This window comes from Acinetobacter sp. ANC 5414 (assembly GCF_013004295.1).
Classification (GTDB): domain Bacteria; phylum Pseudomonadota; class Gammaproteobacteria; order Pseudomonadales; family Moraxellaceae; genus Acinetobacter.
The window spans coordinates 1-115,343 of record NZ_JABERM010000025.1 but is presented as its reverse complement, the minus strand read 5'-3'; the positions used below and the strand labels follow the sequence as shown (position 1 = coordinate 115,343).

General features: G+C 39.2%; 109 protein-coding genes, 1 tRNA gene and 4 pseudogenes (1 of these 114 running past the window's edge). 56 read left to right on the top strand and 58 right to left on the bottom strand.

Going from position 1 to position 115,343, the window contains the following annotated elements; translation table 11 throughout:
* The 3 genes in view from HLH18_RS11620 to HLH18_RS11610 are tightly spaced (at most 42 nt apart) and all read right to left on the bottom strand, a layout consistent with a single transcriptional unit that may run on beyond the window.
* Positions 1 to 162, bottom strand: partial view of a hypothetical protein gene (locus HLH18_RS11620; protein ID WP_171546951.1) — the beginning only. 759 nt of this gene lie to the left of the window's left edge; only the first 162 of its 921 coding nucleotides appear in the window; it begins with the start codon at positions 160 to 162; the stop codon falls past the left edge of the window.
* A gap of 42 nt (positions 163 to 204) precedes the next feature.
* A complete protein-coding gene (locus tag HLH18_RS11615) occupies positions 205 to 1,338 on the bottom strand; it encodes a toxic anion resistance protein (RefSeq protein WP_171546950.1) in 1,134 nt (377 codons plus the stop codon).
* A gap of 19 nt (positions 1,339 to 1,357) precedes the next feature.
* Positions 1,358 to 2,146 carry a tellurium resistance protein gene (locus HLH18_RS11610; protein WP_171546949.1) on the bottom strand — a complete coding sequence of 263 codons (789 nt, stop codon included), beginning with the start codon at positions 2,144 to 2,146 and terminating at the stop codon, positions 1,358 to 1,360.
* Positions 2,147 to 2,827: 681 nt separating this feature from the next.
* Between HLH18_RS11610 and HLH18_RS11605 the strand changes: the two genes are divergently transcribed.
* Positions 2,828 to 4,003 carry a YncE family protein gene (locus HLH18_RS11605; protein ID WP_250852416.1) on the top strand — a complete coding sequence of 392 codons (1,176 nt, stop codon included), beginning with the start codon at positions 2,828 to 2,830 and terminating at the stop codon, positions 4,001 to 4,003.
* A 95-nt stretch (positions 4,004 to 4,098) separates the two neighbouring features.
* Complete coding sequence (locus tag HLH18_RS11600; protein ID WP_171546947.1) at positions 4,099 to 4,569, top strand: hypothetical protein; 471 nt, start codon at positions 4,099 to 4,101, stop codon at positions 4,567 to 4,569.
* Between the two features lie 182 nt (positions 4,570 to 4,751).
* On the opposite strand, the gene HLH18_RS11595 is transcribed toward HLH18_RS11600, so the two are convergent.
* Positions 4,752 to 4,913, bottom strand: coding sequence for a hypothetical protein (locus tag HLH18_RS11595; RefSeq protein WP_165541281.1), 162 nt, complete (start codon positions 4,911 to 4,913; stop codon positions 4,752 to 4,754).
* Positions 4,914 to 5,210: 297 nt separating this feature from the next.
* Between HLH18_RS11595 and HLH18_RS11590 the strand changes: the two genes are divergently transcribed.
* Positions 5,211 to 5,435 carry a hypothetical protein gene (locus HLH18_RS11590; RefSeq protein WP_171546946.1) on the top strand — a complete coding sequence of 75 codons (225 nt, stop codon included), beginning with the start codon at positions 5,211 to 5,213 and terminating at the stop codon, positions 5,433 to 5,435.
* Between the two features lie 104 nt (positions 5,436 to 5,539).
* Here HLH18_RS11590 and HLH18_RS11585 read toward each other — a convergent pair whose 3' ends face one another.
* Complete coding sequence (locus HLH18_RS11585) at positions 5,540 to 6,193, bottom strand: IS1595 family transposase (protein ID WP_171546945.1); 654 nt, start codon at positions 6,191 to 6,193, stop codon at positions 5,540 to 5,542.
* 198 nt (positions 6,194 to 6,391) lie between these two features.
* On the opposite strand from HLH18_RS11585, the gene HLH18_RS11580 reads away from it, so the two are divergent.
* A complete protein-coding gene (locus HLH18_RS11580; RefSeq protein WP_131286778.1) occupies positions 6,392 to 6,850 on the top strand; it encodes a DUF2147 domain-containing protein in 459 nt (152 codons plus the stop codon).
* Between the two features lie 463 nt (positions 6,851 to 7,313).
* Positions 7,314 to 8,254, top strand: a pseudogene (locus HLH18_RS11575) (IS5 family transposase).
* Between the two features lie 159 nt (positions 8,255 to 8,413).
* Here the strand turns inward: HLH18_RS11575 and HLH18_RS11570 are convergent.
* On the bottom strand, positions 8,414 to 8,791 hold the full coding sequence (locus HLH18_RS11570) for a hypothetical protein (protein ID WP_171546944.1): 378 nt from the start codon (positions 8,789 to 8,791) through the stop codon (positions 8,414 to 8,416).
* A 416-nt stretch (positions 8,792 to 9,207) separates the two neighbouring features.
* Here HLH18_RS11570 and HLH18_RS11565 point away from each other — a divergent pair.
* A pseudogene (locus HLH18_RS11565) lies at positions 9,208 to 9,462 on the top strand (transposase); the annotation flags it as partial.
* Between the two features lie 296 nt (positions 9,463 to 9,758).
* Here the strand turns inward: HLH18_RS11565 and HLH18_RS11560 are convergent.
* Positions 9,759 to 11,033 (bottom strand): DNA cytosine methyltransferase, encoded by a 1,275-nt coding sequence (locus HLH18_RS11560; RefSeq protein ID WP_100535539.1) that lies wholly within the window; start codon positions 11,031 to 11,033, stop codon positions 9,759 to 9,761.
* 76 nt (positions 11,034 to 11,109) lie between these two features.
* Here HLH18_RS11560 and HLH18_RS11555 point away from each other — a divergent pair, with 76 nt between their 5' ends.
* The 3 genes from HLH18_RS11555 (at position 11,110) to HLH18_RS11545 (ending at position 14,890) form a co-directional block, all read left to right on the top strand.
* Entirely contained in the window at positions 11,110 to 12,777 is a 1,668-nt protein-coding gene (locus tag HLH18_RS11555) for an AAA family ATPase (protein WP_171546943.1), read from the top strand.
* A 7-nt stretch (positions 12,778 to 12,784) separates the two neighbouring features.
* A complete protein-coding gene (locus HLH18_RS11550; RefSeq protein ID WP_171546942.1) occupies positions 12,785 to 14,143 on the top strand; it encodes an LlaJI family restriction endonuclease in 1,359 nt (452 codons plus the stop codon).
* Positions 14,144 to 14,272: 129 nt separating this feature from the next.
* On the top strand, positions 14,273 to 14,890 hold the full coding sequence (locus tag HLH18_RS11545; RefSeq protein ID WP_004647761.1) for a hypothetical protein: 618 nt from the start codon (positions 14,273 to 14,275) through the stop codon (positions 14,888 to 14,890).
* A 99-nt stretch (positions 14,891 to 14,989) separates the two neighbouring features.
* Here the strand turns inward: HLH18_RS11545 and HLH18_RS11540 are convergent, their stop codons facing one another.
* On the bottom strand, positions 14,990 to 15,979 hold the full coding sequence (locus HLH18_RS11540) for a hypothetical protein (RefSeq protein WP_171546941.1): 990 nt from the start codon (positions 15,977 to 15,979) through the stop codon (positions 14,990 to 14,992).
* Between the two features lie 1,835 nt (positions 15,980 to 17,814).
* Between HLH18_RS11540 and HLH18_RS11535 the strand changes: the two genes are divergently transcribed.
* Positions 17,815 to 18,285 carry a very short patch repair endonuclease gene (locus HLH18_RS11535; protein WP_171546940.1) on the top strand — a complete coding sequence of 157 codons (471 nt, stop codon included), beginning with the start codon at positions 17,815 to 17,817 and terminating at the stop codon, positions 18,283 to 18,285.
* A gap of 143 nt (positions 18,286 to 18,428) precedes the next feature.
* Here HLH18_RS11535 and HLH18_RS11530 read toward each other — a convergent pair whose 3' ends face one another.
* Complete coding sequence (locus HLH18_RS11530) at positions 18,429 to 19,736, bottom strand: DUF3631 domain-containing protein (RefSeq protein ID WP_171546939.1); 1,308 nt, start codon at positions 19,734 to 19,736, stop codon at positions 18,429 to 18,431.
* A 144-nt stretch (positions 19,737 to 19,880) separates the two neighbouring features.
* On the opposite strand from HLH18_RS11530, the gene HLH18_RS11525 reads away from it, so the two are divergent.
* Both HLH18_RS11525 and HLH18_RS11520 read left to right on the top strand, forming a co-directional pair.
* Positions 19,881 to 20,690 (top strand): S24 family peptidase, encoded by an 810-nt coding sequence (locus tag HLH18_RS11525; RefSeq protein WP_171546938.1) that lies wholly within the window; start codon positions 19,881 to 19,883, stop codon positions 20,688 to 20,690.
* 100 nt (positions 20,691 to 20,790) lie between these two features.
* Positions 20,791 to 21,096, top strand: coding sequence for a hypothetical protein (locus HLH18_RS11520; RefSeq protein WP_171546937.1), 306 nt, complete (start codon positions 20,791 to 20,793; stop codon positions 21,094 to 21,096).
* Between the two features lie 18 nt (positions 21,097 to 21,114).
* On the opposite strand, the gene HLH18_RS11515 is transcribed toward HLH18_RS11520, so the two are convergent.
* From HLH18_RS11515 to efp, 9 genes are all read right to left on the bottom strand, one after another.
* Entirely contained in the window at positions 21,115 to 21,924 is an 810-nt protein-coding gene (locus tag HLH18_RS11515) for a phospholipase D-like domain-containing protein (protein ID WP_171546936.1), read from the bottom strand.
* A gap of 37 nt (positions 21,925 to 21,961) precedes the next feature.
* Entirely contained in the window at positions 21,962 to 22,966 is a 1,005-nt protein-coding gene (locus HLH18_RS11510) for a tyrosine-type recombinase/integrase (protein ID WP_171547026.1), read from the bottom strand.
* A 211-nt stretch (positions 22,967 to 23,177) separates the two neighbouring features.
* Positions 23,178 to 23,254, bottom strand: a tRNA-Val gene (locus tag HLH18_RS11505).
* A gap of 31 nt (positions 23,255 to 23,285) precedes the next feature.
* Positions 23,286 to 25,298 (bottom strand): transglutaminase TgpA family protein, encoded by a 2,013-nt coding sequence (locus tag HLH18_RS11500; protein ID WP_171546935.1) that lies wholly within the window; start codon positions 25,296 to 25,298, stop codon positions 23,286 to 23,288.
* Positions 25,299 to 25,301: 3 nt separating this feature from the next.
* Positions 25,302 to 26,207, bottom strand: a complete 906-nt coding sequence (locus tag HLH18_RS11495; RefSeq protein WP_171546934.1) for a DUF58 domain-containing protein — start codon at positions 26,205 to 26,207, stop codon at positions 25,302 to 25,304.
* A 12-nt stretch (positions 26,208 to 26,219) separates the two neighbouring features.
* Positions 26,220 to 27,125: an AAA family ATPase gene (locus HLH18_RS11490; protein ID WP_214647338.1), complete on the bottom strand. Its 906-nt coding sequence runs from the start codon at positions 27,123 to 27,125 to the stop codon at positions 26,220 to 26,222.
* Between the two features lie 155 nt (positions 27,126 to 27,280).
* Entirely contained in the window at positions 27,281 to 27,583 is a 303-nt protein-coding gene (locus tag HLH18_RS11485) for a YbdD/YjiX family protein (RefSeq protein ID WP_171546933.1), read from the bottom strand.
* A complete protein-coding gene (locus tag HLH18_RS11480; RefSeq protein WP_214647332.1) occupies positions 27,580 to 29,673 on the bottom strand; it encodes a carbon starvation CstA family protein in 2,094 nt (697 codons plus the stop codon). The genes HLH18_RS11485 and HLH18_RS11480 overlap by 4 nt, the downstream gene beginning before the upstream one ends.
* A 173-nt stretch (positions 29,674 to 29,846) precedes the next feature.
* A complete protein-coding gene (efp, locus tag HLH18_RS11475; protein WP_131286788.1) occupies positions 29,847 to 30,416 on the bottom strand; it encodes an elongation factor P in 570 nt (189 codons plus the stop codon).
* 70 nt (positions 30,417 to 30,486) lie between these two features.
* Between efp and epmB the strand changes: the two genes are divergently transcribed.
* The 3 genes from epmB to HLH18_RS11460 are packed head-to-tail and all read left to right on the top strand — an operon-like array spanning position 30,487 to position 35,362.
* Positions 30,487 to 31,503, top strand: a complete 1,017-nt coding sequence (gene epmB / locus HLH18_RS11470) for an EF-P beta-lysylation protein EpmB (RefSeq protein ID WP_171546932.1) — start codon at positions 30,487 to 30,489, stop codon at positions 31,501 to 31,503.
* A 14-nt stretch (positions 31,504 to 31,517) separates the two neighbouring features.
* Positions 31,518 to 33,263, top strand: a complete 1,746-nt coding sequence (locus HLH18_RS11465) for a cyclic-di-GMP receptor FimW-related protein (RefSeq protein WP_171546931.1) — start codon at positions 31,518 to 31,520, stop codon at positions 33,261 to 33,263.
* Complete coding sequence (locus HLH18_RS11460; protein ID WP_171546930.1) at positions 33,245 to 35,362, top strand: EAL domain-containing protein; 2,118 nt, start codon at positions 33,245 to 33,247, stop codon at positions 35,360 to 35,362. The genes HLH18_RS11465 and HLH18_RS11460 overlap by 19 nt, the downstream gene beginning before the upstream one ends.
* A gap of 88 nt (positions 35,363 to 35,450) precedes the next feature.
* On the opposite strand, the gene rpmE is transcribed toward HLH18_RS11460, so the two are convergent.
* From rpmE to HLH18_RS11435, 7 genes are all read right to left on the bottom strand, one after another.
* Entirely contained in the window at positions 35,451 to 35,681 is a 231-nt protein-coding gene (gene rpmE, locus HLH18_RS11455; RefSeq protein WP_067725111.1) for a 50S ribosomal protein L31, read from the bottom strand.
* A 202-nt stretch (positions 35,682 to 35,883) separates the two neighbouring features.
* A complete protein-coding gene (locus tag HLH18_RS11450) occupies positions 35,884 to 36,882 on the bottom strand; it encodes a bile acid:sodium symporter family protein (RefSeq protein WP_171546929.1) in 999 nt (332 codons plus the stop codon).
* 149 nt (positions 36,883 to 37,031) lie between these two features.
* The gene (gloA, locus tag HLH18_RS11445; RefSeq protein ID WP_171546928.1) at positions 37,032 to 37,433 is read right to left on the bottom strand and encodes a lactoylglutathione lyase; all 402 of its coding nucleotides are present in this window, start codon (positions 37,431 to 37,433) and stop codon (positions 37,032 to 37,034) included.
* A gap of 113 nt (positions 37,434 to 37,546) precedes the next feature.
* Complete coding sequence (locus tag HLH18_RS16055) at positions 37,547 to 37,876, bottom strand: hypothetical protein (RefSeq protein ID WP_250852412.1); 330 nt, start codon at positions 37,874 to 37,876, stop codon at positions 37,547 to 37,549.
* Positions 37,809 to 38,330, bottom strand: a complete 522-nt coding sequence (locus tag HLH18_RS16050; RefSeq protein WP_250852411.1) for a hypothetical protein — start codon at positions 38,328 to 38,330, stop codon at positions 37,809 to 37,811. The genes HLH18_RS16055 and HLH18_RS16050 overlap by 68 nt, the downstream gene beginning before the upstream one ends.
* Positions 38,299 to 39,549: an LVIVD repeat-containing protein gene (locus tag HLH18_RS16045; RefSeq protein WP_250852410.1), complete on the bottom strand. Its 1,251-nt coding sequence runs from the start codon at positions 39,547 to 39,549 to the stop codon at positions 38,299 to 38,301. Before HLH18_RS16045 ends, HLH18_RS16050 begins: the two co-directional genes overlap by 32 nt.
* Positions 39,550 to 39,876: 327 nt before the next feature.
* Positions 39,877 to 42,024 (bottom strand): AmpG family muropeptide MFS transporter, encoded by a 2,148-nt coding sequence (locus HLH18_RS11435; protein ID WP_171546927.1) that lies wholly within the window; start codon positions 42,022 to 42,024, stop codon positions 39,877 to 39,879.
* A 205-nt stretch (positions 42,025 to 42,229) separates the two neighbouring features.
* Here HLH18_RS11435 and HLH18_RS11430 point away from each other — a divergent pair, with 205 nt between their 5' ends.
* Positions 42,230 to 44,842 (top strand): Lon protease family protein, encoded by a 2,613-nt coding sequence (locus HLH18_RS11430; protein WP_214647337.1) that lies wholly within the window; start codon positions 42,230 to 42,232, stop codon positions 44,840 to 44,842.
* Positions 44,843 to 44,924: 82 nt separating this feature from the next.
* Here the strand turns inward: HLH18_RS11430 and grxD are convergent, their stop codons facing one another.
* Entirely contained in the window at positions 44,925 to 45,266 is a 342-nt protein-coding gene (gene grxD / locus HLH18_RS11425) for a Grx4 family monothiol glutaredoxin (RefSeq protein ID WP_067725102.1), read from the bottom strand.
* Between the two features lie 162 nt (positions 45,267 to 45,428).
* Between grxD and HLH18_RS11420 the strand changes: the two genes are divergently transcribed.
* A complete protein-coding gene (locus HLH18_RS11420) occupies positions 45,429 to 46,640 on the top strand; it encodes an aspartate aminotransferase family protein (protein WP_171546925.1) in 1,212 nt (403 codons plus the stop codon).
* A gap of 62 nt (positions 46,641 to 46,702) precedes the next feature.
* On the opposite strand, the gene HLH18_RS11415 is transcribed toward HLH18_RS11420, so the two are convergent.
* From HLH18_RS11415 to surE, 3 genes are all read right to left on the bottom strand, one after another.
* Positions 46,703 to 47,632, bottom strand: coding sequence for a LysR family transcriptional regulator (locus tag HLH18_RS11415; protein WP_171546924.1), 930 nt, complete (start codon positions 47,630 to 47,632; stop codon positions 46,703 to 46,705).
* Positions 47,633 to 47,724: 92 nt separating this feature from the next.
* Positions 47,725 to 48,540 carry a peptidoglycan DD-metalloendopeptidase family protein gene (locus HLH18_RS11410; RefSeq protein ID WP_171546923.1) on the bottom strand — a complete coding sequence of 272 codons (816 nt, stop codon included), beginning with the start codon at positions 48,538 to 48,540 and terminating at the stop codon, positions 47,725 to 47,727.
* A 115-nt stretch (positions 48,541 to 48,655) separates the two neighbouring features.
* Positions 48,656 to 49,426 (bottom strand): 5'/3'-nucleotidase SurE, encoded by a 771-nt coding sequence (gene surE / locus HLH18_RS11405; RefSeq protein WP_171529892.1) that lies wholly within the window; start codon positions 49,424 to 49,426, stop codon positions 48,656 to 48,658.
* Positions 49,427 to 49,540: 114 nt separating this feature from the next.
* On the opposite strand from surE, the gene HLH18_RS11400 reads away from it, so the two are divergent.
* The 10 genes from HLH18_RS11400 to HLH18_RS11355 all read left to right on the top strand — a co-directional run bounded on the left by HLH18_RS11400 (position 49,541) and on the right by HLH18_RS11355 (position 58,328).
* Complete coding sequence (locus HLH18_RS11400) at positions 49,541 to 49,915, top strand: MCR_0457 family protein (RefSeq protein WP_171529893.1); 375 nt, start codon at positions 49,541 to 49,543, stop codon at positions 49,913 to 49,915.
* A gap of 231 nt (positions 49,916 to 50,146) precedes the next feature.
* Positions 50,147 to 50,536 carry an MCR_0457 family protein gene (locus HLH18_RS11395; protein ID WP_171546922.1) on the top strand — a complete coding sequence of 130 codons (390 nt, stop codon included), beginning with the start codon at positions 50,147 to 50,149 and terminating at the stop codon, positions 50,534 to 50,536.
* Positions 50,537 to 50,651: 115 nt separating this feature from the next.
* Complete coding sequence (gene dacC, locus HLH18_RS11390; RefSeq protein WP_131286817.1) at positions 50,652 to 51,800, top strand: D-alanyl-D-alanine carboxypeptidase PBP5/6; 1,149 nt, start codon at positions 50,652 to 50,654, stop codon at positions 51,798 to 51,800.
* Between the two features lie 113 nt (positions 51,801 to 51,913).
* Positions 51,914 to 52,456: a gamma carbonic anhydrase family protein gene (locus HLH18_RS11385; RefSeq protein ID WP_171547023.1), complete on the top strand. Its 543-nt coding sequence runs from the start codon at positions 51,914 to 51,916 to the stop codon at positions 52,454 to 52,456.
* 183 nt (positions 52,457 to 52,639) lie between these two features.
* Positions 52,640 to 52,915 carry a hypothetical protein gene (locus tag HLH18_RS11380; RefSeq protein ID WP_171532745.1) on the top strand — a complete coding sequence of 92 codons (276 nt, stop codon included), beginning with the start codon at positions 52,640 to 52,642 and terminating at the stop codon, positions 52,913 to 52,915.
* A gap of 577 nt (positions 52,916 to 53,492) precedes the next feature.
* The gene (locus HLH18_RS11375) at positions 53,493 to 53,978 is read left to right on the top strand and encodes an NUDIX hydrolase (protein WP_171546921.1); all 486 of its coding nucleotides are present in this window, start codon (positions 53,493 to 53,495) and stop codon (positions 53,976 to 53,978) included.
* A gap of 4 nt (positions 53,979 to 53,982) precedes the next feature.
* Positions 53,983 to 55,116 carry a tRNA 2-thiouridine(34) synthase MnmA gene (gene mnmA / locus HLH18_RS11370; protein WP_171546920.1) on the top strand — a complete coding sequence of 378 codons (1,134 nt, stop codon included), beginning with the start codon at positions 53,983 to 53,985 and terminating at the stop codon, positions 55,114 to 55,116.
* 15 nt (positions 55,117 to 55,131) lie between these two features.
* Complete coding sequence (gene hflD / locus HLH18_RS11365) at positions 55,132 to 55,863, top strand: high frequency lysogenization protein HflD (RefSeq protein WP_171546919.1); 732 nt, start codon at positions 55,132 to 55,134, stop codon at positions 55,861 to 55,863.
* A gap of 320 nt (positions 55,864 to 56,183) precedes the next feature.
* The gene (gene purB / locus HLH18_RS11360) at positions 56,184 to 57,572 is read left to right on the top strand and encodes an adenylosuccinate lyase (protein WP_171529505.1); all 1,389 of its coding nucleotides are present in this window, start codon (positions 56,184 to 56,186) and stop codon (positions 57,570 to 57,572) included.
* A gap of 81 nt (positions 57,573 to 57,653) precedes the next feature.
* Entirely contained in the window at positions 57,654 to 58,328 is a 675-nt protein-coding gene (locus tag HLH18_RS11355) for a DUF2238 domain-containing protein (protein WP_171546918.1), read from the top strand.
* Here the strand turns inward: HLH18_RS11355 and HLH18_RS11350 are convergent.
* The 6 genes from HLH18_RS11350 to HLH18_RS11325 all read right to left on the bottom strand — a co-directional run bounded on the left by HLH18_RS11350 (position 58,284) and on the right by HLH18_RS11325 (position 65,130).
* Complete coding sequence (locus HLH18_RS11350; protein ID WP_171546917.1) at positions 58,284 to 58,901, bottom strand: cytochrome b/b6 domain-containing protein; 618 nt, start codon at positions 58,899 to 58,901, stop codon at positions 58,284 to 58,286. The two genes, HLH18_RS11355 and HLH18_RS11350, sit on opposite strands and share 45 nt — an antisense overlap.
* Before the next feature lie 125 nt (positions 58,902 to 59,026).
* On the bottom strand, positions 59,027 to 59,989 hold the full coding sequence (gene sohB, locus HLH18_RS11345) for a protease SohB (RefSeq protein ID WP_171546916.1): 963 nt from the start codon (positions 59,987 to 59,989) through the stop codon (positions 59,027 to 59,029).
* A gap of 305 nt (positions 59,990 to 60,294) precedes the next feature.
* The gene (gene pstB, locus HLH18_RS11340; RefSeq protein ID WP_131286835.1) at positions 60,295 to 61,221 is read right to left on the bottom strand and encodes a phosphate ABC transporter ATP-binding protein PstB; all 927 of its coding nucleotides are present in this window, start codon (positions 61,219 to 61,221) and stop codon (positions 60,295 to 60,297) included.
* Between the two features lie 13 nt (positions 61,222 to 61,234).
* Positions 61,235 to 62,626 (bottom strand): phosphate ABC transporter permease PstA, encoded by a 1,392-nt coding sequence (gene pstA, locus HLH18_RS11335; protein WP_214647331.1) that lies wholly within the window; start codon positions 62,624 to 62,626, stop codon positions 61,235 to 61,237.
* On the bottom strand, positions 62,623 to 64,002 hold the full coding sequence (gene pstC, locus HLH18_RS11330) for a phosphate ABC transporter permease subunit PstC (protein ID WP_171546915.1): 1,380 nt from the start codon (positions 64,000 to 64,002) through the stop codon (positions 62,623 to 62,625). Before pstC ends, pstA begins: the two co-directional genes overlap by 4 nt.
* 102 nt (positions 64,003 to 64,104) lie before the next feature.
* Positions 64,105 to 65,130, bottom strand: a complete 1,026-nt coding sequence (locus HLH18_RS11325) for a substrate-binding domain-containing protein (RefSeq protein ID WP_131286841.1) — start codon at positions 65,128 to 65,130, stop codon at positions 64,105 to 64,107.
* Positions 65,131 to 65,736: 606 nt separating this feature from the next.
* On the opposite strand from HLH18_RS11325, the gene HLH18_RS11320 reads away from it, so the two are divergent.
* Positions 65,737 to 66,789: a Rieske 2Fe-2S domain-containing protein gene (locus HLH18_RS11320; RefSeq protein WP_171546914.1), complete on the top strand. Its 1,053-nt coding sequence runs from the start codon at positions 65,737 to 65,739 to the stop codon at positions 66,787 to 66,789.
* 250 nt (positions 66,790 to 67,039) lie between these two features.
* Here HLH18_RS11320 and HLH18_RS11315 read toward each other — a convergent pair whose 3' ends face one another.
* Positions 67,040 to 68,572: a pyridoxal phosphate-dependent decarboxylase family protein gene (locus tag HLH18_RS11315; RefSeq protein WP_171546913.1), complete on the bottom strand. Its 1,533-nt coding sequence runs from the start codon at positions 68,570 to 68,572 to the stop codon at positions 67,040 to 67,042.
* Positions 68,573 to 68,575: 3 nt separating this feature from the next.
* Positions 68,576 to 69,949, bottom strand: a complete 1,374-nt coding sequence (locus HLH18_RS11310; RefSeq protein WP_171546912.1) for a diaminobutyrate--2-oxoglutarate transaminase — start codon at positions 69,947 to 69,949, stop codon at positions 68,576 to 68,578.
* Between the two features lie 472 nt (positions 69,950 to 70,421).
* Here HLH18_RS11310 and HLH18_RS11305 point away from each other — a divergent pair, with 472 nt between their 5' ends.
* The 4 genes and pseudogenes from HLH18_RS11305 (at position 70,422) to HLH18_RS11290 (ending at position 74,196) form a co-directional block, all read left to right on the top strand.
* A complete protein-coding gene (locus tag HLH18_RS11305) occupies positions 70,422 to 71,126 on the top strand; it encodes an SIMPL domain-containing protein (protein WP_171546911.1) in 705 nt (234 codons plus the stop codon).
* A gap of 90 nt (positions 71,127 to 71,216) precedes the next feature.
* Positions 71,217 to 71,531 (top strand): annotated as a pseudogene (locus tag HLH18_RS11300) (IS982 family transposase); the annotation flags it as partial.
* A gap of 234 nt (positions 71,532 to 71,765) precedes the next feature.
* A complete protein-coding gene (locus tag HLH18_RS11295) occupies positions 71,766 to 72,554 on the top strand; it encodes an A1S_2505 family phage non-structural protein (protein ID WP_171546910.1) in 789 nt (262 codons plus the stop codon).
* 183 nt (positions 72,555 to 72,737) lie between these two features.
* Positions 72,738 to 74,196, top strand: a pseudogene (locus tag HLH18_RS11290) (sensor domain-containing diguanylate cyclase).
* A 66-nt stretch (positions 74,197 to 74,262) separates the two neighbouring features.
* Here the strand turns inward: HLH18_RS11290 and HLH18_RS11285 are convergent.
* Positions 74,263 to 74,442 carry a hypothetical protein gene (locus tag HLH18_RS11285; RefSeq protein WP_131286867.1) on the bottom strand — a complete coding sequence of 60 codons (180 nt, stop codon included), beginning with the start codon at positions 74,440 to 74,442 and terminating at the stop codon, positions 74,263 to 74,265.
* Positions 74,443 to 74,859: 417 nt separating this feature from the next.
* On the opposite strand from HLH18_RS11285, the gene HLH18_RS11280 reads away from it, so the two are divergent.
* The 6 genes from HLH18_RS11280 to HLH18_RS11260 all read left to right on the top strand — a co-directional run bounded on the left by HLH18_RS11280 (position 74,860) and on the right by HLH18_RS11260 (position 79,852).
* On the top strand, positions 74,860 to 75,942 hold the full coding sequence (locus tag HLH18_RS11280) for an OmpW/AlkL family protein (RefSeq protein ID WP_171546909.1): 1,083 nt from the start codon (positions 74,860 to 74,862) through the stop codon (positions 75,940 to 75,942).
* Positions 75,943 to 76,100: 158 nt separating this feature from the next.
* Positions 76,101 to 77,315 carry an MFS transporter gene (locus HLH18_RS11275; protein ID WP_171546908.1) on the top strand — a complete coding sequence of 405 codons (1,215 nt, stop codon included), beginning with the start codon at positions 76,101 to 76,103 and terminating at the stop codon, positions 77,313 to 77,315.
* Positions 77,308 to 77,442, top strand: a complete 135-nt coding sequence (locus tag HLH18_RS16220; protein ID WP_284729610.1) for a hypothetical protein — start codon at positions 77,308 to 77,310, stop codon at positions 77,440 to 77,442. The genes HLH18_RS11275 and HLH18_RS16220 overlap by 8 nt, the downstream gene beginning before the upstream one ends.
* 184 nt (positions 77,443 to 77,626) lie before the next feature.
* Complete coding sequence (locus HLH18_RS11270; protein WP_171546907.1) at positions 77,627 to 78,589, top strand: TauD/TfdA dioxygenase family protein; 963 nt, start codon at positions 77,627 to 77,629, stop codon at positions 78,587 to 78,589.
* A gap of 84 nt (positions 78,590 to 78,673) precedes the next feature.
* Positions 78,674 to 78,871, top strand: coding sequence for a pirin family protein (locus tag HLH18_RS11265; protein WP_250852409.1), 198 nt, complete (start codon positions 78,674 to 78,676; stop codon positions 78,869 to 78,871).
* Positions 78,872 to 79,150: 279 nt separating this feature from the next.
* Complete coding sequence (locus HLH18_RS11260; RefSeq protein ID WP_171546905.1) at positions 79,151 to 79,852, top strand: DUF1003 domain-containing protein; 702 nt, start codon at positions 79,151 to 79,153, stop codon at positions 79,850 to 79,852.
* Positions 79,853 to 80,077: 225 nt separating this feature from the next.
* On the opposite strand, the gene sthA is transcribed toward HLH18_RS11260, so the two are convergent.
* Positions 80,078 to 81,490 (bottom strand): Si-specific NAD(P)(+) transhydrogenase, encoded by a 1,413-nt coding sequence (gene sthA, locus HLH18_RS11255; RefSeq protein WP_171546904.1) that lies wholly within the window; start codon positions 81,488 to 81,490, stop codon positions 80,078 to 80,080.
* A gap of 215 nt (positions 81,491 to 81,705) precedes the next feature.
* Between sthA and lipA the strand changes: the two genes are divergently transcribed.
* Positions 81,706 to 82,719, top strand: coding sequence for a lipoyl synthase (gene lipA, locus HLH18_RS11250; protein ID WP_214647330.1), 1,014 nt, complete (start codon positions 81,706 to 81,708; stop codon positions 82,717 to 82,719).
* A 155-nt stretch (positions 82,720 to 82,874) separates the two neighbouring features.
* Here the strand turns inward: lipA and HLH18_RS11245 are convergent, their stop codons facing one another.
* The 11 genes from HLH18_RS11245 to HLH18_RS11195 all read right to left on the bottom strand — a co-directional run bounded on the left by HLH18_RS11245 (position 82,875) and on the right by HLH18_RS11195 (position 92,264).
* Entirely contained in the window at positions 82,875 to 83,528 is a 654-nt protein-coding gene (locus HLH18_RS11245) for a MiaE family protein (RefSeq protein WP_171546902.1), read from the bottom strand.
* Between the two features lie 12 nt (positions 83,529 to 83,540).
* On the bottom strand, positions 83,541 to 84,266 hold the full coding sequence (pdxJ, locus tag HLH18_RS11240; protein WP_171546901.1) for a pyridoxine 5'-phosphate synthase: 726 nt from the start codon (positions 84,264 to 84,266) through the stop codon (positions 83,541 to 83,543).
* 26 nt (positions 84,267 to 84,292) lie between these two features.
* Positions 84,293 to 85,009, bottom strand: a complete 717-nt coding sequence (recO, locus tag HLH18_RS11235) for a DNA repair protein RecO (protein WP_171546900.1) — start codon at positions 85,007 to 85,009, stop codon at positions 84,293 to 84,295.
* A 12-nt stretch (positions 85,010 to 85,021) separates the two neighbouring features.
* On the bottom strand, positions 85,022 to 85,219 hold the full coding sequence (locus tag HLH18_RS11230; RefSeq protein WP_171528017.1) for an NF038104 family lipoprotein: 198 nt from the start codon (positions 85,217 to 85,219) through the stop codon (positions 85,022 to 85,024).
* A 45-nt stretch (positions 85,220 to 85,264) separates the two neighbouring features.
* On the bottom strand, positions 85,265 to 86,293 hold the full coding sequence (gene era / locus HLH18_RS11225) for a GTPase Era (protein WP_171546899.1): 1,029 nt from the start codon (positions 86,291 to 86,293) through the stop codon (positions 85,265 to 85,267).
* Between the two features lie 5 nt (positions 86,294 to 86,298).
* Entirely contained in the window at positions 86,299 to 86,991 is a 693-nt protein-coding gene (gene rnc, locus HLH18_RS11220; RefSeq protein WP_171528000.1) for a ribonuclease III, read from the bottom strand.
* Positions 86,963 to 87,337, bottom strand: a complete 375-nt coding sequence (locus tag HLH18_RS11215; protein ID WP_171546898.1) for a DUF4845 domain-containing protein — start codon at positions 87,335 to 87,337, stop codon at positions 86,963 to 86,965. The genes rnc and HLH18_RS11215 overlap by 29 nt, the downstream gene beginning before the upstream one ends.
* Before the next feature lie 21 nt (positions 87,338 to 87,358).
* A complete protein-coding gene (gene lepB, locus HLH18_RS11210) occupies positions 87,359 to 88,186 on the bottom strand; it encodes a signal peptidase I (protein ID WP_171546897.1) in 828 nt (275 codons plus the stop codon).
* 21 nt (positions 88,187 to 88,207) lie between these two features.
* On the bottom strand, positions 88,208 to 90,025 hold the full coding sequence (lepA, locus tag HLH18_RS11205) for a translation elongation factor 4 (protein WP_171546896.1): 1,818 nt from the start codon (positions 90,023 to 90,025) through the stop codon (positions 88,208 to 88,210).
* Between the two features lie 259 nt (positions 90,026 to 90,284).
* Entirely contained in the window at positions 90,285 to 90,740 is a 456-nt protein-coding gene (locus HLH18_RS11200; protein WP_171546895.1) for an acyl-CoA thioesterase, read from the bottom strand.
* A 141-nt stretch (positions 90,741 to 90,881) separates the two neighbouring features.
* A complete protein-coding gene (locus HLH18_RS11195; protein ID WP_171546894.1) occupies positions 90,882 to 92,264 on the bottom strand; it encodes a Do family serine endopeptidase in 1,383 nt (460 codons plus the stop codon).
* 228 nt (positions 92,265 to 92,492) lie between these two features.
* Here HLH18_RS11195 and nadB point away from each other — a divergent pair, with 228 nt between their 5' ends.
* Complete coding sequence (gene nadB / locus HLH18_RS11190) at positions 92,493 to 94,136, top strand: L-aspartate oxidase (RefSeq protein ID WP_171547021.1); 1,644 nt, start codon at positions 92,493 to 92,495, stop codon at positions 94,134 to 94,136.
* 80 nt (positions 94,137 to 94,216) lie between these two features.
* Here nadB and HLH18_RS11185 read toward each other — a convergent pair whose 3' ends face one another.
* The 4 genes from HLH18_RS11185 to pabC form a co-directional block, all read right to left on the bottom strand.
* Positions 94,217 to 94,633 carry a PaaI family thioesterase gene (locus HLH18_RS11185; RefSeq protein ID WP_171527994.1) on the bottom strand — a complete coding sequence of 139 codons (417 nt, stop codon included), beginning with the start codon at positions 94,631 to 94,633 and terminating at the stop codon, positions 94,217 to 94,219.
* A gap of 93 nt (positions 94,634 to 94,726) precedes the next feature.
* Positions 94,727 to 95,326, bottom strand: a complete 600-nt coding sequence (gene tmk, locus HLH18_RS11180; RefSeq protein WP_171546893.1) for a dTMP kinase — start codon at positions 95,324 to 95,326, stop codon at positions 94,727 to 94,729.
* Between the two features lie 3 nt (positions 95,327 to 95,329).
* Entirely contained in the window at positions 95,330 to 96,379 is a 1,050-nt protein-coding gene (mltG, locus tag HLH18_RS11175; protein WP_171546892.1) for an endolytic transglycosylase MltG, read from the bottom strand.
* A gap of 1 nt (position 96,380) precedes the next feature.
* The gene (pabC, locus tag HLH18_RS11170) at positions 96,381 to 97,193 is read right to left on the bottom strand and encodes an aminodeoxychorismate lyase (RefSeq protein ID WP_171546891.1); all 813 of its coding nucleotides are present in this window, start codon (positions 97,191 to 97,193) and stop codon (positions 96,381 to 96,383) included.
* Positions 97,194 to 97,360: 167 nt separating this feature from the next.
* On the opposite strand from pabC, the gene HLH18_RS11165 reads away from it, so the two are divergent.
* The 8 genes from HLH18_RS11165 (at position 97,361) to HLH18_RS11130 (ending at position 105,513) form a co-directional block, all read left to right on the top strand.
* Positions 97,361 to 98,365 carry a sulfate ABC transporter substrate-binding protein gene (locus HLH18_RS11165; RefSeq protein ID WP_171546890.1) on the top strand — a complete coding sequence of 335 codons (1,005 nt, stop codon included), beginning with the start codon at positions 97,361 to 97,363 and terminating at the stop codon, positions 98,363 to 98,365.
* A gap of 177 nt (positions 98,366 to 98,542) precedes the next feature.
* On the top strand, positions 98,543 to 99,556 hold the full coding sequence (locus HLH18_RS11160) for a sulfate ABC transporter substrate-binding protein (RefSeq protein WP_171546889.1): 1,014 nt from the start codon (positions 98,543 to 98,545) through the stop codon (positions 99,554 to 99,556).
* A gap of 29 nt (positions 99,557 to 99,585) precedes the next feature.
* Entirely contained in the window at positions 99,586 to 100,191 is a 606-nt protein-coding gene (locus HLH18_RS11155) for an RBBP9/YdeN family alpha/beta hydrolase (RefSeq protein WP_171546888.1), read from the top strand.
* Between the two features lie 84 nt (positions 100,192 to 100,275).
* Positions 100,276 to 101,109, top strand: a complete 834-nt coding sequence (cysT, locus tag HLH18_RS11150) for a sulfate ABC transporter permease subunit CysT (protein WP_131286917.1) — start codon at positions 100,276 to 100,278, stop codon at positions 101,107 to 101,109.
* Positions 101,106 to 101,999, top strand: coding sequence for a sulfate ABC transporter permease subunit CysW (gene cysW, locus HLH18_RS11145; RefSeq protein WP_171527987.1), 894 nt, complete (start codon positions 101,106 to 101,108; stop codon positions 101,997 to 101,999). The genes cysT and cysW overlap by 4 nt, the downstream gene beginning before the upstream one ends.
* 11 nt (positions 102,000 to 102,010) lie before the next feature.
* Positions 102,011 to 103,072 carry a sulfate/molybdate ABC transporter ATP-binding protein gene (locus HLH18_RS11140; RefSeq protein WP_131286921.1) on the top strand — a complete coding sequence of 354 codons (1,062 nt, stop codon included), beginning with the start codon at positions 102,011 to 102,013 and terminating at the stop codon, positions 103,070 to 103,072.
* 53 nt (positions 103,073 to 103,125) lie between these two features.
* A complete protein-coding gene (locus HLH18_RS11135; protein ID WP_171527985.1) occupies positions 103,126 to 104,049 on the top strand; it encodes a CysB family HTH-type transcriptional regulator in 924 nt (307 codons plus the stop codon).
* 267 nt (positions 104,050 to 104,316) lie between these two features.
* Positions 104,317 to 105,513 carry an OmpP1/FadL family transporter gene (locus HLH18_RS11130; protein ID WP_171546887.1) on the top strand — a complete coding sequence of 399 codons (1,197 nt, stop codon included), beginning with the start codon at positions 104,317 to 104,319 and terminating at the stop codon, positions 105,511 to 105,513.
* A 71-nt stretch (positions 105,514 to 105,584) separates the two neighbouring features.
* Here the strand turns inward: HLH18_RS11130 and carO are convergent, their stop codons facing one another.
* On the bottom strand, positions 105,585 to 106,298 hold the full coding sequence (carO, locus tag HLH18_RS11125) for an ornithine uptake porin CarO (RefSeq protein ID WP_171546886.1): 714 nt from the start codon (positions 106,296 to 106,298) through the stop codon (positions 105,585 to 105,587).
* Positions 106,299 to 106,710: 412 nt separating this feature from the next.
* On the opposite strand from carO, the gene dapD reads away from it, so the two are divergent.
* The 5 genes from dapD (at position 106,711) to HLH18_RS11100 (ending at position 110,115) form a co-directional block, all read left to right on the top strand.
* Positions 106,711 to 107,532 (top strand): 2,3,4,5-tetrahydropyridine-2,6-dicarboxylate N-succinyltransferase, encoded by an 822-nt coding sequence (gene dapD / locus HLH18_RS11120; RefSeq protein ID WP_171546885.1) that lies wholly within the window; start codon positions 106,711 to 106,713, stop codon positions 107,530 to 107,532.
* Between the two features lie 116 nt (positions 107,533 to 107,648).
* The gene (gene queE / locus HLH18_RS11115) at positions 107,649 to 108,359 is read left to right on the top strand and encodes a 7-carboxy-7-deazaguanine synthase QueE (protein WP_171546884.1); all 711 of its coding nucleotides are present in this window, start codon (positions 107,649 to 107,651) and stop codon (positions 108,357 to 108,359) included.
* A gap of 45 nt (positions 108,360 to 108,404) precedes the next feature.
* The gene (gene queC / locus HLH18_RS11110; RefSeq protein ID WP_171546883.1) at positions 108,405 to 109,076 is read left to right on the top strand and encodes a 7-cyano-7-deazaguanine synthase QueC; all 672 of its coding nucleotides are present in this window, start codon (positions 108,405 to 108,407) and stop codon (positions 109,074 to 109,076) included.
* Between the two features lie 14 nt (positions 109,077 to 109,090).
* On the top strand, positions 109,091 to 109,504 hold the full coding sequence (locus HLH18_RS11105; RefSeq protein ID WP_171546882.1) for a hypothetical protein: 414 nt from the start codon (positions 109,091 to 109,093) through the stop codon (positions 109,502 to 109,504).
* Positions 109,505 to 109,656: 152 nt separating this feature from the next.
* A complete protein-coding gene (locus HLH18_RS11100) occupies positions 109,657 to 110,115 on the top strand; it encodes a peroxiredoxin (RefSeq protein WP_171546881.1) in 459 nt (152 codons plus the stop codon).
* Between the two features lie 201 nt (positions 110,116 to 110,316).
* On the opposite strand, the gene HLH18_RS11095 is transcribed toward HLH18_RS11100, so the two are convergent.
* The 3 genes from HLH18_RS11095 to HLH18_RS11085 form a co-directional block, all read right to left on the bottom strand.
* Positions 110,317 to 110,880: a YceI family protein gene (locus HLH18_RS11095; RefSeq protein WP_171546880.1), complete on the bottom strand. Its 564-nt coding sequence runs from the start codon at positions 110,878 to 110,880 to the stop codon at positions 110,317 to 110,319.
* 293 nt (positions 110,881 to 111,173) lie between these two features.
* On the bottom strand, positions 111,174 to 111,743 hold the full coding sequence (locus HLH18_RS11090; protein ID WP_171546879.1) for a YceI family protein: 570 nt from the start codon (positions 111,741 to 111,743) through the stop codon (positions 111,174 to 111,176).
* Between the two features lie 50 nt (positions 111,744 to 111,793).
* Entirely contained in the window at positions 111,794 to 112,369 is a 576-nt protein-coding gene (locus HLH18_RS11085; protein ID WP_131286939.1) for a nicotinate-nicotinamide nucleotide adenylyltransferase, read from the bottom strand.
* A gap of 104 nt (positions 112,370 to 112,473) precedes the next feature.
* On the opposite strand from HLH18_RS11085, the gene HLH18_RS11080 reads away from it, so the two are divergent.
* The 3 genes from HLH18_RS11080 to HLH18_RS11070 all read left to right on the top strand — a co-directional run bounded on the left by HLH18_RS11080 (position 112,474) and on the right by HLH18_RS11070 (position 114,946).
* On the top strand, positions 112,474 to 113,274 hold the full coding sequence (locus HLH18_RS11080; RefSeq protein ID WP_171546878.1) for an enoyl-CoA hydratase-related protein: 801 nt from the start codon (positions 112,474 to 112,476) through the stop codon (positions 113,272 to 113,274).
* 107 nt (positions 113,275 to 113,381) lie between these two features.
* A complete protein-coding gene (locus tag HLH18_RS11075) occupies positions 113,382 to 114,149 on the top strand; it encodes a nitroreductase family protein (RefSeq protein ID WP_171546877.1) in 768 nt (255 codons plus the stop codon).
* Positions 114,150 to 114,331: 182 nt separating this feature from the next.
* Entirely contained in the window at positions 114,332 to 114,946 is a 615-nt protein-coding gene (locus HLH18_RS11070; RefSeq protein ID WP_171546876.1) for a hypothetical protein, read from the top strand.
* Positions 114,947 to 115,343: the final 397 nt, after the last annotated feature.

Below are 115,343 nucleotides of genomic sequence, written 5' to 3'. Positions count from 1 at the left end.
ATAGACAAAATCATGTTGTAGAAATAATGCCACCACTGATGCAAGGAAAACGGTGCTGCTGGTGATGCAAAATAAGGTCAGATTGCGTTGGCGCTTTTTCAGCGCCACAACACCAGATTCAATCTGTTGCGGATTCACAGCATATTCATCTAAGGGAGGCAAACGGTTTCTCCTAAAGTGCAGCCAATGAACTTAAGCCTATTCTTAAGATTTATTCACTCCACTGGTACTTGATTCTATAACCAAATGATTCAAATTTTCTTGCAAGGCACGTAAACGCGTGGTGGCTTCAGCACGTTTTTGCATACCTTCTTTTTGCACCTGAATCACATCATTAACAGTTTTAATGAGGGTGTTTTGCACATGTTCAAGCGTTTCAATATCAATCACTGAACGTTGATTGGCTTTGGCGGTATCGACCGAGTTTTGATGCAACAAGTCCGCATTACGGCGTAACAGATCATTGGTGGCATCATCAATGCTATTGGCCAGTTGCACACTATTTTTCTGTTCATTTAAGGAAATGGCCAAACTGATCTGGTTTTTCCAGGCAGGTAAAGTAATGTTTTTAATCGCATAAAACTTATCGACCAACATCAAGTTATTGGACTGGATAATTCGGATCATTGGTAAGGTTTGCATTGCCGATTGCTGCAAGACCTGTAAATCACTGACCCGTTTTTCCAGATTGTTGGCGAGATGATTCAGGTCATAAACCTTTTGCACCGATGCCTGATCTTGAGTTTGAGTGGTTAAAGTTGCAATTTCCTGCTGGATTTCATGTTCTTTCAATTTCCCGGCAGCAATATAAACACCCAATTGTTTATATTCATCCTGCACCCCATGGAACATTTTATCCAAGGTATCAACGCGACTTTTGAGTCCCGATTGTGAAGTTTCAATTTCTTTAACTAAAACATCAATTTGTTCTTTAGTGCTATTAAAATGCTGGTCAAAGTTCTGCTTGGCACCCTTCATTTTACTGATCAAGCCACCAAAAAAACCCGAACTTTTTTTCTTGTTTAAAATGCTGCTGGTATTCAACTGCTGTGCAACTTGAACCACCTGATTCAATTTTTGACCAGTTGCATCCAGATCTTTATTTTGCACAAGATTCAACAATTCATCGGTATAGGTCGACGTTTTTGTCGCAATATTTTTACCATATTCAGCCACTGCGGTATGGCTCATTGCAGCCAATTCTTTACGTGCATTCATCACTTCATTAAAGTCCGAATCCTGCAAACCCATTTCTTGCAAGTTCAGTTGCTGAAATTTTTGATGAACCACCTCGTTGCTTACTTCAGCCGGTAAATCTTTATGCTCAAAATCGGTCATGTCTCACCTAGTATCATTATTAATGTGTTGGTTTCTGTAGTGATTTTCTTAAAGTTTTGATCAGGTTCTCTCGGCTATTATCCAACTTTTCCAACTCAATTGTCGAATTGCTTTGATTGCTTTGTTTAACATGATATTGCCATGCCGGAATCAAGACCTGCTGTGCCTCTTTAAAACGATCCAGCAAGGTAAAAGAAAGCTGTTGAGATAACTGCATTTGTGTAATTGCAATATCATTACTGGCCTGTAAAGTTTGTAATGTATTAATTTTTTTCGATAATCTCTCCGCAAAATTGTCTAGTGGATGCTGATTCTTTACAAAATTTGGATATTCCACTAAAAACTCTTGCGCAGCCCGAATGTACTTTGCCATTTGCTCACGATGACCAAGCAATTGCTGAAAACGTGCCTGCGACTTTTGAATCTCAATTTGCAATTTTTGACTTAAATGATTGGCCCGATTGAGCAATTGATCTAGATTTTTATAATATTCAACCTGCCCCGATCCATATTCCAGGTCAATCCCCAACCACTTTTGCAAGGCATTAAATTTACGTGTTTTTAAATATTTTTTTGAATCAGCCAAGGATTGAATCAGCTGTTCAATCGTCGAACTGAGTTGCTGGGTAAGATGTGGATCTACCCCGTTGAGTAACACCGACTGTGCTTGAATAAGTTGATCCGCATAATGATTCAGACGATATTGATCATTCAGCAAAGGAACTAAATCATTGCGCTGAATGGAGAGAAGTTCAGCCCGATTTACCTCAATTTCAGCCAAAGGAACAAGAACATCTATCTGTGACATAATATTAGAAACTCAATAAAATCATTTTTATAGTACGGCTTTCATACAAAATATCATGTAGTGTTTTGCAATTTCTAGAACATATTTATATTAAATTGGATAAAGATTTAAACAAGTTTTTAAAACAATTCATTTTACGAATTTACAAAGTGCTCAATTTATAGAGATAAGTCGGCTCTTTTGTATAATTTCATGCAATGCTTGTGAGATTAATATCTCAATTGCTTGATAACTCAGGTGAATAATTTTGTGAATCTCTACAGGCTACAATACATGTAATGACAAATTTAAAGAAACATTCTGTTTTGTCATTTCATTTTTTGCTAACAAAAGTTTTTTAATCTTATCGGCAACTTTTTACTGATAAAAAATTATAATAAAATAAATAATTTTAATTACTTAGAAAACTAACCAGAAAATTTCTTAATCAAATTATCCGCTTTACTCAAAAGATAAGACTGATTTATTGGCGTGATTGTCGGGTAATTATGGTTAATTGTTGATCAATTCTTTATTCTAGTGTTCTGCTAATACGGGAGTATTAGACAGCAATGAAAATTTGAATAAAAAAATTGCTTTCATGGAACTGAACTGGACAATAATGATATGAAAAACAAAAAATTATTTTTTAAATGGACGTCGAATGTTTTGCTTGCATCTACAGCCTTCACATCGCTAGCTATGAATGCAGCTACATCAACGACACCTGTTCCCCCCAATAGTCAGCAGGTTTTTTTTGTTGGCAATAACTGGGATGGAACCGTGACCGTCATTCGTCCATCTCAGGATTTTGGTAAAATCGGTGTCATTAACATGGTGCCTGACCGGTCAGAGCGATTAAAGGAAATTTATCTTAATCCAATCAAATTAATTGCATATAGCTACATTCGTAATACTGCGGGTGAAGGTAACGATCAATTAGTCGATGACATGTACTCAACCCCAGACGGCAAGTCAGTGGTAGCATCTCGCCCAAGTTTTGCAGATGTAGTGTCTATCAATATTGCGACGGGCAAGATCAACTGGCGTACTCCTGTTGAAGGTTTCCGTGCGGATCATATGGCCGTTTCTCCTGATGGTCAGCGCTTAGCTGTCTCAGCATCTTCGGGTAACGTCGTTCATGTTCTGGACATCAATACCGGTAAGGAATTGGGACGCTTTGCAACAGGCGACAAACCGCATGAAAACATCTTCTTTGATGGTGGTTCAAAAATTTTGAATTCAGCGATTGGCAATGTGGAAACCGCCATGGATGCATCATGGCAAGATTTCACCAAGGGGAAACGATTCATCACCATTGCTGATGCGAATACGTTTAAAGTGCTCAAGAAAATTGATTTCCGTCCTGCATTAGATGCAATCGGTCGTAAGGATTTATCCAATGCAGTACGTCCCATCGTGTTTAGTAATGATGAAAATAAAATTTATGCACAGGTTTCATTTTTTAACGGCCTGATCGAGTATGACCTGAACCAGAATAAAATTACTCGCATTGGTCAACTCCCGGGCAGCTCAACCATTCCGTCTGACCGGACAAAATATGTAAATGACTCCCGTCATCATGGATTATCTATCAGTGCTGATGGTGAGAAATTGTGTGTGGCAGGCACCATGGATAACTATGCAACCATTGTCGACCGTTCAACCTTAAAAGCTGGCAAGCTGATCGCTGCAGGCAAGCCATATTGGGCAACACAAAGTCCTGATGGGAAAAGCTGCGTGATTTCAGAGAGTGCGACTGATGTGGTCACCGTCATTGATTTTGCCACAGGTGAAAAGGTTCTGAGTGTGCCAGTCGGTAATCATCCACAGCGTGTTCGTATAGGTTATGCACCAGCAGGTTGGTCAACCAAGTAATGAACGGTAATGAGTGGATAATTGATGAATTGAACAGACCTGATTGTAGATGAGGTCTGTTTTTTAATTTAAATGAAATTAACAGGTTTGGTAGCATGGCTCACACTTTACGACTTGGCATCATCGTTGGAATAATTGTGACTTTATTACTCATAGGCATTGTCTATTTCTTTCAACCCGCAACCCCGGTTCCATCAGAAATAGCTCAGTCCAGCGTTAATAAAACTCCAGTGAACAGCGCTTTAAAAAAGAATGTCGAATATTTAAAACCAAAGCAAACAATACACCTACAACCCTCAAATCAGGGAGGATTGATCCAGCAACGTGACCGACTTTATCAGGATTTCGAACAAATCAGTCATTCATTGAGTGTGGGACAGCAACCTGATTTTCGTCAGGTAAGTGATTTATTAGAAAAGCAAAAACAGCTTGTAAAAGCAGGTGGGCTTTCAGCGAATGATGCAATTTCCTATTGCCAATTTTTAAGACAAATTTTACCGGCAATGGATCAGCAGATTAATCAACATATTCTACAATTAGAGCAACTTAAGCATACGACTTCATAAAAGTTGATATAGTTAAATTCCAAATAAATTGGCACATTAACCTTTAAACAATAGATCAATATTTTTAACCCTAAATTTTTTCCTAACCGATTTTACTTGAACCCACATTTGGAATACCGGTCAATATTCAAAAGTAGATAAGCAAAGCCCCATTCATATAGTCTTTGTGTATTTTCAAGTTTCTAATTGGGTTGCTTCTGGGGATTTGATTGCCGAAGATGCTGGTTAGGTTGATCAGGTTGGGGATTAGGTGGATTAGGTACTTTTTTTTCATCAGGCTGTTGAGGATATTCAATATGTAAGGTTGGTTGATCAGGTTGTGGATTTTGTGGTTGATTAGCCATGTTTAACTTCCTCCTTTTAGATTGTGTTTTTATATCGTCTTCATCACGACACTAACAATTTACTCTTTCTTTGCTCTTATCCAACCCTAAGTCTGTGTCAATTCTCTTCTTTGTAAACACGATAACTGCATATTATTGATTCACAAGTACACTATCACAGTGACATTCACAATCATTACCTAAAATCATCTCCCTTTAACATTAAGACCATCATTCATAATAAAAAACACTTTCACTTATATCTGGCTTACTGTTGAATTTGTGTGCAAATTTAATATTTGTCTAAGCTAAGAACCAATGGCGAAATACTGTATAAAAATGGAAGGAAAATTTTTAGCTTACTGTGATCTACTTAACTATCTATATTCTTGGGATGCTTCTAATTTAGATCAAACCCTTGGTAAATCTTGGTATTGGGCTAACGATGATTTATTAGCAAAGCAATTTGCTGATCAGATAAAAGCCAACTCATTTCTTCATATGAAGCAAGGGCAATTTTCAATGAGTGGATTGATGAGTTAGATCGTCACGTTGTTGTTTAATACCGAGCATCCGATTGCGATGAATATGTTGTCTGTGCAGTAGGTGTATTGGCATTTTTTAACGCGGGGCTGTAGTAGATAAGATTAAATTTCTGTCCAATTTAATAGTATTTTAAGCTGTTGTTTTGGACTGCCATAGTTAAACCTAAATTCACATTCTTTAATAAACGATGGAAAGGCATTTCGGTCAATACCATTGTATTTTCTAAGCACTCTTTTAGCCTGATTCCAGAAGTTTTCGATGCCATTGATATGATTTTGACCATCAGAAAAATTGCTTGAATGATTGATGCGATGATGGCTAAAGCCAGCGATATCCAAAGCATTATAGCTATGCCAATGATCTGTATAAACTATGCTATCTGGATTGATTTTCTTAGATATTACAGGCATTAGTGTGCTTGATTTGGTATCAGGAACGATAATCTTATAAACTTTACCATTACGTTTAAGCAGTCCAAAGACAATCACTTTGCCAGCTGCACCTCTTCCACGCTTTCCTTTGCGAACCCCACCAAAATAACTCTCATCTAATTCAATATGCTCTTGAAAAACCTCTAAGGCATCTTGGTCAAGATGATACATAATGACTTCGCGAATCTTCTTGTAGAATAGTGCTGCAGAATTGGATTGTATACCAAGCAAATCGGCAGCAGTTCGAGCTGTAACTTCAGCGACAAAAAACTCTAGTAGTTTTCTTTGAGTTTTTTTATTTAATTTACATCGAGTTATCTTCATAAACGTAGATTATCATAAAGCTAATCTACTACAGCCCCAAGAAAAGCTCTACATTTTCGTTGATTTCATAAAATAGCTATCAATTTTCTGTTTAAATTTTATGACATTACTTTGATTATTAAATAATAATTACTATAATTCGCAACGTTTTGCACGGTTGTGCCTTTATTTTTTTGTTGGGTTATAAATTTCTTGCTTATGAATATTAAATTTTTGGGTGTTATTACATTATTTCTTGGACTTATCAATCCTGTGGCTGCCATGCCATTCGACCCATTGATCGGAACATGGAGAGTTATTGATGATCGTACAGGTTATTACGTTTCTGAAATTGTGATTCGTAAGAACTCTAAAACACAGCAATATAGTGCTGTTGTTACTAAAAGCCGACAAGCACCTGGTGTGGAGAATCCAGATGTATGTGGTAAATGCCCAGGTGTATTAAAGGATCAACCAATTTTTGGTATGGAAGTACTGAAGGGCATGGTAGTAAATGGCAGTAATACTCAATTTAATAAGGGGGTATGGCTTAACACGCAAGATGGCCGCACTTATGATATTGAAGCTCGTTTAAATGATTCTCGAGATCAGATGAAAGTTTTTGGTAAGGTAAAAAATGGCAATACCACCAGTGCTATGACTTGGAAAAAGTTTTAAAAAAGTTGCAGATGAGCGCTTGCCATTGATCATGATCTCAATATAAAAAGCTTCACCACGCTTACGAGGCTTCGGTAATTTCATGACGTAAATTCCAAAAATCTTGACGTAATCTTGACGTAAATTTAACTGCAATATCGGCAAAAAGTAGCGATTATAAAGATAGTGCAGATAACGGCGTACATTATTCAAGACAATAAAAAAGGGTTCTAAGCTACTGTTTTCGCTTAAAACCCTTATAACATAACGTTTGGAATCTTGGTAGGTATATCCAGACTTGAACTGGAGACCTCTACGATGTCAACGTAGGGCACATTTATTGAATATCAAATATTTAAATAAAGATGGTGTCGATTGGTGTCGACTTATTTGTTGTTACAAAAATATTTATCCAATCCTATTATGAAAGGGCTTTGTTGCACAAAGCTATTCTTGAAGACCTCTTCAGCAATATAATTTCCAGATGAAGAAGCCTGTACCTAAAATCTACCGTACAACCAATTGGTCCTCTTATAACCAAGCTTTAATCAAGCGAGGAAATATTTCAATCTGGTTTGATCCTGAGACCCAATGGTATGCACAACCACAACGCAGGCACGGACGAAATCATACTTATTCCTATATAGCGATTTAATGCTGTTTAATGATCAAATCTTTATTCCATCCTTCTTTACGTATGGTCACTGGCTTTGCTCAAAGCCTGATTAAACTCTGTGGCTGAGCAGCCCCCAAATATCAGTGATATTCATACTCCACCCTGTGTAGACGACAAAAGCATATTGATATTGCGATAAGCTATCAGAAAAGCCGTGATGGGTTACATCTACTCGTCGACTCTACGGGTTTAAAATTTTTAAGTGAATGAGAACGGAAGCCTAAGAAACATCAGCCTGAATACCGTCGGCAATGGCGTAAACTGCATATTGGTATAGATGCTGAAACACTGCAAATACGTGCAGCTCAGCTTACGACAAATAATGTCAGTGATTCACAAGTATTAGGTGATTTAGTGGATCAAATCCCACTAGATGAGCGAAGAGATTCTGTCTATACCGATGGGGCGTAGACACGAAGTGCTGCAAGCAAGTGGTTTCAGATCGTCAAGCACATGCAGTAATTCCACCCAGAAAGAATGCCAAGCCCTAGAAAGATTCTAAAATCAGTTCAATAGAAAGAAATGAGTTACTTCAAACAGTTAAATATTTAGGCAGAATCCTATAGAAAAAATGGTCGGGTTATCACCGTCGCAGTTTGGCGAAAACCAAGATGCATTGCATCAAATTATGAGGAAATAAGCTGACGGCAAGACATTTTCGAAGTCAGGTTAATCAAATTCATGCGCATGTGGCAGCTCTGAATATATTTACGGAATTAGATAGACCTCACATCCAAGTTGTTACTTAAATTTGAATGGATTGGGGAAAACTCAGCTTTTGAGTGTTTGTGCAACAAAGTCAATCTAAGTTATTTATAATATTTTAATTATTTATAGTTTATTCAGCCTTATTAACAGGCATAAAAAAGCCCACATAAATTGCAGGCTCTAAACTTAAATGATTTTAATTAAATATCACTCCATGTATCTAAAGTATGGCGCAATGGGTCTATTGGGTCTTCGTTGGGGTCGATAGTCTGGTAAAACACACCATCTTTGTCATTCGAGTAGCTATTTTTTGTCAAAGCAGGTTTTTTGCTCCAAGTATCCACTACAGCAGTAGTTGGGAATGGCGGTGGTAAAATACCAAACCCCATACCTCCTGCAACAAAAGTACCTTTTGGAAAAGGTGGTGGCAGGCTGCTTATTGCTAGCCCACTCCCCTTATTAGACGGAATTGGTGGTGGAATACTACCCACTGTTAAATTTTTCATTTCCATGTGTTTCGGTAATTTTGGTGGTAAGTTTTTACCTTGACCAAAAATACGTTTTAGAAAATCTTTCATATCAATCTCCTAGCACTCAAGCCTTAACTCACCCTTACTGCCTGATCAAGTATCCTGAGCAATAGCATTAAGGCTCACGCACCGATTTTGATTGTTTTTTCACGGTGCTTTTAGCAAACAACCGATCTATACAATACAATATTGAGCTTAAACCGATTAATCATTAAGCCAATAAGTATAATTTATCACCATTTTCAGTATTCTGGTGTGTCTTTCTTACCGAAATTAACGCGATTTAATCAAAAGACCTTTTCGCAAGCCGCTCTAAAAAGTGGGTAAATGAAGCGTGGTTGATTTAAATCACTCTTGCTGCTTTCATGCTAATTAAAGCAATTCTTTTTCTCTCAAAAGGACTTAAACAAGGCTTTGTTGCACAAAACTATTCTTGAAGGTCTCTTCAGCAATATAATTTCCAAATAAAGAAGCCTGTACCTAAAATCTACGGTACAACCAATTGGTCCTCTTATAACCAAGCTTTAATCAAGCGAGGAAATATTTCAATCTGGTTTGATCCTGCTACGCAATGGTATGCGCCATCAAAAGGCAAACAAGGGCGAAATCAAACCTACTCCGACGCAGCCATCCAATGCTGCTTAGTGATTAAATCCTTATTCCATCTGTCTTTACGTATGGTTACTGGCTTTGTGCAAAGTCTGATTAAACTCTGTGGCTGAGCAGCCCCCAAATATCAGTGATATTCGTACTCCACCCTTACTTAAATTTGAATGGATTATGGGAAACTCAGCTTTTGAATATTTATGCAACAAAGGCTGTTGTAAGACAAATAGATAACCAGATAAACAGAAATGTAGTTGCATGGAAGATCATAAACTTAAATGATTTCAGTCCCCACTTATCACAAACCACGTTATAAGGTGGATCTGGCATGGGAATTAAAAATGGGCAAATCCTATAAGAAGATGCCCATATGAATACTTTAAAGATCTAAAGTAGATCGAGTTGTTTTTTAGAGGAGAGTTTTTTCAGCTTGATCCAGACATTCTACAATCTGCTTAGCTAGAGCTTCGATTACTTTTACACAAACCGAGTTTCCAAATTGCTTGTAAATTTGGACTTGTGAAACAGCATTAATAATAAAATCTTCTGGGAATCCTTGTAATCGGGCACATTCTCTTGGCGTTAACTTTCTTGGGTTCTTGCCTAATTCTTCTTGGGAAATCAGAATTTCAGAACCATCTTTATAATAACGGGCACTTAAGGTATTAGCATAAACACTATCATGATTATAAAGGGTATAACCGAACCCATTCCCCTTAACCCCGTGTTCTAGTTTTCGGCGTTGATGACCTTCCCAGAGTCTATCAGAGATAGTATAACAGTCTTGTTCGGGCGCTAAATTACTTAGATCTTCAAGAATATCACCTAGTCTGGTAGGAGTTTTAGGTGGAACAGGCCATGAAAATAATTTATCAAAATCACAGTTTGGCCCAAAATAATCACGGTCAAAGCCTACCAAGAAAACTCTTTCCCGATTTTGTGGTACACCAAAATCTGCTGCTCTTAAAACTTTAAAATCAACCCAGTAGTTTAGTTTTTCTGATAAAGCCTTTTTGTTTTCTTCAGATAAACTGATATCCAATTCTGTTTGTTCAGAAAACTCCCCTCTTAAAATCTCTAAGATTGTTTGGAGAGTACGTCCTTTATCATGACCCTGCAGCTGTTTAACATTTTCAAGAAGAAAAGCTTTGGGTCTTTTTTCAACTAGAATACGCTGTATTTCAAAAAACATTGTCCCACGGGTATCTTGGAATCCTTGTTTCTTACCAGCTTGAGAAAATGTCTGACAAGGAAAACCTCCCATCAAGATATCATGATTAGGAATGTCCTTAGCGGAAATTTGAGTGATATCACCTGAAGGAAGCTCACCATAATTAGCTGCATAAGTTTTTTGAGCAAACTTATCCCATTCTGAGCTAAATACACATTTACCATTTAGTTTTTGAAAAGGTAAGCGAATACCACCAATACCAGCAAAAAGGTCAATAAAAGTAAATTTATACGAACCCTCTTCTTTTTGTTTAAAAGGTGTGTGGTCAGGCAGGACTAGAATCTTTTCCCATTTAGCTTTAGTTGGCTTATGTTCCCCAGATTCCCATCCACGAACAGTTCGCTCACCATTTTCTTTCATATCAAGTAATAGAGCGAATTCAGTAAGCGACAAACCCATGTTAATTCGTTTATTTCTGATATAAGATGCTATATCAAGTGATTCATATTTCATTTAAAACTTATCCGCCTTTAATCCCGGATGAAATCTTAGCACTGTTAAAGTTTTAATACCAGGACTTACAAAAAATATGTCTAATTTTATTCTTGAAGACTTAAATCAACTTACAACAGATTGTAGAGAAACGTATAAAAACCTGCCGAATAAGACTGATATATTTTTAAGTCAGGATTTAATAAATAAATTAAAACCTCTTTTAGATCAAGAATTAAAGGCTGATACAAAGATTTCAGACTATTCTGTTGAATATACAAATAAACAGGATCAATTTGCAATTTTTCCATCTAAATGGCTTTGGGTTGCATTGGCTTTTTATCCTTTGGCAGAAGCTTTTAACGCATATAGTGAAGTGCTTGCTGAACTTAAAAAAATACCAGAATTTAAGGATAGTGAATTTTTAAAACAATATCCCATGAAATCTGAGCCTACGGTAAAATCACCTGAACAAACTAAGTTTGAAACAGAAGCTCTAACAATTCTACAAGTTAAAAATCCTACAAATGCTAATTCTAATTTTTTAAATTTTAAGCAATTTATTTATGACAGAGCTTGGTGGAATTTAGGAAATGTTTCCACAAAACTAGATAAAGCATCAGGAAAAACTTTTGAAAGAGGTAATACTGATTTATTTAAAAGTACTTTGCTAACTGCAACACAGTTTATTGTTTCAACTTCGGATAAGCTATCAGAAGTAATTTATGCAGTTACCTTAGATAAATCCCTTATTGCAGATTTAAATGCAATAAAATCCTCTATCAATATGGGTGCAGGTTCTTCAAGTAGCGTAAGTTCTACACTTAAAGTTTTAAGTGAATCAGGTACAGCCCATACTACCCCAGGTGAAAATATTATATTTTTTGGTGCTCCAGGCACAGGTAAAAGTAATGAAATTAATAATTTAGTTGATGAAAAAAACTCTATCAGAACAGTTTTTCATGCAGAAACTTATTTTTCAGATTTTGTGGGATGTTTAAAACCAACAATGGGACTTACGGGAGTTGAATATAAATTTCAAATAGGTCCATTTACTGAAATATTAATCAAAGCTTTAAATGATCCCGCACACCACTACTATCTTGTAATTGAAGAAATTAATCGCGCGAAAAGTGCAGCTGTATTTGGAGAAATTTTCCAACTTCTAGATAGAAAAAATGGCGTGAGTAAATATTCAATAAAAATCAATGATCAAGATTTGATAAAAATTTTAACAGAAAATTTAACCAACCCTTTAATAGACAATCAGATAAGAATCCCATCAAATTTATCTATTTACGCAACTATGAATACTAGTGACCAAGCTGTCGAGCCTATGGACTCAGCATTCAAACGTAGATGGAAATATATTTATAAACCTATAGATTTTGAATCATTTGATGAAGATGGCAATCCATCACATGCTCAAGGTTCTTTTGAGCTACAAAGAGCTACTGATGCTATCTGTATAGCATGGAAAGATTTTGCATTAAAAGTTAATAACATTCTTTCAAATTTGGATATTCCTGAAGATCGTCATTTGGGACCTTGGTTTGTTAGCACAGAAGAAATAGATACTATTCCAAAGGCTAATGAGACTTTAAAAAACAAAATTCTTATGTATCTATGGGATGATGTACTACGACATCATGAAAAAACAGATTTTTTTATAGAGGAAATTAAGACTTTTGGACAACTCAATTATAAAGTAGCAAATGATAAAGTTGTATTCAATGATGAATTTTTAAAGTCTTGTGGTAAATGATATAAAAATGACTTTAACTAATTTAGAAATTCTTTTTGATAGATGTGAAGTCAAATCACTCCCTACTCAAATTCAAAAGTTCATAATTGAAAATCAGTTGATAAGTTCAACTAATAATGAATTTGTGTCTTTCTGCGGTTTAATATTATTGGAAAGTAAAAAGTATGTATTTTTTCCCCTCTCCTCAGATAGGTCAATAATTGATTCTAATCCATATCATTATTCAAACTTATTGATTTCCTCATTAAATAAATACTTTAACTCAACGAAAAATAAAGTTTTTCATCCTGATGATGAGCTTCAAGAATCAGACTTACTAGGTTTAGATCAATTAAATGTAAGAAAAAATATAATTGATGATTATCTTAATAAAGGATTAATTATTTCGGAGATTAATACTTTAAAAAAAAATAGAGGTAAAATCGATTGGAGAGCAACATTAAACAAAAGTTTAATATTTCCTGACCAAAATAATTGTCCTATTTATATAGATTTTTACTCAAAAAATAGAATAAATTTTGATTATGAGATTACAAAAATTCATGCTGGAGTTCTACAAAAAATTTTTTTAGATAATGTTTTTTTTGATAATAGATTTAAGAAATTGCCTTATGACATTAAACATGCAGACAAATCAAAATTAAGTATTAACAGTCAAATCAAATTACTTAAGTCTGAATTAAAGAACCAATATAAAGATCGTTCAATCAGAGTTATCAAATTACTTATTAATTTTTTATCAAATTTTCATACCGAAAAACAAGGTACTAACATTATTGGAGTGACTAAATTTCATTGTGCTTGGGAGCATATGCTACTAAAAATATTTAACAATACAATATCTCTCAATGGCATGTTACCTAAACCTCGATATATTTCCGCTATTAAAGATATGAAACATGCTATCAAAGATGGAATGAGGACAGATATCGTTGTCATTGATGAAATAGAGAAATCTATTTCTATATTAGATGCAAAATATTACAAAGCAACTAATTCTCAAAATACACCTGGTTGGGGAGATCTAGTTAAACAATTTTTCTATGAAAAGGCTTTAAAAACACTCCCCCAGTATTCAGACTATACTGTCAAAAATATTTTGATATTCCCTGGTTCAGTACATAATTTTGAGAAAGTCAAAATGGCCACAGTATTGAAACCTATTCCTAAATTCTCACATTTTATTTTTAAAGAGGTGATCAAATTTTCATTGAGAGACTCTATTTTGAAAAAGGTCATAATTAATTCAGATTATGTCCAGTTTCATGATAAGGAATTTCCTCCATTGGATTGCAAGTATACCCCCCCTTTAGAGCTGTTGGATTTATATCTGCATAACAAGAAGGTAAATGTTAAATTTGTTTAGATAAATAAATTGCATATTACTGAATAAGTCGGCCACCCATTCCTGTTCGTGGTCTACCAGTTATTCTATCCAAGTAGGCCACTTATAACTCACAATTCCTAACAGGCATACAGATTAAGGTGAACTAATATGAATAGTTGGGTTGTTAATATTATTATCATTACGATTTTATGGATAGTTTTATATGGATTATACAGAATTTTAGTAGTATATTTCGCAAGAAAGAGAATGCGTAAAATGGCTGAACAGGAAGAACAACGTAGAGTTGAAATACGAGAAATCTTAAAAAACAAGCTGATTGTATTGAATCAGGTTGCGATTAAAATAGCAGCCGAAGAATTTATGCAGGCATTATTAGATTGGAAATCTGAGAGAACCATTAGGGAAACTATAGCACCCTATAGACCTGAATGGGGTGAGCAAGAAATTCTGAACTGTATTGAACGGAGTGAAAGTCTTATTAATCCAATAATAAAAGTATATCAACCTGTTTATGATGTCGCAATTCAGAAAAAAATCGATCAACCATTTGATTTATCTGGTTATATTCATTCTTTTTTTACGGGTTTTTATTGGAGTGAAGTTGATTATCCTGAAATTGATAAGCCATTGAGCAAATTAAGTGAATTAATGAGAGGTGGGTTATCCCACGAGGAATTCTGGGAAACAGATTATTATAAAAAGCATCTTGTACCTAAAAAAGTACAAGAACGTATGGAAGAACTGAGAAAAATAGGAAAATATTAATTTTATAATTTTTTTAATAGCACTTTATCAAAGATAATTTTAGTGGCCTACTTGGAATAGTAATGACTTGTATAGTACTAACGAGAATAGATGGTAGATTTATACAAGAACATGCAAATAAATATCTATTTCACTCCAGTTACTTCTTAAAGCTAAATCCCTAGGGAGTTCTACATCAAAATTAACGTAGATCTCCCTTCTCAAACAATATTCCTCATAACCATCCGCATATGTTTCATAACGTGGGGCAAAATATAATTTCAAAATTGGTAGATTTTGATCATCCCATCTTTGTTTGCCACGACTATATAAAAACAATTTCCCTAATGTATATAGTCGTCCAACCTGTTGTCGCATTCCTCTAAAAACAGCATAGGTTTGAAAATAGGACTGCCATTTAACAAGATCTTCAATTGGTTTAGCCTTGTTAGGTTGTGAAACATAGCGATTTATAATATTAACTAAGTCTGTCTTCTTTTTCGCTATAACTTCTTTTTTCCATCTCCAAGTCCAACTAAAGGGTTTACTTGGCGTTTTATAAAATTTATCGGAGTTGGATTTATATTTTTTGTGAGTCATCCGAACAAGCTCTGCTGAATATCCTGAAAAATCTAATTCTAGATAAGGTTTAGACATTACAAACTTCAAAACCTCATCGTCTTTAAAGTAGTCGTGGATTAAGTCAGTTTCACCAACGATATGCTCTCTAGAAAAAGACAACTCTTCTATTTCAAAGATTTTATCTTTACCGAATTGCTTTTGCTGTTCAGTAGAATGAATTGGCTGTTTACTGTGTTTATGGCTGTTAGGCGTGGTGATTAATAAAATAAAAAGCCATCTATTTTCATACATCACATCTTGAACAATCAGATCTGCAATCGGCTTTCCTGTTTTCAGTCGATAATTCCTTTGCCGACTCGTTAAATTTAGGTCATATCTGTCCGTTAGTTTCTCGATGAGTTTCTTAATGTGGGTTGTTGAGCCAATACCATTATCAATACTAAATGATGAGTAAAAGTATGCTCCACGAGTTACTTTGTCCTGAATTTTTTGTGCTGTGTATTTCGTATGAGGGCTGTAATCAATCATTTTTTGTCATCCAACAATACAGTTTAACTGTAAATCAACAATCCACTTTTTCCCTGTGGAATCTCATCTAAGCATGTGTGTCAATCAACAATAGAAATTGTCTCAATTAAGGTGTTTTTACTTTTGAGCTTTGCTCAAAAACCGCTATGGCAAAGCCATAACTTTATGAATGATCACCTCACTTTGTAAGGTGGCAATTAAGTAGTTCCTTATGACGACACAAACGTTATTAGTTAAATTTATATCATTTTAAATTTATTATCAATATTATTGATATTTGAAATTAGATGTACTAATATGAAGTCATCAATCGAATAGTGGACTGACCATCCATCCTTAATTTTCTTCTTTGAAGTTTTGGATGGGTTAAAGACCACCATTCAAAACTTTGATACATATTGCCGTGAGTACATGAACTAACCATTCTTGTACTGCCGATGTAGCGGACTGCTGGGGAAACCTCGCTCGGTACGTTGCAACGGGGGCTGGAGAGCTGCAATGCTCTTCTTCTATCCGTTCAGTCAACTTGGATTTAAGAGTTCCTATATGCATTGCATATAAAGTTGTTGGGCGACAAGGACACGGGAGCCTATAAGGAATTTATTCCGAAATGGTCATTTGGTTAGGAATAGCCAGATTAGATTTAAAACTTAGGTTTTGAATTGATACCCTGTTCAAGGTGATACAGTCAGGAGCAGCATAGGATGTGCGATAGTCTCCGTTAATAGCTGAGTGTGTATGCTTGATCGAGGCAAGTGAATAATTTGCGAAAAGTATGCTCATTTCCAATCACGATGGCTGCTGAGAGTACCGTGAGGTACTAGGACTTCGAGCCTAACGGTGGAGAAGTTGGCACCATTTGGCGCAAGCTGAGTGGGTCGCTGGATAGCTTAAACGTGTAACGGCATTAATCGATAGATGCTGATTGGAGTGTAAGAGTTTTACCCTTTATAAAGTTATGTATACATCATATCCCGATAAAACTAAGGAACTACGGTTGGGGGAAACAGGAAGTATGTATGCAAGCGAGAGGATAAACGGTCTGCACATTAAGACACTTTGGAATAACTTGGGAAGCACTGTAGAGAGGGCTTAAATTGGTTAAAAGTCTGTCAATTTATACAGTGTGGGAGCGATGGCAAGTAGCGCATATAAAGCAGGTTTTACCTGTGGAAGTTGTGATACAGATCTTCATAGCAAGATTAGTATTAAGTGAGATAGCTAGCTTAAAGCGAATCCTAAAACAATCTGATTCATCAGATTGCTCACTGCGAAAGCTGGAGTCGGCACATATGAGAATATGTTCTGCAATATGTTAGAAGAAGGTTAATGGAATACTTGGTCATATTCCTATGTTTGGGCTTGGTCGCTCAGACTAGACCATGATTGATAAAGCATAAGTATTCTGAAGTTTGGTCACTGAAGAAATATTACTTATGCGGAGTTGCTAGGTTCTTTTTTATCTAGCTAATGTTCACACGGACATGAAAAATATAAGTGTCTCGTTCTTCCATATTAGACGAGAAAAAGCTAAATCCTAGATTTAGAAATTTGACGTGGAATATGGCTTAAGTCAGCATGAAAAAAAATTGATCAGCCAATAAAGGCGTTAAAATTGAACAAGGAAATGTTCTCAAAAAACCATTTAAGGCTACATCCATTTAGGAGTAGCCTTTTTTCTAACTCTTAAATCTCGTATTTACATAAACAATAAGTTGCAATTTAATAGAATAACAATTCTTCTTGCTAACCAAGATACAATAGATTGTTCATCTATTAATATAAATAAGTTTTAACCATCTCTCTTTCAAATTACAATAATTGGTACTTTTAGAATGGCAGATATTGTTGACCCCCTTACACGTAGTCGCATGATGGCGGGTATCAAAGGCCGAAATACAAAACCAGAATTATTAATTCGCAGTTTACTTCATCGAATGGGATTCCGCTTTCGCTTGCATGTGAAAGATCTTCCAGGAAAACCAGACATCGTATTACCTAAATATAGAGCAATTATATTTGTGAATGGCTGTTTTTGGCATGGTCATAATAGTTGTCATCTTTTTAAATTACCTAAAACTCGACCTGAATTTTGGGAAAATAAGATTTTAAAGAATCGAGCTAATGATGTTAGAGCTATTGAAGCGTTATTCTCTAAAAACTGGAGGATTTGTATTATTTGGGAATGCAGTATAAAAGGTGCGAAGACAGATCCACAATTAGTTATCACGACTGTTGCTAACTGGTTAAAAGGCTCAGAATCCTTCCTTGAAATAAGTGCTAACGACAAGCTTAGCTTAACTTAGTTATTACCTCTTAATGAGCAACGCCGCTACATTAATGATAAATATAAAATTTCTCTATAAAAAAACGCAACAAAATATCTATGTTGCGTTTAAATATATTTTAAAACCCTTTATTTGCTTATCTTGTAGCGTTGTAGCAGATTTTATTTAGACAAGTATCTCTCAAACGCCTCAGTAAATTGTATTAGTTCATATCCTTTTTTTACCTTATCGCCCATACGTATATCATGTGAAAAAATCTTGAATTCCCGCAGCATAGAGGCTAATTTACGCGGGGAAAGCCTTCGACCATCACAAATTTCTACCCAAGGTTTTTCTTCATCCTCATACAATGCACAAAGAATATCTTGTGTAAATAATCTATCTATATTTCTATCTTTAAAAATATCACTAATATCTAATAATAATAGCTCATTGAGATTCACATTCTCATCTTCATTTTTTTGAATATTAATTGCTGCATATTCAACCAGCTCCAACCACCCCCCACCCACTATAGATGCTATCTTAAATAAACTTTCCCAGTTATCTTTAGCACGATCATTCAAGCATTCCGGTAATACAGGTTTAATAGCACGTAGTAAGTCTTGATTATCATCTACCCATCTAAGGCATTTACTCTTAATAAGTTTCCAATATTCCTTATCCCTGTATCTTAGACTTTCTACATGTTCATTTTTAACTTTTCTTCTTAATTCCAATATGATAGAACGATCCCTTAATGTTTCAGGAAGATGGCCTATTCCGCTTATTGCTTTAGCACACCATACATTAAATCTCCTAGGTTGATTGTCTTCCCCATCACAACGTATTACAAATGCATTTTCTCTACTATGCCCTGCATTCATGACTCCTCTCATACCATTGTGATCACTTAAAAAAGTATCAGCCTCATCAATTGTTAAAGTTGGTTGAAACATATCAATGGTTCGATATAAAGCCGCACTTGTAATGTTAGAAGCTGAAATATTCTTTTTAGATAACTCGCCTATAAGAGTAAGTAGTTGTGTTTTTCCACATCGTTTCTCTGGAGCTGTAATACAAGCTATAGGAGCGAAATTCATATTATCTATAGCCCAAGTAAATAAAATCCATAGAGTGGTTGCGATAGCCACAGGTTCATCACAAACTATATATTTTTTTACTTGTGTATTAATTTCATTTAATAAATCTTTGCCATTAACTGGATCAGAGAACGGCTCTACTTTGTCAAACCATTCATTTTCCTCTTGCTCCACCTGATATTTAATACGTCTTTTTTCAACAATTTTATCTAAAATATTAGGACGTACATCAAACAATTTTGCCGTTTGCTTTCTTTGCAGTTCATACTCCTCAATTTTTAGTTGAGCCAACCTCTGAATTTCTTTTTCAAAGTCCTCATTGGAAAGATCAGACTCATAGCCAAGTTGGCTGTTAATTTCATTTGGTTGTTTTTCTTGAATAGACATGAGGTACTCTGGTTTAATTTAAACTTACAATATTAAATCATCAGTATCATTATTAGATCAATACATTTATAAAAAAATTCCAATATTTATTTGTTAAACTAATATATAATTGATTTAAATATTAGGTGAGGATTCTTAATTAAAATGAATAATATCAATGATTTAAAAAACATATCTGACCGAATAGAATATGCTATAATTTTCTATAAAAAGAAAAACAATCAAAAACTTACATGGGCAAGCCTAGCCAAAGCTATCGGCTTAACTCCTCAAGCTCCGACCAATTGGAAAAAAAATAAAGTAAGTAAAGATACTCTTGAACAAATATCGAATTTTACTGGTGTTGATTATTACTGGCTGTTAACAGGTAAAGGACACCCTACTCCCAAACCCGCTCAAGCAATGGGAATAATAGGTACCACAACTATAGCTACTGGTTTCGGAGGTCCAATTCTTGGATTAGCTACAGCAGGATTAAGCTATTTTCTTAAAGCACTCAAAGAAAATAGTGAGAAGAAATTTATTAGCAAATTGAGTATTTCCGAAAATCTAGAAGTAAGCATAATTCCAGTTTACACACAAAATCAATTGGTTAACTTCAGAGAGAAAGTTTTAGATGAAAGCAATGATGTAGTACCTACAACTTTATCTGAAATTAGCGATTATTCTTTTTCTTACAAAATAGAAGATAAAAGCATGGAGCCTGAATTTCAAATAGATGACCACATCATTATTGATCCTCAGAAATTACCCCAAACAAATGATTATGTACTAGCTTTAAATGGCAAAACTAATGTCGTACTAGGTAAATATGTTATAACCTCCTCTACATCTGGGCAGCAAACAGGTTTTACGATAGAAGTACTAAATCAAAATTTTCCATCTTATTCATCAATTGAAAATGATTTAATAATTTTAGGCACAGTAGTTGAACATCAAAGAAAATTAAATTGATTAAAAAAGTATTGCAATAATTAAACCTATGATTTAATATTTATTTTGACGCATAGCTGACCCTCTGCGTCTCTTTCATTAATTTTGAGAAAATAAATATATGACAATCCCTCATAAGTACATAATTGTCGTTGAGTCATACCTACCTCCACGTATCCATTTAAAAGACAACCTCCCAAATATTGGCATAGTTGTTGAACTTAAGAGCTTGGAACTACCAAATCGCGTTACAACAGCATGGCTTTCTGAAAGATTCAATTTATCTCGAAAAACCATCATCGAAAAAGTTGGTATCTACAATAAAGGTGATGAGAACAAACACCTTTATGATCCTAAAGAAGTTATCCCAATTTTAGAAAATCTCCATTTGCAGAATGAAAAACGCAATTCAAGACGTAAAAATTAAAGAAGACTTAATGTACTTTTAGCTTCTTTGAAAATCTTTAATTAACTTTATAAATTCATCCGCAAACTTTTCCGCCTGCTCTTTTTGCTCTATCACTGTTATATTTTCATTATTAAAGGATGCCTTAATAGTCCAATTGAATGAACCCGTAATGACTTTTTTAAAATCAATAATACAAAATTTATGATGCATAAGGTTATTAAAAGCACCATTTTGCTGCTGGATCTTATAATATTCAATTTGGGTATTTTCGAAAGTAATCCCTTTGCTATTTGTTATTTCATCATCATTTACAATTATACGAATATTTACTCCTTTTTGATGTTGTCTATAAAGAGCAGTAGCTATTGGTTTTGAAGTAATCCATGCTACAGCAACCCAGACAGCATATTTACTGGCTAAAATATGCCCTATAATTTCTTTTTCAATTAACTCAAATACAGGCTTTACCATGGCATCTTCAGGTAAGTTAAAGCCTGACAATTTATAAATACCTTCTTTATTTTTTATTAGATGATATTTATCATGTTTTAAAATATTATTTAATTTCTTAGCTACTTCATCACTTTTCTGGGTTTGACGATCATCAACGAGTAGCTCAATTAAAAAAACCAGCTTATTAGTTCCATTTATTTCTTCGAGCTTCCTTTTTGTAAAGTCCTTTCTAGCTCCAAACAAACCTTTTTTACTTAAATCCCAATATTCTTCATTAAACCCTACTAAATTAAATAGCTCTACTATTTTAGGCCCTCCTCTAGAGCTAGGAGTATTGTCATCTCCTAAAACTACAGCTATTAACGATCCTATAGAAAGATTAGATATTTTCATACTTATTAAAAAGCCCCATAATCAGGGGCTAATAGTTTCATGCGTTCATCATTTTGGCAATATCTGAAGCACTTGGATTATAGTACGTATGGATCAAAGTTTTTATTGTTTTATGTCCTGTAACTTTTGCAAGTATCTCTACCGGCAACTTACGTTGATTCACAAAACGAGTAATAGCTTCGTGTCTGGTATCGTGAAAATGCACAACCCCATTTAAACCAACACGATGTAAATTTCGCTCCCAAATCAACCTCAATGAATTATCTGTATGGGGAATCAATTTTTCTCTAGTATGTTGAATCAAATTTAATAGCTCTTTTGCTTTGTGAGTTAATGGCACATCTCTTGGATTTCCATTTTTGGTAATCGGCAAATGGATATAATCCTCATGGATATATTTTCTTGCAATACCAACAATTTCCCCTCGTCTCATAGCAGTCTCCATGGCAAATAGAAAAGCCCAAGCTGCAAAATGTGAGGGCTTAGTTGGTACCATTCCATGTTTATAATTCAAACCTGCTAGAACAGCATCAATTTCACTATCTGAAATTAAACGTGAACGTGGAGCTGGCTTTGCAGGCTTTGCAACACCGCTGAAGGGATTTTCCTTAATCAAGAATAATTCTTTGCGCGCATAAGTAAATACCGCACTGTACAAACCCATTTGACGATGGACTGTACCAGGAGCAACCTCGGTTAAACGGTCATTACGCCATTTAGTAATTTTTTGAGGAGTAATACTATGAATGGATTCTTGAGCCAAGTCCCCCCAATATTTCTTGAAGGCTTTTAGTTGCTGTTTAATGTAGCTAGCACCACGCATCTGACAACCGATGTCAGCATAGTATTTTTCAAAAAGCTCGTGGAAAGTAATATGGATGACTTGATCTTGAGATTGATTTTCTAAACTTTTAAGCTCGACCAATTTAAGCTTTGCCCATTTAATACATTCTTCTTGTGTGTCACGGGTAGCATTATACCTTTGACCCTTATGGCGTACAGTGATACGCCAAGATTTACCACGTTGAATCGGCTTTTGCATATATACCTCAAAATATGTAGTCGCAAAGACACCAAAATCAACACCCATGCATTTAACTTGGGGTCGTTTTGGTGTCAAAACGGAAATATTAAGCGGTTTTTAATGCGAATTTTGAGAATTTTGTTTCTCAAGCTGACCAATTTAGCAGTAAAAACTTAGATACAAGTTATTGATATAAATTGCATCTACTTGATTTTCCAAATAAAAATATTGGTAGGTATAAGCAGACTCGAACTGCTGACCTCTACGATGTCAACGTAGCGCTCTAACCAACTGAGCTATACACCTAAGTGCTGTGAATCATATTCATTTTTATTTTTTAAGACAAGTGCTTTCTTTTATTTTTTAAAGCAGATGCACAAGTTTTAAGCATTTCTTTAAATTGCTTTAATTTTTGATCATTTTGCGCCATAGAAAATCGTTGCTGTTGATAATGTTCTGCTGTTTGGGTAAAGATCCTGTGTTCATCTTCTTCTATCATATCGGCTAAACGATGCATCCAAGTAAAAAAAGTTTCAGCTGGCTGCTTGCGTAATGGCGCTTCTAGTTGTTTAGAAAACCGTTGAATCACACGCTCATATGCAGAACCCTGCTGTCTATCACGATAGTAAATCCAAATAAAATAAAGAATCACCACCAACAAAATGCTTGAGAGCAATATCAGGGTACTGGCATAAGCTGTTTTCAGACCTAATTTCGACAACCAGCTTTGCTGCTTTTCGGCATCATATCCCACGACTTTGCTTTGCCACTGATAACTCGCATAGTCACTCCAGATTCGCATATTTTTCATCATTGAAAATTGACGATATTTCCACTTCTGCTCTTTATTTCCCAAGATACTTCGGTCATTTTCAATATAATTCTGCATTCCCCCATCTATACGCTGGGGAGCAATAATTGCGGTTGGATCAATCCGTTGCCATTTTCCATTGAGTTGTACTTCTGTCCACGCATGGGCATCCAGTTGACGAACTTCCCAACTTGCTCGATCCAATGCAAGTTGCCCTCCTTGATAACCAATGACCACACGTGCAGGAATCCCCACATAACGCATCAACATGGCAAAACTCGAAGCATAATGCTCACAAAAACCCTGTCGAGATTGAAATAGGAATTCATCAATGCGATTTCCACCCAGTAAACCTGGCGTTAAGGTATATACAAAATTATTCCTCTTATACCACTGCAAAATATTATGCACATATCGATCGGGTCGTTGCCCACTTTGCTGAAACATGTCTAAAGCGAATTGACGTGATTGTTCATCGAGTTGTTCAGGGGTTTGAATATTAATTTTTTCCAGTAAATTTGGCGTGCCCCCCCCCTGTCCTTGAAGCTGTGCATCACCCAACCAATGCAAAGTAATAGGTTGATTTCGTGTTATGGAACGGATCGGACTAATACCCCAATCCTGCTTTAATTGGTATTGAGGATCTTTGGGAATGGATTTTTCCAGTCCCATTATCCACATGACGCGCGAATCTGCAGCTAAGTATTGATAATCAAAACCCTGCTTTGTTTTTCTCGAAATCGTATTAGTAAAGATGGGCTGTTGATTCACCAAACTACTGGTCCAAGTTCTGCCATCATATTGATCAAGAACCATTGCCCGCCAATACAGTTCATTACGGGCGGGCAGCTTATTCATATTGCCAATAATGCGGAAAGCCAAACTGCTTGATTGTGATAATTCAGCAATATCACCGGGTGACATGCTGTCCCTCATCCCCGTGACACTTTTTTGTACTGTAATTGGAATATGCCAAAGTGGCGGTAAACGCGGGAAAAAGATAAACAGCAAGATAAAAAAAGGTAAAGCCAAAATCAGAAATTTACCCACATGCTTGGCATCTGTTTTTAATGCCGATGATTGATTTTGTGCCTGTTTAAATTCACTGGTTTGTAAACGATAAAGTCCGATCAGGCAACTAAATAAACATAATACAATGACAATCGCCATCCAGATGGATTGGCTATATAAAAATGAACTTGACCCGACAAACAAAGCAAAATTAAACAGGATAATCACATCTCGTTTATTCTTGGTTTCCATAGCTTTGGCAAATAAAAAAGTGGATAAAACAGCAACCCCGGCTTCTATCCCAATAAAACTCTGATATTTAAAATAAATCGTCACTAATGCCAAAATTGTCAGTGCAAATGTCCAAATTTTGGATACTGCTTTTGCCTCATCTTTAAAGCTAAAAAACAAACACAGAAGAATCAGGGCAAAAATTGCACTTAACAGAACAGGATTAAAAAATACTTGCGCAATCAGTAATAATAACAAGGTGATTAAAATCGATGTTTTAACGTCAGCATGAATCATAATTTAAGCCTGCGCCAAAAGTTTTTTTGCCTGAAGCAACTGCTTTGCACCTACGCCTAAGGTTAATTCAGCCTGAGGTAAAACTACAGCATAGCTACATTGCAGTTGCTCACATTGTTCAATCAACCCCATCATTAAACTCAGTTTTTCTTCATGTTCGGCACTTGGCATATTTGCATAATGGATTTCCACACTCGGTTGATCATTATGCTGCTCAAAGACTTTGATATATAAACCTTGTCCACGTGCAGCCTGCTTCCAGGATACGGCTTGCAAGCTATCCCCCAATTTGAAATTACGCAGTTCACGAAACTCATCCATATCAGGTTCAAAACTATGCTGATGCTGTTTATTTTCCGCATTATAAAATGCCGCTTTGGGTGCAACCCATGAATATTCTTTTAAATAAAAATAAGTCCAGGCACGAACCAGTCCAAACGGATATACCGCATAAATCTGTACGGTTGGATAATGAAACTTGCCACGTGTATCGGTAAAAAAAGACAGGGTAATTTTTCGCTTGAGTTCAGCGATGGAGACTTTTTCTAAATGCTGATCGGTTTTAATCCATAAATAACGCAACTGCTTTTGTGGCTGCTGAAAATGGATTTGCAAATCAAGATCATCCCCCACTTGCCCGATCTCGTTCACTGAGATTTCAATACTTAGCTCATGTAATTGTTTAAAGGTTAAATAAAAACTGATACATAAAATCGCACTGATCAGAAAACAAAACCCCAAAATCAGGTTATTGGCATAATTGATCCCGGCAATAAACGTAATCAAGATCAATACCACATACAGATAGCCCTGTTGATAGATAAAAATCAGAATGTCTTTTTGCGAGAGCTGTTTGATTTTTTCAAATTGAAAGCGTTTTGCTAACCATTTTTGCCAAGGCTTGCTCAATTTGATCTTCCTTTAGCTAATATTCACTTGCTGCATCAACTGCAAAGTTTCTGCTTCACTCAATCCGATCCGATGCGAAACCACGGCAACAAACACGGCCTGAACATCATCTGGGGTTACATAACTGCGCTGCTCAATAAAGGCATGCGCTTGTGCTGCTTTTTTCAAAGCCAATAGACCGCGAGTGGATAAACCATGCCGACCTTTACGGGTCTCGGTAGCCAAATCCAGTAGATAGTCCAACACGACATCGGCAATATGAATCTGGGTTACGCTTTGCTGAATGTCTAAAATTTCATATTCGCTAAAAATATGTTCTAGAGTTGAAATTAAAGCATAGCGAGAGGCTTGCTGTAACAGCAGTTTTTCTGCGGAGCGTGAGGGATAGCCGAGTGACAGACGCATCAGAAAACGATCCAGCTGAGATTCCGGCAAACTATAAGTACCACTTTGAAACAACGGATTCTGCGTCGCAATCACCCAAAAAGGTTGCGGTAACTCATAACGAACTCCATCTACCGTGACCAAACCTTCTTCCATCGCTTCCAGCAACGCACTTTGGGTTTTGGGGCTACAGCGGTTAATTTCATCTGCCAGTAATATTTGGGTAAAGATTGGACCTTGCTTGAACTCAAACTGATGTTCTTTTTGGTTAAACATATTCACGCCAATCACATCACTGGCGAGCATGTCATTGGTAAACTGAATACGCTGAAACTTCAGCCCTGCAATATGGGACAAGGCACTGGATAAAGTTGTTTTACCGAGTCCTGGCAAATCTTCAAACAACACATGGCCACCAGCTAATAAACTACTTAAAGCCAGTTTGGTCTGATTTTCTTTATCTAAAATGATGCTATTGATTTGATTCAAGAATGCCTGAATTTTGGCAGCATACGATTCAACCCGATCATTCAGTTGTTGTTGCTCATGTGTGAGTTCTTGTTTTTGAACCTTATTTGTACCCCAAATCACAGCTTATTTCCCAATAAAAAAACGGTGCATGCTTAACATACACCGTTTTTTTATTTTTCCAAACAAATCAAAAGATTTCTGACAAATACCTGCTTAGATTAACAAGGGCATTTTTTCATTCCACCGCCCGCGCCTGGATAACGTACATCCACGCAGTGACGGTAAAATGTTTTGGCATCCATTGCGACCAAGTCAGGATGATTCTTTTTCATATGCTCCAGATAAGTTTGATAATCCGGCACCCCCACCATCAGGCGAAAGCTTTGCTGTAGACGTTGCCAAATGATCTGAATGGTTTTAATCCCATTCAACATCAAAAACTTCTTCGGCTGTGCCAGCACAGTAAATTTAATGATCTTACCCAACGCCAGTTTTTGGCGAATTTGATCTTTTAGACTCATTTCACCTCTCCCGCCGGAACTTCGTCACTATAAATGGCTTCTGACTCATGCACACTTGGATTAGGATCTGCCAATGCACGACGAATCACACCAATGGCAGCAAACACCATCACAATCGCCACAATCATAAAGAAACCGCACAGTACTGCATTAATTTGATTGGAGAACACAATCGTTTGCATTTCAGCGATGTCTTTGGCCGGTTTTAAAATTTCATTACGCGCAATTGCATCAGAGAATCGGTTGGCTTGTGCCAGGAAACCAATTTTTGGATTTTCATGGAAGATTTTTTGCCAACCTGCCGTCATACAAGTAATAAACAAGAAAATGGTTGGAAAAATAGTGATCCAAACATATTTCTCTTTCTTCATTTTGAACAAGATGACAGTACCCAAAATCAGTGCCATTGCAGCAAGCATTTGGTTACCAATACCAAATAAAGGCCATAAGCTATTGATACCGCCAAGTGGGTCAATCACACCTTGATAAACAAAGAAACCCCAACCTGCAACAGCCACGGCGGTTCCCACCAGATTACCAAAGAAATTGTGCGATTGTTTCAACGCAGGAATCACGATCCCGACAGTATCCTGAACCATGAAACGGCAAGCACGTGTACCCGCATCTACCGCAGTTAAAATGAATAAGGCTTCAAACAGAATCGCGAAGTGATACCAAAACGCCATCATAGAACGGTTATTAAAAATTTCCGTAATAATGTGTGCCATACCAATCGCAAATGTTGGCGCACCACCAGTACGCGAAAGAATCGAGCTTTCACCGACTTCTTGAGCAAGTAAAGTCAATGCTTCAGGAGTCACCACAAAGCCTAAAGTACGCACCGCTTCAGCAGCACTTTCAACCGTGGTGCCCAATATGGCAGCGGGTGCATTAATTGCGAAATACACCCCAGGTTCAAGGATGGTGGCACAAATCATCGCCATCACAGCAACGAAAGACTCCATCAACATACCACCGTAACCAATTACACGAATATCGACTTCATTTTCAATGAGTTTCGGTGTAGTTCCTGAAGAAACCAGAGCGTGGAAACCTGAAATGGCACCACAAGCAATGGTAATGAATAAGAATGGGAACATAGAACCTGCAAATACAGGACCTGTACCATCAATGAAATGCGTTACCGCAGGCATTTTCATTTCAGGTAATGCCACCATAATTCCGACTGCAAGACCAGCAATCACGCCAATTTTCAAGAAGGTAGAAAGGTAGTCACGTGGCGCAAGCAGCAACCAAACCGGCAAAACTGAAGCAACAAAACCGTAAGTGATTAAACACCAAGTCAGTTGAGTACCGGAAAGTGTAAAGATCGGCCCCCAATAAGGATCAGCAGCAACATTGCCACCATACACAATCGCCAGCATCATCAGCACAAAACCAATGATTGAAACCTCGGCAATTTTCCCTGGACGGAGATAACGCATATATACGCCCATGAACAATGCAATTGGAATTGTTGCAGCAATACTGAACACGCCCCATGGACTGTTGGTTAAGGCTTTTACCACCACCAAAGCAAGCACTGCAAGGATGATGATCATGACGCCTAATGCACCCAGCATCACAATCACACCCGCAAAGGAACCCAGTTCTTGCTTCGCCATTTCACCGAGTGAACGACCATCACGACGGGTAGAAATAAACAGCACCAAGAAGTCCTGAACAGCACCCGCGAGAACCACACCCACCAACAACCAGATGGTTCCAGGTAAATAACCCATCTGCGCTGCAAGAATAGGACCGACTAATGGTCCAGCACCAGCAATGGCTGCAAAGTGGTGACCAAACAGGACATACTTATTGGTTGGAACATAATCCAGACCATCCGCTAAACGATGCGCAGGTGTTAAGCGTCTGGCATTGAGTTCAAAAACTTTATTGGCAATAAATAAACTGTAGAAGCGATAAGCGATGCTATATACACAGATGGCTGCCAGGACGAGCCAGACTGCATTAACATGTTCACCTCTGCTGATTGCGAGTATCCCGAATGACACCGCACCTAAAATCGCGACTAGAAGCCACACTATTTTTGAAGTTATGGTTAACTTCGGTTGAATCGTTTCCATGTAAATCCCTCATATCTAATGCATAAATCAGCGATCATTTTTTATTGTTCGGTATACTGCTGTTTCTTCCTTTGCGACTCTACTCCTCATGACTTACTTTTCATCTAAGACTTTGGCATAAAAAAAGGGATGATTTAAATCATCCCTTTCGATAATAGTCTATTTTTAAACCATTATGCACGTTCTAAATAGTCACCAGTACGGGTATCTACACGAACGCTTTCATCTTGCTGTACGAATAATGGTACACGAACAACTGCACCAGTTTCGAGTTTCGCAGGTTTACCGCCACCGCCAGAAGTATCACCACGAACACCTGGATCAGTTTCAACGATTTTCAACACAACGAAGTTTGGTGCACTTACTGACAATGGAACACCATTGAAAAGCATGATTGTACATTTTTCGTTTGAATCGTCTTTCAACCATTTGGCAGCATCGCCCATCGCAGTTTTGTCAGCTGTGATTTGTTCGAAGCTCACTGGATCCATAAAGTTCCAAAGTTCGCCATCGTTATAAAGGTAATCCATTTCAACCTCAACAATGTCAGCACCTTCCAGTGTTTCATTGGATTTGAATGTTTTTTCTAAAACTTTACCAGTTTTAAGATTACGCAATTTTACGCGGTTGAATGCTTGACCTTTACCAGGTTTTACATATTCATTTTCCATGATTGAACATGGGTTGCCATCAAGCATTACTTTAAGACCTTGCTTAAAGTCATTTGTAGAATAATTGGCCATGAAAGGCTCGCTCCAAACTTACTAACTTAAATCTATTAATGCTAGACTAGCATTATTTTTAACACGTAGCATGATAAACTATTTATATCAAGAGCAAAACTGGCAATCTCAACTCAGTGACCTGATTACGGATCCATTAGAGCTTCTAGAGATACTTCAGCTCTCGTCTGATCAATTATTATCAGGGGCAATTCTGGCTTCTGAACAGTTTAAATTGCGTGTTCCACGTGCATTCGTCGGAAAAATGAACGTTGCTGATCCTCTGGACCCCCTGCTATTACAAGTTTTACCGCATCATTTAGAACTTGAAGATCATCCCGGGTTTGTCACCGACCCTTTGGGTGAAGAACAAGCCAATCAACAACCCGGTGTACTCCATAAATACAAATCACGCTTTTTACTGACATTAACCGGTGCTTGTGCGGTGCATTGTCGTTACTGTTTTCGTCGTCATTTTCCTTATCAGGAAAACCTGCCAAAAAATGAAGACTGGCTTAATATTAAAAACTATATCAAAAGCCAACCCGATATTAACGAGGTGATTTTTAGTGGTGGAGACCCACTTACGCTATCCAATCGAAAATTAAAGCTTTGGATCGATCGCTTGGAATCGCTACCACAAATTAAATTTTTGAGAATTCATTCACGAGTTCCTATCGTAATCCCCAACCGTGTCGATGAAGAGCTGGTTTCTCTATTAAAAAACAGTAGGCTACGAATTATTCTAGTGGTACACTCAAATCACGCGGCTGAGCTTGATGATTTTACTTGCGCTAAACTTTCACTCTTGGTTCAACAACAAATCACCGTGCTCAATCAGGCAGTTTTATTAAATGGGGTCAATAATTCTGCGCAAGTTTTAGTGGATTTAAGTTACCGCTTGTTTGATGCAGGCGTGATGCCATACTATTTACATGTGTTAGATAAAGTAAAAGGTGCGCATCATTTTGACGTGAGTCCTGAGCAGATTAATCTTATATATAAAGATGTTTTAGAGAACCTTCCTGGATATTTGGTTCCTAAACTCGTTAGGGAAATAGCGGGCGAAAAAAATAAAACACCGCTTTTTGGGGTTTCAACTTTTTGAGTTAAATAATAACGATGCTTATGAGTACTTCAGATATCTTCCAAACGCCAACAGAATTAAAGTTGGAACAACTGAGCTTTTGTCCATCTAATGCAAAAGGGCTACAAGAATGGGTATCTAATTTATCCATTCTGCAACTCGGAAATTCTTCAAAAGAACTTTTCAATGCGTTACTGGAAATATCAGAACTTAAATGCCCAGAAATGCTGCGTTTTGATTTAATTCAAATCTTGCACCCAACGATTGATAATGTATTGATCAGCCTGGAAAAGCATTTTTTCAATCAAGGTTTGATCACAAACGACCGTAGTGATCAAATTATTGAATTAGCGATGCTTTTGCGTAGCCATTTCGCCAAAATCTATATCGATATTTCAAAACGTTGTAACATCCAGTTAAGTCTGCAAAAGTTTTCTATCTTTGCCTTTAATCAAAAGAAAAGTTTACAGACTGCCAGAATTGTTGCGACTTATTACGCATTACAGCAACTCGCATTACTACTTTACCAACAACATTTGTTGTATAGCACACCGTTATTTGGTCAATGGCTGGTCGCGCATCAATTGCTCGAATGTGCGATTAATAATAATTTTTATCAAACCAATATCAATCAAATTTTAGATACGCAGCATCAATTACAAACGATTGCTCACGCTTATTCACAGCTCATTTTATTGGATATTTTCAATACGCATCAAATTCGCCCATCAGAAATGCAAGGCTTATATTTATGTAGTTTTGACTGGGCAAAACTGGTTCACATTTTACCGAAAGAAACCACGCTTTCTCGCTATATTGTAGATACCAATAAAGATCATCCACCGGTTTTTAACACCAATCAGGCGAGTCTTTACAAGCCGACCATTTATATTTCAACGCAGCATTTATTAGATCATCTGTCTGAGACCCAAACTAAAAAGGCAGGTTATTTGTCGCGTAACGAAAAGTTATTTCTGACCCCAGCATTACACTTTCATATCCATAACCTACTTACCACCAATATTGAACGTCGCCATGAGCGCTACGAATATTCAGCACAATTGCAGATCTGTTTTAGTCTTTCTGTGGCGCACTTTTACCTCTCTAAAGGTAAAAACTTTCAAGAAACTTTGGATTTAGAAAATAATTATCAGTTCCAAAATGAAAGTAGCTTTATCAACTCCATGAATTCCAATATTCCTGCTGAAACCAATACAGCTAAAGTTCTGGATCGTGAAGCAAAACAAATCTATCCAGCTGATGTGCTGGATATCAGTGTCAATGGTTACCGAATTAAGTGGACCGGTACTACACCTTCAAATTTAAAAACTGGGGAATTTATTTTAATTCAGGAAAATACCAACAGCCCTTGGCGTGGCGGTGTGGTTCGCTGGATTAAACAATCGACAGAAAAAAGTCTGGAACTTGGGCTTGAAGTATTAGCTCAAGATTTATTCCCCTGCTCAGTCATGGTGAAAACTGAGCGGAACGGCAGTAACTACCAACCTGCTCTTATCGTTCAAACCTCACAACTCGATAATGTTTCGACCAGTTTAATTGTATCGGGTTCGCACATGTTTAGAGAAAAACAAACCATTCATTTGCGATTAGGAAAAGAAGAACTAAAAATTTACCTAACCAAAGCACAGCTTATTACTCAAAGTTTTATTCGTTTTGAATTTGAGTTGCTGAATGATCAGCAAGAAAACCTGATCACAAACTTCATCAACAAACAAATGAATGAAATCAAGAATCACGATTTATGGGAAGCATTGAAGTGAGAAATCCATTATTGTCTAAAAAGTTAAAACGTACCGAGACACGTTTACTCATTATCGATGATAATCAAATACGTTTTAACCAAATTCGTGATCTTTTAACGTCAAGTGGACATCTTGTACAGGCAATATTGCTGGATGATTTACAAACTTTTGAAAAACAATTACATCAAAATTGGGATCTGGTCATTTTTGGCCGTGCCTATGACTTAAAATACGAACAAGCCTTAAGTTTAATCCAATTATCAAAACAACCGAACTTACCGATTATCCTTCTAAAACCAGAGGATTATCAGGCAGAGCAATATGCGGGTTATATTCGTAAAGGCATTTACGACATTTTAAATCTGGATTATCCAGATCGTTTTTATCTTGGCTTACTTCGTGCACTTTCATTCAGTCGTTTAATGCTTACTCAACAACATTTAATGGATGAATTAGAGTCTGCACAAACCCACGCACAATCTTTAGTACATGATAGCAACAAAGCAGTTGCGCTTATTCAAGAAGGCATTCACATTCAGGCCAATCCTGAGTATTTACAACTGTTTGGAATTAAAAATGAGGAAGATATCGTCGGTCTTCCTTTACTTGATCTGTTACAACCGAAAGATTTGAACGAGTTCAAGTTACGCTTTAAAAAAATTACTCAAGGTCAGTTTGATTTAGGTCGATTAGAAATCGCCACACTAAATGATCATGTTTCTATTCCAAATCCGCTTAAAATCGAATTTTTACCCGCTACGGATGAAGATGCATTACAAATTACCATTGATATCGAAACTTCAGAAGCAAGTCATGCAGCATCTAGAACAACTGATAAAAATGTGCAGAAACCAAATACCTATCAGTTAATTAACCGAACTATTACCAAACAGCCTTCTGATATTAATGCACTAGTACTCTTTTCTTTAGCCTCTTGCCCTGAAGCTATTTTTGAAGGTGATTGGATCACTTCAAAAAACTATTTCAGTCAAATAAAAGAGTTTTTAAAGGAACAAACCCATGCTCCCTTATTTAAAGTTTCACCAGGTATTTTAGCCGGTTTATTCCAGGCAGAATCTAAAGCAAAATTAGAATCCAAGCTTATTGGTTTAAGCTCACTCACCAAGCCACAATTATTGACAGTCAATCAATCTAGCTACCCGCTTAATTTAAGAATTGGTTATGTGATATTAGATAGTGAAATTCGTGATGAAAGCCATTTTGAAAAATTTATTAATTCTGCTTACAACACGGCTTTACCACAAAATGAGTCGACTCCAGAGCTTAAGTTAGAAACGCATTTAGATATTCCAACAATGGAAATTCAGCGTACAGAAACGAAGTCATTAATTTCTTCACCTGAATCTTCATTAATTAAAGCTTTAGAAAAAAGCTTAGAGCGTGGAGAAATTCATCTTAAATATCAACAACTCTATGACAAGCAAGATAGCAACTTATACACCTATGAAGTGACCAGTGGTTTCATTTTTGAAAACTCCTGGAAAGATTTATCAGGTTTAAGAGAGCTAAAAGAAGATCCGGAATTATCGATTAAACTAGATCGCTGGATATTAGTTGAATCATGCAAGCAATTGCATAATTTTATTACACAATATCCTGAAGCAAAATTGATTGTAAATCTGAATAAAGAAGTGTTATTTCACGATCGAACCTTCCCTGAATTTATTTCCAAACTGATCACAATTGTACGCAGTAAATTAAGCCATCCGCTTATTTTACAATTTTCAGAAGAAGATCTAACCCAGAATCTTTCAGATGCGCAAAAATATATAGCGCAGCTACACCAGTTTGGTGCCAAAATAGCATTACGAGACTTTGGTAATACTATTTATAGTGAATATGCTTTACGTCAACTGGATATCAACTGCTTAACATTACACAGCACACTGACTGAAATGTTAAATACAGAGCAATCTACTGAGGAATTACAGGAAAAAATCAAAACTTTCAATGAAATTAAACCGGTTGAAATCATGCTGCGTGAATTAAACGATATGACGCTTTTCGCCAATGCCTGGAATGTTGATGCACGCTTTATTCAAGGGGATTATTTCCAGAAAAAACTGGATCACCTGATTGATGTACAAGACCAATAAGTCTTGTACACATTTTCTTGCTGCGAAATACATAAATTTCAGGAATAAAAAAACGGGCATATTGCCCGTTTTTTTTAATTTGACGGTATTAGTCAGGACGTTTGATAGAACGTGACATACCAGCAAAACGTTGTTTGAACTTATCGATACGACCACCTTGGTCAACATTCTTCTGTTTACCAGTATAGAATGGGTGGCAAGCTGAACATACGTCAAGGTAAAGAGTTTCTTTACCAATCGCTGAACGAGTTTCGATTACGTTACCACATGAACAAGTAGCAACTAATGTTTCATATTTTGGGTGAATATCGGCGCGCATCGTCGATTACTCCTAAGTTAAGAAAGGCTTATGCTGTCATCGCAATTGATCACTCTCATGATTCATGAGGAAAAAAGCTTCTTCAAAAAAAGCGAGACCAACACCATAACAGACCATTCTTTTGGCCCACCGAGACGGATACCGCCAGAGCTAAGCACAACAAGTGGGCGTAATTATACGGCAAAAAATATCAGATAGCGAATTATTCTTTTAACTCATCTACAGCTTTTAATTCATCCAAATTGTGCTTAGACCAATAATTGGCAATCACACCACATACCATAAGCTGAATTTGATGAAAAATCATAATCGGTAAAACAATCATCCCTAAAGGCTGCCCGATAAATAAGATTTGTGCCATCGGCACACCACTGGCTAATGTTTTTTTAGAACTGCAAAAAAACATTGCAATTTGATCTCCCCGGTTAAACCCCATCCATTTTGGAATGTATAAAGCCAGCAACATAATGATAGTTAAAAACACTGAACAAGCCAGAGTCAAAACCAATAGGGTTTCCCAACTCACAACGTCCCATAATCCAGCAACGACTGCCCCGCTAAAAGCACCATAGACCACCATCAAAATAGTGCCCTGATCAAATGCTTTGACGATCCCCGGTAATTTCAACATATAAGGATAAACATAAGGACGTAATATTTGCCCCAATATAAATGGTACAAGTAATAATAATGTAATTTGAATAATGGATGAAGTTGGGTCAAAGCCATGTTGTGACTGACCTAAAATAAAGAAACTGACCAATACTGGGGTAATGAACATCCCGACAATATTGGAAAATGAAGCACTGCACACCGCACTGGCCACATTGCCTTTTGCCACCGAGGTAAATGCAATAGAAGATTGCACGGTTGATGGCAAGAAGCACATGAACAAAAAGCCCCAGTACAACTCTTTCCCTAACATTGGTAAAAGGATCGGTTTGGCCAATAGCCCTAAAAGCGGAAACAAGGCAAAGGTGAAAGCAAACACCACCACATGGAATTTCCAGTGCATGATGCCTTGAACGACCGCTTCTCTGGACAATTTTGCCCCATGCAAAAAGAATAAAATCGCAATTGCACCAGAAGTAATCACCCCAAAGATATTTGCAGCAAGACCTGATACTGGAACTATTGTTGCCAAGATCACCATGACAATCAGCAAAATGGTAAAGCGGTCCAATGCCAACAATTTTAACATTGCTACATCCTGTATTTATTGAAAAATATAAAAAAGCCCAATAAGTGAATTTACCTGATGGTAAAGTTTCATCTTACTGGGCTGAATAAATAAAACCAGTTTTTCAACTCAATGTTGACTATTTAGTTTATCTATAGCTAAGTTTTCACTTAGTTATTACGTGCATCTTTATCTTGCTGAATCAGTTCGATTTTATAACCGTCCGGATCTTCAACAAAAGCAATCACGGTGATGCCACCTTTCATAGGACCCGCTTCACGGACGACATTACCGCCGCGCGCCTTGATCTCTTCACAGGCTTTATAGGCATCATCTACAGCAATGGCAATATGACCGTAGGCATTGCCCAGCTCATAGCTCTCTGTGTCCCAATTATGGGTCAATTCAAGTACCGTATGATGTTCTTCATCACCATAACCCACAAAGGCTAAAGTGAAACGACCTTCTTCATAATCACGTTTACGAAGCAAAGTCATACCGAGTACTTCAGTATAGAACTTTAAGGATTGTTCTAAATTGCCTACACGTAACATGGTATGCAGCATGCGCATCTTTGATTTTCCTATTCATTATTTATTCACAGCCAATATAGGCAATGCCGCGAGATAATTCAAATTTTATCCATTAAAAAAGCAGCGAGGGACGCTGCTTTTTAATCGATTGATTACTGAGTTAATGGATTGTTAGCAAAGTAATGATCAATTTTATTTAATGGTGTGGTACCCGGTTGACGAGCGACCATACCTGTATTCACACTACCATATAGCTGGTCTGGTTTCGCAAAATGTAGCTTATTCACATTTGGGTCGATATAAGGCATGTCTTTATGGCGCTGCATATAGAAGAATAAGTCTGCGATCATCGGCTGGAAACCATAAGAATCATTTGCCCAAGCACTGTCATGACTCCCCCAATGATGTCCAAACTCATGCGCGACAATACCCAGTCCAGACCAGCGATAATGACCATAATAAATCCAGGGATCTACACCCAAGGTTGCTCCCCCCTAATCCACCGCCAATATTACTAATGCCGAGTGAAATTCCGCCACGGTTGAGTATGGCTTGATAAATACGGCTGTAATCCGCCGGGCTAAAGAAACCATTAATACCATCCACCCTGCCAGCATTACCAAAGAAGTCGTGTCCCATGACTTTTTGGTGATTGAACCAAAGATGCTCAAATTCTGGACTGCTTAAGGTATATGCAAAGTTGGTCATCATAATGATCCATTCACGTGCATATATAGGGGTAATACGATACCAGTTTGTTACATTTAGATTCCGGTTATAGTCACCGAAATAGATTTGCCATTTGGCTTTAATTTTATTCAGTTTTTGCACATGAGCATCTGTTTCAGAAACGATTTTAAAATCGAATAACTCGACTGGCATTTGCTGAAACTCGCCTAAACCTTCAAGCCTGATGATCCAGTTTTGCCAAAACAAACCATTGTTCGGTATTTTTAAGTTTAGCCCGAATTTCCAAATCTGCTACCGGCACCGCACTATAACTCTGGATTCGGATTGAATCTTTGCCGAATTCTGCCGATAAAATCTGATCCATAAACACATAGCGTTGATTGGCATTGATTAATGTTTCCCAGCTTTCTTCATCTTGCAGCACTTTATAAGAACTGATCGCCTGGGCTTGCTTGAGCTGAACAGGTATTGAAGTTATATTCGATTTTTGCTGTGCGACATTTCGCATAGGCAATGCAATAATTTTTTTACCAATCAAACTGAGAATATTTTTGTCATAGACGGCGATATCCGCTGCTTTTTCCAAGTTCAGCTTTATATCCTGTCCTTGCAAACGGTATGATTTGACCGAATCAATCGCAGCAGGAAGCACGTCCTGAATAGTGCCTAAGTTCTCGGTAGCAAAACTTTCAATAGCACCTGAGGTTCGGGATGCATATAACAAGCCGTCTGTTGCTCGATGAAAAACGGATGCCACTCCATTTTGCTGGCGTGTTGGCGCAACATTTGAAGCCCCTTGTGCCAAATTACGCAGATCGTATACATAGGTATTGCCATTACCGGTACTGGCGTAAAGCAAATCCCCCACAGTTTCTAAACGTACATCACAGCTTCGTTCGCAATTCGGTAATGAAAGCCGTGCATATTTACGTGCTTTTAAATGATTGCTACTGGTCACTTCGGACTGTTGCCACACATTGATACGACTTTGGATATCCGGTGCAAATACATACTGGTCATTTGCAGCCACTGCATGGGTATGCACAATTGCGGCATTCAATTGATCCCCGCTCCAATTCCCGGTACCCAAGGACATTACAAATTGTGGTTCACTCGAACCAATATCAAAGATATCGACACGGTTGGATGGAAAAGATGCCACATATAAACGGTCTTTATAGATACTAATATCCTGCAAGGTATCCCAGACTTTTTGAATTCCGGTAATTTGTTCAGGATTGATACTGGTCAATACCCGCTTAGTCTTCAGGTCATAACGTAAAATTTGAGCCGCGGCATTACTGTTGGCGATATACAAAATATCAGCATGAACGGCAATTGCACGCGGATTCCAGTCGCTTAAAGCAAAAGTCGCTGCACCAAATTCTGAAGCACCATCTGCTAGACGGAATTGTTTTAATAAACTGAGCTGTTCCGTAGGATTGGATGGATTTCCCTCATCCATTGATGATGGTTTTAATTTAGGTGATGTTACTTGCCCAGCTTCGCCAGGTGTATTTCACTCTCTCCACCCGACCCCCCTCCACAACCTGATAAAGCAAAGGCTATCCCCAAACCAATGCTCAAAAGTTGATTTTTCATAATTTACCGGTTAAAAACCAAAGGCTTAAGTTAACACAAACATATGATTAATATAAATTTATTTATATAAACCCGATCACTTATCTTGGTTTTATTTATAGTTCAATCACACTCTAAATAACAAAAAGCCTATTCCATCAAAAAGATAAAATAGGCTTTTAATTGCAAAATCTGTTTTTAACAGACTGGTTTAGCGTTGTTGAGCGGTATGTTCCTTTAACAACTTCGCTACCCACACCACTAAAATCAGAATGGGAATACCAATCAGTGTGGTCATGAGGAAGAAATTCGGATAACCAATATTGCTGACTATAGTACCCGAATAACCGCCTAAAATCTTAGGGGTTAAAGTCATCAGTGAGCTAAAAATAGCGTATTGCACTGCGGTAAATGACACACTGGTCAAGCTCGACAAGAATGCAATAAATGCAGCACCTGCAAGCCCTGATGCCAAGTTATCGACAATAATGGCGAAATATAACCAAAGAGAACTATAAGGTTTAATCACCTTGCCTGTAATTTCAACTTCGTCAATGGATTGGGCATTTACGACGGGTAAAGGCTGAATATCCACATCTAAATCTTTGGCGGTGCTCAAATTCATATTGGTCGTATAGCTATGCTGAGTCGTGGACAAGACTTGATTATTTTCAATCACTTCAGCAACGAGCTGTTTAGAAGCTGAAGTGATCAAAACCTCAGCCGGAATTGCCGCACTAAATACGCCGGTTTTATCCAGATTTGCATCAAAAGTTTGTCCATCTAAACTTAAAACAATTTTTTGAGATTCAGATAAAGGTTGCCCAAAATACTGTCCACGAATCACCAAACTATTATTTTTCTCATATAAAGCAATGATATTGTCACTGGTCACAGGCAATATCTGCATGCTGGATTGTTTTGCATCCTGCTTTAAATACGGCAATCTGGTCACTGCTGAATTTTGTGAACCATCCTGATATTGTGCGGCAACTTGCAGTTCATCCGCTTGTGCCAACACCTGACTCGGTACTTTAAGTTTCCAGTATCCCACTTCATCGGACTGCACTTTATAACTCTGCTGTCCGACCGTGACATTGACATCATTGGTTTGTTGTCCTGATTTTACCAGACCGATAAAAATTAGATTGGTCGAGCTTGCCAACACTGCACCGACAAACATCAACTTCATAATGTTCATACGCTGTGCCAGCAAACCACCTAAGAAACCACCAACCAGACTAAAAATCACCCCATAAATTTTAACCGCTTCGGCAATTTGCTCTTTGGTGAAGTTTAAATCTTGATAAAATACATTGGAGATTACGCCGGCAATAATGTCGGAAATACGGTAAAAACCAATCAACAGCAACAGCACTAACGCCAGTTTTACGCCATAACGTTTAAAGAAATCAGCAATCGGATTGACCCAGGTTTCAAATGCCATTTGTTTGTTGACAGCACCCATTTTCACCAGCAATGAACCCACCAATAACGCAACAGCAGCAGAACCAATAAAACGTAAAGCTTCAAAGCAAAAAAGTAAGAAAGAATCTGAAATTTCAAATTGTGATTTAAGGGCTTCGGTTAAATTACCAGAGAAAATATAGCTCAGTACAAAACTGATTACGGCCACAAAGAATACCGCGACCAAACGGTAGTAATCGGTACGTTTATAATCTTTATAGACCCGATTCACTTGCGGTTCACGAATCACCAATGTGGTGATAATACCCACCAGCATGACCGCAGCCATAGCCAAATAGGTAATCTTCCAGGCACTATAAATATAGTTGCCTTTCGCAGTACCTAAGGATGCTGCTAAAAATAATGCTCCTGCCCCTGCTACAATCATTCCGATGCGATAACCGGCATTGTAGGTCGAAGCCAGCACCGTCTGCATTTGAATTTCTGCCAGTTCAATACGGTACGCATCAATCACAATATCTTGGGTAGCAGCAGAAAATCCCAACAGTACTGCCCCAAAGGCCATTTGGTACAAATAACTTTGCCCTAAAGCAGGATTTGAAAATGCCATAATACAAATGGCACAGATAATCAGTACCTGCGCAATCAACAACCACGCCCTACGCCGACCGAGTATTTTGGTCAATAGCGGAACCGGTAATTCATCAATTAACGGTGCCCAGACAAACTTGAAGGAATAACCCAGAGCCGCCCAGCTAAAAAAAGTCACCGCACTTTTATCAATTCCGGCTTCTCCGAGCCATAAAGACAGGCTTGAAAAAATCAGTAATATCGGAATACCTGCGGAGAAACCCAAAAACAGCATAATAAGGGCACGGCGATCAAGAAAGGCTGTAAAGGCCGATTTCCATCCAGTAGATTGTGTTGTCATTGATTTATTATGTTCTGCAAAAACTCAATGCCGCTATTCAAACGCGTAATGCGATAGGTTTCAACAATATTTACGAAATCATTATTTTATTTTATCGATTAAACCGTCATGTCTGCTTGAATTTTTCAAGCAAACCTGTATACCTTTAAATCTCTACCGCAATATTTCGTTTTGGATTTTCACAGTGACCCAAAGACTCGAGCAAATGAACTCTTCTTTATCTGCCAATATTATCAGCAACATTGAACAACCGAGCCAAAACATTTTAACTTCAGCATTTGAACAACCAGAAATACAAAGCACTTTAGAAAAAACCAAACTGAAATCTGAACAACTGACGCATATTCCTAATTACGATAAAATTCCTGCGTCAACGCGTCGACTGAAACCCCTGAATAATTTTCTGGGGCAAGATCGCGCACGTGCCTCTGTAGAAGCAGGTATTGCTCTACCTTATTCAGGCTATAACATTTTTGCTGTGGGTACGGCGGGCCTCGGCAAACGCACCATGATCAAGCGTTTATTGCAACAACACGCCAAAACCATGCCGACACCAAACGACTGGGTCTACGTCAATAATTTCAAACTGCCGCGTCAACCGATTGCGTTAGAGCTTCCTTCCGGTCAAGCAGCGAAATTTCAAACGCTGTTGCATCAGACTTGGCAAACCATCTTAAAGCAATTAGAACGCCGTTTTACCGCAGAAATTTATCACAATCGAATTGAACTGATTCGCCAGCAAATCGGGGATGAGCAACAACAAGCGCTGATTGAACTCACCAAAGAAGGTGAAGCGCTGGATCTGAAACTGATTACACGTCATGAAGAACATTGTTTTGTACCTGTACATTTCATTGATGATTCCCCTCAAGAAATGACGCCAGAAGAAATTAATGCGCTCAACAGTAAAGAACGTGCTGAAATTTCAACCAACATGCGTTACATGGACAAAAAACTGGAACGCTTAGGCTTGCACTTAGGCGATTTGGAAGATGATGCACGTGACAAAGTACAAAGCTTAAACCGTGATATTGCCAAACAAGTGGTGATGCCGCGTATCGAGCAAATCCTGAATAAATTTGGTGAAGTCGAAGGTTTAAAAGACTATCTCAAATATTATGCCGAAGACATTATTAACAATGTCGAAATTGTGCTTGAGCAAGAAGAAGATGACTTTACGCCTGGGCTATTTAGCCGCGTGCCGGCACGTTATCAAGCCAATATCATTGTTTCATACAAGCCAAATTCTGGCGCACCGGTAATTTTTGAAGACTTCCCAACACATTACAATTTGTTGGGTCATGTCGAACAGCTTACTCAAAATGGCACCATTACCACAGACTTCACCCTGATTCGCCCAGGCACGCTACATAAAGCCAATGGCGGCTTTTTAATGCTCGAAGCGGAGCAACTGCTGGAACAGCCTTATGCATGGCAAGGTTTAAAACGTGCATTAAAATCAGGACAGCTGAAACTATCTTCACTGGAACATATGCTGACTTTAACCGGCAGTATTTCAATTGAACCACAATCGATCCCATTAAATTTAAAAGTCGTTTTACTTGCAGAACCTGAAGTTTATTATGAAATTCTGGAAGTCGAACCAGAACTGGGCAGTGTATTTAAAATTCGTGCCGACTTTACCGATACATTACAACGTAATGACAGCAATGAGCAGGCGTATATGCAGCTGATTGCCGATTATGTGCAAGCAGACAAATTACTCCCTTTTGACCGTTCTGCTTTAGCTGCATTACTGACCGATTCAAGTCGTCAGGCAGAAGACCAAAGTTCATTGTCATTACATGCTTTGACTTTGGGTGATTTGATTCGCGAAGCACATCATCATGCGGAAAAATCGGGTGACAAAATCGTTAGCGATAAACATATCAATACTGCGCTCGATCATCGCAAGTACCGCCTCGGTTATTTACGTGAATTGTACTGGGAAGATTTGTCTCGTGGCACACAGCTCATTGAAACCAAAGGACATCGTTTAGGACAGATTAATGCCCTCTCTGTGATTCAGTATGCAGATGTGGAATTTGGTTTGCCTTCGCGTTTAACTGCTTCGGTCTATCAAGGTGGCGGAGATATTCTTGATATTGAACGCAGTGTGGAACTCGGTGGCTCCTTACATGCCAAAGGCGTGTTATTGATGTCGAGTTTCCTCAAAGCACACTTTGGCCGTGAACAGATTCTACATTTCTCTGCTGCCCTTGCCTTCGAACAAAGCTATGGTCAGGTAGATGGTGACAGTGCAACCGTGGCTGAACTTTCTGCACTACTATCAGCCATTAGCCAACTGCCAATTGACCAATCCTGGGCAATCACCGGTTCAATGAATCAGCTCGGTCAGGTCCAACCGATTGGCGGTGTAAATGCAAAAATTGAAGGCTTCTTCGATGCTTGTAAATTACAGGGCTTAACCGGCAAACAAGGTGTAATTATTCCACGCCAAAACATGCAACATTTAATGTTGAGACACGATGTCATTGAAGCGGTTGAAAAAGGTCAATTCCATATTCATGCCATTCAGACCATTGATCAGGCTTTAGAAATTTTGATGGCTCGCCCTGTCGGCACCCTAAACAAAAAAGGTCGCTATAGCAAAAATTCAATTTATGCTGCTGTGATGGAGCAACTTGAATATTGGCAGGCCATTGAAGATGGCGCAGCGTTTGAGGAAGAGACCAAGAAAAAGAAAAAAAAGAAAAAGGCCAAAAAAAAGCTGAAAGAAGAAGCAGAAAAACAACCGCTTCCATCTGATGTGGTCGAATCTAAAAACACCAGCAAGGATAAGTCAGAAGCAGAGTAATCTGCTTCTTTAAAAAGCACCATTAAACCAACCCATTAAAAAAAGCGCCATAAGGCGCTTTTTTTATCACTTCACAACTGAATTAAGCTTCAGGTGCTGGGCTGTGCTGTTCTACCAAAGATTTTAATTCACCTTTTTGGAACATATCTAGCATGATATCGCTACCACCAATTAATTCGCCATTAATCCACAATTGTGGGAAGGTAGGCCAATTTGCAATTTGCGGCAAAGTAGCGCGAATATCCTGGTTTTCCAAAATGTTTACATAAGCAAATGGACGACCAATTTGACTGAGTGCTTCTACCGCACGTGCAGAGAAACCACATTGTGGGAATTGCGGCGTACCTTTCATATAAAGAAGTACTGCATGTTTAGCAATTTGGTCACGAATTAACGCTTCAGTGTCGCGTGCTTGTTCAGTCATTGATAAATCCTCAACTAATCTGCCTCGCATTATACCCAAAACTTAACAAAACAGTATGACTAAAGCAATATTTCCATTTTTATTTACATTTGGGCTTTTATTCTGTAGCAGTTTTTGCTTAGATAAACCTTTATTTTCCCACCTAACAGATAAGAGTTAGTCATGAATAACATTACCCTTGCCCCAGTGCAATCTGATCAACCTTCACACTTGATGCCAGTATTTGGCCGTCAGCCGATCAGCTTTGTTCGCGGTCGAGGTTCTTATCTTTATACAGAAGATGGCACTGAATATTTTGATGCACTTACAGGTATTGCTGTATGTGGTCTAGGTCATGCTCATCCTGTTATTGCTGAAGCCATTGCTGATCAAGCGGCAACCCTCATTCACACCAGTAACTTGTTTGAAGTGCCTTGGCAAACTGCTGCAGCACAAAAACTTGCTGAAGTTTCAGGCATGGAAGAAATTTTCTTCTCGAACAGCGGTGCAGAATCCAATGAAGGTGCCATTAAAATTGCCCGTAAATTTGGATCAATGCAAGGCATTGCCAATCCTAAAATTATCGTTGCGGATCGTTCTTTCCATGGTCGTACCATGGCGACCCTTGCTGCAACCGGCAACAAAAAAGTTCAGGAAGGTTTTGGTCCGCTGGTTGAAGGTTTTATTCGCGTACCTTTTGGTGACATTGAAGCTATTGAGGAAGCAGCAATTAACCACCCAGACATCGTGGCGATTTTCGTTGAACCGATTCAAGGTGAAGGTGGTGTCAATACCGCACCTCAAGGTTTTAGCTATCTCGAAGAAATCCGTCAAATCTGTAATCAACATAACTGGTTGATGATGCTTGATGAAGTTCAAACAGGTAATGGTCGTACCGGTAAATACTTTGCTTACCAGCATACCAATATTGTTCCAGATGTTTTAACCACTGCAAAAGGTTTGGGTAATGGCTTCCCGATTGGTGCTGTGATGACTCAGGGTCGCGGTGTCGGTGTACTGACTGCGGGCAGCCATGGTTCAACTTATAGCGGTACAGCATTGGGTTCACGTGTTGTTTATACTGTGATTGATCTTATTCAGAAAGAAAATCTGGTTGAAAATGCTGCGAAAATGGGAAGCTATATCGTTGAGCAATTGACTCAACAGCTGAGTGAGCAAAACGTGACAGTCCGTGGATTCGGTCTCATGATTGGGATTGAGTTACCGAAAGAATGTGGTGAACTAGTGAATATTGCCCGTGATGAATATCATTTAATTATTAATGTGACTGCGGGTTCTGTGGTTCGCCTACTACCTACTTTAAACATTACTCAAGAACAAGCAGATCAATTGATTGCTCGTCTTGTAAAAATGATTAAAGCCTTTTTAGCTTAATTCTTTAATTGTTCAAAAACGAAAAGCCGCTGATAGCGGCTTTTTTTCATACTCATCGGCTTTTATGAAGCTTCTTGATAAATTCTGCCACCGGGTAATTGGCAGAAATATTGTTTTAATGCCTCTAAACAACGATGAATTTTCATCGGCTGTTGTTCATGTTTTGAAATAATGGCATACAAGGTAAAACTTGGTAATCTCCACTCCGGTAAAACTTCAACCAAAGCGCCATTTACTAAATCTTTTTGTGCATCTAAATATAAAATTCGAGCGATACCATGTCCTTGCTGACATAATGCTTTGGCAACCAAGACATTATTTGAGGTCAATCTCGAACGCATCTCCAAACTGATGTCTTCATTTGTCACACCATGCTGGAATGACAAAGATTGATAATTTTTAATCACATTCATTGGAATTAAATCATGATGCTTTAAATCCTCAGGACGTGAAACAGGTGCTGACTGATTCAAATAACTCGGTGAAGCAACCAGAACCTGCTCAACTCGAGCAAGCGGCACCACATGCAAATTACTATCTTCAATTTTTGAACTTATTCGCAACGCAATATCAATACGACCGTCAATCAGGTCAATATATTGATTGTCAGCTTCTACATGGACTGCCAAACCTCGATGAGCAGACATCCAATGTGACAATGCTGGAATGACATGATTTGCAGCTAATTCTGGCGTAGTTGCAATACGTAAATCACCAACAAGATCATCACGCAGCTCATTAATTCGTATTTTTCCGCGCTCTGCGGCAGCGAGCATCTCTTGACAGCTGTGGAAAAAAGCTTGTCCCGCTTCAGTTAAACTCAACTTTCTGGTAGAACGATGTAAAAGTGTAACTTCCATCTCATGTTCTAAAGAACGAATTTGCTGACTTACAGCACTGGTGGTGATGCCTAAATTGCGGGCTGCACCACTGAACGAGTTTTTTTCTACAACACAAGCAAAAACACCCATTGCTCGAAGTTGATCTAACATAAATTTCCCTCTGAACTTATGAGATGCTTTATCTTTCGATAAAAGCAACTCATTGTATTATACGGTGAAATTTAAGTAATGCATTATTTTATTTAATTAATAGGTAATACCTTAGTCGGATCAATAGGCTTGCCATCTAGACGAACCTGAAATTCAAGCATAGTGCGGGTTGTACCGGATGAACCCATTTCCGCAATCTTCTGCCCAGCCGTCACATTTTCTCCACTTTTCACATTCATTTTACTGTTATGTGCATACGCTGAAATGTAACCATTAATATGCTTGATCAGAATCAAGTTGCCATATTCTTTTAAACCGTCTGCTGCATAAACCACTTGTCCATCCGCTGCTGCATAAACGGCATCACCCACATTGCCTGTATAGCGAATCCCTTTAATATTATTGGCTAAATTAAAGTTTTGCAGTACTGCACCATTACTTGGTTTGACCCAACGTAACGCAGATACTTTAGAGGATGCCACAGGTGCAGTTGGAACATTGGCTACAACTGGTGCAGTGGTTTTCGCTGGAGTAGTTGGAAGTTGAACGGTTTGACGTTGGATCGGTGCAGCTTGTGTCACAGCTTGCGTCGTGGTGGTACGACGTGAACCAGAATCTTTTAAACGTAAAGACTGTCCAACATAAATGCGATACGGCGGCGTTATGTCATTCATATCAGCAACGCTGGTATAAGCTAAACCATAACGTGCAGCAATCCCACTTAAAGTATCTCCAGATCGAACGGTATAGTAGTCTGGTGCAGCTGCATAACGGGTTGCATTATGAATTTGTGGTTTTGAAGCACAGCCACTCAAAATGACAGTGGAAATAACAGCTGTAGACAATACAATGGTTTTCAGCAAGGCTGAAGGCACAGCAAATAAGCGATATTGTGACACCACGTGCATTAATCTTCCTCTCTACATACAAATGTATTTATTGATTTGCGCCAAGATTAGCAAAAAAATATATAAAAAATTATTTCAATTCTACATTTTCACAAAGTTATAACACTACTTGCAACTATTTGGAAAACTGTGCATGTAATGTGCTTAAAATGTCATAATTTGTAGCATCCATTTGAATCGGCGTGATGCTGACATAGCCATTTGCTACGGCAAAAAAATCCGAGTCTATTTCAGTCAGGCCTTTTTTAGGCTCCGCGACTGCCTCGCCAGAAAGACCAATCCAATACACTTGACGACCGCGTGGATCTACATGACTGGTGATGGGTTTGGATTGACTGCGTCTACCCTGATAGGTAATTTTTGAACCTTGTAATTCAGCTACATCCGGAATATTGACATTAAAGATGTGACGCGGAGGTAAAACAGGCAAACCTGACGCAATAAAATCATGCACCCATTGTGCAGCGACAGCATAATCTTTCGGGTGCTCGTAAGAACGAACATTTTGCCCTGCCATAGAGACTGCAATTGCAGGTTGTTTCATTAGACGACCTTCAAAAGCTGCACCAACGGTTCCAGAATACAGAACATCATCGCCTAAATTGGCACCGCTATTAATACCACTAACCACCAGATCAAATTCAAAATCAAATAAACCATTCATAGATAGATACACGCAATCTGCCGGTGTACCATTCACCGCCCAAACATCGGGTGAAATTTGAATGGGACGTAAAGGTCGATCTAAAGTCAAAGCACTGGAAAAACCGCTGCGTTCACTTTCTGGTGCAACAATAACAACGCGCCCCAAAGGAGCTAAAGCATGCGCGAGCGCTTGGATACCGGGAGCAAAAACACCATCATCATTGGCAATTAATATATTCACTTAAAAAATCTCGTAACGGTTTGAAAAAATGACTGGTCAGAACATTTGATTGAATAAGATAAAGAATTATATATATTTAACCCTCGACATCCATTCAAAATGTGTGACTAAAAAATGATTACAACGATCTCATTTCGTAGCTTCTTGGGTTTAGGTTTTGCAGCGTTACTATCACAAGCTGTTTTAGCCGATGAAGGCTTAACTCAAGCAGAAGCCAATACCATTGTTAAAGAAGACATTGCTTCGACTCAAGTTATGGCTGAAGTATGCCCTGCAATTGTTGGTAAAAATGCAAAATTTGATCACAATATTCATCAGCTCATTCAGTCTTACCTGCAAGATTATTCAGATAAATCGATGACTTACGACAAAATTCAAGCAGATACAGAATATAAGTCTGTTCTTGATGAAGCGCGTCAAGCTGCAAAAGAAACCAGTAAAGATGAACAAAAATCAGTTTGTGATGACGTAATCAATTACGACGCATAATTCACAACAAATCATCTGTCTAGAATACTCAACTTATTGAGCATTCTATAAATGGGCATGCAGATTATCCAGCTTCATGCCCTATTTTTTATAAAACAAATATAAGTCAAATTTCATTCATTGATTCTTCAATTTTCAACAGCTTCAATACATTTGTGTACTTACAATTACTAAAAATATCGTTAAGCTTATTTATATTGTTATATTTTTAAATAATTTAGGTCTACTTAAATGAAATCATCCATGTTCAAATCTCTTTCTTTGGGTCTATTCACCACTGCTGTAATGACCCTTTCAGTGACTCACGCTGCCAAACAACAAGATGAAAATATTGAAGTCACACCGATTCAAAAAGTGACCCAACAAGAACTTGCAGCCATTTATGTGCTGTCAGAAGTCTGCCCAAGTCTGGTGAAAGATGATGCACAGTTTTCGAGAGGATATTCCAAACTTGCGCAGGAATATTTACCCCAGGAAAAAGATGCTGTTTCAGCTTTATCTAAGCTGAGTAAAGAGAAAAAATTTAAATCCATTTTAGCTGAAGCTCGTACTGATGCGAAAAAAGCCGGTGACTCGAAAAACCAAGAAATTTGCCAAGAACTGACGACTTATAACAATTGACACAAATTGGTTACAATACTTTTGAAATAAGCCGATTTCCCCATAGAAGTCGGCCTAGCTTTATCCTAGAATGCTAGGCTCTTTGTGCCTTATTCACGTATTGGAACCACCTAGAATGACCAGAAAAAGCGCCCTTGCTGCATTATTACTTTTACCGAGTTTCACATACGCAGCAACTGTCTTATCTGCACCACCAGAACTCAATAATAAATCTTATGTTTTGATGGACTATGAGACGGGGCAAATCCTCGCAGCAAAAAATGAAAATGAAAAATTAGCCCCTGCTTCAATGACCAAGATGATGACCAGTTACATCATCGAACAGAAGTTGTTGAGTGGTGATCTTACGGAAAATGAAAAAGTTCGTATGAACGAATCGGCATGGTGTCGTGGCAGTAGCACGGAATCATGTATGTATGTACCGCTTAACGGTACTGCAACAGCATTGGAAATGCTCCGCGGGATTATCATCCAGTCAGGTAATGATGCTTCTAAAGCCATGGCAGAACATATTGCTGGTAATGAAGGCACTTTTGCTCACATGATGAATGAAGAAGCAAAACGTATCGGTATGACCAATACCAGCTTCATCAATGCAACCGGTATGCCTGCTGAGGGTCACTACTCGACTGCAAAAGATATGGCGACACTTGCACAACATATCATTCATGACAGCTCAAAATATTACCCAATCTACTCTGAAAAAGAATTTACCTTTAACGGCATTAAACAAGGCAACCGTAATGCCTTGCTTTATACCGACCCAAGTGTAGACGGTTTAAAAACCGGTCATACTGAAGAAGCAGGTTACTGTTTAACCACTTCTGCCAAACGTGGTCCATTGCGTTTAATTTCAGTGATTTTTGGTGCGCCAAGCATGAACGAGCGTGCATCTCAAACACGTGAAATTTTGGCTTGGGGTTATGCAAACTTTGAAACCGTTAAAGTTCAACCTGCGAATCAGGTCTTGGCTAAAGCGAAAGTTTGGTATGGTAAAAGCAATGACGTTCAAATTGGCTTAGCTGAAAACTTCAATGTTACTATGCAAAAAGGTCAGGCCAACGCGATCAAAACCCAACTGGTTGTTCAACCTAAACTCACTGCACCGCTTAAAAAAGGTCAGGTGGTTGGTAAATATGTAGCCAGCATTAATGGTAAAGTCATTTCAGAAAAACCTCTTGTTGCACTTCAAGACGTTGAAGAAGCAGGTTTCTTTGCAAAAATGATCGACCATATCAAACAATTCTTTAGTAACTTGTTTTAATTAAATTTAAAGTTTTAATTCAGCCTTAAACTAAAGATAAAGCACTCGTACTTCGGTATGGGTGCTTTTTTTATTTTATAATGACTGCATACCATTACCACTGAATACGCATGATGAAAAAGAATATTCGCCCTTATTTAGATCACCATCCTAAAATTGATACCACTTGCTACATTGATGACATGTCCGTGGTGATTGGTGATGTGACTTTGGCTGAAAATGTATCGGTGTGGCCTTTTGCGGTGATTCGTGGTGATGTGAATCATATTCATATTGGTAAAAATTCCAATGTACAAGATCATGCGATGCTGCATGTGAGTCATAAAAAAGCCGACAAGCCTGAAGGATCACCGCTAATTATTGGCGAAGATGTCACGATTGGACATCACGTGAAATTACATGGCTGTACCATTGGCAATCGTGTATTGATTGGCATCAGCAGCATTGTTTTAGATGATGTGATTATTGAAGATGATGTGATGATTGGTGCAGGCTCTTTGGTTCCACCACGTAAACGTCTGGAAAGTGGGTATTTATATGTCGGTAGTCCGGTACAGAAAGTCCGTCCGCTTACAGAGAAAGAAAAAGAATTTTTGCCTTATTCAGCGCGTCATTATGTAAAAGTGGCGAATAATTATTTAGATGAAACGCATTAATTATTAAGCTATATAAGCCGATAGAATTAATAAGCATTAAAAACAAGGTATCTCTAAATGAATATTTATTCGTCTTAAATGCAAAAAATTAAAGATATGATAAACAACAGGTTACATTGCATACCATTTAATATTTAAACATGTGCAAAATAACTATTACAGTTGATTAATTTTAGGAAATATATGAAGCATTTTCTCTGTGTCGGGTTACTATTAATTACTGGCTGTGCAAGTACAGGAGTCATCCCTATTGGTACAGATTCTTATTTTATTGGCAAAAAAGATGGCACACCTGGGCTAGGAGTATCTTTAGAAAACAAAGCTTCTGTATATAGAGAAGCTAATGACTTTTGTAAAAAAAACAATCAAACGATGATAATTCTGGACGAAAAAACTATACCCGCTATTCCTGCAAGACTAGGTTCTACTGAATTAAAGTTTAGATGTCAAAAAAACTAGGTTTAGTACCTAATAAAAGTTAAATTTAATGAAATATTAAAGATGAAATTAATTTTACGATAGATATTGGTATTTTTTCACCTGAATATTGGCTATCTGACTACAACTTTTCAAATACTAATATCTCTACTTTTTCAACTGAATCTGAATACTTGTCGTTACCAAATTGCTGCATGACCGAATAACGCTGAGATTCGGTATAGCTTAAATGAAAATACACATTTTAATGACTTGAGTAATGAAAGGGTCGAAAATTTAGATGGTAATATTTATCTTTTTTGAAAAGACCAATTCTAAACAAAAACTTATTTATTTTCTTGATAATAACAAAATAATTTTAGGCATTCCTTTTGCTAAATTAATTACTTATGCAGAATATGGATAACTGGACAAAGCTCGAAATGAATATCTGGCTTTAATTCAAAATAAATCACGCAATTTATTCTTGTTTAAGAAAGTACAAGAACTAGCAGCTAAATTTAAAATCAATTAACCAACTGAAGTTTCAATTCAGATCAGCATAGCCACCACGCTCTAAATTTTGTAGAATAGCCCTTTTATTCCTTGGTGCTTTTCAATGACTGCTTGGACTGCTCACGTTACGGTTGCAACTGTTGTCGAAAAAGACGGAAAATTTCTGTTTGTTGAAGAACATACGGAAGGTGTAACACATACCGTGTTCAATCAGCCTGCGGGTCATGTCGAATGTGGCGAAACCATTATTGATGCTGCCATTCGCGAAACCATGGAAGAAACCGGACATACAGTGAATATTGAATCACTGCTTGGTATTTATACCTATACCCCGCCAATGTTTCCAGATCGCACCTATTTCCGTTTCTGCTTTCTAGCAAAATCGATAGCGCATGATGAACATGCAACATTAGATACAGGAATCATTGGCGCAGTCTGGATGACTTTGGATGAACTGAAAGAATCGGCACGTGCACGTAGCCCCTTGGTAATTAAAGCCATTGAAGATGCTCTTTCAGGCAAAAAATACCCTTTATCGCTCATTTACGAGCACCAAAATTCTCCCTTAATTTCAACTTTGGATGCTTAATCCTATGCAACAACGTGTCATCGTCGGTATGTCTGGTGGTGTAGATTCTTCTGTTTCTGCAGCACTTCTTCTTCAACAAGGATATCAGGTTGAAGGACTTTTCATGAAAAACTGGGAAGAAGATGACGGCACGGAATATTGCACGGCTATGGAAGACCTTGCCGATGCGCAAGCTGTTTGCGACAAAATTGGCATCAAACTGCATACCGCCAACTTTGCCATGGAATATTGGGATCGTGTTTTCGAACATTTCCTGGCTGAATATGCTGCCGGTCGTACGCCAAACCCGGATATTTTGTGTAATAAAGAAATCAAATTCCGTGCCTTTCTAGATCATGCGATTAATCTGGGTGCAGACTTTATTGCAACAGGTCATTACTGCCGTCGCGGTGAAACCATGACCAACTCGCGTGGTGAAGAATACGCACCTTTATTACGCGGCTTTGACCAAAACAAAGATCAAACTTATTTCTTACATGCGGTACATGGTCGTGAAATTAACAAGACTTTGTTCCCTGTGGGTGAAATTGAAAAACCGGAAGTTCGTCGTATTGCTGAAGAACTCGGTCTTGCAACAGCGAAGAAAAAAGATTCAACCGGCATTTGCTTTATTGGTGAACGTCGTTTTAATGACTTTTTAAAACAGTATTTACCTGCCCAAGCTGGAAAAATTCTATTAGATACAGGTAAAGAGGTTGGTGAACATCACGGCTTAATGTACTATACGCTCGGTCAACGTGGCGGCATCGGCTTAGGTGGTCTTAAAGGCGAATCTGAAGGTGCATGGTTTGTTCTTTATAAAGATATTGAAAACAACCGCCTCGTCATTGGTCAGGGTCATGAGCATCCACTGATGCAAAGTACTATACTTTGGAGTGAAGCGATTGACTGGGTCGCGGGTGAGCAAGAGATTCCAAAGACTGGTTTCCGTTGCACTGCGAAAACGCGTTATCGCCAACCCGATCAAGATTGTGTTATTTATAAAGATGCCGATATGCCAAATGGTGTACGCGTTGAATTTGACGAGCCGCAACGTGCGGTGACTCCAGGACAAAGTGTAGTGTTCTACGCAGATGAAGTTTGTTTAGGTGGCGGTGTGATTCATCATACCAATGCGCCAAAACCTGATTTTATTTAAAAGGAAGCGATAGGCATGGCTGAGTTACCCTTTCAACAGCCTCAAACTTTGAATGTACGCCAAAACCGTGCTTTGGCGTTGGCAGCTGTGTTTCAATCGACACAGCTGACCCACATGACCGCCATGTCCGGACAGCAGAGTATTGGTGAAAGCGGTAGCTTCTATCTAGAGCAACTCATTAAAGCCAGCCTGAATATCCGCCCTACCGCCAATGAATCCTGCCAAACCTTAGATTTTTTTAATCAACTTGCCGATATTTCCCTCGGTTTAAAAACTTTAGAAAATAGTATTAACCAACCGTTTAACCCCTCTCCCAAATCTCGTTTACCTAAATTATCTAGCGCCAAGTTACCGATGAGCTATGCCATGGCCTTGTTACAGTTAGAGAAAAAAGTTTATAGCAATCCAAAATTTGTGGAAATTATTGAAAAGTCACAACAAAAAATATTAAAGCAACTTTCATTTTTTGATAATAATTATTTACATCCGAGTATTCTTGCCAATCTTGCTCAAACCTATGTCGAAACTGCAGGACAAATTAATCCTCGCATTATGGTCAAAGGCAATGCCCAAGCGTTTAAAGATACTTCTCATACCAACCGTATTCGCGCTTCCCTGTTTACTGGCCTACAACTGGCACACTTATGGCGCCAGATGGGGGGCAGTTCATGGGGCATGATTTTCAGTAAGCGTAAGCTGCTCCAAGATATTCAAGATCTTGCCCGTTTACAGTATCAGGTGGTTTAACTGATGCTGTGCGGGCTTTGTTTTACATAGGGACCGTATATGCTGCAAAAACGATTGAGACAATGAGTATTTTTTTAATGATGCGAGGCATGGTTTGTAAAACTTAGTTGTTCTAAGTGAGCAAAACATAACTAAGTAGCATAAAAAATACTCGAGTCCCGAAGGGTTGAAATTAAAACAATCTCAAACTGTGTTACGAAATTTAAAAATAGTCCCGCTATTCTTTGCATTTCGTGCCCTGTTTGCTCCGTTTTAATTTTCAACGCAACACATTTTTGAAACGTATTCGGCCCCTCAATTCCAAAGTTTAAGGAATCGCTATGAACGCTTTAACCGCACTTTCTCCATTAGATGGACGCTACGCGAGCAAATGTGATGCTCTCCGTCCTTTCCTCTCTGAGTTTGGTTTAATCCATGCTCGTGTGACTGTTGAAGTGCGCTGGTTACAAGCGCTTGCAAACCGTCCTGAAATCACTGAAGTTCCAGCTTTTTCAGCAGCAACCAATGCTGCTCTAGATGCAATCGTGGCTGATTTCTCTGAAGATGATGCAAACCGCATTAAAGATATTGAACGTACCACCAACCACGATGTAAAAGCGGTTGAATACTTTCTTAAAGAAAAAATTGCCCACATTGATGAATTGAAAGATGCTGGTGAATTCATTCACTTTGCATGTACTTCTGAAGACATCAACAACTTGTCGCATGCCTTGATGTTAAAAAATGGTCGTGATGTTCTGGTTGCTTCAATGCAAAGCATCATCGATGCAATTGCAACTTTGGCTGAAACTCACGCTGAACAACCGATGTTGTCTCGTACACATGGTCAAACTGCAAGCCCAACCACTTTGGGTAAAGAAATGGCAAACGTGGCTTACCGCCTTGCACGCCAAATCAAGCAATTTAACCATGTTGAATTGCTCGGTAAAATCAATGGTGCTGTAGGTAACTACAATGCCCATTATTCAGCATATCCAGAAATTAACTGGCCTGCACATTCACAAGCTTTTGTTGAATCTTTAGGTTTAGCTTTCAACCCATACACTACTCAAATTGAACCACATGATTACATGGCGGAACTTTTTGATGCGTTACGTCGCTTCAACACGATTTTGATCGACTTTAACCGTGACGTTTGGGGTTATATCTCTTTAGGTTTCTTCAAACAACGTTTGAAAGAAGGTGAAGTGGGTTCTTCAACTATGCCGCACAAAGTCAACCCGATTGACTTCGAAAACTCTGAAGGTAACTTAGGCTTGGCCAATGCTGTATTGGCTCACTTGGGTGAAAAACTTCCGATTTCTCGCTGGCAACGTGACTTAACTGACTCTACTGTTCTTCGTAACATGGGTGTTGGTTTTGCGCAAAGCTTGATTGCTTTTGAGGCTTGCTTAAAAGGTATTGGCAAATTAGAGCTTAACGCTGCGCGTATTGCTGAAGATTTAGACCATGCTCAAGAAGTATTGGCTGAACCAATTCAAACCGTTATGCGTCGTTATAACGTAGAAAAACCATACGAAAAATTAAAAGCCCTGACTCGTGGTCAAGCGATGACTCGCGAAATGATGGTGAACTTCGTAAATGGTAATGAACTTGAAGCTGTTCCTGCGGCGGATCGTGCACGTTTGGCTGAGATGACACCTGCAACCTATACAGGTAATGCAGCTGAGCAAGCGAAACAAATTAAAGAGTTAATCGCTAAAATCTAATTAAATTTTAGCCAGAAAAAGCGAAGCTTCGGCTTCGCTTTTTTATTATAATTCCACTACTTTATAGTCGAAAACAATAAGATGATTGAATACCAACTCACCTTAAAACACTGGCTTGGTTTAGGTTTTATAACCATTGCCATAGTGATTGCAAGTATTCGTCCTTTAGAATTTGAAGCATATATACTGCATCAGCTCGGCACAGTATTTATGCTCGCTGCCTTGTTGTTTACCCAAAAGAAAATTGGCCTGAGTTTTTACAGTTTTGCGCTCTATCTTATTTTTTTACTGATTCATATTGTAGGAGCACATTACCTGTACTCCTATGTGCCCTATAACGAATGGCTAATTCAACTGTTCAGTTTTGACCTCAATCAATCGATGGGCTGGTCACGCAATATGTATGACCGTTTAGTACATCTTGCATGTGGTTTACTGCTCTACCCCGTGCTACTGCGACTGTTTCATGTATGGCTGCCTGAGGCTAAACCCTTCACGCTGTTTTTATTGGTGGTCCAGTTTATCATGGCCACCAGTTTAATTTATGAATGGCTTGAATGGCTAATTGCCATTGGTTTATCGCCTGAAGATGCTGAAAACTACAACGGCCAGCAGGGTGATGTCTGGGATGCACATATGGATATGCTGCTTGCAACACTTGGGGCTGCAAGCTACGGTCTGCTTCACCTGTGCTGGTGTCGGTATAAAAGCCTAGCTAAAGTACCACAACCAAAAAGCGACCAACACGCCCAGTGACAGAACTAAAGTAAACAGGGTGAACCATGAATGCGATTCTGTCCCCCAAAACATACGCTTTGCCAGCCATTTCTTCAGCAAAACACTATTCAGTATCAGTGCTGCTAAGTGTAGCAATACACTCGCTAAAAACAGATTGGCGAATAATTCATGCACTTCTTTTAAACTGTGGCTCTGCGTATAGTCGGTTAAAAATCCTGCCAGCACAGTTAAGGGCAACAGGCAAAAAACACCCAGTATGCTCAGCTGAAACAGGCTAGAACTGGCTGCTTTTAAAAATGTCGGGGAAAGCCATTGCTGCGGTTGCGCCCAATAGCGCTGTACAAATGGCTTGATCACATGAAATCGTCGATTCACTCCCGAAGGCTGAGTATGGGCAAGTCGAGGAGCAAAAAATTGCCATAAAATTCTTAAGACTAGGCTAATACCGAGTGTATAGCCAAATGCCATATGCACTTGATGCCATTCTTCTGCATCCCCCGTGAGATAAGCCCCAGTAAAGCTCAAAATGATGATGATATGCAAAAATCGAATCAGTAAATCTGTAGAAGATATTGTTGTGTTCTGAGCCATAAAAAACCTTGGTTGACTGTATTTTAGTCGCAGCATAGCAGCTCAAGCTGAGCTGAATATTAAGACACAGTCAAAAAAATGGCGCTCATTAGAGCGCCATTTTAAAATCAGAAGATCAATTTAAATTAAAGCTTAGGATCACGCAGTTGAATGACATTCGCACTCGCTTTTGACAATGTTTCCATGACCCTATTCATCACTGCAGGCACCAAACCATCTGCCATTTGTGCAGCTTGCAAGCCCAGCTTTTCACCCAAAGTTGGTTTACGACGCATATCAAGCACATACACATCATGCTGTGCCAATAAACCCAGCAGATATTCATCTGAGGTTTGCAGTTTATCGACCAAGTTTAATTCAAGCGCATCTTTTCCATACCAATGCTCACCTGTTGCGACTTTTTCAACATTCAGTTGTGGGCGATATTTTTCAACAAAGTGTTTGAACAACTCATGAGTTTGTTGCAATTCCTCTTCAAATTTCGCTTTACCTTCAGCGGTATTTTCGCCAAACATGGTTACGGTACGTTTAAATTCACCTGCGGTATAAAGCTCAAAATCGATATGCTTGTCTTTCAATAAACGGTTGAAGTTGGGCACTTGAGCAACTACACCAATTGAACCCACAACGGCAAATGGCGCAGAAACAATTTCATTGGCAATACACGCCATCATATAACCGCCGCTAGCTGCAACCTTGTCGACGCAAATCGTCAGGTTAAAACCAGCATCACGCAGACGCACCAGTTGTGCAGCCGCCAGACCGTAACCATGCACCATACCACCCGGACTTTCCAGGCGAACAACCACACGGTCACGCCCTGCTTTTGCTGTCGCTAAAATTAGGGTGATTTCTTCACGTAAGCTTTCTACAGCAGATGCAGCGGTATCACCCTTAAAATCGAGTACATAAATTTTTTGATTATTCTTTTTACGTAACTTGGCTTCTTTTGAAAGCTGTTGAGTGAGTTGCAAGAGTTCAAATTTAGATGCTGTGGCTTGCGCAATTTTTTTACGTTGTTCATTTACGCGCGCATTTAAATGGCTGATTCGAATTTCAGCCGGCAATTTAGGGTTATGGAATAACATATAAAATGATTTCTCTAATTGTATCTGCAGTTGTCTTTAACATGAGGTCAAAAGATTGAAAATTCAATATGAATTTTATAAATCATCCAATTGCAGAGATTATTTTCACTTAAGCACTTTAGACAGCAAGACATTTTCCCAGCATAAAAATACATGCCTAAAGATAATCATCGGATAAAAAATAAAGGTTAAATGATGGCTAGCGGAACACGTTGCATTTCGTTTTTAAACAAAAATATTTGATTTAAAAATTGATGATTCAATAAAAAAGAGCCTTTCGGCTCTTTTTCACTACTATCATTTCATTAACCAAAACGACCAGTAATATAAGCTTCAGTCAACTGATGATCTGGCTGAGTGAAGACTTTTTCAGTCGAGTTCACTTCAATCAAATCACCTAGATGGAAGTAAGCCGTACGGTCAGATACACGCGCTGCCTGTTGCATCGAGTGAGTAACAATGGCAATGGTATATTGCGTCGAAAGCTCTGAAATCAGCTCTTCAATTTTTGCCGTTGCAATTGGATCCAGTGCTGAACATGGTTCGTCCATCAAAATCACTTCTGGGCTCACCGCGATAGTACGTGCAATACATAAACGCTGTTGCTGACCACCTGAAAGACCCGTACCCGGTTGGTTTAAACGGTCTTTGACTTCATCCCAAAGACCAGCTTTATGCAAGCTGTTTTCAACAATTTCTTCCAGGTCGTATTTGTCACGCGCCAAACCATGAAGTTTTGGACCATAAGCTACGTTATCAAAAATTGATTTCGGGAAAGGATTTGGTTTTTGGAACACCATGCCGACTTGAGCACGAAGTAATACCACGTCCAGGTTTGGATCATAGATATCTTGGTTATCCAGCATCACTTTACCCGTCACGCGACACGAATCAATGGTGTCATTCATACGGTTTAAAGTACGTAGAAAAGTCGATTTACCACAACCGGATGGACCAATGAAAGCAATCACTTCATTTTCATAGATATTGATATCAATACCTTTAATGGCTTCTGCTTGATCATAGTAAACATGGACATCCGAAGTGCTTATTTTAACATTGGATGTTTGGTTTTCTTTTTTAGCCGAAGGATGGGTATCAAATTGCGAAACAAATGAAGTGCCTTGACGTTTGTTATCTACTTCGGGTGAGGTAAATTGTTTCTGATCTTGATTCACGGATTCATCCTGCTCTAAGGAATTTGTTTTTGACATCGCTGTTACAGTATTCATATATTGCCCTTTCCTACCAGCGTACTTCAAATTTCTTACGTAACCATATTGCCAGACTATTTAAGCCCACCATCAGTGCAAGTAAGACAATAATTGCAGCAGCGGTACGTCCTTCGAAGAAGTTACGTAATTCATTGCCCTGCCATAAGAAAATTTGTACCGGTAATGCTGTGGATTGATCCAATGGTGAAGCCGGAATACTCGCAACAAAGGCACTCATACCAATCAGGAGCAGCGGTGCTGTTTCACCTAAGGCTTGTGCCACACCAATAATTGCACCGGTTAAGATACCCGGTATCGCCAATGGCAATACATGGTGAAATACCGTTTGTACTCGAGAAGCACCCAAGCCCAATGCCGCCTGACGAATCGATGGAGGTACAGCTTTAAGCGATGCACGTGTGGTAATAATCACGGTTGGAAGTGTCATCAGACTGAGTACCAGACCACCGACCAAAGGCGCAGAAATCGGTAACTGCATCCAGCCAATAAAAATGGCAGCACCCAGCAGACCAAATACGATGGATGGTACAGCTGCAAGGTTATTGATATTCACTTCCACGACATCAGTAATGAAATTTTTCGGTGCAAATTCTTCCAGATAAATGGCAGATGCCACACCAATTGGAATCGAGATAAAAATCACGATCAACATCATGAACAATGAGCCCATGAATGCGCCGGCCAAACCAGAAGTTGCTGGAGAACTACGCGAGTCTGGATTAGTGAAAATATTGGTATTAAAGGTATTTTCAAGCACACCTTTGGCTTTTAAATCATCAGCCAGTTGGCGAATTTCCGGGCTTAATTGCTGTTGGTCATCAGGTAATGAGCGATCAATATTTCCTGCTAACCATACATCAACATTGGCATCGGCCAAAATATTCAAATCTTTCTTTTGACCAACCAATGCTGGATCTGCAAGTACCATATCACGTACACGGTAAGCTTCTGAGCTGGTATACAGACTTGCAAGCTCATCGCGTTTAGACGCAATACTTGGGTCTTTTGCAATTAATCCGTTCACGATTAAAGCATCCCAATCAACCATCCCCATTTCAGTTTGCCAAGCGATAAAGCGCTCTTGAAAATGGGCAGGAGATTCGCCTGCTTTTTTGATAGGCTTCGCACCCACATTAATTATAGTCGGATCAAAATAGACCGGAACCGTCATACTGGTTTGCCAAAATGCCGGTAAGCCCTTTGCCAGAATACTTCCGAATAGCAGTACCACAAAGAACAGACCGGTAATGACTGCAGAGAAGCCGAATATGCGGAACATTTTTTCTTTGCGATGACGCTTTGCCAAAGAACTACTAATTCTTTGTTTACGTTTTTCGCGCAATTCAGCAGAAACGCGTGGATCACGTGCCTGATCCATGGAAGATGTATTAGAAGTACTCATTCGTATTGCTCGCGATATTTACGCACGATATACAGTGCAACGATGTTCAAACCTAAAGTAATCACAAACAAGGTTAAACCCAATGCAAATGCCACCAATGCTTGTGGGCTGGCAAAGTCGGTATCACCTGTAAGTTGATTGACGATAGTAATGGTCACGGTTGAAATCGCTTCCAACGGATTAGCATGCAGTAATGGACTATTCCCTGCCGCCAGAACCACGATCATGGTTTCACCAATGGCACGAGATGCTGCAAGTAAAAATGCACCAATAATGCCCGGCAAGGCTGCAGGTAACACTACCTGACGAATGGTTTCCGACTTGGTTGCACCGAGTCCTAAAGAACCATCACGTAGCGAGCGAGGTACCTGGGTAATAATGTCATCTGAAAGTGAAGATACAAACGGGATAATCATAATCCCCATCACGAAACCTGCGGTTAAGGCACTGGTGGCATTAATTTCTAGCCCAATGCTTGCTCCAAGCATTTTAAAGAATGGACCAATAATCATTAATGCAAACACACCATAAACGATGGTCGGAATGCCGGCTAGAACTTCAATCGCCGGTTTTGCCCAAGAGCGAAAGCCAGAGGATGCATATTCAGCCAAATAGATTGCAATCATCAAACCAACTGGTACTGCAACTAATAAAGCGATACCACTGACCATCAGCGTGCCCCAAAGCAGCGGCAACAGGCCATAACTTCCTTCGGCATTTCCTGATGTACTAAAACCCGGATTCCATTCTGTACCAAAGAAGAAATCGAGTGGACTGACGAAGTTAAAGAAGCGCATGGCTTCACTAAACATCGACATCACAATACCGATGGTGGTTAAAATTGCTACACCAGAACATAAGGCTAAAGCCACATTAATGGTTTTTTCAACTTGGTTACGTGCACGATATTGTTGTGCTACACGTTTTTTTGCCAAAACCAGACCCGCTAAAGCGGCACAGATCACCACGGCCAATTTAGCAAAAGAACTAATGTTTTCAATTCTTGATAACTGTTGTGCTGCGGCAATTTCATAGGCTGCAGCTTTATCACTGACCCCAAAACCAGAGGCAATGGCCTGAACACGGTCAATCACAACTTCCATGCCAGATTGATCTAATGTTGCTGCAATATTTGCAGGTATATTATTTAAAATCACATGTCGTAAAATATTCGGTTCGACAATGTTCCAAACCAGTAAAATTAAAAAAGCAGGGATACCACACCATAAAGCCACCAACGCACCGTAATATCCAGGTCGAGAGTGCAACTTCGCAGAGTTATTTCCCTTACCTGCCAGGCTACGGCTTTTAGATAACCCGATTTGATAGGCTACGGCAATCAATGCCAATAACACACCTATGAGTAGCAGATTCATGTATTCTCCGGCATTTTTTCAATTTTCATGCTTTGAAAAAACCTTGTCTATGCAAAAAAGCTGATGCTAGAAATTCTCTAGCACCAGCTCGTTCATTTCTAATTACTTAACTGCTTTACCAGCTTTTAAAGCTGCAAGAATTTTTGCGCGTTCTTTATCAGACATTGAAATCAGACCCGCTTTTTCCAACTTAGAACCTTTACCTGAAACTTTCTTACTTAAGAAGTATTCAGAATATTGTTGTAAGCCTTTGATTGATTTAAGGTGCTCACCTTTCACGTAGAAGTACAATGGACGTGATACTGGGTAAGAACCATTCAGAATCGTTTTTTCTGATGGCACAACATTGTTTACTGTCGCTACACGTAATTTGTCACGGTTTTGATCATAGAAACCTAGACCAAATACGCCTACCGCACTTGGAGAAGTTTTTAAACGTGCCAGTGTTTCAGTATAGTCGCCTGCAATTTCAATCACTTTGCCGTCTTTACGGAAAGTAGAACATGCTTTCTTCTGTGCATCTTTGTCTAAATTTTTGAAATATGCGTAAGATTCACAACCTGCTTCAACCATTTTTTCTTGGAACACTTCACGTGTACCATGGTTAGATGCTGGAATTACCAATGTAATTGGTTCATTTGGAAGTGCTTTATCAATTTGGTTCCAACGTGTATACGGGTTTGCAACCAATTTACCGTTTGACGGTAATTCTGCTGCAAGCGCTGCAAATACATGTTGTGGGCGTAATTTATAAGACGCTTTCTTTGAATTAGACGCAAATACAATACCGTCATAACCCACTTTAATTTCAATCACTTGATTCACGCCTGCTTTTTTACATGCAGCTAATTCAGAATCTTTAATTTTACGAGATGCATTGGCGATGTCGATGGTGTTGTCACCCACGCCTTGACAGAATTGCTTCAAACCGCCAGATGTACCACCAGAACCTACAACAGGTGTTTTAAACTGTGGAAAAGTGTTACCAAATTCTTCTGCTACAATACTTGCGTAAGGTAGAACAGTTGAAGAACCAGCGATCTGGATGGTGTCACGAGCTGCATTTGCTGTTGTTGCTACAGCTGCCCCTGAAACTACTAAAGCAAGTGCGATGTGATTTAAGCGCATTCTCTTCTCTCTTCATTAGATGCAATTTTGAAGTACGCTACTTTTTTATAAAGTTTTGTACTTTTTCGATAGCTGCATTTTGATTTTATAATATGACAAAGAAGTTACAGCTATGTGACGTTTTAATGATAATTAAAAAAGTCTTTTTTTTATAATTATAAATTTATATAAATCAATAAATAACATCACATTTAATCTGATAATTTTTTTATTTTTACAGCATTATAATTGTAATAATTCATTTACTGTCATCAAAAATCATTGCTTATTATTCAAGCATTGATTTATGTATCCCATCATTTTGATAAATTTACTTCATATCTATTTTATTTTTTGAACTTACAAAGAGTGTCTGATTAAATTTTTACTGACAAAGAAAAAGTCTAAAAAACCTCTTTTAATAACACCCTGACCTTAGTCGATTGCTGCTGCCCATATCCCCTACCTAAATGAAACCATGACGACTTATGTTCATTTCCTTTATTTGATTTTCAAAATTGCCTCACTGTTCTAATTTTTGCAATCACCAATCAAGTTAATTGAAATTTCATAGAATGGAGTGCTGTTTTATATTCAAACTCAAGATCAAGAAAAAAAGATTCAGTTATGAATAGTAAAAATATTACCACTTTTAATCCTGATTTACCCGTACATATGACGTTTGAGGAACATGATTGGCATTTATTAGCGCAACATTGGTATCCGATTGCTCTAGCCCGTAATATTACCGATCAGCCGCTGGGAACCACGTTACTGGATATGCCACTGGTGATTTATAAAATGAATGGTGAGTTAATTGTTGCCAAAGATGCCTGCCCTCACCGGGGTGTCCCTTTAAGCTTGGGGAAAAATGATGGTCAAGGTGTAGTCTGTCGTTATCATGGTTTACGATTTGGTAGTGAAGGCAAATGCAACCGTATTCCAGCACATCCTCAACACAAGATTTCAGCTCGCTTTAATCTAAAAACTTATGCTGCGGTGGAACGTTATGGTTTGATTTGGTGTTCGCTGACTGCAGCAAAAGATGCTGAACCCAATATTCCAGTCATGCCCTTTTGGGATGATGCTGAATACCAGCAACTAGTCTGCCCCCAAGTAGACATTAACTGCTTTGCAGGAAGACAGCTCGAAGGCTTTATTGATGTGGCTCATTTTGCCTGGGTGCATCCAGATACTTTTGGCGATCCGGACAATGTGGAAGTACCAGACTATACAACGACTGAAACCGATTATGGCTTTTCTGCAGATTATATCAGTGGTGTTGGACGTTATCCGATTGGACTAGATCAACGTGGTCAGCAAGATTTTAAATGGCTCAGACATTTTGAAATCAGCTTACCCTTTACCGCAACTTTAACCATTCATTTTCCCAACGATGCACGACAAGTCATTATGAATGCAGCATCTCCCATGACAGCGCGGTCGACACGGCTATTTGCACCGATTTGCCGTAATTATGACAAAGATTTACCAGTTGAAGATGCTTATGAGTTTAATTTAAAAATTTTTGAGGAAGATCGTTTAATCGTAGAAAATCAAAAGCCTGAATATCTACCACTGGATTTATCATTAGAAGCTCACTTTCCAGCAGATCGCAGTTCAAGTATGTATCGAAAACTACTGAGGAAAATGGGGTTTAGTCCGCTCTTTGCGGCCTAGATTTCTACGAGTATCAATCAATCTTAAAATGATTTCAAAAGGAAGTTCCTTAAGTGCAACAAAGGATTTTTGCTACTTTTCATCCTTAAAAAGCAAGGCACCCTCTAAGTAACTCAATTTAAAAATTTATTCACAATATGAGACGGTGCCGTCGCATAAATTCCTTAAATAGAGCTAAAAGTTAGGCCTACAATAAGAAAAGGAGATCAATTGATCTCCTTTTCTTTAATACAATAAACAACTACATCGATTAGTCGATGGCAGGTTTATATGTACCGGCTTGAATTGGACCTTTGATACGATCAGCCTCTTCTAACACTAAGCGTAAAAGATTCTTCACGTTATCTAAAGTTGCAATAGGGCTAAGTGTAGTCATCTTCAATGATTGAACATCACCCACTTTAGTTACCCCAATATTTGCTTCACCACGTGCAAACAATTCATCTGCCACGTTCTGGTTTAATGTATCAAGCAATTCTGTTGGGTAGCCTTCAGGAATCACACGGAACAATACAGAAGCAAATTGTGGATCAACCAGCAGCTCTAAACCAGCAGTTGCATTGATGTAGTCAGCCACTTCACGGGTCAACTTCACACCATGGTCGATCATTGAACCATAAAGCTCTTCACCGAGTGCCTCAACCGTCATCCACAATTTCAACGCATCAAAACGACGGGTTGTTTGTAATGATTTAGACACCAAGTTTGGAACGCCATGTTCTTCATCATAAGCAGAGTTTAAGTACTCAGCTTCATAATGCATGAAACGGTAGTTCGCTTCATCTTTCAACAAGAACGCGCCACAAGAAATGGTTTGGAAATAATGCTTATGGAAATCAAGTGTCACAGAATCAGACAACTCGATACCATCCAGCATTGTACGGAACTCATTCGAAAGAATCAGTGCCCCACCCCATGCTGCGTCGATGTGCATCCACGCGCCATACTTGTTGGTGATGTCACGAATCGCTTTTAATGGATCGATAGCACCGGCATCGGTTGTACCTGCAGTCGCAACCACACATGCAACGATTTTGCCTTCTGCTTGTAGTTTCGCCATGATTTGCTCGAGAGCAACAACATCCATCTGTGCATTTTCGTTCACAGGAACAGCCACTACAGACTGGAAGCCCATGCCCATCATCGCCATGTTCTTTTGCACAGAGAAATGCGCATTTTCAGAACAAATCACTTTAACGTTACGCATCGCATCCGCAGGGATACCATCACGCTGAACAGACCACGGATTACCGTTTTCGTCTTTCCAGTTTTTCGAGATGCAAGCATCACGTGCAAGCAAAACGCCCATCAAGTTCGATTGCGTACCGCCAGAAGTGAATACACCTGCCTGACCTGCACCATAACCGACTTTTTGACGAAGCCAGTCAATCAGCTGAACTTCCATCAATGAACCGGCAGGGCTTTGATCCCATGAGTCCATAGACTGGTTGGTTGCATTAATCAACACTTCTGCAATTTGGCTCGCGACCATGGTCGGGCAATGCAAATGCGCAAGTGAATTCGGATGATGTACTTTCAAGCTTTTATTTAAGAAAAGCTCAACCATACGCTCAAGAGATTTGTGTAAACCCATCCCTTCTTTTGAAGGATGAAATGCAATTGCACTGCGTAGCTCTTTAATGCTGCCGCCAGTGTACATTTTGTCGTTTTGCAACCATGCTGAAACGGCTTTTACCGCTTCGTCCATTGCTGACTGATAGTCAGCAATAGAACCTGCATCATTGCAGAATAACGCTTTACGGTGTTCTGCAAAATCTACCATGTATTATGCGCCTCGAGTAGCAATAAGCGCTTCAGCAATTGCTTTCTTAAAGCGAGCAATCGCTTCAACACATTCGTCATGCGTGATGATGAGTGGGCAAAGCAAACGAATCACTGTACCGTTACGACCACCTTTTTCAAGCAACAATTTGTTGTCGAAACATGCAGCTTGAATCGCAGCAGCCAATTGAGAATCACCTGGTAATGAACCCATGTGATCGGCTTGTTGGCGTTCATCCACAATTTCAACACCAATCATCAAACCACGGCCACGTACGTTACCGATACATGGGAATTCAACTGCTAATTTTTTCAATTCAGCTTGTAAGAAGTCACCACGCTCTTGTGCATTTTGCGCAAGATTTTGCTCTTTAATGGTTTTGATCGTTGCAAGACCAGTACCCATCGCCAATTGGTTACCACGGAAAGTTCCTGTGTGACCAGCAGGCTGCCAAGCATCAAACTTACGTTTAATACCAAGTACTGCAAGCGGTAAACTACCACCGACTGCTTTTGACATCACCACAACGTCAGGTTCAATCCCTGCATGTTCAAAGGCAAACATTTTACCTGAACGTGCGAAACCGGCTTGAACTTCATCAAGAATAAGCACGATGTTGTGTTTTTCAGTCACTTCACGGATTTTCTTCAACCATTTGGTTGGGGCTGTAACCACACCGCCTTCACCTTGGATTGCTTCAAGAATCACGGCTGCTGGCTTGGTTACACCACTTTCTACATCTTCAATAAAGTTTTCGAAGAAGTAAGTTAAAGCATCTACACCTGCTTCACCGCCAAGACCCAATGGGCAACGGTATTCATGCGGATACGGCATAAACTGTACGCCTGGCATTAAGCCATTTACCGCATTTTTAGCAGACAAGTTACCTGTCATGGCTAAAGCGCCATGCGTCATCCCATGATAGCCACCAGAGAAGCTGATCACAGTACTACGACCTGTATAGGTTTTTGCTAATTTAATTGCTGCTTCTGTACCATCTGCACCAGACGGACCACAGAACTGTAGACAATACTCTTCTTTACCACCAGGTAATTGCTCAAGTAATGCTTCAGTAAAAGCATCTTTTAAAGGCGTTGTTAAATCTAAAGTATGTAATGGCAAGCCACTTGCTAAAGTGTCTTGAATACTTTGGATGACCGCAGGGTGATTATGGCCCAAAGCCAATGTCCCTGCCCCAGCTAAACAATCGAGGTACTCAGTACCTTCAACATCAGTAACCCAGCAGCCTAAGGCTTTTGCTATCGCTAACGGCAATTTACGTGGATAGCTACGAACATTGGATTCCATCTGGCTTTGGCGAGTCAAATAGTATTCGTTAGTAGACTTAGGGGCAGGATTTACAGAAGAAACGCTCATATCGAATTACCATCTCTGATATGGGTTAAAAGAAATAAGTCGGGTGACTTGCGGTCTTTTGACTCGGTGCTTTATAGTTCTAGTTAGACTTCAATTTATTTGTCATAACTAGAGGGCGGATGATACCGAATTTTTCTAAAAAATAAACAACTTTCGGCACTTTATCCGTCCTAATTCATCAAAAAAAATATCAAGCTAATCTAGAGGTTGAATTATCATCTTACATTGTGACAGGGGAAAGAAAACCTCATTTTCTTATGCTTTTATTGGTAAAGTCGTGTAATAAAGTAAAACTTCTTTCAAATTAAGTTATAAGTGTATAATTTTTCTTAAATTTCATAAATAAAAATGGAGGGGATTTTTTGAGCTTGTCTTTACAATACCACAACAAACTCTACTAAAATTCACCATAAACACACTTTAATATCATCAATATAGATTCAAATTTCACTTACAAAAATAGGTCAAAAAAATGCGTTATTTAACTCTCTCAAGTCTGGTTTTAGCCTCTACTTTCAGTGCAACTGCCTTTGCTCAACAAAATGAACAATTGAATTACAACGTCGTCAATGTACAAGCAGAAGCCGCACGCCAAGTGTCAAATGATGAAATGCATGCAGTTTTATACATTGAAAAAAGCCATAAACAACCTGCAGAACTTGCGTCACAAATCACGCAATTAATGAATCAAGCCATGGCTTTAGCCAGAAAATATCCACAGGTTAAAGTAGAAACCGGTTCTCAAACCACTTATCCAATTTATGACAATGACAGCCGCAAGTTAAAAGAATGGCGTGGTCGTGCAGAAATTCAGATTGAAAGTACTAACTTTAAAGCAGCAAGCCAATTGATCGGTGAACTTCAACAAAACTTCCAGACTCAATCGATTAACTTTAACGTTTCAGATGCACAACGTAAAAAAGTTGAGAATGAGCTGATGGTTGAAGCTTCAAAAAACTTCCAGCAACGTGCACAAATGCTCAGCCAAGCCTGGAATAAATCGGGTTATAACCTGGTTAATCTTAATTTGAATACCAGTGGTCAGTACCCACAACCGGTCATGATGCGTGCCAACATGGCGAAATTTTCAGGTGCTGAAGCTGTCGATGCTCAAGACGTAGCAGCGGGTGAATCTAAAATCACCGTGAACGCCAATGGGTCGATTCAATTTAAATAACCCAAATCTCGGATAAGAAATTGACTTGAAAAATAGAAGGACTAGAACCATCAGTTGAGTTACCACACAAAACTCACAACTCTAGTCCTTATATTTAATAGCACCGAATTATTCTGTGTAGTTGACGATTTCTTTCTAAAGTTTGAGTCCATTTACTGGAAGTTTCTCAAACAGCATCATCACTGTATAAAAATTCGAACTACTTAGCTGAGTCTTTCAGAAATTATTTTTATTGCGATTTGGTATAAATTTTCACATTTCAATAAATTCAAAGCATTTTTTACGTCATTAAAACAAGATAAAAGTCTACATTGGTACCAGCGCATGATCCACTTGATGAATAGCCATCAACTTGCTTTATATGCCTTACATTTTACTTTGATGAAAGGTCATCAAAGTAATTATTCCAACTATTCGAGTAATGGAATCATTGGCTTAAACAGGATTCGGGCTACTTAGATGCTTTTATCCCATCAGATCAGCTAAAATCTTTGCAAAACCTCTTTTCTTGCAAAATCATCTTTTTTCTCATCAGAGACGCTAACTTTCATTCTAATTTTAAAAATCCTGATCTTTCACTTGACCATCTGCCATTTCAATTGCAACATGAATGAAAGACCATCACGATTGTATTTAGCTATGTCATATCACTATCACGATGAAAATATTGTAAAAAGCTTACCTGAAGATACTGTGTTTGTTTTTGGCAGCAATATGGCAGGACAGCATGCAGGTGGAGCTGCACGTACTGCGCTTGAGCACTTTGGTGCAATGACAGGTGTAGGTCGCGGTTGGTCCGGGCAAAGCTATGCCATTCCGACCATGAACGAGCATTTGCAACAAATGCCCTTGTCGCAAATTCAGCACTATATTGATGATTTCAAGATTTACACCAAAAACCATCCCAAGATGACCTATTTTATCACCTCAATTGGTTGTGGGATCGCAGGCTATAAAACCGAAGAAATTGCGCCTATGTTCAAAGGCATTTCACATAATGTAATTTTCCCAAGTTCGTTCCGTCCTTTTGTCGAAAGAGCTTTACCCAAGCTGACCCGGCATTTCTTAAGAACTGTTTTTAACGATGATGTGATTTTTTCAACCCGTGATGATGACGTTGTTACCGGTCTGGATTTATCTGAAAATGAAAAAAGTGCCGCAAGAATTATTTTAAATACGCAAATCTACCCAACCGACAGCAATGGCCGTGATCGTAGTTTTGAAATTTCAGATATTTTACATGTTCTAAATGGCAAAATATTTGAATGGCAAAGTAACTCTGAAGGCCCGATGATGTTTGGCGGTGTGATTTTAGCTTTACTCGAACTGTACAATATTAATGAAAAAGATTTTATTGATGTTTGGCAAGGTGAACGGGAAATTCCTGCACCTAAACCTGAAAATAAAGCACGCAAAAAAAGTCGTTAATTTTAATATTTCTTTTTAAAAAGCCAATTTCCGAATTGGCTTTTTTTAGCTCTGCTGAATTGTAATTCGTGACATAACCACCATTAAGCAAAAATATTATTTTACTTATCACATTATTTCCAAATTATTTTTTTCACTCTATACTTCATTCTTAAACTTAAATAAAAAATAAGAGCTGCTTGAATGGAAATGCTGGACTCCCCCTTTTTCGAACTATCTCCCATTGCAATGTGGCTTGAAGACTATAGTGAAGTTAAAAAACAATTTGATATTTGGCGTGAACAGGGTGTCCAAGATCTGTTAGATTTTCTACAACAAGATGAATCCCGAATACTTGAATGTGCAAGAAAAATTAAATTATTAAAAGTAAATTCTAAAACCCTGGAACTGTATCAAGCCAAGGACTTTGAACATTTACATCAAAATCTTGATTTAGTCTTTAAAGAAGACATGAGCAAAACCCATGTCAAGGAACTGCTTGCCTTATGGAATGGCGAAACCCAGTTTTCCAATTCCGCGGTGAACTACACCCTGACCGGTGAACGTCTCGATATCCAGCTCAAAGGCATTGTACTGCCGCAACATGAACACGATTTATCATTGTTGTTAATTACGACTGAAGATATTACTGCTTATACCGAAGCCTGCCGTCTTGAAGAAAAAAGCCGACATCTCGCGGAAGCCCGCTTTATTTATTCACCGACCTCACTTTGGGTGGAAGATTTTAGCCGGATCAAAATTAAATTAGATCAATTACGTGATTTAGGTATTGAAGACTTCAGCACTTTTTTAGATGTGCATAATGATTTCGTGCATGAGTGCATCAAAGAGATTTTGATTATTGATGTCAATCAGGCAACACTGGAATTATTTGGCGCACCGAATAAAGAGGTTTTGTTTAAAAACATGCATAAAGTTTTTGCTCAGGAAATGACTCAAACCTTTCGAGAGCAATTAATCGAGCTTTGGAATGGCAATATTCACCATCAGCGTGAAGCCGTGAATTATGCGTTAGATGGCAGCATCCGCCACGTACTGCTGCAATTTACAGTCTTCCCCGATTACCTGGATAATTGGGGAATGGTTCAGGTTGCACTCACCGATATCACCGCGCGTAAAAAAGCTGAAAAGTATCTGGAATATTTAGGTAAGCACGACGTGCTGACCAAACTGTATAACCGTTCTTTTTATACAACTGAATTAAATCAGTTACAACGCAATAGGCAGCATCCCGTATCCTGTATTTTTATGGATATGAATGGATTAAAAGAACTCAATGATCAGTTAGGTCATGATGCGGGTGATAGCTTATTACAACGCATGGGCAACGTATTAAACCAGGTGGTTCATCAAACCCTTTATTCTGCCTGCCGGATTGGTGGGCGATGAGTTTGTCATATTGTTGCCGGGTGCTGATGAAGCAGCGCTACAAAACTGTTTGCAAAGCCTGCAAGAACTTTTATTGGTAGATAACCAATTTTATTCCAATCAACCGATTAGCCTATCCATGGGTTATGCGACCAATCATCTCGATGAACGCATGGAAGATATGCTAAAACGGGCTGACATGGCCATGTATCAGGACAAAAGAAATCATTATCTTAAGCATAATAGAAGAAAACCAATACTTAATGATCTTTAATCATGCAAAGTGTAATACCCAAATAAAAAAGCCATGGCAAAAACCATGGCTTTTTTATTTGAAAACTTAACGCTTACCCATCGAACGGCGTGTGCCACGAGGTGGCATCCAGGTGCGATCAGCATAGCGCTGCGGACGTGGACGTAATTCCTCTAACACTTCATCCGTATTTTGCTCAGTCTCTTTTTTTACAGGAAAAGGCAAATTGACCAATGGTTTTTTCTTGGGAGTATTTTGGGTGCTCATGTGATTCACTCAAGGATTTCTGAGGCATATTGTACGGAAAAATGCCTTTAAGTGCGAGATCGGATTTTTTAAATCGTTTAATGCGCTGTTTTTTGCAAATTCAAACACGTATTTCATCCCGATTGATGCTCAAATTATTCAACAGCAATAAGAGAAATAAAACACTCAAAATATTCTAAAAATAGATGAATATTTTCTTAATTATCGAATATTTAACTACATTTAAAACTGATCAATTTTGCAAAAATATTTCTATTACCAATAAGTCAATTAGCTATCTTATTGAAACAAATCATCTAATTATTTACAGGAACACAACCAGACTTATATTTTTTAGCAACATTCAGGTGATTTTTCAATCATATAATCAAAACCAGAAAAAAACTTATAAACGTAAAATGGACATGGAGTCCCTGAATGAACAAGTCGTTATTTTGTATTATGTCGTCTCTTGCTGCTGTACCTGCAATAAGCTATGCCAATTCCCCTTATTTTAGTTTACAAGATGGAGACGGTTTTAAACGCTTTTCTGTTTCTGTCGGCGCGCTACATGTTATGCCGCAAGGTAAAGCCCAACCCTTCCAAGTCAATACTGCAGTTAAAAATGGTGAAGTTTCCAAGAATGGTGATATTCAGGTCGACACCGTCTTAAACAACCTTAATCCGAATGTAAATCAAAAAGCTCTTGCGACTGCATTAGAAGGAATAGGCTTTTTTACCGAAGGTCAGTTGGGAAGCGGACTCAGTGGTAGCTCACAGATTCAGGGACTGGAGGAATGGAATAACTCAGGTACAGGTCTGGAGGCAGATGATGTCATGACCTTGGGGATCATGACCAATTACTTCTTTACTGATCACGTTTCCTTTGAAATGAAAGCCGGTATTCCCCCTAAAGTCGACTTACAGGGTAAAGGCAAAATTTATGCACCTTTTTCTGCTGTGGCCACACCGCAAATTGGTAACTTACCCTTAGAATTTCTCAATATTGATTTGCAAAACGATATTTTTATTACGGATTTAGAAGCTCATGGCGCTGCTGCCACAGCTCGTGCCTGGACACCTGCCTTTGAATTCCAATATCACTTTGGGAAAACCGGTGTTAATAAATTCCGCCCTTATGTCGGTTTAGGCGTGATGTATGCATACTTTAATGAACTGGAAATCAACCCGCGTACCGAACAGGATTTAATTGCAGCCGGTCACATGATTGCCTATATTAAACAAGGTAATGCTGGGGCTTCTCTAGAGGGCAAACTAAGCAAAGCCAATCCTCAAGTGAACCTGGAAGCAACCGATACCATTACACCTATTGCCACCTTAGGTTTTACCTATGACTTTAATGATAAATGGTTCGCGGTCGGTTCAGTCTCCTACGCGCATATGAAAAATGAAACCACGATTACCGTGTCCGATGCGACCCACGGTGCATTAATCCGATCCAAAGCCGAGATTGAGATTAACCCTTTATTGGCTTATGCAGGTGTAGGTATTCGCTTCTAATTTTTTCATTGAGAAAAATGACGGCTTTATGTCGTCTTTTTTTGATTTCATAAAACTTGCTATAATTTAATTTTATCTTTTGTTTAAGTTTTATTGAATCGTTTCCCTTTTCAAAATCGAATAACATAGCGACATCGCAATCGCAGAATGGATGAATTATGTCAGATACCCGTTTTTCCAAACCTCTTATTTACATGTTAATTGGAAGTGCGCTGATTCTGGCGTTATCCCTAGGGGTACGACATGCTTTTGGGCTGTATCTTGTACCTATGAGTCATGAGTTTAGCTGGGGACATAATGTCTTTAGTCTTGCCATTGCGATGCAGAACTTAATCTGGGGTGCGGTACAACCCATCACCGGCGCTTTTGCCGATAAATATGGCAGTAAAATTGTAGTTGCAGTGGGCGGTGCTTTATACAGCATCGGTTTATTGCTGATGGCCTTCAGTTCCACAGCCTTAATGCTAAATTTAAGTGTCGGTCTAATCTTGGGCTTAGCCCTATCTGCGACATCTTTCCCGGTTTTACTTTCTGCTGTGGGACGTGCCGCGCATCCTGAAAAGCGTAGCCTTGCGATGGGGATTGCCAGTGCCGCAGGTTCATTTGGGCAATTCATTATGTTGCCCTCAACCCTGCTACTTTTACAAAGTATTGGATGGTCAGCAGCCTTGGTGGTCAGTGCGATTTTTATTGCCCTGATTATTCCCTTGGCCTGGATGTTAAAAGCACCTATGTATGTCGCGCCTCAGGCATCAGTGGATCTCAATAAACCCGCTTTAGGTTTTAAACAAATCCTGGTGATTGCCAAAAACCATATCCCCTTTTGGTTCTTGGCCTTAGGCTTTTTTGTCTGCGGTTTTCAGGTGGTGTTTATCGGCATTCATTTACCCGGCTATCTGATTGATCATGGTTTTAATGCCACCACCGGTACTATTTTTCTGGCTTTAGTTGGTTTATTTAATATTGTCGGTACATATAGTGCAGGCTGGCTCGGTGGACGATATTCCAAGCCTCGATTACTCATGGGTTTATACGGTTTGCGCGGGATTGCGATTATCGCCTTTTTGGCGCTGCCTTTAAGCACATGGACAATTTATGGCTTTGGTGTGATTATGGGATTACTCTGGTTATCGACTGTGCCGCTAACCAACGGTATTGTGGCGAGTATGTTCGGAGTGAAATACCTCTCCATGCTCAGTGGTCTGGTATTTTTTACCCATCAAGTCGGTTCATTCTTTGGCGGATGGCTCGGTGGTGTCAATCACGACATGACCGGCAACTACAATATGGTCTGGATGTTTTCAATCGTGCTTAGTCTGGTGGGTGTACTGGTGCATTTCTTTGTCAATGAGGAGGCTGTGATTCATGACTGATTCTCTACGTGGCTTAAAAATCCTGATTGGCTTAGCAGTGTTGGGTTTACTCAGTCTAGCCATTCTATTGTGGTTCAAAACACCGCAACTGTTTGAATATTTCAATCAGGCATTCTGTCCACATTAATGCTTAAAAATCAGCACTTAAACAGCAAAAAAACTGCTTTATTTTGCTGTTTATATTAAAAGTTTAATAATCATAAATTTAATTATTTTTCGTTGTTATTTCATAAGTTTAGCACTTCTTTTGATTTTGCATTTTGGTCATTTTTGATTAGATTTTTTTCACAGCAAAATAATTTGAGAAAAAGATGACCAGCCTTACCCAACTATCCCAAGCCATTCATGATGCACCACGTTGGCATCAGGCAGAACAATTTCAAAACCCAAAAGAAATCAGCATTATTCCATTACAGGGTGAAGCATTAGGTGCGGTTGTTTTTGGTTTGGATGCCCGCAAAGCCCAAGCCGGTGAAACAATTCACCGACTGAAACAAGCTCTGGCTGAACACCTGATTTTAATTTTCAAAAATCAAAGTCTGGATGATTTACAGTACTTGGCCTTTGCCAGTTATTTTGGCTCTATTTTCCGCCCAAGTGCAGACAATCCAGTACTTGCAACGCAATCGGATACGGGCACTCCCCCCGATGTTGTTCCTGTGTCTAATGCCGTGGGTCAAGGTGACTATACCGGACATGGCGAACTGACTCCGCATGCCGATCATCAATGGACGCCACAACCCTCTTTCGGTTCATTACTCTATGCCATTGAACTGCTAGAAGATGGCGGTCAAACCTCATGGTTCAATACCATTAAAGCCTATGAAACACTCGATGAGGCAACCAAACAGCATATTGATCAATTACAACTAATCACCTACAACCCATTTGTCCGTCGACAGCAGGTGAAAGATCAGGATAACAATGGTTATGGCAGCAGTCCTTTATACCGCTTTAAAGATCAACCGATTATTGAGCACGCTTATCCACATCCATTGGTACGCACGCATCCGGAAAGTGGTCGCAAAGCGCTTTGGCTAAATACACGAAGTGAAGTTGAATTGGTGAATTATGATGATCAGGCTGGGAGTGAATTAATCGCTTCATTACGCGAACATCTACTCAAGCCAGAATTTCGCTATGAACATCAATGGCAACAAGGCGACATCGTCTTTTGGGACAATCAAGTCACATTACATTCACGACGTCCCTTCCCTGCCGATCAACGCCGTTTATTAAAACGCATCAGTCTTGCAGGAGGCCGTCCTTTCTAAAGGTTGCTTAAATAAAAATAATAATAAAAACAATAAAAATGCCCGATTTTGAACATCTTGAAATAACAATAACCAAGATTCAAAATGTTCAAATTTTTTGTTCTGCACCTCTCACCATTTAAATTGCTCAATTCAATATTCCAGCAAACTTCGCACCCTAACTCTCCCTTATCTGGTTGCTTAGTTATGCATCCATACCGTGGTTTTGAAACTGTCACCACTATTCAGGATGGTGAGTTAGAACATCATCAATCCGAAGGTAATTACGGTAAAAATTGGTGAAAATGAAGTGCAATAAATGACTGCTATTCGAGACATTTTACATAAAAAATCATGCCAAAAATTTTTCCAAAATCAAAGGTTCACTGGATATAGTTCAACTGTGGATGAATTTATCTCCTGTTGTAAAATGACTAAACCGCATTAGCAGGAACTTATCGAATCCAATATTTAGCGTAGAAAAAATTAACAATATAGGCAGTGAAAAAATCCAAACATGGTTAAAATACAATCAATAGTGTTTATCCAATAATTTCAGGATGATTAGAAAAGAGAGCGATCATGAGTGAAAAAAATGAATCTTATAAATGTCTGGTTTGTGGAAAACATTTTCCGCTAAAAAGTCTTATCCCGATGGGTACAGTACGCAAAGTCATTACAGAAGTAATTTCACAGGATTTTCCTGAATGGTCACCTCAAAGTTATATTTGCCAGGCAGATTTAACCAAGTATCGAATTCAGTATGTTCATTCATTGTTAAAGTCTGAAAAAGGTGAAGTGACTGATCTTGAGTATGAAGTGATTAACAGCATGCAACAGCATGAACTCATCACAAAAAATGTTGAAACCAAACTCGACCAAAACTGGACTTTTGGTGAAAGACTGGCAGATAAAATTGCGTCTTTTGGTGGAAGTTGGGCCTTTCTGATTTGTTTTGCTATTTTTTTAGCCATCTGGATTATTGTTAATACGGTGGTGATGGTCTCACATCCTGCTGATCCTTATCCTTTTATCCTGTTAAATTTAATCCTGTCATGTATAGCAGCTATTCAAGCACCGGTAATCATGATGAGCCAAAATAGACAAGAAGCAAAAGACCGATTGCGCTCACAAAATGATTATCAAATTAACTTAAAAGCCGAGCTGGAAATTCAACATTTGCATGAAAAACTAGATCATCTGTTAATGCATCAGTGGGATCGGCTGGCTGAAATACAAGAAATCCAACTTGAGTTACTCTCTGAAATGAGTAAAAAACATTAAAAAAATCTGTGCATATTGTCATTCAATAACCCAGAAAACGGGAATGAGTTAATTTCCCAAATGCTTATCGCAAAAAAATACAGCCCGCCGATTTGATGAAATCTGCTGATGAACTCTACCTCAAAATGCTCATTGTATAATTGTCAAAATTTCGCTTTATGCGCTGCATAAAAAAACCCGCAAGCCTTCACTTACGGGTTTTTCAATCCAAGACTTAAATCAGACTTAGAATAAACGGTTCATACCGTTCAATGTTGCCACACGGTACGCTTCCGCCATCGTCGGATAGTTAAAGGTGGTTTCAACAAAATATTTAATCGTGTTGTTACCACTATTCATCACCGCTTGACCGATGTGAATAATTTCTGAAGCATTGTTACCAAAACAATGGACACCCAAAATTTCCAGAGTGTCACGATGGAATAGAATCTTCAACTCACCGACAGTGTCGCCAGTAATCTGCGCACGTGCCAAGTGACGGAAAGACGCTTGCCCTACTTCGTAAGGAATCTTTTCTTCAGTCAATTGCTGTTCAGTCTTACCAATCGATGAAATTTCCGGAATGGTATAAATACCTGTCGGAATATCCGTTACTGGTGCAACATGTTCACCGCTCATATTTGAACCTGCGCAACGACCTTGGTCATAAGCAGCAGAAGCAAGCGATGGCCAACCAATCACGTCACCGGCAGCGTAGATATTTTCCACTTCAGTCTGGTACTGATCATTTACGGTTAACTGACCACGGCTGTTTGGTTTAATACCCACATTTTCAAGGCCTAAACCATCTGTATTACCCGAACGACCGTTACACCACAAAATGGCATCAGCTTTAATTTTCTTACCACTTTGTAAATACATCACCACGTGATCATCGAATGTTTCAAGATGATCCAGTTGTTCATTATGACGAATCAACACACCCTGTTCACGCAAACGGTAAGACAAGGCATCCGAAATTTCATCATCCAAGTAACTCAACAATTTGTGCTGTGTATTAATCAAATCAACTTTATGGTCCAGACCAATGAAGATCGATGCATATTCACAACCAATAACACCTGCACCGTAAATGATGATTTTTTGGATTGAAAAATCCAGATCCAAAATTTTATCTGAATCAAATACACGTGGATGATTAAAATCAAGCGCCGCTGGACGGTATGGACGCGAACCTGTCGCAATCACCAATTGCTGGAAAACAATAGTTTCTTTAATCCCGTCATCACTGAAAATTAGTGCGGTATTTTGATCTTGGATGTATGCACGACCATGATAAATATCAATTTTATTGCGATCATAAAAACGCGAGTGTGTTTCAACCTGTTGCTGAATCACTTTATGTGCATTACGCAATACTTGTTTCATGGTGAACTGTTTCCAGTCGCCCACTTTCTGGAACATTGGGTCACGCTGGTAACGTAAAATGCTCGATACCGTTTGACGTAATGCTTTACTTGGAATAGTTCCTACATGAGTACAGTTACCACCTAACTGCTCACGAATATCAACAATTGCAACACGCTTGCCTGATTTAGCAAGTTTCATTGCTGCGCCTTCACCAGCTGGGCCTGAACCGAGAACTACCGCGTCGTATTTAACGAAAGTTCCACTAACGACCTCTTTTTTACGTGGCATTCAACGCTCCTTTAAACAAAATCTATCTTTAATCAATCTGAGTTATATTATGACGTAATTCCCATGCATTTGGTGTATTTAGCTGACATATATTGAGTGATAACCACATTTTTTAAATGAATATCGTTTTTGCCCTATTTCAGCCTAAGTTCGCTATAATATAGGGGCTATTATGTCTCGCATCTCCCCCGTCAAAAACAGTGGAAAAGTTGAATATGTCTGAAAACCGTAAACCAGAACAGGGTGTCAAACTTCGTGGCGCAGAGAAGGTCGCTCGTATTCCTGTAAAAGTTGTACCTACGGTTGAAACGCCACGCAAACCGGATTGGATTCGCATCAAAATGGCGGCTCCTGATGAAGTTCAACGGATTAAAACCACGTTACGCGCACAAAAATTACATACAGTTTGTGAAGAAGCGGCTTGTCCTAACCTGCCGGAATGTTTTGGTGGCGGTACAGCAACCTTCATGATTATGGGTGATATCTGCACCCGTCGCTGCCCGTTCTGTGACGTTGCACATGGTCGTCCGAATACACTTGATCCAGATGAACCTCGTCATATGGCAGAAACGATTGCCAACCTGGGTTTAAAATATGCGGTAATCACCTCTGTTGACCGTGATGACCTTCGAGATGGTGGTGCTCAGCACTTTGTAGATTGTATCAAGGAAGCACGCGAATTAAGTCCAAAAACCTTACTTGAAATTCTAGTTCCAGATTTCCGTGGTCGTATGGATGTGGCTTTACGCATTATGACGGAATGCCCGCCAGACGTATTCAACCATAACATTGAAACTGTACCACGTTTGTATAAAGCGATGCGTCCAGGTTCTGACTATCAGCATTCATTAGACCTGCTTAAAATGTTTAAAGAATATTGCCCTGACGTTCCAACCAAGTGTGGATTGATGGTTGGTTTGGGTGAAACTGAAGAAGAAGTACTGGCACTGCTTGATGATCTTCGCGCGCATGATGTGGATTACATCACCATCGGTCAGTATTTACAGCCTTCCAAGCAGCATGCACCGATTGACCGCTTCGTAACACCAGAAGAATTTGAACGCTATACTGCACATGGTCAAAAGCTCGGTTTCAAAAATATTTGGGCAGCCCCGATGGTTCGTTCAAGCTACTTTGCTGACCGTCAATACTATGGCGAACCTGTTCCAGCGGTACGTCGTAAAGTCGATCCTGCCAAGAAAATTGCCGTTCAAACCATCGAAGCTTAATTCAGTCTAAATAAAAATCAGCCTGATTGAATGATGCCAATCTAATCCATTTAGGTTGGCATTTTTATTTTAAGATTCTAAAAATGACCCGATATAAAAAAATCCCCTATTCAAATAGAGGATTTTTTAAAGAATGATAGATCAAAAACTATAGATTAAGCGGCTTTACTCGGCACACCGCTATGAAAGCGAAATAAATTATCCGGAGTTAAAATCAGGTTTTTTTCAACTTCACGAAAGTGTGCAATACGCTGCTGAATATCTTCTTTAGGATTTTTTAACTTTGAGGTTTGAGCGACATCCAATGCCAATGCCAAGTAATCCTCAAAGTGACGAGATTCAGACTTCAGCAGATAACGATAGTATCTACCTAAGTCTTCATCTACAAGCGGTGCGAGCGCATAGAAACGCTCACATGAACGCGCTTCTACAAAAGCACCAATAATCATAATGTCGATTAAAGCTTCAGGCTCATAAGTACGTACTTCTTTACGCAATCCACCTGCATAACGACCTGCACTAATTGATTGCCATTCCTGCCCACGTTTGGTCATTAGTTCAAGCACTTGTTCATAGTGCAACATTTCTTCACGCACCAACTGTGCCAGCTTAACCTGTAAATCGGTAAAGAACGTGTAGCGAAACATCAGGTTCATGGCCGTACCTGCTGCTTTCTTTTCACAATTGGCATGATCTTGCATGAGTAACTCTAAGTTATTCATTGCTTCATCCAACCATGCTTTTGGCGTTTCACATCCCAAGAAGCCAAGAACTGGCTTCATAAGATCATCATAATTTATTAAAGACATAATTCTAAAAACTTATCTTGCTGATTTAATGATAGCTTTCATTTGTTGAACGGCTTGAGCTAAACCCACAAACACAGCATCGGCAATAATGGAATGACCAATATTGAGTTCATGAATTTGCGGAATTTGAGCAATTGGCGTGACATTTTCAAGGTTTAAACCATGTCCTGCATTCACCAACAAACCTTTAGAGGCTGCATATTCTGCACCTTGAACAATACGCTCAAGTTCGTGCTGTTGTGCTTCCGCTGTTTTTGCATCTGCATAAGCACCGGTATGAATTTCAATGGTCGGCGTACCACAAGCAATTGCGGCATCAATTTGTGCAATATCGGCATCAATAAACAAGGACACTTCACAACCAATCGCAGTTAAGGCTTGGGTGGCTGCTTTGACATCTTCAAAATGTCCTAAAACATCCAGACCACCTTCAGTGGTCACTTCCTGACGTTTTTCTGGAACGAAGCAAACATGATGTGGCTTGATTTCTTTGGCAAATTCAACCATTTCAGCGGTCACAGCCATTTCCAGATTCATATGCGTTTTCAATAACGGACGCATACGACGCACATCATCATCCTGGATATGGCGACGGTCTTCACGTAAATGCAGGGTAATCCCTTCTGCACCGGCTTGTTCACAAATCAATGCAGCCTTGACTGGATCTGGATAAGTGGTTCCGCGCGCCTGTCGCAATGTCGCCACATGGTCAATATTTACACCAAGCAATGCAGCCATAAAAATTTCCTAACCATGATTAAAAATTAAGATTGAGATTTAGATTGAGTATTTTGAACCCACAATTGACGGCTTTTCAGTGGTCGCTCTCCCAAAAGAGAGGTAATCATCTGCCGATACAGTTGCGCCAACAATTGTAACTGCTCCAGGTTAAAATCCCTACCCTTTTCATAATCACGTATCGACAGAATGTGCTGTCCCGATAAAGTTGAGCGTGACTGTTGTGCGGTGGGGATAAAACCTTCATTGAGCAGAAATTGATAATTTTGAGTTGCCTTAATCTCATGTTGCTGAGCATCAGTACTAAAGTCGAGTGCATAGCCCAATTCTTCTAACAGTGCATGTTCAAACTGACGCAAAATTTGTCTGAGAAAAAGATGAGGGTTTTCGTGTTGTGCCAATTGCTGCAGTTGTTGCAAGGTCTGATGATATTGCACGAAGGTCTGTGGCATTTCGACTTCAACTGGACACAAACGAAGAATAAGTTCATTTAAATAAAAGCCAGAAAAGAAGGCATCGCCAAAGAAAAAAACCGGCTGATTGACAATTTCTAGTTTAGTAAAATTTTTAAGATCCGATTTTCCAGAAGCTTGCAAGCAAATCGGTTGGTATTGCGGAGGTAGCGTTTGTCTTAAGATTCCATCAACACGACCATGCTCCTGCGTAAACAAATGCACGATATGACTGCGCTCACGGTATTTACGATGATGGATTAAATAGCCATGCAATTCTTCATTTCGCATGAATAATCAAGTCTAATCTTTTTTCTTTTTAGAGTCGTCATCACTTTCTTCATCATCCCCATCAGGAATGACCGCACCCACGACGGCAGCAGTTCCTTTAACCACACCCTTCGTGGTTTTATAAGCCACTTTTACAGGGACAGTGACAAGTTTATGAATACAGCCTTGCAGAAATAAAACACATGCTACAACTGCCAATACTTTGATCATCACTATTCCCTATAAACCTATAAAAGAGTTGCTTATCAAAACTGTTTAGATATCGCTATAACCTAAACTTTTTAATGCACGTTCGTCATCAGACCAACCGCCTTTCACTTTAACCCAAAGTGTCAGCATGATCTTTTGTTCAAACATTTTTTCCATATCAGCACGCGCATCCATACCGATTTTTTTCAGCTTCGCGCCTTTTTCACCAATCACAATGGCCTTTTGACCTTGGCGATCAACAAAAATCGTTGCATCGATATAGATACATGCTGGTTTTGGACGACCGGTTTTTTCATGAACAGTCGCTTCTTCAGTCTTGAATGACTCAATCTGTACTGTTAAATCATACGGCAGCTCTTCACCTAACTGACGCATGATCTTTTCACGAATCACTTCAGAGGCAAGGAAGCGCTCTGAACGATCGGTAATTTGATCCAATGCATACAAAGGTGGCTGAAACGGTAAATAGTTTTCAATCGTGTCACGCAAATGATCAAGATTTGAGGCACGCAAAGCTGAAACAGGAACAATTTCTGCGAAATTCATCAACTTCGCTCGTTCTTGAATCAATGGCAAGGCACTGTTTTTATTTTCAAAAGTGTCAATTTTATTGATTACTAGAATAACGGGCATTTCTGCATTTTTAAGCTTTTCCAAAACCAGTTCATCGTTTTGAGTCCACTTTTGAGCATCTACAACAAATAGCACCAAGTTCACATCACGTAGTGCAGAAGATGCCGCACGGTTCATCATTTTATTGATGGCACGGACTTCTTTTTTGTGCATCCCCGGCGTATCCACAAAGACTGCCTGAGACTTTTCACGTGTATCAATACCGACAATCTTGTGACGGGTCGTTTGCGGCTTACGTGAAGTAATAGAAAGTTTTTGACCTAAAATATGGTTCATTAACGTAGATTTACCCACGTTTGGACGCCCCACAATAGCTACAAATCCACTTTTAAAATCTGCAGGGATAGTTGTGCCTTGTGAACTGAAAAAATCATTAATCAGGTCGTTGCCGTTGCTTTGCGGCTCGTGATCAGCATCGATGTGATCAGAATGTGTAGTCATGCAGATTACTGCTCCAATTGTTTTAAAATATCTGCCGCTACTGCTTGCTCAGCAAAGCGACGGCTGGATCCTTCACCATACAATACAGGCAAACCCTCGATAATACATTCCACTTTGAAATGCTGATTCGGGGCATCGCCTTGAATATCCACAACATCGTAAATAGGGAGAGGCTTTTTACGGGCTTGTAAATATTCCTGTAAGCGTGATTTGGGATCTTTGAGTTGGTCTGTAGGCTCAATATGGTCTAAATATGGCTCGTACCATTTCAGTACGATCTCTTGCAAGACTTTTAAATCATTGCAGTCGACATAAATTGCACCAATAATCGCCTCTACAGTATCAGCAAGAATAGATTCCCGATGATGTCCACCCGATTTCAACTCGCCTGTGCTTAAGATTAAACACGGACCAAGTTTCAAATCGTTTGCAATTTTGCCTAATGCTTCTTGACGAACCAATGTGGCACGCATACGCGTTAAACGCCCTTCATTTTCACGAGGGTAGGCTTGATACAAATAATGGGCAATGATCATCCCTAACAACGAATCGCCTAAAAACTCTAGACGCTCATAGTTAGATTTATGACTCACCGATCGGTGTGTCAGTGCAAGCTGCAATAATTCAGGCTGTTTGAACTGATAACCGATACGGCTGACCAAGTGCATATCACTTAGTTTGGACTGACCTTTGATCAAAACTTTTCTCGAACTTTAACACTAAATCTATATTGAGTAAGAAAGGCTTTCTTATCTCATACTCTTTTTTCACTTGCAGACCATCGGTATTGATGACTTGTGCAATATCTTTAAACTTGATATCACGAATGCCATTCATATCGAAACGCTGCCCTATCTGTTTCTCAAACTCAGAAGGTGAAATGTTTTTCGGGCTACTTTGCATTAACTCCGTAATCTGATTATCAATTAAACGATCATCCAGATACGGTCCCCAGACTGCAATTGCAATTTTTGCTAAAAAAGCAAAACCAATAATTGCAACCAAAACTCCAATATATGATGCACCTTGTTGATTTTTACGCATTTGTTATTTTTCCAATCATGCTTAATCAATTTTACCGTTACGATTAAATGACGGCAATTTAAAACCAGGCTCTTTATGCATCCAGATATAGAATGCACGACCCGTTAAGTTTTCTTCCGGTACAAAGCCCCAAAAACGACTGTCAGCACTTTGATCGCGATTATCCCCCATCGCGAAGTAATGACCTTTTGGAACTTTGACTTCCCAATATAAACCATTTTCAGCCGAGTATTTACCATTTTCAACATAATTAATAAACGGCGCTTGGCGTGCGACATTTACACCCTCAAGCTCACGCATTTTAAAGGTGTGCTTACCCAGTGTTTCTTGATGATAAATCGACATTGGTGTATCTAAAATGTCTTTTTCACGGCTAAATTCAACTGGAACTTTGGCGACCTTATTACCATTAATTGAAAGCTGACCATGATCATAAACAATATGATCACCTGGCAAACCCACTACACGTTTAATATAACTAATGGTCGGTTGTGGTGGATAGCGGAATACAATTACATCACCACGTTCGGGTTCACCCACCTCAATCACTTTAGTATTTACGATAGGTAAACGTATTCCATAGTTGAATTTATTGACCAGAATAAAATCACCGGTTTCTAATGTCGGCACCATCGAATCTGATGGAATATTAAAAGGCTCATATAAAAATGAACGTAGGATCAAGACCACTGCCAACACCGGCCAAAAGTCATAAGCCCATGTAATAATGAAATTTTCATTATCCTTGCCTAGAGTTTGTCTTTGTTTAAAGACAAACTTATCCAACAACCACACCAAAAAGAAAATTAATGTGGCTGGTACAAGGATTAAATTAAAATCAAAATCCATGGGCTTATATCCTCAATCTTATTATCTTTCTACTTTCAATACAGCCAGGAACGCTTCTTGCGGGATTTCAACACTACCCACTTGCTTCATGCGTTTCTTACCTTCTTTTTGCTTGGATAGAAGTTTCTTCTTACGTGAAACGTCACCACCATAACATTTCGCCAATACGTTTTTACGCATAGCTTTTACAGTCGAGCGCGCAATAATTTGTGCACCAATTGCAGCCTGAATCGCGACATCAAACATCTGACGTGGAATCAGCTCTTTCATTTTTTCAACCAGTGCAATACCACGGTGACGCGCATCATTACGATGAACAATCATCGCCAAAGCATCCACTTTTTCACCATTAATCAACACATCCACTTTGACCAATGATGAGCTTTCAAAACGCACAAAGTTATAATCAAGCGAGGCAAAACCGCGTGAACATGATTTCAATTTATCAAAGAAATCCATTACCACTTCAGCCAAAGGCACTTCAAAGGTCAAAGACACTTGCTTACCCAAGAACTTCATTTCTTTTTGAACACCACGACGTTCAACACATAATGTCATGACGTTACCCAAGTATTCTTGAGGAACCAAGATATGACATTCAGCAATCGGTTCACGTAAATCTTCAACCGTTGAACCATCGGGCATTTTCGATGGACTGTCGATGTAAATGGTTTCGCCATTTTTCATTAACGATTCATAAATTACCGTTGGTGCAGAGCTGATAAGGTCTAAATCGTACTCACGCTCTAAACGCTCTTGTACAATTTCCATGTGTAGCATGCCCAAGAAGCCACAACGGAAACCAAAACCTAAGGCATCTGAACTTTCAGGTTCGAAGAACAACGCAGAGTCATTAATTTGTAATTTATGCAACGCTTCACGGAATGGTTCAAAATCGCTGGCATCAATCGGGAACAAACCTGCATAGACCTGTGGTTTAACCTTTTTAAAACCCGGTAATACAGCAACATCTGGTGTAGTAGCTAAAGTGATGGTATCGCCCACTGGCGCACCAAAAATATCTTTAATTCCGGCAATCACAAAACCTACTTCACCCGCTTCTAACTCACCTGTTTCAGTATGCTTAGGGTTAAAAATACCCACTGATGTCACGATATGGGTTTGACCAGTCGATTTGACCAGCATTTTGTCACCCTTACGGATACGACCTTCTTTAACACGAACCAGAGAAACTACACCTAAGTAGTTATCGAACCAAGAATCGACAATCAAGGCTTGTAAAGCAGCGTCACGATCACCGACCGGTGGCGGAATCACATTGACCAGTGTTTCTAAAACACCTTCAACACCTAAACCTGTTTTCGCAGAACAGGTCGGTGCTTCTGTCGCTTCAATCCCGATAATATCTTCAATTTCTTGAATTACACGCTCAGGTTCAGCCTGAGGTAAATCAATCTTGTTTAAAACAGGAAGAACTTCAAGACCTTGTTCAATCGCGGTATAACAGTTAGCAACAGACTGTGCTTCTACACCTTGTGCCGCATCTACCACCAGTAAAGCACCTTCACAGGCTGCTAGCGAGCGTGACACTTCATAGGAAAAGTCAACGTGTCCCGGTGTATCAATGAAATTCAATTGATACTCTTGACCATTTGGATGGGTGTAATACAGGGTTACGGAAGCAGCTTTAATGGTAATTCCGCGTTCACGCTCAATGTCCATAGAGTCAAGGACTTGCGCTTGCATTTCGCGAGCTTGCAGACCACCACAGGTTTGAATAAATCGATCTGCAAGCGTCGACTTACCATGATCGATATGTGCAATAATCGAAAAATTTCGTATATTATTGATATTAACTGACTTTTTAGCAACTGCCATAAACTACTCTAAATCTGAACACACAATCACATACTCGAACAAACAAAGTATTTATGACGTGCAAAAAAGGATATTCCGAAGATGTTGCACAGTATAAGCAGTAGATAGTTAAAAATACAGAGAGCTTTTAAAAATAGTCGGTTTCTTCTGCAAAACTTTGCTATAAACTATCCTCGCTCAAGTATTGATATATGAATGTAATGACAGCAATTAAATCAAGTCTTTTAAACCGTAGTTGACAGGAATGTAGGGATCAATATTAACCTTTTAAATTAATATTGGTGAAATCTAGCGGGTTAATCTCAGCTGCTATCGGTTGATAGGCTTGGGTAAACGTCGGTGACATGCGTTTTGGTCGACCTGTTGCGATTTCAATACACGCCCATTTGGTATTTCCTGTAAATAAAATACTTTGGTCTTGAGGACGATAGAAGACGTATTGACGAAAAGAATACAGTGCATTGAGATCATTCAACCAGGTACGCAAAATAATCTTTTCACCTTCAAAAGCCGCTTTACGATATTGCACATGATGCTCAATCGCCACCATTGCATGCTTCAATTCAAGGTATTCTTTAAGTCCCAAACCCAAAGCTTCAATATGTGCAGTCGCAACTTCCTGTATCCACTGCATATACACCACATTATTCACATGTCCCAAACTGTCAATATGATCTGCTTGAACGGTCATTTCTAAATCAAAAACTGTGCTCATATATTCTTTAAACCCGTACTCGTTGCAAAAATTTCGCTCAAGGAACCACAGTCTACGTAATTTTAAGATCGAGTAAAATTGCAAAATATAAAAAAACCACTCATTTTCAGAGTGGTTTTGCTGTTCATTTATTTATTGAGACTATTCAATACGCATTCCCAAAATTGCGCGTTGATCTTGACGAATAATCGAAACCCGAGCAATTGAACCTTTTTTCAACTCAGATACAGATTTGATGAAATCCTCACTATTCAGAATGGTTTTATTATTGATCTGAGTAATGATATCGCCTGCAGTCAGGCGCGATTGTGCAGCAATACCGCCTCGCTTCACTTCCTCTACCAAAATACCGCCTTTAATATCCAGCTGTGCTTGTTCAGCAGCGCTTAGGTTGCGAATGCTAACGCCGATCACAGGACCTTTTTGTTGGGCGGTTTGTTCCACTTTTGCCGGGGTGTCATCTGGAGCAGTCGTCACGGTCGCCGAGATATTGCGGGTTTTATCATCGCGTAAAACTTGCAACTGAATCACTTGATTAGGCGTAGTCCGGTTTAAATAATTCAACAAATCAGAAGTTCTTGAAATGGGTGAACCATTATATTTCAAGATTACATCGCCCGACTTAAAGCCGGCTTTGGCTGCGGGTGAATTTGGCGCTACCTGTGTCACCAGTGCACCTTCTGGTTTGGACAGGTGATAAGATTCTGCAAGGGTACGATCAATATCTTGCAGCATTATTCCTAAGTATGAACGCGTGACCTTGCCATTCTTTTTCAGCTGCTCTGCCACATCCATGGCCACATCAATCGGAATAGAGAATGACAAACCCATATATCCGCCAGTACCACTAAAGATTCGTGAGTTTACCCCAACCACTTCACCATCTTGATTAAACAGTGGACCACCCGAATTCCCGGGATTCAAAGCCACATCGGTTTGAATAAATGGAACCGAGGTTTCTCCCATCATGTTGCGCATTTTTGCGCTGACAATACCGGCTGATGCAGAATAGTCAAAGCCAAACGGCGAACCAATAGCCAGTACCGGCTCTCCCACTCTGAGTCGATCGACATTACCGGTACGTAACTCAGGGAAATTCGAACCATTGACTTTTAGAAGCGCAACATCGGTACGCTCATCACTTCCGACCACAGTCGCATCAATTTCACGGCGATCGCTCAGCATGATCGTGACTTTAGAAGCATCTTCTACCACATGATGATTCGTTAAAAGGTAACCATCTTTACTGATAAAGAATGCGCTGCCATAACCCGTTTTTTCTTGTGGGGCTTGTTGCTGTGGAATAATCACCCGATTACCAAAGAAACGTTTTAATATTTCAGGAACCTGCTGCTGTAGCAATTCTTGCTCTGTCATTTTTTTAACGACATTTACACTCACAACTGCCGGGCTAACTTGTTCTACCAGATTGGAAAAATCTACTGGGGATGCTGCTTGTGTTTGCGCTGCAGCTATCGTAAATACCGCAGCATAAATTCCTTTTTGTACATAGCGATTTTTCATATAAAGCATTCGCTCCATTTCATTATAAATATGTGTAGACAGTTTCTAGCATAAACTTTGTCTATCTTGGGTAATAATATGTTTGATTATATTTGTATAAACAACAGCTTAAAGTTTTCTTAAAAGTTTGTTGGTTTATTACTTTTTCTCATCATACATTAGCATATTTGCTCTTGTTTTTTGATCAAAAAAGCGGTGTCATTAGCGAACTTTTTTTCGAATTAGCTGATTGACATGTCTAATTTAAACACAACGCATCATTTTGATGTGATCATTGTGGGAAGTGGCGGTGCAGGTTTAAGTCTGGCTTTATCGCTACCCGATCATTTCAATATTGCAGTTTTGGCAAAATCGACCTTGACAGATGCCAGTACTTTTTATGCGCAAGGCGGTGTCGCAGCTGTTCTGGATGAAACCGACTCAATTGAACAGCACATTGATGACACCATGATTGCAGGCGCACAACTTTGTGAGATTGAGGCGGTAAAACAGACAGTAGAAGGTGGCAAACCTTCAGTTGATTTCCTTTTAAAGCATGGTGTGCAATTCACCTTAGATGAGCAAGAACAATTGCATTTAACCCGTGAAGGCGGGCATTCACAGCGACGTATTATTCATGCCGCAGATGCAACCGGTCGTGCCATTTCAACCACGTTGGTTGAACGCGCCCAAGAAAAACACAACATCACTATTTTTGAAAATTATATTGCGATTGATTTAATTACTTCGCAAAAATTAGGGCTAAAAGATCAAGGCAATCGTGCTCTTGGCTTATATGCGCTGGATGAAAAAACTGAAAAAGTACATACCTTTTTAGCACCTTCTACCGCTCTGGCGTGTGGTGGGGCAATGAAAGCCTATTTGTATACATCCAATCCCGATATTGCGACCGGTGATGGTATTGCCATGGCCTATCGTGCCGGTTGCCGCGTTGCCAATATGGAATTTAACCAGTTCCATCCAACCTGTCTTTATCATCCTCAAGCGCGTTCATTTTTAATTACTGAAGCCATGCGTGGTGAAGGCGCTTATTTACGTTTACCTGATGGTGAACGTTTTATGCTGCGTTTTGACGAACGTGCTGAACTTGCGCCACGTGACATTGTGGCACGTGCCATTGACTATGAAATTAAGCGTTTGGGGATTCGTCATGTCTGGCTAGACATTACCCATAAAGATGAAACGTTTATTAAAGAGCACTTCCCGACCCTATATGCACGTTTACTTGAATTAGGGATCGACATTACCAAGGACATGATTCCGGTGGTTCCTGCAGCTCACTATACTTGTGGCGGCGTGATGGTCGATGAAAATAGCCAGACCGACATTGAGGGACTCTATGCCATTGGTGAAACCTCTTATACGGGTTTACATGGCGCTAACCGAATGGCCAGTAACTCACTTTTAGAATGTTTTGTCTATGGAATGAGTGCTGCAAAACATATCGAAAGTCAGTTCAACACCAATTATATCTCTCCAGATGTACCGGCTTGGGATGATTCTCAGGTAATGAATCCGGATGAAGATGTGGTGATTCTGCAAAACTGGGATGAACTGCGTCAAACCATGTGGAACTATGTCGGGATTGTGCGAACCACCAAACGCTTGGAACGTGCCTTACACCGGATTGAAATGCTGAAACGGGAAATCACTGAATATTATCAGGATTACCAAGTCAGCAAAAACCTGATTGAACTGCGTAATCTGGTTTTGGTGTCGGAGATGATTGTGCGCTGTGCGATGGAACGTAAGGAATCACGAGGTTTGCATTACACCCTGGATTATCCTGAGCTTGGACCTGAACTGCGTAAAACCATCCTAATTCCACCTAGCTTTCAAGTAGAAACACCATTGGTCAATGCTGAAGCCTAGTTTTTAAAAGTTGTAAAAACAAAAAAAAGCCGAACATCTCTGTTCGGCTTTTTTAATGCTACATAACATTTATTTATTATTTATCGTTGAGGTGGTATGGAATAGGTGCTTACAGCATGCGCAATCGGTTCTTCCGTATCCATAGAATATAACCATACATCCCCGACTATCAGTGCCTTGCCGACTTTCATTAATCGACAAACCGCACGAATATCCTGTTCTGCTGTAGGCTTTCTTAAAAAATTGATGGATAAATTGGTCGTAACAGCCAACGCGACAATGCCGATCTCGCCTAGTATCGCAATATAAAGCGCATAATCAGCAGCGGTCATCATGGTTGGTCCCGACACCGTTCCACCCGGTCTTAAATCAGCAGCACCCACATGATAAATAATGGATGCAGCTTTTTCAGTCACTGTTTCTATTTCGCATTTTTCCAGACTTTGTGGAAATTCAGCCTGTAAAAAAGAAATAATTTCTGCTTTGGTACTTTTCATTTATGCTTTATCTTCATCCCTGATGATGTTGAATATAAAAGAATAACTCACCTTAAGCACTGATCTTTTTGATCTTTGTTTCAATCTAAAAAGTTATTTCAGATAAGCCACTGCCTGTTCAAACACCTGATCTGGTGTTTGAGTAGCATCCAGACGCTTAATCCGTTCACCTTGTTGCTCCCACAGCTCATGATAACCTGAACGCACTTTCTCAAAGAAAGTCGCTTTCTCCTGCTCAAAGCGATCCAGTGCGCCTCGTTCACGTGCACGTGACATGCCCAGTTCAGTCGGTGCATCTAGCCAAAACGTGATATTCGGCATATGCGAGACAAAATTGGCATTTAATAGCTGTAATTTTTCTTTGCTTAAACCACGTCCCGCACATTGATAGGCAAAACTGGCATCGGTAAAACGGTCACACAGGACTGTTTTACCCGCAGCCAGTGCCGGTACAATCACTTGCTGTAAATGTTGCGCGCGGGCAGCATACATTAATAGCAGTTCAGTATCATTGGACATGTTTTCTTCATGATTGACCGACAACAACAGCGAACGGATTTGCTCTGCCATTGGGGTACCGCCCGGTTCACGAGTCAAGACTACTTCATGACCTTGCTGTTCCAAATAGTCATAAATTTTACGAATGAGTGTGGTTTTCCCGACACCTTCAGTGCCTTCAAAACTAATAAACATCCCTCACTCCTGCTTCGATTTTAAAACTGACAAGTAATCCTGCACTGCACGATTATGCTCATCCAAACTTGCCGTAAATTTATGCCCACCATTACCGGTTGCCACAAAATAAATATTGTTTGATGCATCTGGATGCATCGCTGCTTCAATTGCTTTTTGACTTGGTAAGGCAATAGGTGTTGGCGGTAAACCACTGTTAGTATAGGTATTATAGGCAGTCGGTGTACGCAAATCTGTACGGGTGATATTGCCTTTATAGTTATCTCCCATACCATAAATCACGGTTGGATCAGTTTGCAGACGCATCCCCATTTTCAAACGGCGCACAAATACACCAGAAACTTGTTCCAGTTCACGATCGAGACTGGTTTCTTTCTCAACAATTGAAGCCATAATTAAGGCTTCATATTTATCTTTATAAGGTAAGTCAGAGGCGCGATTTGCCCATGCTGCGTCCAAAGATTTCATTTGACGGTTATACAAATCTGTCAGAATCTTTTTATCTGTTTCGCCTTTGGCGAAGAAATAGGTATCCGGTGCAAACAGACCTTCAGGATGATTAAACGGAATATTCAACGCTTGCAGCATCTGATCTTGCGGAAGATTCAGCACTTCTTTGGTGACTAAATCATCTTTCTTTAAAAGTTCAATTAACTGCTTAAAGGTCGTACCTTCAATCACCAGAATGCGATTCATTTGTGCATTTTCAGAATTCGCGAGCATATCCATCACTTGACGAATCGTCATGCCCTGACGCACTTCATATACACCGGCTTTCATAGTGTCATGAATGATAAATTTTTGATAAAGCTTTAATATAATCGGGAAACTGACTTTATCTTCTTTGGCTAAACGATTAATAAAGCCTGAATAGGTATCACCTGTTCCGATCGCCAGCAGCTGCTTTTCACCTTCGACAGGATAAGCCTTAAATAAGCTTGACCATAAGATGACTGAAGCCATGACCACGAAACCCATGAATAGAACGATGAAACCTTTCAATGGAAATACTTTTGTGGCTTTCTTTTTTGAGTTTTTGTTTGTGCTGTACATATTAACGAATCTGAGTCAATTGAAGGATATTAAACAGTTCAATACATGCTTGAACATTCAAAGCTTGCTGATTAAGTTCAGTCACAACTTTCATTGGACTTAAGGCATTACAGAAAAACAGGCTTTCAAATTTTGAAATTTCTTCCATATCAATAAAACGCTGTTCGCAATGAATACCTTGCTGCTGCATACGAGATAAAATTTCTGTCCGCATTACACCATGGACGCCATTATAACGAAGTTCTGGGGTAATCCATGTATTGTTTAATCGAATGAAACAATTACTGCTTACTCCTTCAACAACAGTGCCTTGCACATCAGTCACCAGTGCTTCGGCCCATCCCCGTTGGTCGGCCTCATTTTTTAATAATACCTGTTCCAAACGATTCAGACTTTTTAAACCGACCAGGCTGGGCATGGTCAGTCCCAGTGCTTGTTGTAATACACCCGATTTTATTTTTTCAACTTGAAAATCATCAACCACTTTAGGATAAAAAAATACCCATACATCAGCAGGATGATCAGGCAAGCTGTATCCGCGCTGCCCTTCACCACGACTGATAATGATTTTAAACGTGCCATTCACTTCCAGAAATTGCTGCTGCAATAAAGCCAAGCTTTTTTGAATCAAGCTTAAATCTGCTTTTAGCAGCAGCCGTTCACAACTTAAATGCAGTCGCGCCATATGCAAGTTTTCAAGCTCAATTTTGCCATGCCGAACACGCGCAGTCGTAAAACAGCCATCACCATAATGGAAAGCACGATCCAATAATGAAATTTCGTTTATTTCCTGTGCATTTTTAAAACATGGCATATGCAAACATCCTGTGAATGATGACTTAGTTTAAAAATAGCGACGCTGAATTGATAGCAGTTTTATTCATATCAAATTCGTTTCTTATTATTTTTTCAGCCTAATAGATAACGCTATCCTCCGCCTTGTACAAAACATAAATAATTTAAATGTAAAGGATAGCAAAAATGCGCTCATTAAAAATTGGGGTTTTAGCAGCACTTATTTCGGCAACGTCTTTTAGTGCGCTTGCAAAAGACTTTTTAAACGTTTCTTACGATCCCACCCGTGAATTGTATGAAAACTATAATAAAGAATTTGGTGCGTATTGGAAGAAGTCTACAGGTCAAGAGCTCACCTTCAAACAATCACACGGCGGTTCCGGCAAACAAGCACGTTCAGTCATTGATGGCCTTGATGCAGACGTCGTAACTTTAGCATTGGCCGCAGACATTGATGCCATTGCAGAAAACTCAAATCTGCTGCCTAAAGACTGGCAGAAAAAGTTTCCAAATAACTCTACCCCCTATACATCAACCATCGTATTTTTAGTACATAAAGGCAACCCGAAAGGCATTAAAGACTGGGGCGATTTGGTTAAGCCAGATGTCGGCATTATTACTCCAAATCCTAAAACGTCTGGCGGTGCACGCTGGAACTATTTAGCAGCTTGGGCTTGGGCAAAACACCAACCAGGCGGCAATGATGCAAAAGCGCAAGAATTTGTACGTAAAATCTATAAAAATACCAAAGTACTCGACTCTGGCGCACGTGGTGCAACCACCACATTTGCTGAGCGCGGCATTGGTGATGTATTACTGGCGTGGGAAAACGAAGCGCACTTAGCGATTCGTGAACAGCCGGGCAAGTTTGAAATCATCACGCCATCATTGTCTATTTTGGCAGAACCGCCAGTGGCCATTGTTGAAAAGAATGCACAGAAAGATGGCAATCTCACTGTGGCTAAAGCTTACTTAAACTACCTCTATTCACCTGCAGGTCAAACCGTTGCAGCTAAAAACTTCTATCGTCCGCGCAATGCCACTGTCTTGGCAAAATACAAATCCGTATTCAAACCTTTGAAACTGGTGGCGATTGACAAGGAATTCGGTGGCTGGACTAAAGTGCAAAAAGCTCACTTTGAAAATGGCGGCATTTTCGACCAGATCGTGAAAGCAAATAGCACCAAATAATCCTAGAAGATCAAGAGCAGCATTGGCTTTATTGATAAGGCCAATGCTGTGGATCCAGAATAAGCTTAATTTATCTCTTTTATTCATATAAAATTCATTTTTTATTATTTTTTATGCATAAAGAATGGCGCTATTCTGCATTCATGTTACAAAACAGTTAAGAATATTGAGGTTGGCATGAGCATTTCAGCAAAATTAAAGTTAGGGGTTTTAGCAGCAGTGATCTCGGCAACATCTTTTAGTGCGCTAGCAAAGGACTTTTTAAATGTCTCTTATGACCCAACCCGTGAACTTTATGAAGATGTCAATAAACAGTTTGGCAAATACTGGGAAAGCCGCACCGGTCAAAAGATCAACTTCAAGCAATCTCACGGTGGTTCGGGTAAACAAGCACGTGCGGTGATTGATGGTTTAGATGCCGATGTCGTAACGCTTGCTCTTGCTGCTGATATTGATGTCATTGAACAAAAAACAAAACTGCTTCCTGCTGACTGGCAAAAGAAACTTCCTCAAAACTCAACACCTTATACATCTACAATCGTATTCTTGGTACGTAAAGGCAACCCGAAAGGTCTAAAAGACTGGGGAGATTTGGTTAAATCAGGGGTAGGCATTATCACTCCAAATCCTAAAACGTCTGGCGGTGCACGCTGGAACTATTTAGCAGCTTGGGCATGGGCAAAACACCAAGCCGGTGGTAACGACAAAACGGCTCAAGAATTCGTGCGTAAAATTTATAAAAACACCAAAGTGCTCGACTCTGGCGCACGTGGCGCAACCACAACATTTGCTGAACGCGGGATCGGTGACGTATTACTGGCTTGGGAAAATGAAGCGCACTTAGCGCTTCGTGAACAGCCCGGTAAATTCGAAATCGTAACGCCTAGCCTGTCTATTCTGGCTGAGCCACCTGTTGCGATCGTAGAAAAAAATGCCGAGAAAAAAGGCAACAAATACTTGGCGCAAGGGTACTTGAACTTCTTGTATTCACCATTGGGGCAAGAGATTTCAGCACGTAACTTCTACCGTCCACGTAACGCAAAAGTGTTAGCAAAATACAGCAATGTATTCAAGCCACTTAAACTAGTCACCATTGAGCAGGAATTTGGTGGTTGGGATAAAGTTCAGAAAGCGCATTTTGAAAATGGTGGCATCTTTGACCAAATCGTAAAAGCCAATAGCGCGAAATAATCGTGCTGGACAGATAGAGGAGCTTCGACATGATTCATACCGTAATTGTTCCAGGCGTAGGTGGCAGTGAACCTGCCCACTGGCAATCTTGGTTACAACGACAACTCATGTCATGCTCTCGTGTACAGCAACAGGATTGGAATAATCCGGTACTTGAAAATTGGATCAGCGAATTTGTAAATACCGTTCGCCCGATTCAAGGTCATATTCAAATCGTGGCGCATAGTTTTGGTTGCCTAACTACTGTTGCAGCACTCGCTCAGCATCCGGAATTAAATCAAAAAATTAAAAATTTGATTTTGGTTGCACCGGCGAATCCTGCACGTTTTGGTGAAGCTGGCTTTGCACGTGATAGCCAGCAAGATTATCAACGTTATTTTCATCAGTTAAAAATTGCAGTGCCGACCACTTTACTGATTAGTGAAAATGACCCTTGGTTAAATTTTGAAGATGCCCAATGCTTGGCCCAAGCATGGAAACTCAATCCAATTAATCTGGGTCAAGTCGGACATATTAATGTTGCTTCCGGTTTTGGTCCATTTCCTGAAATTTATGATTATCTGATTTCAGAAAATGTACTGCAACATATCAATTTTTCTGATGAGAGCAAGTGTTATTTTAAATTTGCAATTTAAAGTCTGCAAATTATGCTTGTGCCGAATTAAATTTTTATTTTTGCTGACTTTATTGGTCAGCATTTTCTCTTTTGAGGAGTAATCATGTCGCAGCGATCCCGAGTGCTGCCAGGATTTGGTCTTTCTCTAGGCTTTACCCTAGCGTATTTGTCATTAATTGTTCTTATTCCTTTATCTGCAGTGTTTATTAAATCACTGGGCATTGGCTGGGACGGTTTATGGGAAATTTTAAGTTCAGAACGTATCCTAAAATCTTTGCAGTTAAGTTTTAGTGCCGCACTCATTGCAGCCTTAGTTAATGTGGTATTTGGCTTGTTATTGGCTTGGTGCTTGGTTCGTTACAGCTTTCCTGGCAAACGAATTATTGATGCTTTAGTGGATTTACCCTTTGCCTTGCCAACAGCAGTCGCAGGTATTGCACTGACTTCTTTATACGCACCTACAGGCTGGATTGGACAGTACCTAGAACCAATTGGCATTAAAGTGGCCTATACCCCAATCGGGATCACGCTTGCGTTGATTTTTATTGGCTTACCGTTTGTGGTACGTACGGTACAACCTGTTTTAAGTGACCTGGAAACCGAACTGGAAGAAGCTGCATCAGCACTCGGTGCAAACCGTTTTCAGATTATCACCAAAATCATTTTGCCGATTTTGTTTCCTGCGCTACTGACTGGTTTTGCATTGGCATTTGCACGCGGTGTAGGTGAATATGGTTCAGTCATCTTTATCGCAGGTAACCAGCCTTATGAAACTGAAATTGCGCCACTGATGATTATTTCTCGTTTAGAAGAATATGATTACGCAGGTGCAACCACGATTGCGGTGGTGATGTTGTTAATTTCTTTTGCGATCTTATTCCTGATTAACTTGCTACAAGCGTGGGCAAGCCGCCGTACAGGGAGAACTGCTCCATGAGCTTAATCACCAATAGCAATGCTTTAGCAGAAAAACTGCAATCTCGTGATGCAACCCGTGAACCAACCTGGGTACGTAATCTTCTGATTACCATTGCGCTGATCTTTTTCTTAAGCTGTCTGATTCTGCCTTTAATTCTGGTCTTTGTTGAAGCCTTTAAACAAGGTGTTGCAGTTTATTTCCAAGCCTTGATCAATCCAGATACTTTATCTGCAGTAAAACTGACGTTATTGACCGCTGCCATTGCCGTGCCATTAAACGTGGTGTTTGGTGTCGCTGCAGCCTGGTCTGTTGCGAAATTCAACTTCCGTGGTAAATCCATTTTAACCACCATCATTGACATCCCTTTCTCTGTATCGCCTGTTATCGCAGGTATGATGTTGGTCCTGATTTTTGGTACTCAAGGCTGGATGGGCAACTGGCTGATGGATCACGACATCAAAGTGTTGTATGCCGTGCCTGCCATTGTACTTGCAACCATATTTATTACCGTTCCTTTTGTGGCTCGTGAATTGATTCCGTTAATGGAAGCGCAAGGGACTGAAGAAGAAGAAGCCGCAATTGTACTCGGTGCTTCAGGTTGGCAAACCTTCTGTAAAGTGACCTTACCGAATATTAAATGGGGTCTGATTTACGGTGTGATTCTGTGTAATGCCCGTGCGATGGGTGAATTCGGTGCGGTATCGGTGGTGTCGGGTCACATTCGTGGTGAAACCAATACCTTACCGTTACACGTCGAAATTCTTTACAACGAATATACCTTTAGTGCTGCATTTGCGGTGTCCTCGCTGTTGGCTTTACTTGCCATTGTGACCCTGATTTTAAAAACATGGGTTGAAATACGCCAAGAAAAGCAAAACAAACGTAATGAAGATTCACAAGTTTCTTAAGGAATGACATCATGAGTATTCAAGTTAAAAATATTGAAAAACACTTTGGTGCATTCCATGCACTTAAAAACATCTCACTGGATTTTCCAGATGGTCAGCTGGTGGCATTATTGGGTCCATCAGGCTGTGGTAAAACCACCCTGCTTCGCATCATCGCTGGCTTAGAATCAGCCGATGGTGGTCAAGTAATTCTGGAAGGTGAGGATGCCACCGATGTGCATGTTCGCGAACGTCAAGTCGGTTTTGTATTCCAGCATTATGCTTTGTTCCGTCACATGACTGTATTTGACAATATTGCTTTTGGTTTACGTGTTCGTCCGCGCTCAACCCGCCCTTCTGAAGCGGAAATCAAAAAACGTGTCACCCGTTTACTTGATCTGGTTCAATTGGGTTTCTTGGCGGATCGTTTCCCGGCTCAGTTATCGGGTGGTCAACGTCAACGTATTGCATTGGCTCGTGCACTCGCTGTTGAGCCTCGCGTGCTGTTGCTGGATGAACCGTTTGGTGCACTCGATGCCAAAGTACGTAAAGAACTGCGCCGCTGGTTACGTACCTTGCATGATGAATTACATATCACCTCTATTTTTGTCACCCACGATCAGGAAGAAGCCTTAGAAGTGGCGGATCAAATTATCGTGATGAACAAAGGCAATGTAGAGCAAATTGGTTCACCACGTGAAGTTTATGAAAAACCGGCAACACCGTTTGTTTTCGACTTCCTGGGTCAGGCCAATCGTTTCGAAGGTCAAAATCAGCAAGGTATCATCCATCTTGGCGAAGACCGCATTCAATTGCCACAAGTGAAAGATGCACCACAAGGTGAAATTGTTGCCTTTGCGCGTCCAAACGAACTCAGCATTCATGCCACTCCGCAAGAAAATGCCATTCAAGCCACTTTCTTACGTGAAATCTGGATTGCCGGTAAAGTGCTTGCAGAACTTCAGGATCGCCAAGGCAATTTAATTGAAATTTCGCTTAGCTCTGAAGAAGCGAAATTACATCAATTTAAACCAAATCAAACTGTGTGGTTAAGCCCAACTGCATTGCATTTATTTGCCAATGACGTCGCTTAAGAATAAATAGATGGGGCAAAAAAGCCCCATCCCCTTTTAAGGTACAAAGAATTATGAATTTCCAACAATTAAGAATTATTCGAGAAACCGTTAGACAAAACTTTAATTTAACTGAAGCTTCAGCAGCACTTTACACATCTCAATCGGGTGTGAGTAAACACATTAAAGATTTAGAAGATGAACTGGGTGTACAACTGTTTATCCGCAAAGGTAAACGTTTATTGGGTTTAACTGAACCGGGCCAGTCTTTACTGGGTATCGTTGAACGCATGCTGGTCGATGCAGACAATATTAAACGTCTTGCAGATGACTTTAACCGCGTCGATGAAGGTACGCTCACGATTGCAACTACACATACGCAAGCACGTTATGTGTTACCGCCGATCGTGAACCAATTTAAAAAAGAATTTCCAAAAGTACATTTGATTTTGCAACAGGCCAGCCCGGTTGAAATCACTGAAATGTTACTTCAAGGAGAAGCCGATATTGGTATTGCAACCGAATCTTTAACCACTGAAGATAACCTTGCAAGTGTGCCTTTTTATACTTGGCAACACAGCATTATCACGCCACAAAACCATCCACTGGCGAACAAAACAGATATTACTTTAGAAGACTTGGCGCAATATCCGCTTATTACTTATCATGGCGGTTTCACAGGTCGTTCAAAAATTGATAAAGCCTTTGAAGAGGCAGGAATTGATGTGGATATTGTGATGTCAGCACTCGATGCCGATGTCATCAAAACCTATGTTGAACTAAATATGGGCGTCGGTATTGTTAATAATGTCGCTTATGATGCAGAACGTGACTACCGTTTGAAGCAGATTCCAACCGATATTTTTGGCGTAAACACCACCTGGATTGCAGTACGTAAAGGTCATTTACTTCGTGGCTATGGTTATGAGTTTATTTCACTCTGCTCACCAGAAGCAGACATTAAAGCACTGAAACGAGTGGCTTATCCAGAAGATTAAAAAATCACATAATTATTTAGATTGGGGATATCACAATATCCCTTTTTTCATTTTAACTCACCTTTCTATTATTTTACTTATCAGCAATATAAAAAATTTATCCATTCAAAAATTAAAGTATAAATAATCTTAAAATTAGGCTTGCTCATCCTCAATAAAACGACATAAAGTACACCCACTGAATAAAAAAATTCAATTACATGGTGTGTTATCAGGTTTTACACACAAAATATATAAGCGAAGTCATTATTTAATTTGGGGTTATTTATGAAAGCTACGGCATTTAGCATAACTCTGTGCATTTTTTTGCCTACGCATGTATTTTCCGCAGCCCTTGAAACTTCAAACCAAAGCATTGCGACATTTTTACAACCAAACCATTACGCTGAATTTTCAACCGCATTTGTTGATGCCAATATTTCTGGGAATACTTACCGCCCTGAAGCCAATAATCCATCAATATATACAGAAACCTCTACCCAAAATTTTGTGAATCACTTTTATCTATCTAGCGCGGCCTTAAAATTACAACTGGATTCCAATTGGTCCGCAGGTCTGATTTATGACCAACCTTTTGGTGCAGATGTGAGTTACGCTTTAGATCCTGTTGCCACGAGTCCAGATGCTTTAGTCAATGCGGTCGACTTTAAAGTGGATAGCAACAATCTCACGGCGCTTATAGGCTATCAGCCCAATCAATCCTGGAACATCTATACAGGCTTAAGTTATCAAAGCTTAAAAATGCATTTGAAAATTTCAGGTCAATCGATGGGCATACTGGCTGATTATATCGGGGAGATAAAAAAAGATTCCGCGAGTGGTTGGCTTACTGGCGCTAGTTATCAGCGACCAGAATATGCGCTTAGAACCTCACTGACTTATCGCTCTAAAATTCGACATAAGCAACAATTTCAGGAACAAGTAAGCACAGTTCCAGTTATCCCTTTACTCAATTTAGCTTCCGACCAGAACACAATTATAGAAACACCTCAATCAGTCAACCTTGAGTTTCAATCTGGCATAACAGCCAATAATTTAATTTATGGATCAGTGCGTTGGGTGAATTGGCAGAATTTTAAAATTGTTTCTCCCTTGATGAGTTCAGGTAACGCTACACTTGTTCCTTTAGTGAATTATCAAACAGATCAATGGAGCACAACTTTAGGTCTGGCGCATATATTGAATGACAAATGGACATTGATGACCGATATAGGACGAGATAGTGGTACCGGCAATCCTGCTTCTACCTTAAGTCCTTCAGATGGTTTTTATAGTTTTGGTGTAGGGGGCCTTTATAATATTCACTCTCATTTATTTATTGCTGCCGGCATGAAATACTTAAAGCTGAATAAAGCAAAAATTCAGCAAGTTCAAAATGGTTCAGGCAGTTTATTTGGGCCTTTATCTTCGGTAAACAATAACAATGCTGTCGCTTATGGGGTCAAAGCAGGTTATCGCTTTTAACTAAAATTATTTAATCTATAAAAACAAAAAAACGAGCCGGAGCTCGTTTTTTAAAGGATGATAACTTTAAATTACCAGTGGTAGCTAACACCTACTTTACCCACTGGTAACCATTGATATTCATCATCATTTTCAATATTACGTTCATGTTCAGCTAATAAAGTTTGGTCTGCATCTGTCCCCCCCACACCAGTTAAGCTCGCTTTTGGATTGCCAGTATAGTAAGCACCGACTTCACCAAACACACCCCAGTTTTTATTGATTTTTGGAGCGAAACCTAAACCTAGGTATGGAGAAATGTCATTTTCATATGACACATTACCATTTACCGAACTAAACCTAGTCGGCTTGCCATCAATTTCAATTGTACCGCTGCCAGTTTGTGATTTTAAGCCATACTCACTGTCTAAGTAGCCTACACCTGCAGCCATATATAAAGCTTGTGCCCAACGATTTTCACTGGCACCCCAAGGACGAATTTCTGCATTTAAGTATGCAAGTTTGTTATCCATATCAACGTCATATTTTACGCCGTCTACAGACAGATCATCAGACCAAGAGATATCACCACCATTATAACCCAGTGCCAAACCTACATATGGGTTTGCAGTCCAAAGTAAGGCACCGCCATAACCCGTTGTCCCTACTTCAGCACGAACACCGGTTGGAATAAGCTGATTACGATCAAATGAATAACCATCTTGAACTACTGCATCATCAGCTATCGCTGTTCCTGCGATAGCAGTCAAAACAGTTGCTGCTAAAATCGTACTTAAAGTTTTCATTGTCGATCTCCTCAAAGAAATTGCTATTTTCATCATTAGTGCTTTTCTAATAATTAGAACTATAAAATATTAATTGATCGACTTTTATTCGAAATTTGCTTGGTTTTTGTTAAATTTTGATACAAATACTTTTTACTACTGATTAATAATAATTATTTTTATAAAAACTTTTATATTATTCGCCTAAATCGATCTACCCAGCTTAATAAGATATTGCATTATTCACTGTATTGTTTGCGTTGTGTTAACACACTGATATTTTACAAACATCTCAAATAAATTCCTTAGCTTTTGTTTAGTAGAGCCATTCATAGATCTTTAATAATTAATTCCGATCTAAAGTCACTTTTTCATCTATTCTTGTCTCAATATAGTGTAAAATCTTGGAAAATTTTTTTGGAAATGGAAGATCATGTCTCAGCTTTCAACAATCATTGAACAGGCTTTTGAAGATCGTGCAAATTTCACCGCGGCTGATTGCCCTGCTGAAGTTCGTAGTGCTGTAGAACAAGCTATTGCTGGCCTAGATAACGGCACACTTCGTGTAGCTGAAAAAATTGATGGTGAATGGATTGTTCACCAATGGCTTAAAAAAGCAGTTTTGTTATCTTTTAAATTAAACGATAACAAAACCATTGAGTCTGGTGATCTTCGTTTCTATGACAAAGTAGAGACTAAATTCGCTGATTGGACTGAAGAACAGTTTAAAGCAGCGGGTGTTCGTGTTGTGCCGCCAGCAGTTGCACGTAAAGGTTCATTCCAAGCGAAAAATGTTGTATTGATGCCTTCTTATGTGAACATCGGTGCATATGTAGATGAAGGCACAATGGTTGATACATGGGCAACTGTGGGTTCATGTGCACAAATTGGTAAAAACGTTCACTTGTCTGGCGGTGTAGGTATTGGTGGTGTTCTTGAACCATTACAAGCGAACCCAACGATTATTGAAGACAACTGCTTCATTGGTGCACGTTCTGAAATCGTTGAAGGCGTGATCGTTGAAGAAGGTTCTGTGATTTCAATGGGCGTATTCATTGGTCAATCGACTAAAATCTTTGACCGTGAAACTGGCGAAATCCATTACGGCCGTGTTCCTGCAGGTTCTGTAGTAGTTTCTGGTAGCCTTCCTTCTAAAGATGGTACTTGCAACCTGTATGCTGCAATTATCGTGAAAAAAGTTGACGCGAAAACGCGTGCTAAAACTAGCTTGAACGATTTATTACGCGAAGATTAATTTTGTTTTAAGTCTGTTGCGGAACTTTAATCGTTCCTCATCTCTACGGTCAGACATGATCGTAGAGATTTTTGTTTTTTGTACTCTCATGTTTTTTGGTGTGGTAAATTTTTGTTATGAATACTCTTCGATCTTCCGCTATTCCTGTTTCTGATCCGTCTGCGGGTTTACGCATCACGGAGATTTTCTATTCATTGCAAGGTGAAGCCAACGCTGCGGGGTTGCCGACGGTTTTTATTCGTTTAACCGGTTGCCCTTTACGCTGTACTTATTGTGATACCACCTATTCTTTTGAAGGTGGCGAACGTCAATCCTTAGACGACATTATTAAAACAACACTCGATTTTAAAACACAGTATATTTGTGTGACTGGCGGTGAGCCGCTTGCTCAACCCAATGCTTTGCCTCTGATGCAACGTTTAGCCGATCTTGGCTGTGAAGTGTCACTCGAGACCAGTGGAGCTTTAGATGTATCTAAGGTTGATCATCGAGTTTCTAAAGTACTCGATTTAAAAACCCCAACTTCTGGAGAAGTTGCACGGAATTTGCTTAGTAATCTCGATCACTTAACCCAGCATGACCAAATCAAGTTCGTGATTTGTAATCGTGAAGACTATGAATGGTCAAAACAGCAGGTTGAACAATACAAACTTGCCGATAAAGTCAGTACCATTTGGTTCTCACCCGCTTTTGCAGTTGAAAAAGGTGCAGTGCGTTTGCCTCAACTTGCACGTGATTTAGCACAATGGATTTTAGAAGACCATCTCCCTGTTCGTTTCCAATTGCAGTTGCATAAATTGCTCTGGAACGATGAAACTGGTCGTTAATTTATTTCTGTTCTTGAATACCTATATTTGTTTGGAGATTTGAATATGCGCCCTCGTGCCATAGTTTTGTTATCTGGCGGCTTAGACTCAACAACTTGTTTGGCTTGGGCGCAAGCACGTTATGAATGTATTGCTTTAAGTTTTATGTATGGTCAACGTTCGACCACTGAACTGGATGCTGCTAGAGCATTAACACAACGCGCTGGTGTAGAACATCGTGTCATTAATATTGATTTGGGTAACCTGGGTGGCTCTGCGTTAACAGACCACAGCATTGATGTACCAGAACATGAACAAGAAGGTATTCCTGTAACTTATGTTCCAGCACGTAACACAATATTTCTATCTTATGCGCTCGCTGCATCAGAAGTTTTTGGTGCAGAAGCCATTGTGATTGGGATCAATGCAGTTGATTATTCAGGATATCCTGATTGTCGACCTGAATTTATTGATGCTTTTGAACGCATGGCTCGCCTGGCAACTAAAGATGGCGTAGAAGGCAAACCTCTTAAATTTGAAACACCTCTGTTACATTTATCCAAAGCAAATATTATTCGCTTAGGTATAGAACATGGCGTAGACTACAGTCAAACGGTGTCTTGCTACCAAGCAGACGACCAAGGACGTGCTTGTGGCAAATGCGATAGCTGCCGTTTACGTAAACAGGGTTTTGCTGACGCTGGTATTGCAGATCCAACACGTTATATACCGTCATAACAGGGTAACAGTACATGAAAAATTTGAAATCAAACATTATTCTTTCTACATTAGTTTCTGCTGTAGCATTCATGGCAACTGCTTCAAATGCTGCAGAAACAAACAAGCTCCAAGAAGCTTATAAAAGCACTAATGTAAAATCTGCTTTAATTAATGTTTGTAAAGATGAAACAGGTAAAAGTAAAAAATTATCAGCAGCAGAAGTAAGCAAATACTGTACTTGTGCGGTTGAAGCTGACGGTAAATTAACCAATGCTCAAAAATGGGAAATTCAAAGTACCATTAACCAAAAGAAAAGCCCTGCAACTTTAGCTTTTGTTCAAAAACAAAATAAAGATCTTCAAACTTGTTTTGGTCCGCAACTTACAGGCAAGCTTAAAAGCTTAACTGAAGAAGCAATGAAATCTGCTCAACAACCTAAAAAATAAGTTAATTTAGCTTCAATAAAAAGCCTGCAATTGCAGGCTTTTTTATATTTTAAAATTAAACATCAGTTCTGCATTAACTGCTCAAAAGTCGTTATCATCAACCTATAAATTTAAGATCAATATGACAAATTCAACTTGATAAGGATGAACCTATGTCTGCTATTACCCTGCCTAATCAAATTTTTCCAACCACAACTGGAGAAATCAACCTGACTGAAATGCCATCAGAATGGCTGATTGTGTATTTTTATCCGAAGGATTCAACACCTGGTTGTACCACGCAAGCGATTGGCTTTTCCTGTTTGAAAGATCAGTTTGATGCATTAAATACCACGATTCTGGGTATTTCACGCGATTCGGTTAAAGCGCACCAAAACTTCACCGAAAAGCAAAATCTGACGATTAATCTCATCAGTGATAAAGAAGAAGTGTTGTGTAATCTCTTTGATGTGATTAAAGAAAAGAACATGTATGGCAAAAAAGTCATGGGGATTGAACGCTCAACCTTTATTTTCCATAACGGCAAATTAGTCAAAGAATACCGTAAAGTGAAAGCGGCCGGTCATGCAGAACAAGTACTAGAAGACTTAAAAGCCCTACAAGCAGCTTAATGGCACTGTTACTGGATTTATAAAAGCCCAAAGGTTCGGGCTTTTATCCTGCTTCTTTTTTGTGAGCTCTTTTATGCAATCAAGATTCTTATATTTACCCTGCCCTTAGATTTTTAATTGTGGGTAATAATAAACTTGGATCACGGTATACGAATTAAAAAAAAGCTATAAAAAGATTTTTTAACATTGGCAAATGCAATTTCAGTTAGTTTCACATTGGCCCGAAAGCTGAAGATTCACTTTCTCCCCCACGCCTCCAATACCTTTTCTCATACCAAAATCGCTGCGGTTAATCACTGCAGAAGCTTGGACATCAAGCAAGTTGACATTAGAAAGATTAGGTTTAAATGTCGTTACAAAAATTAAGGGCTTAGTCACACCACGCAGGGTTAAATGTCCTAAAACATTATATTTACCATTGCCTAAGTCCTTAAATTGGATACTTTTAAATCTTACCGTTTTGTATTTTGCTGCATAAAATAGGTCTTCCCCCAGAATCATATGTTTCAGCAATGGTTTATTGAAGCTCAAACTATCAACATCCATAACAAGATGTGTCGATGCATTTTGCGGTGCTTTAACATCAAACTCCATGCTCGATTGAACTTGATTAAATTTAGCCCTAACCACTGTAAGCCCCATCGACTTGATCTCAAAACCAACATTACTTTTGGGGGTTAAAATCCATGATTGTGCAAAGGACTGGCTACTTACAGCTAAACCGATTGCTACGATAATAAGTCCATTTTTTATTGTTGCTTTCAAATTTAAATCCACCTTTTTTGATTTCTTATTGATCAGGTTTAGATTTACAATCCAACCTCAGATTAAATTTGTTTTAAGTTTTCGAATTTGCTTTTTTTTATTTTTATATCAGTTTATTGAAGTTTTTGTAAAATCATTAATGACTAATGGAGAAAGATTTAACATAATTTTTCTGTAAGAATTGGCTTGAGAGTATTAGTCGCGTTTATCGTTATAAGAATAAAAAAATTATCCAAAAACGTAAAAAACCGGAAATTTAAAACTATCTTAAGCCGGTTTTTTAAATACATGAACTATCTTGTTTCCCATTGTCCATCTACCTCAATATTCACTTTTTCTCCTATACCACCGAATGCTTTTTTCATTCCAAAATCACTGCGATTCACCACCGCTTTAGATTCAACATCTAAAAGTTGTGGATTGGCTGTATTGGGTTTTAAAACCGTATCAAGGGTTACCGGCTGGGTGATACCGCGCAAGGTCAAATCCCCTTTTATACTGTAGTGATGATCGCCTAAAGCTATAAATTCATGACTGTTAAAAGTCGCAGTGGGGTATTTGTCTACATAGAATAAATCTTCACCCAAGATCATATTTCTCAGTGAAGGCATGCTCAAGCTCACGCTGTTTACGTCCATGACAAACTGGGCTGAGGCATTTTGTGGTGCTGCTGAATCAAAGCTCATACTGGACTGAACCTGCTCAAATTTCCCTTTTACGATAGAAAAACCCATCGACTTCACATCAAATCCCACATAAGTTTGTGGAGTAAATGTCCATTCCTGTGCATTTATATGTGCAACGAGACTCAAATTGATTGCACTAGCAATAAAGACACTTTTCAACGTGGTTGGGATATTCATCTGATCCACTCCTAGGTCGTTGCAATTTCTTGCTCCTACTTAAAAGCTTACTAAGATTTTTCAAGATTGGTTTTATCTTGTGTCAGGTATTTGTGCTGCAATTGTTGATAAGTAGACGTGTTCTGAAATTTGTGTAAAAACTCACTGGTGCCCAGTGGAAAAGCAGATTCGATAATTTCGCCACGATAATAAGCTTCACGCAGCGGGGTCGCTGAAATTGCTCCAACCAGGCTGGCAAGTTCTACCATCTCCCATTCTGGAAAAAGCTGCAGATAGTATGAAGATTCATCCTTAAAATGACCAATTAAACCCACTTTAGCTTCTGGCTCTACCACTTCTGACACAAGGGATTTCACCAGTTTTTGCCATTTTTCATCATCATACACATCAACCACATGAACAAACTTGATTCGCTTTTGGTCTGCGGCTGAAAAGTTGGACAAAATCATCTGTTCACGTTCAGAAGCACTAAACGGATTTTTAATATTGCGTTCATTTTGTGCAGAACCCAATGCCAAAATCACATTCTGACTTTGCTCTAATGCAATTTTAATCGTTTGCATATGTGCCAGATGAAAAGGCTGAAAGCGACCAATGAAAACCAGATAATCAAATGTATAGTTCATAACAGATCAAATTTTTGATGACTCGTGAGTTGTGCCGCCTAAATAAATATGCGACATAATAAACCTCATAAAATCAAATTAAGTTTTAAAGCAAGGATAGTACGATGACACTGAGCTGTATTCAACAACCTCATGAACATTTGGATGCGAATTTAGAAAATGGCGTACTGACCTTAGCCATTAACCGACCAAAAGCAAAAAATGCATTATATGGCGAATTATACCTCTGGATTGCCAAAGCTCTGGATGAAGCTGATCAAAATAAAGAGGTTCGTGTAGTGATTTTACGCGGTGCGGATGCCGATTTCAGCGCGGGCAATGACATGCAGGACTTCATGAAGTTTATTCAAACACCACTTGCAGGCAAAGCCGGGGATGCGCCTCCATTTGTGGTATTAAAATCTGCTGCGAAATTTTCTAAACCTTTAATTGCTGCGGTTCGCGGTGTAGCCATTGGAATTGGGGTAACGCTTTTACTTCATGCTGACCTTGTTTATAGCGACAACACTGCCCTGTTCCAGATTCCATTTGTAAGCTTGGGTCTTTCTCCAGAAGGTGCTTCGAGCAAGCTGCTTATTCAGCAAGCCGGTTACCACAAAGCCGCCGAGCTGCTATTCACGGCGCAGAAATTTAACAGTGAAAAAGCCCTCAGTGCAGGTTTGGTGAATAGCATTGAAGAAGATGTGTATGCGACTTCACTGAAACAGGCGCAAACTTTAGCTGCACTGCCATTGGCTTCAATTAAACAAACTAAAGCTTTAATGAAACATAACTTGCAGGAAATTCTGGACTGTGTAGATGATGAAGCTGAAATCTTTATGAAGCGTGTATCTTCACCAGAGATGGCTGAAGCGGTGGCTGCATTTATGCAAAAGCGCAAGCCAGATTTTGCACAATTTAATTAATTTTTTTATCATTAAATAGAAAAAACCACTGAATAGTGACATTGTTCAGTGGTTTTATGCGTTTTAATAGATCTAAATTTCAAGCTTTAAAATTTGAGTGAATAGAGATGACCGATTCAAACGAAACCAAAACTGAAAAGAAACGTTATTTTGAGCCTGCTCCAACAGATATTGATGTCGAAAACTTTAAAAAAGTCGTGCAAAGCCGTCGTTCGGTACGTAAATTCACGAAAAAACCCATTCCTGCCGAAGTACTGGATGATTGTTTAGACCTTGCCTTGCTTGCGCCAAACTCATCCAATTTGCAGCCATGGACTTTTTATGTGGTGCAGAACCCTGCCAAGAAGAAACAGCTGGTCAAAGCCTGTTTAAGTCAATTGGCGGCAAAAACAGCTTCGGAGCTGATTGTTTGTATCGCGCGTACTGACCGCATTGATGAAATGGCAAAAAAGAACATCAGTGACTTTCCATTTCCTGAAGCGCCAAAAGCACTAAAGCAGTACTACCGCTTTATTCCATATAACTATAAAACAGGTTACTTCAATGCTATTGGCAACTTTAAAAAAGTGGCTTTCAAAGTTGCACGTACCTTAGATAAACAATTACCTGTTACGGCATTCAACCCTGCAGATGCAAAACTATGGGCAACTAAGACCACAGCTTTGGCTTGTGAAAATCTGGTTTTGGCATTACGCGCTTATGGTTTTGACAGCTGTATGATGGAAGGTTTTGACGAACCTATGGTACGTAAAATTCTAAACCTGAATCATCAGCAATATCCGGTGATGGTGATTGGAGCCGGTGAACGTGCAGTCGATGGCGTGTTTTTCCCGCAATACCGTTTTGAGCGTGAGTTGTTTATTCAGAAGGTTTAAGTTTAAGCTTGGTATTTATAGACATTAAATACTTTAATCTGATAGATATCTTGTGACATGGATGTCACGTAATTTACTCTTTATTTGCTAAGGTCTGTAATGGGAGATAGATCTCAACTGAATCAAAGCCAATTAAAAAAACAACACTTACCTTTAATGCAGTAAGTTGGATTAAAAGAAAAATGAAAACAATATTAACAATGAGTAGTTTATTTATTTTAACTGGTTGTCAAACAATTACACCAACTATGAAAAATAGTATTAGCTTTGAAATGGATAATCAATATTGGCCAAACCATAGCATAGTTTACAAAAACAACTGGCCTGAATGTGGCAACTTATCAGGAACACCAGATGCGATAAAAAAGCAAAAATATATTACAACCTATAGTCGCTGTAAGGTTTCTCCTGAAGGTTATGTGCCTGAGCAAATTATTATTGAATATGCGCCTTGGTTGACAATGGAACAAGTACAAAAAACATTAGGAGAGTATCCTCAAAAGGCCTTAAGTGACATAGTACTAGGCTTTGCTACAGAAAAAGAGAAAAGTGAACTTGAAATATGGAATAGAAAACAACAAGAACTTATAGAAAAAATCCCAGCCACAGCATGGAAACAGATTGTACTTACCCCGCCTAAAGAGGTGAAAAAATACAATTATCAAGTCCCTGAAGGTAAAGGCAACCGTAGTCGAGGTAAAGAGATTCATTACCTTATTTCCCTGAATCCAGATGGTAGCTACAATATAGAAACTAAATTGTACTGGGTCTCAAAATATCAAGAATTCTGGAATTAAACTTCTATAGGTAGTGCGACCAGAGATAATAAAATTATTCAAATCATAAATTATCTTAACTGGATCAAAACCAATTATAGGACAGCATTAGCCTTCATCTAATAAGGCAGGAATTCATAATGGTCAAACTCATTAAAACAAGCATACTTATAAATATAATAATGTTGGTTACGGGATGCGCATCTATGATGAAAAATAGCATTAGTTTCGCTATACACGGGCAAAACAAGAGTTATATTTATAAAAATACATGGCCTGAATGTACTAATTTTAAGATAAATCGTAAGCATCCGCTGAACCCCACTTTTCTTATTTTCTCAATATCCCGATAGTGTCCATTATTTATTAAATGGACATTATGTTTATGGCCTTAGACACTTTTATAGACACTGAACAA

Bases quoted from the DNA above. Each gene is read 5' to 3' on its own strand.
- HLH18_RS11615 (WP_171546950.1), bottom strand. From the start codon at position 1,338: ATGACCGATTTTGAGCATAAAGATTTACCGGCTGAAGTAAGCAACGAG.
- HLH18_RS11610 (WP_171546949.1), bottom strand. From the start codon at position 2,146: ATGTCACAGATAGATGTTCTTGTTCCTTTGGCTGAAATTGAGGTAAAT.
- HLH18_RS11605 (WP_250852416.1), top strand. From the start codon at position 2,828: ATGAATGCAGCTACATCAACGACACCTGTTCCCCCCAATAGTCAGCAG.
- HLH18_RS11600 (WP_171546947.1), top strand. From the start codon at position 4,099: ATGGCTCACACTTTACGACTTGGCATCATCGTTGGAATAATTGTGACT.
- HLH18_RS11595 (WP_165541281.1), bottom strand. From the start codon at position 4,913: ATGGCTAATCAACCACAAAATCCACAACCTGATCAACCAACCTTACAT.
- HLH18_RS11590 (WP_171546946.1), top strand. From the start codon at position 5,211: ATGGCGAAATACTGTATAAAAATGGAAGGAAAATTTTTAGCTTACTGT.
- HLH18_RS11585 (WP_171546945.1), bottom strand. From the start codon at position 6,193: ATGAAGATAACTCGATGTAAATTAAATAAAAAAACTCAAAGAAAACTA.
- HLH18_RS11580 (WP_131286778.1), top strand. From the start codon at position 6,392: ATGAATATTAAATTTTTGGGTGTTATTACATTATTTCTTGGACTTATC.
- HLH18_RS11570 (WP_171546944.1), bottom strand. From the start codon at position 8,791: ATGAAAGATTTTCTAAAACGTATTTTTGGTCAAGGTAAAAACTTACCA.
- HLH18_RS11560 (WP_100535539.1), bottom strand. From the start codon at position 11,033: ATGAAATATGAATCACTTGATATAGCATCTTATATCAGAAATAAACGA.
- HLH18_RS11555 (WP_171546943.1), top strand. From the start codon at position 11,110: ATGTCTAATTTTATTCTTGAAGACTTAAATCAACTTACAACAGATTGT.
- HLH18_RS11550 (WP_171546942.1), top strand. From the start codon at position 12,785: ATGACTTTAACTAATTTAGAAATTCTTTTTGATAGATGTGAAGTCAAA.
- HLH18_RS11545 (WP_004647761.1), top strand. From the start codon at position 14,273: ATGAATAGTTGGGTTGTTAATATTATTATCATTACGATTTTATGGATA.
- HLH18_RS11540 (WP_171546941.1), bottom strand. From the start codon at position 15,979: ATGATTGATTACAGCCCTCATACGAAATACACAGCACAAAAAATTCAG.
- HLH18_RS11535 (WP_171546940.1), top strand. From the start codon at position 17,815: ATGGCAGATATTGTTGACCCCCTTACACGTAGTCGCATGATGGCGGGT.
- HLH18_RS11530 (WP_171546939.1), bottom strand. From the start codon at position 19,736: ATGTCTATTCAAGAAAAACAACCAAATGAAATTAACAGCCAACTTGGC.
- HLH18_RS11525 (WP_171546938.1), top strand. From the start codon at position 19,881: ATGAATAATATCAATGATTTAAAAAACATATCTGACCGAATAGAATAT.
- HLH18_RS11520 (WP_171546937.1), top strand. From the start codon at position 20,791: ATGACAATCCCTCATAAGTACATAATTGTCGTTGAGTCATACCTACCT.
- HLH18_RS11515 (WP_171546936.1), bottom strand. From the start codon at position 21,924: ATGAAAATATCTAATCTTTCTATAGGATCGTTAATAGCTGTAGTTTTA.
- HLH18_RS11510 (WP_171547026.1), bottom strand. From the start codon at position 22,966: ATGCAAAAGCCGATTCAACGTGGTAAATCTTGGCGTATCACTGTACGC.
- HLH18_RS11500 (WP_171546935.1), bottom strand. From the start codon at position 25,298: ATGATTCATGCTGACGTTAAAACATCGATTTTAATCACCTTGTTATTA.
- HLH18_RS11485 (WP_171546933.1), bottom strand. From the start codon at position 27,583: ATGAGTCTAAAAGATCAAATTCGCCAAAAACTGGCGTTGGGTAAGATC.
- HLH18_RS11480 (WP_214647332.1), bottom strand. From the start codon at position 29,673: ATGGAAACGATTCAACCGAAGTTAACCATAACTTCAAAAATAGTGTGG.
- efp (WP_131286788.1), bottom strand. From the start codon at position 30,416: ATGGCCAATTATTCTACAAATGACTTTAAGCAAGGTCTTAAAGTAATG.
- epmB (WP_171546932.1), top strand. From the start codon at position 30,487: ATGATAAACTATTTATATCAAGAGCAAAACTGGCAATCTCAACTCAGT.
- HLH18_RS11465 (WP_171546931.1), top strand. From the start codon at position 31,518: ATGCTTATGAGTACTTCAGATATCTTCCAAACGCCAACAGAATTAAAG.
- HLH18_RS11460 (WP_171546930.1), top strand. From the start codon at position 33,245: ATGGGAAGCATTGAAGTGAGAAATCCATTATTGTCTAAAAAGTTAAAA.
- rpmE (WP_067725111.1), bottom strand. From the start codon at position 35,681: ATGCGCGCCGATATTCACCCAAAATATGAAACATTAGTTGCTACTTGT.
- HLH18_RS11450 (WP_171546929.1), bottom strand. From the start codon at position 36,882: ATGTTAAAATTGTTGGCATTGGACCGCTTTACCATTTTGCTGATTGTC.
- gloA (WP_171546928.1), bottom strand. From the start codon at position 37,433: ATGCGCATGCTGCATACCATGTTACGTGTAGGCAATTTAGAACAATCC.
- HLH18_RS16045 (WP_250852410.1), bottom strand. From the start codon at position 39,549: ATGGATGAGGGAAATCCATCCAATCCTACGGAACAGCTCAGTTTATTA.
- HLH18_RS11435 (WP_171546927.1), bottom strand. From the start codon at position 42,024: ATGACAACACAATCTACTGGATGGAAATCGGCCTTTACAGCCTTTCTT.
- HLH18_RS11430 (WP_214647337.1), top strand. From the start codon at position 42,230: ATGAACTCTTCTTTATCTGCCAATATTATCAGCAACATTGAACAACCG.
- grxD (WP_067725102.1), bottom strand. From the start codon at position 45,266: ATGACTGAACAAGCACGCGACACTGAAGCGTTAATTCGTGACCAAATT.
- HLH18_RS11420 (WP_171546925.1), top strand. From the start codon at position 45,429: ATGAATAACATTACCCTTGCCCCAGTGCAATCTGATCAACCTTCACAC.
- HLH18_RS11415 (WP_171546924.1), bottom strand. From the start codon at position 47,632: ATGTTAGATCAACTTCGAGCAATGGGTGTTTTTGCTTGTGTTGTAGAA.
- HLH18_RS11410 (WP_171546923.1), bottom strand. From the start codon at position 48,540: ATGCACGTGGTGTCACAATATCGCTTATTTGCTGTGCCTTCAGCCTTG.
- HLH18_RS11400 (WP_171529893.1), top strand. From the start codon at position 49,541: ATGATTACAACGATCTCATTTCGTAGCTTCTTGGGTTTAGGTTTTGCA.
- HLH18_RS11395 (WP_171546922.1), top strand. From the start codon at position 50,147: ATGAAATCATCCATGTTCAAATCTCTTTCTTTGGGTCTATTCACCACT.
- dacC (WP_131286817.1), top strand. From the start codon at position 50,652: ATGACCAGAAAAAGCGCCCTTGCTGCATTATTACTTTTACCGAGTTTC.
- HLH18_RS11385 (WP_171547023.1), top strand. From the start codon at position 51,914: ATGAAAAAGAATATTCGCCCTTATTTAGATCACCATCCTAAAATTGAT.
- HLH18_RS11380 (WP_171532745.1), top strand. From the start codon at position 52,640: ATGAAGCATTTTCTCTGTGTCGGGTTACTATTAATTACTGGCTGTGCA.
- HLH18_RS11375 (WP_171546921.1), top strand. From the start codon at position 53,493: ATGACTGCTTGGACTGCTCACGTTACGGTTGCAACTGTTGTCGAAAAA.
- mnmA (WP_171546920.1), top strand. From the start codon at position 53,983: ATGCAACAACGTGTCATCGTCGGTATGTCTGGTGGTGTAGATTCTTCT.
- hflD (WP_171546919.1), top strand. From the start codon at position 55,132: ATGGCTGAGTTACCCTTTCAACAGCCTCAAACTTTGAATGTACGCCAA.
- purB (WP_171529505.1), top strand. From the start codon at position 56,184: ATGAACGCTTTAACCGCACTTTCTCCATTAGATGGACGCTACGCGAGC.
- HLH18_RS11355 (WP_171546918.1), top strand. From the start codon at position 57,654: ATGATTGAATACCAACTCACCTTAAAACACTGGCTTGGTTTAGGTTTT.
- HLH18_RS11350 (WP_171546917.1), bottom strand. From the start codon at position 58,901: ATGGCTCAGAACACAACAATATCTTCTACAGATTTACTGATTCGATTT.
- sohB (WP_171546916.1), bottom strand. From the start codon at position 59,989: ATGTTATTCCATAACCCTAAATTGCCGGCTGAAATTCGAATCAGCCAT.
- pstB (WP_131286835.1), bottom strand. From the start codon at position 61,221: ATGAATACTGTAACAGCGATGTCAAAAACAAATTCCTTAGAGCAGGAT.
- pstA (WP_214647331.1), bottom strand. From the start codon at position 62,626: ATGAGTACTTCTAATACATCTTCCATGGATCAGGCACGTGATCCACGC.
- pstC (WP_171546915.1), bottom strand. From the start codon at position 64,002: ATGAATCTGCTACTCATAGGTGTGTTATTGGCATTGATTGCCGTAGCC.
- HLH18_RS11325 (WP_131286841.1), bottom strand. From the start codon at position 65,130: ATGCGCTTAAATCACATCGCACTTGCTTTAGTAGTTTCAGGGGCAGCT.
- HLH18_RS11320 (WP_171546914.1), top strand. From the start codon at position 65,737: ATGAATAGTAAAAATATTACCACTTTTAATCCTGATTTACCCGTACAT.
- HLH18_RS11315 (WP_171546913.1), bottom strand. From the start codon at position 68,572: ATGGTAGATTTTGCAGAACACCGTAAAGCGTTATTCTGCAATGATGCA.
- HLH18_RS11310 (WP_171546912.1), bottom strand. From the start codon at position 69,949: ATGAGCGTTTCTTCTGTAAATCCTGCCCCTAAGTCTACTAACGAATAC.
- HLH18_RS11305 (WP_171546911.1), top strand. From the start codon at position 70,422: ATGCGTTATTTAACTCTCTCAAGTCTGGTTTTAGCCTCTACTTTCAGT.
- HLH18_RS11295 (WP_171546910.1), top strand. From the start codon at position 71,766: ATGTCATATCACTATCACGATGAAAATATTGTAAAAAGCTTACCTGAA.
- HLH18_RS11285 (WP_131286867.1), bottom strand. From the start codon at position 74,442: ATGAGCACCCAAAATACTCCCAAGAAAAAACCATTGGTCAATTTGCCT.
- HLH18_RS11280 (WP_171546909.1), top strand. From the start codon at position 74,860: ATGAACAAGTCGTTATTTTGTATTATGTCGTCTCTTGCTGCTGTACCT.
- HLH18_RS11275 (WP_171546908.1), top strand. From the start codon at position 76,101: ATGTCAGATACCCGTTTTTCCAAACCTCTTATTTACATGTTAATTGGA.
- HLH18_RS16220 (WP_284729610.1), top strand. From the start codon at position 77,308: ATGACTGATTCTCTACGTGGCTTAAAAATCCTGATTGGCTTAGCAGTG.
- HLH18_RS11270 (WP_171546907.1), top strand. From the start codon at position 77,627: ATGACCAGCCTTACCCAACTATCCCAAGCCATTCATGATGCACCACGT.
- HLH18_RS11265 (WP_250852409.1), top strand. From the start codon at position 78,674: ATGTTCAAATTTTTTGTTCTGCACCTCTCACCATTTAAATTGCTCAAT.
- HLH18_RS11260 (WP_171546905.1), top strand. From the start codon at position 79,151: ATGAGTGAAAAAAATGAATCTTATAAATGTCTGGTTTGTGGAAAACAT.
- sthA (WP_171546904.1), bottom strand. From the start codon at position 81,490: ATGCCACGTAAAAAAGAGGTCGTTAGTGGAACTTTCGTTAAATACGAC.
- lipA (WP_214647330.1), top strand. From the start codon at position 81,706: ATGTCTGAAAACCGTAAACCAGAACAGGGTGTCAAACTTCGTGGCGCA.
- HLH18_RS11245 (WP_171546902.1), bottom strand. From the start codon at position 83,528: ATGTCTTTAATAAATTATGATGATCTTATGAAGCCAGTTCTTGGCTTC.
- pdxJ (WP_171546901.1), bottom strand. From the start codon at position 84,266: ATGGCTGCATTGCTTGGTGTAAATATTGACCATGTGGCGACATTGCGA.
- recO (WP_171546900.1), bottom strand. From the start codon at position 85,009: ATGCGAAATGAAGAATTGCATGGCTATTTAATCCATCATCGTAAATAC.
- HLH18_RS11230 (WP_171528017.1), bottom strand. From the start codon at position 85,219: ATGATCAAAGTATTGGCAGTTGTAGCATGTGTTTTATTTCTGCAAGGC.
- era (WP_171546899.1), bottom strand. From the start codon at position 86,293: ATGACTACACATTCTGATCACATCGATGCTGATCACGAGCCGCAAAGC.
- HLH18_RS11215 (WP_171546898.1), bottom strand. From the start codon at position 87,337: ATGCGTAAAAATCAACAAGGTGCATCATATATTGGAGTTTTGGTTGCA.
- lepB (WP_171546897.1), bottom strand. From the start codon at position 88,186: ATGGATTTTGATTTTAATTTAATCCTTGTACCAGCCACATTAATTTTC.
- lepA (WP_171546896.1), bottom strand. From the start codon at position 90,025: ATGGCAGTTGCTAAAAAGTCAGTTAATATCAATAATATACGAAATTTT.
- HLH18_RS11200 (WP_171546895.1), bottom strand. From the start codon at position 90,740: ATGAGCACAGTTTTTGATTTAGAAATGACCGTTCAAGCAGATCATATT.
- HLH18_RS11195 (WP_171546894.1), bottom strand. From the start codon at position 92,264: ATGAAAAATCGCTATGTACAAAAAGGAATTTATGCTGCGGTATTTACG.
- HLH18_RS11185 (WP_171527994.1), bottom strand. From the start codon at position 94,633: ATGAAAAGTACCAAAGCAGAAATTATTTCTTTTTTACAGGCTGAATTT.
- tmk (WP_171546893.1), bottom strand. From the start codon at position 95,326: ATGTTTATTAGTTTTGAAGGCACTGAAGGTGTCGGGAAAACCACACTC.
- mltG (WP_171546892.1), bottom strand. From the start codon at position 96,379: ATGTACAGCACAAACAAAAACTCAAAAAAGAAAGCCACAAAAGTATTT.
- pabC (WP_171546891.1), bottom strand. From the start codon at position 97,193: ATGCCATGTTTTAAAAATGCACAGGAAATAAACGAAATTTCATTATTG.
- HLH18_RS11165 (WP_171546890.1), top strand. From the start codon at position 97,361: ATGCGCTCATTAAAAATTGGGGTTTTAGCAGCACTTATTTCGGCAACG.
- HLH18_RS11160 (WP_171546889.1), top strand. From the start codon at position 98,543: ATGAGCATTTCAGCAAAATTAAAGTTAGGGGTTTTAGCAGCAGTGATC.
- HLH18_RS11155 (WP_171546888.1), top strand. From the start codon at position 99,586: ATGATTCATACCGTAATTGTTCCAGGCGTAGGTGGCAGTGAACCTGCC.
- cysT (WP_131286917.1), top strand. From the start codon at position 100,276: ATGTCGCAGCGATCCCGAGTGCTGCCAGGATTTGGTCTTTCTCTAGGC.
- cysW (WP_171527987.1), top strand. From the start codon at position 101,106: ATGAGCTTAATCACCAATAGCAATGCTTTAGCAGAAAAACTGCAATCT.
- HLH18_RS11140 (WP_131286921.1), top strand. From the start codon at position 102,011: ATGAGTATTCAAGTTAAAAATATTGAAAAACACTTTGGTGCATTCCAT.
- HLH18_RS11135 (WP_171527985.1), top strand. From the start codon at position 103,126: ATGAATTTCCAACAATTAAGAATTATTCGAGAAACCGTTAGACAAAAC.
- HLH18_RS11130 (WP_171546887.1), top strand. From the start codon at position 104,317: ATGAAAGCTACGGCATTTAGCATAACTCTGTGCATTTTTTTGCCTACG.
- carO (WP_171546886.1), bottom strand. From the start codon at position 106,298: ATGAAAACTTTAAGTACGATTTTAGCAGCAACTGTTTTGACTGCTATC.
- dapD (WP_171546885.1), top strand. From the start codon at position 106,711: ATGTCTCAGCTTTCAACAATCATTGAACAGGCTTTTGAAGATCGTGCA.
- queE (WP_171546884.1), top strand. From the start codon at position 107,649: ATGAATACTCTTCGATCTTCCGCTATTCCTGTTTCTGATCCGTCTGCG.
- queC (WP_171546883.1), top strand. From the start codon at position 108,405: ATGCGCCCTCGTGCCATAGTTTTGTTATCTGGCGGCTTAGACTCAACA.
- HLH18_RS11105 (WP_171546882.1), top strand. From the start codon at position 109,091: ATGAAAAATTTGAAATCAAACATTATTCTTTCTACATTAGTTTCTGCT.
- HLH18_RS11100 (WP_171546881.1), top strand. From the start codon at position 109,657: ATGTCTGCTATTACCCTGCCTAATCAAATTTTTCCAACCACAACTGGA.
- HLH18_RS11090 (WP_171546879.1), bottom strand. From the start codon at position 111,743: ATGAATATCCCAACCACGTTGAAAAGTGTCTTTATTGCTAGTGCAATC.
- HLH18_RS11085 (WP_131286939.1), bottom strand. From the start codon at position 112,369: ATGAACTATACATTTGATTATCTGGTTTTCATTGGTCGCTTTCAGCCT.
- HLH18_RS11080 (WP_171546878.1), top strand. From the start codon at position 112,474: ATGACACTGAGCTGTATTCAACAACCTCATGAACATTTGGATGCGAAT.
- HLH18_RS11075 (WP_171546877.1), top strand. From the start codon at position 113,382: ATGACCGATTCAAACGAAACCAAAACTGAAAAGAAACGTTATTTTGAG.
- HLH18_RS11070 (WP_171546876.1), top strand. From the start codon at position 114,332: ATGAAAACAATATTAACAATGAGTAGTTTATTTATTTTAACTGGTTGT.